The organism is Xanthomonas floridensis (assembly GCF_001642575.1).
GTDB classification, from domain to species: domain Bacteria; phylum Pseudomonadota; class Gammaproteobacteria; order Xanthomonadales; family Xanthomonadaceae; genus Xanthomonas; species Xanthomonas floridensis.
Window position 1 is genome coordinate 167,715 of the sequence record NZ_LXNG01000034.1, and the last position, 94,223, is coordinate 261,937.

A 94,223-nucleotide genomic window follows, 5' to 3' on the forward strand; every position below is an offset into this window, starting at 1 on the left:
CGGCGAGGCATTGACCGGGTTGCGCGAGGCTGGCGCCACGCTGGCGTTGTGCACCAACAAGCCGTCGCGGTTTATCGCGCCGCTGCTGGAGCATCTGGGGATCGCATCGCAGTTCAGCAGCGTGCTCGGAGGCGATTCACTGGCGCAGCGCAAACCCGATCCGTCACCGCTGCTGCAGCTGGCCAGGCAGTTCCAGCGCACACCGCAACAGTGCCTGATGGTCGGCGATTCGGCCACGGATGCGGCTGCCGCACGCGCAGCGGCAATGCCCCTGGCGATGGTGCGCTACGGCTATCTGCGCGGCTTCGATGTGCAGACCGCCGGCGCGGTGGCGGTCATGGATGACATGCGCGAGCTGCTTGCGTTGAAGTAAACCGTGCGAGGGAGTCGGCAGCGGTTGCAGGCGGCCTTCAGCATGGCTTGCAGCACCAGCGCCGCCGTCGGTTTGCCGCGCTGGATGACCATCGCGCGCACGAGAACCGCACCGGCAGACAGCTGGCACGCGCACTGACCTGAAAGCGGTGCACACCGCGTTGCGACAATGCGTGCGCTGCTCCGGTCCCGAGAGAGCCGCACGCGGCTTCGCCGGCGCAGTCATTATATTTGAGAATGAATCGCATCTGTGTAGAATGTGCGGACAGTCCTGACTGCGTCAGCGCCTGGCAAGCGCATCGTGCGCCTGCTGCACGCAGCACTCCCCCACGTATCACCTCAAGCCGTCGCCAGAGGTCCATCTCCTGTCGAGAGGTTTGAGAATGTCCGCATCACGCCGGCCATGGATGTCTGCGCCTGCACGTCGTCCCGTGTTGTCCCACCGTCAGCTGGTGCTGGCCATTGCGGTCGGTTGCAGCAGCTGCGTTTGTAGCGCATCAGCCGAAGACGCCGCGGCCGATCCGCAATCGCTGGACACCGTGCACGTCACCGCCGCGCAGATCGCACGCCAGGCCTTGGGGTCATCGGTGATCACCGCCGAAGACATCGAACGGCGCCCGCCGGTCAACGATCTGTCGCAGCTGCTGCGCACCATGCCGGGCGTCAACCTCACCGGCAACAGTGCCTCTGGTCAATACGGCAATAACCGCCAGATCGATTTGCGCGGCATGGGCCCGGAAAATACCTTGATTCTGGTCGACGGCAAGCCGGTGGGATCGCGCGATGCGGTGCGCATGGGCCGCAGCGGCGAGCGCAATACGCGTGGCGACACCAACTGGGTGCCGGCCGAAGCGGTGGAGCGTATCGAAGTGCTGCGTGGCCCGGCGGCGGCACGTTACGGCTCCGGTGCCTCCGGCGGTGTGGTCAACATCATCACCAAGAAGCCGACCGGCGACCTGACCGGCTCGATGACGGTATTCGGTCTGGTGCCGCAGCACAGTGCCGAAGGCGGTGGCCAGCGTGCCGGGTTCCAGCTCAGCGGGCCGTTGAGCGACACGTTCTCGTTCCGCCTGTATGGAAACCTCAACAAGACCGATCCGGACTCACTGGAGCTCAATCGCCGCTTTGCCAGCAGTGCCGCCGCAGTGCCGCCGGCCGGGCGCGAGGGCGTGCGCAACAAGGACATCAACGGCCTGCTGCGCTGGGATCCCATGGAAGGCCAGGTGATCGAACTCGATGCCGGCTTCAGCCGCCAGGGCAATCTGTACGCCGGTGATCGTGCGGTCAGCGCCGATGGCCTGGCCGGTGCCGATCTGGGCGCACTGTTCGGCAGCGAAACCAACACCATGATCCGCCGCACCGCCTCGCTGACCCATCGCGGCAACTGGGCGCTCGGCAGCTCGCGCCTCACCGCCGCGTATGAAGGCACCGACAATACCCGCCTCGACGAAGGCCTGGCCGGCGGCCCGGAAGGCTCCATTGCCGCCAGCCTGCTCGATTCCACCGCCACGCTCGATAACCTCAACATCGACGGCGAGTTCAACATGCCGTTGCAGGCCTGGGCCGAGCAGGTGCTGACGCTGGGTTTCGAGCGCCGCCAGAGCCGCCTCAGCGATGCGTATTCGATGTCGCAGACGGTGAGCGCCGGCGGCGGCTTTCCTGGTCTTGCCAACGGCACGCGCAGCCCACGCAGCGAGGCCACCCTCAGCGCGGTGTATCTGGAAGACAACATCTACGCCAGCCAGCGGCTGACGCTCACGCCCGGTGTGCGTCTGGATCACCACAGCCAGTTCGGCAACAACCTCAGCCCCAGCCTCAACGTGCAGTACAAACTCGGCGAAGACTGGCTGCTCAAGGGCGGTATCGCGCGCGCCTTCAAGGCGCCCAACCTGTATCAATCCAACGCCAATTACCTGTACTACACGCGCGGCAATGGCTGCCCGGTGCTGTTCCCCAATCTCGGCTCGGGCTGCTATATCCAGGGCAACGACAACCTCGATCGGGAGACCAGCATCAACAAGGAGATCGGTATCGAGTGGGCGCCGCAGAGCGGCCACCATGCGTCGCTGACGTACTTCCACAACGCTTACGACGACAAGATCGTCGCCGGTATGACGCCGGTCGGTATCACCGTCGACCGGCGCGGGCAGGTATTCCAGTGGACCAACGCATCGGAAGCGATCGTGCAGGGCGTGGAAGGCAATCTCACCCTGCCGCTGCTGGGCGAGCAGGGCGGCATGCTGAAGTGGAACACCAACGTCACCTACATGATCGAGAACAAGAACACCGCGACCGATCAGCCGCTGTCGGTGATCCCCGAATACACCGTCAACACCACGCTGGATTGGCAGCCCACCCAGGCGGTGTCGCTGCTGCTCACCGGCACGTTTTATGGCAAGCAGGAATCGGCCACGCAATCGAGCACCAGCGGCGGTGCCATCGCCCCCGACACGCGCGACCCCTACGATCTGTGGGGCGTCAGTGCGCGTTACCGGATCACCCGCAAGGCCAGCGTGGGCGTCGGTGTGGACAATCTGTTCGACACCCGGTTGTTCCGCGAAGGCACCAACAACACCGGCGGTGCGGCAGGTGCGGCGACCTACAACGAGCCGGGCCGCGCCTATTGGGCAAGCCTGAGTTTCGGTTTCTGACAGCGCCGCGGCGCTGCGTGCGAACGTGCGCGCCGCAACAGGAGAGTGCAATGATGCGACAGCAGCGTTGGCGGCTTGCGTGTGCCGGTGTGCTGATGTGGATCGTCGGCGCTATGCCGGCGTTTGCACAGCCGGATCTGAGCCGCACGATCGGCAGCACCGTCGCCGATCGTCCCAGTGCCTCGTATGTGTTCAGTGCGTTGCGCCTGGATTCGGCCGATGGCCAGCGCCACTACCGTGTGCGCATCGCCACCCCCAAAGCTGCACCACCGGCTGCGGGATATCCGGTGGTGTATCTGCTGGATGGCAATGCCGCATTGATGGAGCTGGATGGGCGCCTGCTCGACAGCCTCTCGACTGACGGCGATGCGCCGGTGCTGGTGTTCATCGCCGACGACAGCGCGTTGCGCATCGATGCGGTGGGGCGCAGCCTGGACTACACGCCTGCGCGCTACAGCGACGGGCGGGTGGAAACCGATCCGCTCGACCCGCAGCGCAGAACCGGCGGTGCGGCGGCGTTCGCGCAGCTGATCGCCACAGGCATTCGCCCGCAGGTGGAAGCGCGCGTGGCGGTGGACCGTCAGCGGCAGACGCTGTGGGGCCACTCGTATGGCGGATTGTTCGTGCTGCAGGTGTTGCTGACGCAGCCGCAGCTGTTCCAGCACTACGTCGCGGTCGACCCGTCGCTGTGGTGGGGCGATGGATTTATTGTCCAGCAGGCGCAGCGCCTGGTCGACGACGCAAACGGAGCTTCTGCGAGCACTCGGCCAGACAAGCGTCGTCTGACACTGATGGCGGGCGAGGGCGGCACGCCGGCCAAGGCTACAAAACCGGAGCGTCCCGGGCGGCCACAGGCAGCTCCACATGCGGCACAGAATCTCGTCACGCTGTTGTCGTCGTTACCCGGCCTCACCGCCACGTATCGACCGCTACCGGGCCTCAGCCATGGCCAGACGCTGGGCGCATCGGTTGCGCCGACGTTACGGGACGCAGCGGCGCGTTGATGACGCCAGATCAAGCAAATGATCGAAATACATCGATCTAAAAAGCAACAAGCACCCTACTGCCGGGCGCCGCGCGAGCGCCATGCGCACACGCCTGCGGCAACTCGGCGCAAGTATTCAATCGTCGCGCGTCTGGATCAGGTCCGCAGCGTCATCGTCTGCTTCGCCCATCTCGCCATGCGTATCGTCGTTGTCGGCCCGCGCGTAGTGCACGGTTTCCACCGGCCCGGCGACCGCGCGGCCGCGCACCGGCAATAGCGCACTGGCCGCCTCGTACTCAGCCAGCAAGGCATGCCGCCGCGCTTCCGGCACGTCCTGCCAATGGCAATCGGTCAAGGCGCCTTCCAGCGAATACAGCAGATTGAGGCTGGGCTTGAAACCGGCGCGGCGGACTTTGACGAATGCGCCTACCGCGCCCACCGCCTGCAGATCCTGTTGCGTGCGCAGGCCGACCTGACGCAGCCACGCCGCACTTTTCGGGCCGATATTGCGCAGCCGTTCGGTGGTCACGTCAGCGCGCCGACGAAGACTTGCGCGACGGCTTCCAGGCCGCGCTGATCGTCCGCATCGAAGCGATCCAGCTCCGGACTGTCCAGATCCAGTACGCCGATCAAGGTATCGCCCTTGACCAGCGGGATCACCAGTTCCGAGCGCGACGCCGAATCGCAGGCGATATGCCCGGGAAACGCGTCCACGTCGGCAATGCGCTGGCTTTGCCGGGTGCTGGCGGCCGTACCGCACACGCCCTTGTCCAGCGGAATGCGCACGCAGGCCGGCAAGCCCTGGAAGGGACCAACCACCAGCTCGCGGCCATCGTAGAAATAGAAGCCGGCCCAGTTGAGCGACGGCAGCGAATTGAAGATCAGTGCGGCCAGATTGGCGGCATTGGCGATCCGATCCGGCTCGCCGTGCACCAGGGCCTGGGCCTGGGCGGTGAGCTGGGCATATTGTTCCGGCTTGCTGCCGGTCAGCGAAGAGGTGGCGAACATGGCCGAAGTTTAGCAGCGGCCATCCGCAGCGGCATTGCGACTCAGCCGCGCGTCCGGATCCGCGCGTTATGCTGCGCGCCCTCCCGGCAAACGGCGGCGCGGCCGCAGGATCGAACGCATGCAGCATCCGGCGTTGTATGTCACCGGCACCGACACCGGCATCGGCAAGACCGTGGGCAGTACGGCGTTGCTGCACGCGCTACGCACACGCGGGCATACCGCAGTGGGGATGAAGCCGGTCGCCAGTGGCTGCGAACAGACGCCGGATGGCTGGCGCAATGAAGACGCGCTGGCGCTGCAGGCGGCCAGCGTCCCGCAGCCGGACTACGCCACCCTCAACCCCTACGCCTTGCCCGCACCGCTGGCACCGGAGCTGGCCGCCGCCGATGTCGGCGTCACCCTGTCGCTGGACCCGATCGCCCGCGCCTTCGCGCAATTGCGTCGCCAGGCCGATGTGGTGGTGGTCGAAGGTGTCGGTGGCTGGGCCGCGCCGCTCAGCGCCGATCTGGATCAGGCCGATCTGGTCCGCGCGCTGCAATTGCCGGTGGTGCTGGTGGTCGGCGTGCGGCTGGGCTGCATCAACCACGCGCGCCTGACCGCCGCCGCCATCGCCGCCGACGGACTGGAGTGCATCGGATGGATCGCCAACGAGGTGGACCCGCAGATGGAGCGCGTCGAAGCGAACATCCAGATGCTGCACCAGCGTCTGGGGATGCCGTGCTGGGGGCGGATCCCCTGGCGCCCGGGCGCCGATGCCGCCAGCCAGGCGCAGGAGCTGCGGCTACCGATCTAGCCGCGCCGGCTGCAACCGCGCCAGTGCCGATCGCCGCGCGCAGGCCGCGGCGATCGGCCGCCCGGCAAACGCACAATAAAAAAGCCCGACAGAGGGAGGGATCTGTCGGGCCGGATTGCACGGGGGGAGGGACCCATGCAAAGACGCTGAATTTTGGGGGCCGTTACTTGCGCCGTGTCTTGCCTGTTGCGCCGGCCTGTTCGCTGCCGGTATCGAACTGCTGCTTGGCGAACTGCCCAAGCTCGCTGGACATCTTCAATCCCATCCCGACTACTTCCTGATTGGCCGAAGCCAGGCGTTCCAGGTTGTCGCGGGCCAGTTGCAGGCCCTTGGGCCAAAGCGTCTGGTAGGCACCCAGGTCGCGTGCCTGCGCAAACTCACCGAAGAAGCTGGTGGTTGCGTTGACGTTCTGCTCCAGCGTGTCCAATGCCAACTGGTTGGCACGTGCTGCGGCAGAAGCGAACTGGCCGGTGAAGCTGTTATCGAACTGCGCCGACATTGCGAACCCCTTGGGGAAAGCCGTGACCGTTTGTTGCGTTGCAGCATACGCGGATATTGGTGCGATGCAACACGTTTCCTGAAGTTTTTCCAACCGTCAACAGAATTGTTTTGAATTCAGTAACTTGGCGGTTTTTCTAAAACGACAAAGCCGCCTGGCAGGCGGCTTCGGGTCAAGCAACTGCGCAGGAATCAACCGCGATAACGGCAGCCGGAGGTGCAGGTCTCGTGCACCACGATCTCGCTCAGCTGCGGCAACGCCGGCTTGAGCTGGTTCCAGATCCAGATCGCCAGCCGCTCGCTGGTCGGGTTTTCCAGCCCCTCGATATCGTTGAGGTAGTGATGGTCCAGGCGGTCGTAGATCGGCTGGAAGGCCGCCTTGATATCGCCGAAGTCCATGATCCAGCCAGTCTCGGCGCCCGGTTCGCCGCTGACATGCAGTTCGACCCGGAACGAGTGCCCGTGCAGACGGGCGCATTTGTGGCCAGGCGGCACGTTGGGAAGCCGGTGTGCGGCTTCCAGGGTGAATACCTTGAAGATGTCCATGACGATGATTCGGCAAACAATGGGAAGGAAGGGCGCGTGCCGGCCCGACGCCGGATCACGCAACGGCCTGGGCAGGCCGCGGCGGACAGAACAAGGGCCGCATCGCGGCCCCTGTGGTCAACCGACGCTCACCGCTCAGGCGCCGCGGTTGGCCGGACGGCCGTTGCCGCCCCGCCCGCTATCGCGACGACCGGCGCCTGCACCGGCATTGGCCTGACGCGGCCCGCTGCTACGCTGGCCACCCGGCTTCTTCGGGCCGGCATGCGCATGCGCCTGACGCGGTGCATCGCCATGCGGGCGGCGGGCGTGGCTCTTGCGCGGCGCGCGATCGCCACCCGGCTGCTCGGCACGGCCCGGGGCGCTGTTGCCCCAGCGGATCGGAGTCTGCGGCTCGTAGCCCGGTACGTCGCGGATTTCCACGTCGCGGCCCAGCATGCGCACGATCTGACGCAGCAGCTTGGCTTCGTCCTGCGCCACCAGCGAGATCGCTTCGCCGGTGGAGCCGTTACGGCCGGTGCGGCCGATCCGGTGCACGTAGTCTTCGGCCACCATCGGCAGGTCGTAGTTGATGACCTTGGGCAGCTGGTCGATATCGATGCCGCGCGCGGCGATATCGGTGGCCACCAGCACAGTCACGCGGCCGGCCTTGAAGTCGCTCAGCGCGCGCATGCGCTGGCCCTGGCTCTTGTTGCCGTGGATCGCCGCGGTCTTGATGCCGGACTTCTCCAGGAACAGCGCCAGCTTGTCGCTGCCGTGCTTGGTGCGGGCAAACACCAGGGTCTGCTCGCGGCTGTCCTGCGCCAGCAGGTGCAGCAGCAGGTCGCGCTTGCGCGCGCCATCGACCGGGTGCACGCGGTGGGTGATGCTCTCGGCCACGGTATTGCTCGGGGTGACCTGGATCTGCATCGGGTTGCGCATGAACTCCAGCGCCAGCTGCTTGATGTTCTCTTCAAACGTCGCCGAGAACAGCAGAGTCTGGCGGTTCTGGCGCGGCAGCTTGGTCAGGATGCGCTTGATCGACGGCAAAAAGCCCATGTCGAGCATGCGGTCGGCTTCGTCCAGGATCAGCACTTCGATGCCGGACAGGTCCACGCTGCGGCGCTCGATATGGTCGATCAGGCGGCCCGGGCAGGCGATCAGCAGGTCCACGCCACGACGCAGCGCGTCGAGCTGGTTGCCCATGCCCACGCCGCCGTAGATCACCGCGCTCGGGATGCGCAGGTACTTGCTGTAGCCGCGCAGGCTGTCGTGCACCTGGGTGGCCAGTTCGCGGGTGGGGGTCAGGATCAACGCACGCGGCTTGCGCGGGCCATTGACCGGCTGCGGGCTGGTGCCCAGGTGCTGCAGCAGCGGCAGGCCGAACGCTGCGGTCTTGCCGGTGCCGGTCTGTGCGCCGGCCAGCAGGTCGTGGCCTTCCAGCACCAGCGGAATCGCCTGCTGCTGGATCGGGGTGGGGGTTTCATAGCCCTGCTCGGCCAACGCGCGCAGCAGGAAGGGCGCCAGGCCCAGGGATTCAAAAGACATCAGGAAGCTCCAAGTAAAGCGTCGCCACCAGACCAGGCCTGGAGCGCAAACGCATTGCAGATGCAGAAGGTGAGGCTCGGAGCGTTCCCGTGAACCGCGCTGCGAGATGGTGGATCAACCCAATCAAGACGCGATGGGTTTGTCGGCACCACGAAAGGCGTCGGGTGGGGCGGGCGAGCGGATCGATCGATCCTGGCCTCGCCGGCGGTCCCAAAGGGAAACGGACGGCCGCATGCAGACCCGGCAAGTGTACGCGCGATTGGCGCGCTGCACAAAAGTTCCTGCCGGCGGTTGGGGTGCGGGTCAGTTGTTTCAGGTGTAACGGATGTTGCGGCAGGTCGTACAATCGGCCGATCCGTCACTGCACAGGAAGGTCATGAAGCTAGGTTCCCTGAAGGAAGGCGGCCGCGACGGCAGCCTGATCGTGGTCTCCCGCGACCTGAGCAAGGCCGTACGTGCCACCGGCATTGCGCCTACCCTGCAGCGCGCGCTGGAAGACTGGAGCAATAGCGCGCCGCGCCTGAATGCCCTGGCCGACGCGCTGGAAGACGGCAGCGCCGACGGCGTGTTCGACCTGGACCCGCAGGCGCTGGCCGCGCCGCTGCCGCGCGCTTACGAATTCGTCGATGGCAGCGCTTACCTGCCGCATGTGGAGCGCGTGCGCCGCGCGCGCAACGCCGAGGTGCCGGAAAGCTTCTACACCGACCCGCTGATGTACCAGGCCACCAGCGCCGGGTTCTATGGACCGCGCGATGCCATCAAGGTAATCAGCGAAGACCACGGCATCGACCTGGAGGCCGAGCTGGTGGTCATCACTGACGACGTGCCGATGGGCGCTTCGCCCGAACAGGCGGCTGCACATATCCAGCTGGTCGGCCTGGTCAACGATGTCTCGCTGCGCAACCTGATTCCGGCCGAGCTCGCCAAGGGCTTTGGATTCGTGCAGTCCAAGCCGCGCTCGGCGTTGTCGCCGGTGTTCGTCACCCCCGACGAGCTGGGCGAGGCCTGGCGCGGCAACAAGGTGCATCTGCCGCTGGTGACCCATGTCAACGGCGCCTGGTTCGGTGCGCCTGAAGCCGGCAATGACATGCAGTTCGACTTCGCCCAGCTGGTGGCGCACGCGGCCAAGACCCGGCCGCTATCGGCCGGCACCATCGTGGGCTCGGGCACCATCGCCAACGAGGACACCACGCTGGGCGCGTCATGTTTCGCCGAACAGCGCGTGGTGGAAACCTTGCGCGACGGCTCGCCGAGCACGCCGTTCATGTCCTTCGGCGACGAGGTGCGCATCGAAATGTTCGCCGCCGACGGCAGCAGCATCTTCGGCGCGATCGAACAGCGCGTCGAACGGCAGCCGCTGCCGTGACGCAGGCTGCAGCGGCACTTGGCTGCCACAGCGGCGCCCACCCATGAGTGCGGGGTTGGAGCTGTTTTCGTACTGGCGTTCCAGCGCGGCCTACCGCGTGCGCATCGGGTTGCAGTTGAAGGCGCTGGAGCATGTCATCCATCCAGTGCATCTGGTGCGCGATGGGGGCGAGCAGCACGCGCCGGCCTACGCGCAACTCAATCCGCAGGAACTGGTGCCCACGCTACGCCATGGCAGCGTGGTGATCGCGCAGTCGCTGGCGATTCTGGAGTATCTGGAAGAGGCATTCGCAGACACCGCCGCGCTGCTGCCATCTGCGCCGGCCGACCGCGCCCGCGTGCGCGCGCTGGCGCAACTCATCGCCTGCGATGTGCATCCGCTCAACAACCTGCGTGTCACCCAGCTGCTGGAGCGCGACTTTGCGCTGGACGCCGCGCAACGCCTGCAGTGGACCCGGCACTGGATGCAGCGCGGGTTCGCCGGATTGGAAACGCAGCTGGCGCGCGATACGCACACCGGACGTTTCTGCCATGGCGACGCACCAGGCCTGGCCGATTGCGTGCTGATTCCGCAGCTCTACAACGCGCACCGGTTCGATGTCGATCTGGCGCCATATCCGACCTTGCAGCGCATCGAGCAGGCGTGCCTGGCGTTACCGGCCTTCGACGCGGCGCGCCCGGAGATGCAGGTCGACGCGGTGGCCTGAGGGCAGGCTGTCACAGCCCTCATCCGCCCTTCGGGCACCTTCTCCCGTGGCACGGGAGAAGGGCAGGCGGGCACTCACCCGGTTCGGGTAGTTGGCATCACGCCAGGCAACATCGGAATGTAAGTTTGAGAGCTTCGGCACCGGCATCTGAAAGCACCGTGCGAGCGCCGATCTCTCCCTTCTCCCACAAGCGGAAAGCCGCCGATCTCTCCCTTCTCCAGCAGGCGGAAGGCCGCCGATCTCTCCCTTCTCCAGCAAGCGGAAGGCTGCCGATCTCTCCTTCTCCCGCAAGCGGGAGAAGGTGGCGCGCAGCGCCGGATGAGGGCGCTGGTCGCATCGGCATCGCGAACGGGGGCGCGTCGCAGAGTTCGCCCTGAAAGGGCCAGGATTCAGCAGCCCCCGGCGCCGCAAGATCACCGATCGTCGCCGCCCAGGCCGACTAGATGAACCCGTGGCTGATCTTGGGTGCCGATGCCGCCTCGTAATCGGCATACGGGTCGTGTTCGCCGGACCCGCCTTCGGACAGGCGGAACTTCAGCGCCAGGCCGTCACGCGAATCGGCAGCACGCAGCGCTTCTTCCTGCTCGATCTCGCCAGTCTTGACCATCCGGAACAGGCATTGGTCGAAGGTCTGCATGCCTTCTTCCAGCGACTCTTCCATCGCCGCCTTGACCTCGTGCACCTGGCCGCGGCGCAGCAGGTCGCGAATCATCGGCGTGTTCAGCAGCACTTCGGTCGCCGGCCGGCGGCGCCCATCCACGCCCTTGACCAGGCGCTGCGAGACCACTGCGCGCAGATTCAGCGCCAGGTTCATCAGCACGTTCTTGTGCGCGCTTTCCGGGAAGAAATTGAGGATGCGTTCGATGGTCTGGTCGGCGTTGTTGGAGTGCAACGTCGCCAGGCACAGGTGACCGGTCTCGGCGAAGGCGATCGCCGCCTCCATGGTCTCGGCATCCAGGATCTCGCCGATCAGGATCACGTCCGGCGCTTCGCGCATCGCGTTCTTCAGCGCGCTCTGGAAGGCATGCGTGTCCAGGCCCACCTCGCGCTGGTTCACGATCGACATCTTGTGCTTGTGCAGATATTCGATCGGGTCCTCGATGGTGAGGATGTGCCCGGTGGTGGTGCTGTTGCGGTGGTCGATCATCGAGGCCAGCGAGGTCGACTTGCCGGAGCCGGTCGAACCGACCACCAGCACCAGCCCGCGCGGGGTCATGATGACGTCCTTGAGCACCTGCGGCAGGTTGAGCTCTTCGATGCTCGGGATCCGGCTGCGGATGGCGCGGATCACCATGCCCACCTCGCCACGCTGCTTGAACACGTTCACGCGGAAGCGGCCGGCGTCGGGCAGGGCGATGGCCATGTTGAGCTCGAGCTCGCGCTCGAACTGCGGTACCTGGCCTTCGTCCATCAATGAGTAAGCGATTTTCTTGACCATCCCCGGCGGCAACCCCGTATTGCCGAGCGGGTAGAGCTTGCCTTCGATCTTGATGTACACCGGCGCGCCGGTGGTCAAGAACATGTCCGAGGCATTCTTTTCGGTCATCAGCTTCAGGAAGTAGCCGATATCCATGCGCAATGGTTCCCCAACAAACAGCAGCGTCTCGTTGCAAGTCCGCCGCAGGCTTCCGACAATGGCCGTGCTCGAGACTTCTCGCTACGGCTCCCCTAATGACGGCTAGCTTCGCATACTTGCGGCGATCCCTGTATGGCATCGCCTGTTTCATGGTTCTTTCCTCTCCGGTCGCCGCCCAGGTGGCACCGGAGCTCACCGCCGCCGAACAGGCCGTGCAACGCGCCACCCAGGCCGATGCCGACCAATACGCCCCGGATCTGGTCAACCTGGCCCGCCAGGAGCTGATGCAGGCTCAGCAGGCGCAACTGGACAAGCGCCAGCGCAAGCAGGTGCCGCAACTGGCCCTGCGCGCCGCCGCCGATGCCGATCTGGCCAAGGCGCGCAGCGAAGAAGCGGTGGTCAGCGCCCAGCTGGAGCAACGCCGCAAGGAAGTGGCGCAGCTGCAGACCACCCTCAACACCGGGGAGGGTGCCCGATGAACCTGCGCCCCTTGTTATATCTGGGTGTGTTGGGCCTGGCGACGTTGCCGCCGCTGGCCTTTGCGGCCAAGGACGACCCGCAGGCCGACGCGCTGAACCGGCGCCTGGCCGTGCTGCAGAGCGATCCGCAGACCAACGACCTGGCCCGCTACGAGCGCCTGCAGGCGCAGCAGACCGTGGCCGCGCTGGCCGAGGCCAAGCGCCGCGACCGCGACGAACTGCTGTCCCTGGCCGACCGCCGGGTCGAGATCGCCGAACTCACTGCGCGCACCGCGCTGGCCCGGCGCGAGCTGGACCGGCTGGAAGGCACCCGCAACGACCTGCTGATCGAAGCCAGCCGCCGCGACGCCTCGCGTGCGCGGCAGGAGGCCGAGCGCCTGCGCGTGCAAGCGCAGATCCAGGCCGAGGAGGCCGAGCGCATGCGTCAGGCCGCCGAGCAGGAAACCCTGGCCCGGCAGGATGCCGAGCTGGCCTTGACCAGCGTGGCCGGCAAGCAGACCGCCAAGCTCAACGCCGCCCAGCAGAAAGCCGTGCAGCTGGCGCACGAGGAAGCCGAACTGGTGGCCGGGGCCAAACTGCCGCCCGCCAAGTTCGACACCCGGGGCGAGGTGTTCTCGCTGGGCAGTGGTGCCTTCGGTGGCAAGGCGGCGTTGTCCGGCGATGCTGCCGGGCAGGCCAAGGCGCTGGCCGAGTACCTGAACATCGGCAAGAAGGGCCGGGTCAGCATCGTCGGCTTCGATAGCGATGCGGCCACCGCCAAGAAGCGTGCCGAAGCGCTGCGCGATGCCCTGGTGGCGGGCGGCGTGGCGGCCTCGCGGCTGCAGGTCACCGGCACCAAGGGCGCTGCCAGCAAGACCCGTGCGGCTGAGGTCGTTGTCGCGCCCTGATGGCAAGTGGTTGGAAGTTAAGGCCTTTTAACCCGGGCATGACGCCCGGTTGAACCGCGGTCACTGATTGATGCGGGGAACGCCAAAAGCGGTCGTTTCGGCCTTGAACCCCCTTCGCGACCGGCGTAGGGTCGTACCTCCGGGCAGCAACTCCGCCGCCCGGGAAGTACGGAGGGCCGGGCCAGTGACGCAGAGGCACGCAACGACGCAAACGGGTGGAATGGTTGGTGGTGGTTTCGCCCGGGTGTCGGCCTTTGCAACGCGTTGGTCTTCCATCCCCAAGCAGCGCCCCGTGCCTGTGCTGGCCGGGGCGTTCTTGTTTTAAGTGAAGGAGGTAACGCCATGTTCGAAGGGCAACCGCAGACCGAAATCGACGCATTGATGAAGTCCGATCCCGAGTTCAAGCAGCTCTACCAACGCCACAAGCTATTGAACAAGAAATGCATGGATGCCGAACTCGGGGTGCTCCCGATCGACGACGTGACCTTGGGCCAGATGAAGCGCGAGAAGTTGCAAGCCAAAGAAAAGCTCACCCGGATGTACGACCAGCTGACGCACTGATCCTTCCCCATCGTTAGAACAAGTTCACCGTCGCGGGCGGTGGCGGCCTCCTCGTCGGCTTGCCACCGTCCGCGTCTTTCGTTGTAGCGGCGGCTTCCTGGCGGGCATGCGGCGCCAGTCAGGTCGGTTGAGCACGCTTGTTCATCGGCGCACCCCACCGCTTCACGCCTGAATGAGCATTCCCCGGCCGTTCGTCGGATAATGACCGGTCTAGCCCGCGTGGCGCAGCGACGATATCCCGATGGCGATCCATTCCTCCGTACTCGAACTGATTGGCAACACGCCGATCGTCAAGGCCCAGCGCCTGGACACCGGCGTCTGCGAGCTGTTCCTCAAGCTGGAGGCGAATAATCCTGGCGGGTCGATCAAGGACCGCATCGGCCTGTCGATGATCGAAGCGGCCGAGCAGCGCGGCGACCTGAAGCCCGGCGCCACCCTGGTGGAAGGTACTGCCGGTAATACCGGCCTGGGTCTGGCACTGGTGGCGCAGCAGAAGGGCTACCAGCTGATCCTGGTGGTGCCGGACAAGATGAGCCGCGAGAAGATCTTCAATCTCAAGGCCATGGGCGCCAACGTGGTGTTGACCCGCTCGGATGTGGCCAAGGGCCATCCGGAGTACTACCAGGACCTGGCCGCCAAGATCGCCGCCGAAACCCCGGGTGCCTACTTCATCAACCAGTTCGGCAACCCGGACAACCCGGCCGCGCACGAATTCGGCACCGGCCCGGAAATCCTGGCGCAGATGAACGGCCAGCTGGATGCCATCGTGTTCGGCTGCGGCAGCTCCGGCACCATGACCGGCCTGTCGCGCGCCTTCGCCAGCGCCTCGCCGCACACCGAACTGGTGCTGGCCGACCCGGTCGGCTCGATCCTCACTCAGTACATCGAAGAGGGCACGGTCAGCGAAAAGTCCGGCAGCTGGCTGGTCGAAGGCATCGGAGAGGATTTCCTGCCGGACATCTCCGACTTCACCCGCGTCAAGAAGGCGTATTCGATCAGCGATGCGGAAAGCTTCCACACCGCGCGCGAGTTGCTGGCCAAGGAGGGCATCCTCGGCGGCTCGTCCACCGGTACCCTGCTGGCTGCGGCGCTGAAGTATTGCCGCGAGCAGACCACGCCCAAGCGCGTGCTGGTGTTCGTCTGCGACACCGGCAACAAGTACCTGTCCAAGATGTACAACGACTACTGGATGCTGGACAACGGCTTCCTGGAGCGCCCGCAGCACGGCGACCTGCGCGACCTGATCCTGCGCCCGTACAACAAGCGCGATACCGTGGTGGTGGGCCCGAAGGACCTGCTGACCACCGCCTATCAGCGCATGAAGCTGTATGACGTCTCGCAGCTGCCGGTCATCGATGACGGCGAGCTGGTCGGCATCGTGGACGAGAGCGACGTGTTGCTGCATGTGTATGGCGACGAGGCACGCTTCCGCGACCCGATCTCCACCGCCATGGTCAGCAAGCTCGATCGCCTGGATGTGGCCTCGCCGATCGAAGCGCTGCTGCCGGTGTTCGACCGCGGCCAGGTCGCCATCGTCATGGATGGCAAGCAATTTCTGGGCCTGATCACCCGTATCGACCTGCTGAACTACCTGCGCCGCCGGGTGCAGTGACCCCGTGCAGCCGCGCGTTTCAATGAGACGCGCGGCACGGGCCATTCAGACCCGCTTGTTACAATCGCCCACTTTTTCCGGGAACCTCCATGTCCAACCGCACCACTCATAGCCATGACGGCGAGCGCGCGCTGTCGCTTGCAACGCTGGCGATCCATGGAGGGCAGTCGCCGGATCCCAGCACCGGCGCAGTGATGCCGCCGATCTACGCCACGTCCACGTATGCGCAATCCAGCCCAGGCGAACACCAGGGCTTTGAGTATTCGCGCACGCATAATCCGACGCGGTTCGCCTACGAACGCTGCGTGGCTGCACTGGAAGGCGGCACGCGCGCGTTCGCGTTCGCCTCCGGCATGGCCGCCACCTCCACCGTGATGGAGTTGCTGGATGCCGGCAGCCACGTGGTGGCAATGGACGACCTGTATGGCGGCACCTTCCGCCTGTTCGAGCGCGTGCGTCGCCGCACCGCCGGCCTGGATTTCAGCTTCGTCGACCTGACCGACCCGGCCGCCTTCGAAGCCGCAATTCGTCCAGACACCAAGATGGTCTGGATCGAAACCCCGACCAACCCGATGCTCAAGCTGGTCGACATCGCGGCAATTGCCGCCATCGCCCGCAAGCACGGCCTGCTGATCGTGGTCGACAACACCTTCGCCTCGCCGATGCTGCAACGCCCGCTCGGCCTTGGTGCGGATATCGTCGTGCATTCGGCCACCAAGTACCTCAACGGCCACTCCGACATGGTCGGCGGCATTGCGGTCGTGGGCGATAATGCCGAGCTTGCCGAACAGATGGCGTTCCTGCAGAACTCCATCGGCGGCGTCCAAGGCCCGTTCGACAGCTTTCTGGCGCTGCGCGGCCTGAAGACACTGCCGCTGCGCATGCGCGCCCACTGCGACAACGCCCTGGCGCTGGCGCAGTGGCTGGAAACGCACCCCGCCATCGAGAAGGTGATCTACCCCGGCCTGGCCTCGCACCCGCAACACGCACTGGCCCAGCGGCAGATGTCCGGCTTCGGCGGCATCGTCTCGATCGTGCTCAAGGGCGGGTTTGAGGCAGCCAAGCGTTTCTGTGAAAAGACCGAATTGTTCACCCTGGCCGAATCGCTCGGCGGCGTGGAGAGCCTGGTCAACCATCCCGCCGTCATGACGCATGCCTCGATTCCCGTGGCCCGCCGCGACCAGCTTGGCATCAGCGATGCGCTGGTGCGTTTGAGTGTGGGGGTTGAGGATGTGGGGGATTTGCGGGGGGATTTGGACCGTGCCCTTAACTATTGAGACGACGGCGGTGGATTTGCCGAAGTATTGGGATAGCCAGCCACATGTGTGTCTGGTCGATGACGGTCATGGTTGATAGTCACTCATCTGAAGGACGGTTGCGCAGCTGGATTGCCAAGTGCATGCGCTACGTGCTGCTGCGACCAACCCTTAAGAAGCCGATCATGCAGCTACTGGCGATTGTGCCGGGATTGTCGCTGTCGTTGAAACGATTTGGCGTCCGTGCCGGACTTGCACAATCGATGGGGCCTGGACACTTGACGATACATAGACGCCATCAAGATCTCGTGCGTCAGGGAAAGCTTTCGGTGCGCGAAGCCCAAATCTATCGTGAACTGTCAAAGGCTATGACCAAGAGGCAGGGTTAAAGGTGCGCATTGTCCTTGACTTGCAGGGTGCTCAAACTAGTAGCCGGGATCGTGGAATAGGTCGCTATTCGCTTGCCTTGGCGGAAGCGATGTTGCGTCAGCCGCGCAATCACGAGTTTTGGATTGTCACGAACGCTGATATCGCTCTCCCTGATCTAGGTGATGTAGCAGATTTAGTCCCACCCGAACGGCGGGTTTCTTTTCGAACCGTGCAACCCACACACTGGCAGGATTCGGCGAATGACTGGCGCCGTATGGCTTCTGAGCGTGCGCGCGAAGCGTTCCTGCGCGCCCTCAAACCTGATGTCGTACATGTGTCGAGCTTGATGGAGGGTTCGCAGGATTGCGCTGTTACGTCGATCGGGGTCAGTCCGGAATCCGTGTTTGCTGCAACGACGCTTTATGATCTCATCCCGATGCATCACCCTGAATATCTTGCCGCCGCCTGGGCGAAGCGGTGGTATCAGGATAAATTGGCCTCATTAAAGCGCGCCGACTTGCTGCTAGCAATTTCTGACTATGTTCGATCGGATGCGATGGAGATGCTTTCCATCCCTGCAGAGCGCATTGTCAATATCTCATCGGCTGCTGCAAAAACTTTCAAGCCAATTTTTATTGATCTTGAGATTCGAGAGCGCTTCTCAAGCGACTATGGAATTTCCGGTCCTTACCTGATGTACAGCGGGGCAATGGATGCTCGCAAGAATCTAGAGCGGCTGCTTGTGGCGTATTCGATGCTGTCAGCAGCTTCAATAGCTCGTTGCCAATTGGTCGTCAGTGGGCGGCTGAGTTCATTGGAGCGTGACCGCTTAGGGCTGATTGCGAATCGACTGTGCATTGCACCGGATCGCCTTGTACTGGTGGGACATGTCTCGGATCTAGAACTCGCGCAACTATATAGCGGTGCTGAACTCTTTGTGCTTCCGTCGCTGCACGAGGGATTTGGGCTACCCATTCTCGAGGCAATGGCATGTGGTGCGCCTGTTATTGGTTCAAACCTTACTAGCATTCCTGAGGTGCTTACGCGGCGTGATGCTCTATTTGACCCAGAGGATCCATCCTCGATAGCGGGGGCAATCGAGCGAGTACTCTGTGAGCCTGCCTTGGCACAGGATCTGCGGCAGTACGGATTGCGGAGGTCTCATGAATTTTCATGGGCATCAAGCGCCTCGCGGGCGCTTGATGCTTTTGAGAGCCGCGCTCGGGCGGGGGCGATGATAGGGGGGTGGGCGCCCATGTTGGATGCCCAAGACGCCTCCCGGCGCGTGCTTATCGGTGAGTTGGCGGATATGAATAGCGCGTCATTGGCCGTCACCGACCATGATTTGATGGCTGCTGCTGCCGCAGTGGCGGCAAACGAGGAGGTGATCAGGGATGTCTATCGTCGTCACGAGCCGTTGGCTCTTGCGCCTTCTTGGAGAGTCGAAGGTCCCTTCGATAGCAGCTATAGCTTGGCCCTTGTAAATCGTGAGCTAGCAAAAGCATTGAACGATTTAGGTCTGCCTGTTGCTCTCCACTCTACTGATGGTTTCAAGGAAATTCTCCCTGACCAGCAGTTCATGAACTCGTTTCCCGCACTCGAAAAGCTTCACGCAAAGGCTGCTCGGCTGATGCCCCGTCAGGCTGACATTAGCAGCCGCCTCATCTATCCGCCCCACGTCGCCGACATGGATTCGCGTCTTAACTTTCTACACGCTTATGCCTGGGAGGAATCTGAAATTCCGTCTGCATGGATTGAAGATTTTAATGAGTTCCTTCAAGGTATTAGTGCCCTCTCGTCTCATGTTGGTAAAGTGCTGATCGATAATGGGGTTGGGTTGCCGATTGGGGTATGTGGGGCAGGCGTTGATCACTGGGACAGAGTTCCGGACGATGGCGTATTTCCCATAAATGCACGTAGCTTCCGATTTCTTCATGTTTCATCCTGCTTGCCTCGAAAAGGTGTAGACGTTCTCTTGCAGTCGTATGGGGAGGTCTTTACCGATGCGGATGATGTAACGTTAATTATAAAAACGTTTGCTAATCCTCAGCAAAACGTAAGACATCTTCTTCATAAATTGCAGAAGAGTAACTCGCGCTTCCCTCATGTCATCGTCATTGAAGAGGATGTCGAAAGTGCTCAATTAAAAAGCCTTTATAGGCAGTGCCATGTCATGGTTGCACCAAGTCGCGCAGAGGGGTTTGGATTGCCCTTGGCTGAGGCAATGATGTCGGGACTGGCAGTAATTGCCACCGGCTGGGGAGGGCAATGCGATTTCTGTACTCCAGACACTGCATGGTTAATCGATTATAAATTTGCAAAAGCACAGACCATTTTCGACCTGCCCGATTCCGTATGGGCAGAGCCGTGCCCTGAGCACTTATCTCGGCTTTTAAAAGAGGTCTGGGGCATGCCTGCGGGGGTGCGCGATCTCCGCACCAAGCGTGGCCAGAGTCTGCTCATTGAGCACTTTACATGGTCCGCTGCCGCGCGTCGTTTATTGCATTTCGCCCACGATGTTTCGAGGCTGCCGAAAGATGACTCAACCCTCAGGCTAGCTTGGGTGGGTTCGTTTGACTGCAAGCGAACCGCCTCTATCCCGGTCAGCGAACTCATCCATGGACTGCCACATGACGTGAAGATCTTTTCCGAACTTGATGTCAATAACGTCGAATCAAAGGTGGAGCTTCTTCCATGCTGGCGTGCCCAGTCGGCTGACTTTGCTAACGTTCTCTTAGCTGAAATAGATGTGTTGAATCCAACTTGGGTTGCCATTCATTGCCAAGCAGGATTGATCGCACAAGATCAACTTGAGTTGCTATTGATGCAACTACGAACTCAATACGTGAGCATCGTGTTGATATTGGAGGATGATGAAGACATTGCTCAATGGGCAGAGTCATTGCTGGCTGAGATCCGGCAGTGTGCTCGGGTTCTTGTGTCTGACGTAGATGGTCTCAATGCCCTGCGCAAGCGTGGGGTTGTCGACATATCCGCAATTCTTCCACGTCACTCGTTCGCAGAAGCTCAAGAGCCGGCGAGGACGTCGCCGTCTATTCGCCTCTGGAATATGCTGCAAGCAATTCACGTATCTTCGAAGCTTACTCGCGGCTCTTTCATGCAGCCCCATCTTTCACAGCTAAATAATTTGAATGATTTCGAATCTTTTCAGTCTTTTCCTCCGCAGCCATCGTTTGCTGCGGCCACTTGTAGTGCCGGGGAGGCGTCTCAATGAATGATATGTTGCGAGCCCTTTGGGGCTATAGACATTTTGTATTTTCTTCAATACGGAACGATCTGAAGATAAGATTCGTGCGGAGCAAGCTTGGTGGTTTATGGATGATCATTCACCCATTGCTCCAGGTATTGATCTTCGCCACCATCCTGTCCACAGTGTTGTCGGCGAAGCTGCCTGGCATAGATAATAAATACGCTTACGCGCTTTATCTCATGGCAGGTACGCTGTGTTGGAGTCTGTTCGCTGAGACACTTAGTAGATGCGTCACGCTATTCGTGGATAGCGGCAATCTAATGAAAAAAATGTCGTTCCCCAGAATCTGCTTGCCATTTATCGCGGGCGGAACCATGTTGGTCAATAATATATTGCTGCTTTTTGCTATCTTCTTGGTTTTCGCTGCACTCGGCCATCTTCCTGGTTTCAATGCCCTATGGTTGCCAGTGTTGATGCTAATTACCTTGTCATTTGCGATGTCGATCGGCCTTCTTCTCGGTGTTTTGAATGTGTTTATGCGGGATATTGGGCAGGTGGTGCCTGTGGTGCTGCAGGCCTTGTTCTGGTTGACTCCAATTGTTTATAATATTCGTATACTGCCACAGCATATTCAGGGTATTTTTGCATTAAATCCTCTGTACCCGCTTGTGACCAGCTACCAAAACGTTTTGCTTTACGATAAGCCCCCCATATGGGGGGGGGTGACCTGGCTTTTGGTAATAACGCTGGTGGTTGGTCCACTAGCGCTGCTCTTGTTTCGTCGTGCAAGTTCAGAGATGGTGGACGTGTTATGAACGGTGAGTTGATTCTTTCCGGTGTGGGCAAGGCATATCGCAATTGGGGGAGCGAATGGAAGCGGGTCGCGTCGTGGCTTGGATTTCCTATGCAGCCAATTGAGGAGCACTGGGTATTAAACGATATCAACCTACATGTACGTGCTGGCGAGACAATAGGCCTGATCGGTCAGAATGGTGCGGGCAAGAGTACGTTGCTTAAAATCGTGACAGGCACTGTACGGCCCACGGTCGGTAGCGCAGATCACAAGGGGCGTATTGCTGCGATCCTGGAGCTAGGTATGGGCTTTAATCCTGAATTGACTGGGCGTCAAAATGTCATTCATGCTTCAGGACTGATGGGTTATGAGGTTTCACAAGTGCTCGACGCAATGCCTGATATTGAGGCGTTCGCTGAGATCGGCGAATATTTCGATCAACCAGTACGCACTTATTCCAGTGGGATGCAGATGCGTGTCGCTTTCAGTGTTGCAACGGCATTTAAGCCAGACATACTGATCGTGGATGAGGCGCTATCGGTGGGTGACTCGTATTTTCAACACAAGAGCTTTGACCGTATTCGCACTTTTCGTGAGCAGGGAACCTCCATCCTTTTCGTCTCGCATGGTATGTCTGAGGTCAAGACGCTGTGTGATCGCGTTATCCTTCTTGACGCAGGGCGCGTGCTAAAAGATGGGGCGCCCGATGAAGTCGTTGATTTTTACAACGCGCTCGTAGCAAAAAAAGAAAACGAAACGCTCCATATCGAGCAACACCGGGAAGACGGCGGTTGGTTGCAGACACGTAGCGGAACACGTGAGGTGACGTGCGAGTCGCTTGCATTGTGTGATGCTGACGGTAGTCCGATCCGTGTGGCGAAGGTAGGTCAGAAGGTCAAGCTTAAACTTGTGGCTGGAGTTCATGCCGATGTGGAGCGATTGGTGCTCGGATACATGTTGCGCGATAAATTCGGGCATGTTGTCTGGGGAACTAACACTTGGCATACGCAGCAGGTTGAGCGAGAACTTGCGGCTGGTGATTCCGTTGTTTTTTCGTTGGAATTTACATGCACACTCGGCCCGGGATCCTACTCGGTGTCCCCTGCTTTGGTAAGCGGAGACAATCATCTCGAGAACAACTATGAGTGGATCGATAACTTGCTGGTTTTCGATGTGGTGAATGTCGATCGTGATGTCTTCATCGGTACAAGCTGGCTGGATGCCAGATTCTTCATCGGTCGTGAAGTTGCGCAGGACTCGGGTGGGCGCGGAGGTGTCGCGTGACCGAGGGAATCATTTCGTACGCGCAGAATTTCGAAGATGTGATGTTATGGCGTGCGCTTGGGGGTGTTGCTGCTGGTAACTATGTCGATGTGGGCGCACAAAGTGCTTTCGAAGATTCCGTCAGTCGTGCTTTTCATGAGCACGGCTGGAAAGGAGTTCACGTCGAACCGATGTCGTTCTATGCGGATCAGCTCCGAACCGAGCGTTCTGGCGACGTTGTTCTGCAAGTCATGGTCGGGTCGCATGAGGGGATCGGCGAGTTTTTCGCCATGTCTGGCACGGGGCTGAGCACCTCTCGCGAAGATTTAGCCAAAGACTATCAGCGTGACGGCCATGAAGTCAGGCGAGAGGTTGTTCCCATTGTGACTCTCGATAAAGTTCTTGAGATCGTCGATGGCGAAATCCATTGGTTGAAAATAGATGTCGAGGGAGCCGAAAGGCAGGTACTTGAGGGCTGGCTTGGAAATCGCCGTCCATGGGTACTTGTAATCGAAAGTACCAAGCCGATGAGTCAAGAGCAGAGCCATGACGAATGGGAAGCCTTGGTCACTAGTAAGGGATACCGCTTCGTTTACTTCGATGGATTGAACCGCTTCTATGTCAATAATGCGCATCCCGAGATTGAGGGCGCGTTCCGTATTGGTCCCAACGTATTCGACCGTTTCTGCTTGGCCGGTACCGCAACATCGACTTTCAGTGCGAAGCTGAAGGAGGATGTTGTTCGTGCGCGCCATGAGCTGTGGTTGATCGAATGCGAGAATGCCCGCTTGCACGCTGAGCAGGCCACATCGCGTGACACCATCATTCAGCTTGAGCGTGAGCTTCTCCAGCAGCGTATTGATTCAGGTGAGCGTGAGCGTGCGCTGCTCATCCGTCAAACAGAAGTAATGGCTGGTGCCGATGCACTTCAGGAACGTTTGGAGCGGGAACGTGATGCTGCAGTCGATGATGTGGCGAGACTGTATGCCGACCTCAGGGCTATCCACGCGAGCACCTCCTGGGTCGTAACTGGCCCTATGCGTTCATTGTCGCGTCTGGCACGGTGGACTGTTAAAATGCCAAGGTTAGTCTTGCGCCGACTGGCTGGCAGAGGTAAGACGGATGGCAGGCGTTTTGTACATGGTGTGACGCGGCGCGCGGCCCGTTCGCCGGTAATACGGAGATTGGTGCGGCGTATGCTTGCAGCAAGTCCGCGCCTGGAAACTCGCGTTCGCAGCATCCACAGAGCGTCGATGGGCGCGGATGTGGTGGATTATCGGCAGAGAACCTTCGCTGAAGGCGAGGTCTGCGCAGTGTCACCGAAGTTATCCGCGCCTCTGCCCGATGGCATTTCCGCACATGCGCGCCAGAGCTTGTTGCGTCTGCGTTACGCCGTAACAGGGAGCAAACATTAGTGCGTATCGTTATTGATCTTCAGGGTGCACAGACCGGTAGTCGCTTTCGCGGCATTGGGCGCTATTCGTTGTCTTTGGCGTTGGCGATGGTGCGTAACGCCGGCTCGCACGAGATTCATATAGCTCTTAATGCACGTTTAGGCGACAGTATCGAGCTTATCCGGGCTGCATTTGGGGACTCGCTCCCCTCTGAGCGCTTCCATGTATGGATGCCGCCTTCTGAAGGGATTGCCTCGGATGAGGGGATTGAGGGGCGTGTCCGAGAAGCTTTCTTTGCTTCGCTAAAGCCTGACATCGTGCACGTTTCCAGTTTATTCGAGGGCTGGAGTGATTGTGCAGTCACATGTATCAATTCAGGTGTTCAGCCACTACGGACTGCAGTGACGTTATTTGATCTCATTCCCATGATCTATCAAAAGCGTTACCTTGATAATCCGATAATGGCAAAATGGTATTTTAGAAAAATCGCTCATCTGCGCCGCGCAGATCTCCTGCTAGGTATTTCGGCCTCCGCAGCCCAGGAAGCTATTGATCATCTTGGGTTCGAAAATAATAAGGTAGTCAATATTTCTTCAGCAATTGACGATGATTTTCAATGTCTGCCGGCTGGTTCATGGGATAAGCAGGCGCTGCTTGGGAAGTATTCTATTTTTCGGCCTTATGTAATGTACACGGGCGGAATTGATCATCGAAAGAATGTAGAGGGGCTTATACGCGCTTACGCTCTTCTTCCAAGAGACGTGCGCGCCACGCATCAATTGGCTATCGTCTGTTCGATAACCGATGATGCGCGTGCGATGCTGAAGAGCTTGGCACGTAACTCCGGCCTGCGTGACAACGAGCTTATTCTTACTGGGTTCGTGCCAGACGAAGATCTGGTCAAGCTATACAACGCGGCAAGATTGTTCGTATTTCCATCATGGCATGAGGGCTTTGGTCTACCAGCTCTCGAAGCGATGCAATGTGGGGCGCCAGTCATCGGCGCGTGCACATCGAGTCTGCCCGAAGTGATTGGTCTGGAAGATGCGCTTTTTGACCCGCGCGACGAAAATGCAATCATGGAAAAGATGCATCAGGGTTTGATTGATGAGCCATTTCGGCAACGTCTCCTGGAGCATGCTCCGGGCCAGGCTGCGAAGTTTTCCTGGGATGCAAGTGCAATCCGCGCCATCACCGCAATGGAGGAGGCGTGCACGCGACCGCCTCCGCGCACGCGACCGCGTCTCGCTTATATTTCTCCTCTTCCCCCAGAGCGAAGCGGTATTGCGGACTATAGTGCGGACTTGATTCCTGAGCTCGCAAGACATTACGAAATTGATGTGATCGTGGCGCAGCCGCATGTCGATGACCCGGCTGTCGCTGGCTCGGCTCGCATACGTGATCTCGCCTGGTTCGAACTTCACGGGCCGAGTTATGACCGAGTCGTCTATCAATTCGGTAACTCCGAGTATCACGTCCACATGGTCGAGATGCTTGAGCGTATTCCGGGCGTCGTTGTGCTGCATGACTTCTTTTTGAGCGGAATGTATGCTTATCGCGAGCTCACGCTCGGCATGAAGGGGTCATGGCCTTATGCGTTATATCGATCACACGGTTATGCACCCTTGTCTGCGCTGGCCGCTAGGCAACATGAGTTTGTTTTACTGAATCATCCCTGCAACTTTACGGTTCTAGCCGCGGCACTTGGCCTGATGGTCCATTCGGCTGTGTCTACCCGGATGGCCCGGCAATACTATCCAAATAGTAGCGCGTTGCGTTGGCGAGAAGTACCTCTTCTGCGTGCACCAGCGCAATTTATCTCGCCCCGCGCTGCTGTGCGAGGTGACTTGGATTTGCCGTCGGATGCATTTGTGGTGTGCAGCTTTGGCTTCACCGCGCCAACTAAGCTGAATATCGAGCTGGTAGACGCATGGCTAGCGTCTCCGTTGGCCAACAACGACCGATGTTATCTTGTCTTCGTCGGCGGCGCAGATCCAAATGAATATGGAGCCGAATTGGAGAAGAAGATTCGTTCGAGTTCGGCAGCGGATCGTATCCGGATAACCGGATTCGTCACTCAGAATGATTTCCGCGGCTATCTGCAAGCGGCGGATGTCGCTGTACAGCTTCGTACGATGTCCCGGGGGGAGACTTCGGCAGCCGTTCTGGATGCCCTCAATCATGGGTTGGCTACGATCGTCAATGCCAATGGATCAATGGCCGATCTACCGGATGATGTGGTCATCAAACTGCCCGACGACTTCGACAACGCTGCTTTGCGGGATGCATTGGCGCTTCTCTACCAGGATGAGGCGCTGCGAGCGAAGCTATCCGCTGCCGCCAGAACGTTGATGACTGAGTACCATCAGCCGCGCCGCTGTGCGGATGCTTACGCTCGAACGATTGAGGAGTTTTACTTGCCAGTTCAGGGTTCCCAACGGCAGTTGATGTCGTCTCTTGGGCGCTATATGGCTGATGGCGGCAACGTAATCAACGAAGAGGCTCTGGGTCAGACACTGGCATGGAATTTATCCGCCCCACAACCTGCCAAGCAAGTATTCATTGATGTTGTAGCCCTGGGTGAACGCGGTGCCGAGGTTGATCGGGATGCTCTGCGCGATTGCTTGCTCGCGCCACCAGTGGGCTGGCGCATAGAGCCCGTCATAGCCTCAGGGGAGGGGATGTATAGTTACGCCCGTCAGTTCACTTTGGAGCTGCTTGGCTGCCCGAAGAATATGCTGTGTGATGAGCCGGTTGATGCGCGTGTCGGCGATATTCTTATCTTCGCAGATGGTATGCCATCGTCCGAGTCTGCGAAGCGGCATTTGCTTTGGCAAGGTGTGACTGAGCTCGCTTGGTCGGATTGGTTAGCCGCAGCGGGTGTTCTGAATGAAGCGCCGCACGAGTCGAGTCCATGACCATCGTGTGTCGTAGGCTTGCGGCTGAGTATTTAGATTGTCTAACCCTTATTATTATTGAAGAAGAAGATAGACCATGAAAAAAGCAATTATTACCGGCGTCACTGGGCAGGACGGCGCTTATCTGACAGAACTGCTGCTGGATAAAGGATACAAGGTCTACGGTACCTATCGGCGCACCAGTTCGGTGAATTTCTGGCGTCTTGATGAGGTCGGAGTTACCAGTCATCCCAACCTTGAGCTGGTCGAGTACGACTTGACCGACCTAGGTACTACCATTGCAATGGTGCAGCGGATCCAGCCGGATGAGATCTACAATCTGGCCGCGCAGAGCTTCGTTGGGGTTAGCTTCGAGCAACCTACTACTACTGCGCAGATCACTGGCGTGGGTGCACTGCATCTTCTGGAAGCAATCCGGCTGATCAATCCAAAGATCCGTTTCTACCAGGCATCTACTTCAGAAATGTTTGGTAAGGTGCAAGCTATTCCCCAGATCGAGGAAACTCCCTTCTACCCACGCAGTCCGTACGGCGTGGCTAAGCTTTACGCGCACTGGATTACGGTGAACTACCGCGAAAGTTACAATATCTTCGGGTCCAGCGGCATTCTGTTCAATCACGAGAGCCCGCTGCGGGGACGGGAATTCGTCACGCGCAAGATCACCGATTCTGTAGCCAAGATCAAGCTTGGCCGGCTGGACTGCCTGGAACTGGGTAACCTGGACGCCAAGCGTGATTGGGGATTTGCTAAGGAATACGTGGAAGGTATGTGGCGCATGTTGCAAGCTGACCAGCCGGACACCTTTGTGCTGGCGACCAACCGCACCGAAACCGTTCGCGACTTTGTGCATATGGCCTTCAAGGGTGCCGGGATCGACGTAGAGTTCCGCGGCAAGGATCAAGACGAAACTGCGGTGGACGTTGCCAGCGGAAAGACCGTAATGCGCATCAATCCCAAGTTCCATCGCCCGGCAGAAGTCGATCTGCTGATTGGTAAACCGCTGAAGGCCGAGCGTGTGCTGGGCTGGAAGCCGCAGACCACCTTGGAGCAGTTGTGCCAGATGATGGTCGAAGCCGATCTTAAGAGGAATGAACGTGGTTTCTCCTTCTAAAGTCGTTGGCAAGCGGGTGCTGGTCACGGGAGCGTCCGGATTCACCGGGCGCTACGTTACTAACCAACTGCAAGCCGAAGGCTGGGAGGTAGTGCAACTGTCGCCCACCGGTACGGCCACCTCCAGCTCGGTTAATCTGCTGAATCGAGACGCGCTGCGCGAAGCGCTGCAGTTCCTGCAGCCTCATGCTGTCATTCACTTGGCGGCGATTTCGTTTGTCGCTCATGGAGACGCGGAGGAGATCTACCGAGTGAACATTGTTGGCACCCGCAATCTGCTTGAGGCTCTGGGCGAATTGCCGGTGCCTCCGTTGCATATTTTGTTGGCCAGCAGCGCAAATGTTTACGGTAATGTCGGAGGCGTTCTTGATGAACAAGCTTCGCTATTTCCCCAAAATGATTACGCAATCAGCAAGATGGCGATGGAGTCCATGGCCAAGCTATGGACTGATCGCCTGCCAATCACGATTGTGCGCCCCTTCAACTACACCGGCTTGGGTCAATCCGAGCGGTTTTTGATCCCGAAGATTGTGTCGCATTTTAAACGACGCGCTGAGGTGATCGAACTTGGCAATTTGGATGTTTCGCGGGATTTCTACGATGTCCGCCATGTTGCGCAGTTGTACGGACGTTTATTGACTTTACCGGCAGCTGGGGAGGTGTACAACGTCTGCTCAGGTGTTGAATGGTCGTTGGAACAGGTGATCGATACGCTGCGCGATCTTTCAGGTCATGCCATTGAGGTGCGTATCAACCCAAACTTCGTCCGCGCCAACGAGGTTAAATCACTACGTGGTTCTAACGAGAAACTGAAGTCCGCGCTGAATACATTGCCGGAGTTCGATTTTTCTTCAACCCTAACCTGGATGTACGGGGCAATCCCTTGAGTCAAATTCCCGCCAAGTCTACTGCGATTCATCGCATCAGCGCCGGCCGATCACTCGCGTTTCTTCGCTCACTTCTATTCAGCAACTCTGCGCGAACCTCTCTTGCAGGCGTGCTACTAGCGGTAAACGTGTTTTTGCTTCTCGTATTCCTGTTTTCTTATTACCAAGGCTATTTTCACTCCGACTCGTCTGTGCGTAACCTGCTCGCACAGGAGATGCACGACTCAGGCAGTTTCTTCCCGCCCGACTGGAACTACGTCAATAAAGATCTGATGGTGGTCTTCCCTCACCTCATCGTCTGGGGTCTGCTTTTCTTCTTCGACAATAGTTACACGCTGTTCGCCGTGGCTGGTGTCATCACCGCGCTACTTATCCTCGGCAGCGTTTGGTGGTTCACCAGCCTGCTGGGTGATGTTTCCTGGCAGCGTATTCTGTCGTTGGCAGTGCTGGCAGGCGGTATTTCAATTACGTTCGCCGAAGACATGTTCGGTCAGGCAGCATATGGAGTTCTGCTAGCGCTCACCTGCCTGCTTATGGTGTTGGGCTGGAGGTCAATGACTTCCATGCGAAATCAACGGTTAGTTTGGTGGGTACTGCTGTTTGGCTTGGTGACATTGGTTACATGGAGCAACCCGCAGCGCGCTGCAGCGTCTTATCTTTTGCCACTTTACTGTGGGTTGGCTGCCTATCTGTGGGGAGAGCGATGGAAGGAACGCATGCTGGCCATGAGCCCAGTGCTTGCGATTACTGTTGCGGGCTTCGTTGCCGGCTTTGGGATCAGCCTGTGGTCGCTGGACCATGTGAACAATAATGCCGGTGCAGGCGCTGCACGCTGGCTCGATTTCAATGGTATGGCACGAAATGCTCTGCAGACCCTCCATGGCCTGATGGGTTTGCTGGGTGCCCTTCCGGTGGCCAATGGCGATGTCATTTCCCGTTCGGGCATCTACGCCGCGCTGCGACTGGTTGCTGGACTAGTCGTTCTTATGTTGATCGGACGACGAGTTGTCCTGCTATGCAGTAGCCGGGCTCCGCAGATGCGTTTCGTCGGTGGGGTTGTCGCGGGCCTTGCGCTGTGTTTCGTGTTTCTGCAGATCACAACCACTGTGCCTGACATGGACAATCCGTTGGTTTCTGCGCGCTACCTGACTCCTGCACTGGTGCTCGGTCTGGTGGTGTTGTTCTGCTCGCCACTCAAGCACGCTTCCTGGCTGGAGGCCACGTTGATTATCGGGCTTGGCGTGCTCCTTGCCTCCAACAGTGTGGTGAGCATCAATCCAAATTCGCTGGTCAACCCAGGTTGGAAGAACCCGCAACGCGAAGCAATGATCGATGAACTCAAGACCATGGGACTCCACTATGGCTATGCCAGCTACTGGAATGCAGGAGCGCTTACCGTATTGGGCAGGAATGAAGTCAAGGTACGGCAGATCCTGATTCCCAAAGGCTTGCCACTGCCCATGCGCCACCTTTCTTCGGATAACTGGTATGAGCCAGAAGCATGGGCCGGGGAGACTTTCCTGCTTCTTACTGACGCAGAGGTGGCTGCGGTCGACTGGGGCGCGCTCACCCGCTACGCAGGTCAGCCGGTGCGTGAGGCTAAGGTGCAGGGCATGCGAGTATTCGTGTTCAAGGACAACCTGTCTGCTAATCTGCCAGGCTGGAGCGTTCGCTTACATGGCCCTCATCACATCAGGGCGATGCCTAATGGCATGAAGACTGTGGGTCACTGGCTGGATGCGGAGAGTGCCTTGCAGACTCGCAAGGACGAGTCCGGTTATCTCCAATTTGGACCGTACATGCAGTTGGGACGCGGGCACTACCGCGCTTCATTTGATGTGTCTGGCAAGGCGGAAAGCGCTGCACAAATTGTAGCTACGGTGGATGTCGTAGCTGCGGGGGGCGGGCAGGTTCTGGGCGCATTACCTGTGATGGCCAATGGTCAGAGCGAATACGCAATCGACTTTAGCTTGAAGCAACCGGTGCAGAATCTGGAACTGCGGGTGACTTCCAACGGAGCTGGAGAAGTCATCTACAAGGGTGTCACGCTCTCGCCCATTCCGTAGGTCTCAGCGAGCCAGCCCGCCTTGATTCGGACTAATGTTTACTTGTCAATGAATACAGACGGGCGGCTAGCTGAAGCGGTTTACGCACTGCATTCCATGATGCAGTGCGTATATGGGACATAGATCATGTCGTGTCTGATCCTCATCTGGATGCGGTCGAAGGCTTTCTCGGCCAGTGCACGATAGCCATCTGGTGTACGGATGTTCTGGCCGCGGTCCCGCAGAATCAGATTTCTTGCCATTGAAGATTGTCCTTCGACCAAAGTGCCGTCCATGGTGATCAGCCTCCCACCGGGTTTAAGCTTGCTCCGTGCACCTTCGATCAGCTTGCAAGCAATCCCATCGTCCAGATGGTGAAGAATGCCTACTGCAAGCACGACATCTGCCAGTTTGCTGTCGTCTTCAGGTTGATAGTCTGCAATATCCATACAGTGGAAGGTCGCTCTATGTCCGAACCTACGCTTGGCAGAATCGATGTAGAGGGCAGAGAGGTCGAAGCCGTGGTAGCTGCTGTCTTTAGGTAGGTGCGGTACGATCTCGCCGGTTCCACAGCCAATGTCCAAAATCGTGGATTCAGGTCCGGGGCGAATGTGGTCTCTGATCAGCTGAGTTCTTCCCTTCCGCGCTCCAAGTAAATTCTGCAGGAGGTCATAGGCCCAGGGGGCGGACAGAATTGCATGGAGGCCGGTCGTTTTCTGAGCCATCTTGGATCCTTCAAGAAGGGGGCGGGGCTGGCAGGTACATGCTCGTTCAGTGACGGTATCGATGATCCTGCATAAAACCGAAGCCACGCAAGTGGTAGAAGTATTGATACGCCCAGTGTTCCGTAGACACTCAAGACCCTCGTTGCGCGTAGCGCCGTTCGAGCTCTACAGGCGATAGGTCTCCAGTTGAACCATGACGGCGTTGTGGGTTGTAGAACATGTCGATGTAGTCGAACACCTCGGCGCGTGCGGCGTCCTTGGTCGGGTAGATCCGCCGCCTGATCCGCTCGCGTTTGAGCAGACCGAAGAAGCTCTCCACGGGTGCGTTGTCGTGGCAGTTGCCACGCCGACTAATGCTGCACACCAAGCCGTGGGACGCCAGGAAACTCTGCCAGTCATCGATGGTGTAGACCGACCCTTGGTCCGAGTGAACCAGGCAACCAGCGCTGGGTTTGCGCCGCTGTAATGACCCACTGAAACTCTGCTCAGGTGTTAGTTTTTAGAGGACACATCGGTGAGTGCAGTGATGTACGAAGAACAGATCCAGCGCTGGCCTGCCCGGCGCAAGTCGGCGCTGGTGCTGGAGATCATCCAGGGGAAGACGACGGTGGCTTTGGCCAGCCGGCAATTCGACTTGACGCCCAATGAGATCGAAGGCTGGGTCGAGGAAGGTAAGCGCGGCCTGGAGAACGCGCTGCGGGCCAAGCCCGAAGACGGGCGCGAGCAGTACGCCCGCCAGCTCAAGGAGCTGCAGGACGCCTACGGCGAGGCCATGCTGGAACTGCGTGCCCGAAAAAGCTGGCAGCCCTGCTGGGCAAGAACGAGAGCTGATGGCCTCGATCCAGCAGGGCCTGAAGGAGGACGGGTTCGACGTCTCGATGGTCAAGCTGTGTTGCTGGTTCGGTGTGGCCCGGCGCAGCGTGTACTACACGCCGCGTAAGGCAGTGCCGAAGGTGACGCCGGAGCTGGCCGAACCGATCAAAGCCATGATCGAGGCCGAGCCGTCGTTCTGGTGTCGGACGGTGGCCGGGCTACTGGGGATGAACAAAAACACGGTGCAGCGGATCTTTCAGATCAAGGGCTGGCAGGTGCGCAAGCGGGCCGTGGGCAAGCGACCGCGGATCGAAGTCTTGCCCTCGGTGGCCAGCGCGCCGAATCAACGCTGGGCCACTGACCTGTGCCGGGTCCGGGGCGGCAAGGACGGCTGGCTGAGCCTGGCCCTGATGATCGATTGCCACACCCGGCAATTGCTAGGCTGGCAGCTCTCGCGCACAGGCAGGGCCAGCACCGCCGTGGCGGACTTGCAGCAGGCGCTGATCACCCGCTTCGGCACGCTGAGCAAGGTCAAGGAGCCGTTCCTGTTGCGCTCGAATAATGGCCTGGTCTTCACCAGCGGCGACTACACTCGCCTGGTAGCCGGCTACGGCCTGAAGCAGGAGTTCATCACTCCACACTGTCCGCAGCAGAACGGGATGGTCGGGCGCGTCATCCGAACACTCAAGGAACAGTGCGTCCATCGGCACCGGTTCGAGAGCCTGCCCCCCCACCCTGCGCGTCGTCGGCGACTGGATTGGGTTCTACAACCGGCAGCGACCGCATCAGGCGCTGAAGATGATGATGCCTGACCAAGCCTATGCCGCTACATTAACCACCTGACCTGTGCAGAAACCGATGGGTCACTACAGGAGTGAAACACCTTACACCTGGACCGACATTCATGTTTGCCCTGTCATGTGCTGGGCTGCCGGGTAAGGGCGTTGTTCAGGCCACGGCCACCTGTAGCGCCGCGTCGGCATGCTGCAGGATGGTATCCATGTCGTCTCCAACGCCTACCCATAATGGGAGGCGGACTAGTCGCGCGCTGATGTCGTCGGTGACCGTCATACCCGAACCACGACGGCCGAGCGCTAGACCTGCCGGTGAGGAGTGCAGCGGGATGTAATGGAATACGGTCTGGACGTCGCGCAGCTTCATCTCGGCGATGAATCGGGTGCGCACTTCCAGCGAGGGTAATAGCAAGTAGTACATGTGTGCATTGTGGGTGCAATGCGATGGCACGGTCGGACGTTGGACCAAGCCGCTACGTTCATGCGCTTCGGCCCAGGCGTGGTATCTGTCCCAGATAGATAGACGATGTGCGGTGATCTGCTCGGCCGCATCCATCTGTGCGGATAGAAACGCCGCAGTGATTTCACCGGGAAGGAAGGATGAGCCCACATCAACCCAGGTGTACTTGTCTACCTGGCCACGGAAGAAGCGGCTGCGGTTGGTGCCCTTTTCGCGAATGATCTCGGCGCGTTCGGCATGGGTACGGTCTCGACAAAGCAGCGCACCTCCTTCGCCGGAAATGATGTTCTTGGTTTCGTGGAAGCTTAGGGCGCCCAGTTCGCCAATGGTGCCCAATGAGCGACCCTTGTAGGTTGACATGATAGCTTGTGCGGCGTCTTCCACCACAGCTAAGTTGTGGCGACCCGCGATCTCCATGATCATGTCCATCTCGCACGCCACACCAGCGTAATGGACCACGCAGATTGCCTTGGTCCGGGGCGTGATTGCTGCCTCGATCAATCGCTCGTCGATATTCAGAGTGTCGGCTCGTACATCGACGAACACCGGAATTGCACCACGCAAAGCAAATGCGTTGGCAGTGGAGACGAAGGTGTAAGAGGGCATGATGACTTCGTCGCCCTCTTCGAGATCAAGAAGAAGCGCGGCCATTTCGAGGGCCGAGGTGCAACTGTGTGTCAGTAGTGCACGGCTTGCTCCGGTATTTTGCTCCAGCCAGGCGTGGCAACATTTGGTAAACGGACCATCACCGGAGAGGTGGCCGTTGCTGTGCGCCTGGGCGATCAGCGAGAGCTCGCGACCAGTCATGTAGGGCTTGTTGAACGGAATCATGGACACTCTTTGAGGGAGCTGGAGGTGGGTTGTTACGGGGCTTGCTGTCAGCCGGCAGAGCGGGAAAGGACAATGACGCCCAGCATGATAATCGCGGTGCCAGCTAGCTTGTAAGCATTGAGCTGCTCTCGGAAAAGCCAGGCTGCCATCAAAGAGACCAGTAGGAAATTGACCGCCATGTAGGGATAGGCACGACTCAATGGAAGCTTGCTGATGGCGGCCATCCAACTGATCGATGCGCCAAAGGCAGCGACAAAGGCTGATAGGACCCAGGGCTTCAGCAACAAGGCGGCAATATTCTGTAAGCTGAATGGATGGCTGATTAGGTTGGGATACAGACTGACCTGCCACTTGAGCACCAATTGCCCATATACCGTGAGCATGATGGTCAACGCGACGAAAAGATAAGCCATGGGTCTTTGCTCATGAGGATGCGAACGTACTAAAGGTGGGTGTCAAGCTGGTCAATGCGTGGCGTGACTCCGGCGACGCAGGCTGTACTACTACCACCTGAGAAAAGTTACGACTGGTTGCGCCAGCCCCAAATGAACTCGGTGGCGCTTTCGCCTACGTTGAAGATCAGATCCAACACGCTTACTGCATGTTCAAAATTCTCATTTTGCTGCCTGTATTCCGGGTAGCCCGAGTAGTCCTTGTACTGCAGAGCGACACCGATCGCCTCGAAGGCCGCAGGATCGATGTACGCCCTTGCTGCAGGTCCTGACAAGTAGTGAGTAGCTCCCGATTGACGAACCAGGTCCACCAAGCGCTCAAGCTTGCTGCCACTGAGCAAGAACTCCGTAGAACTGCGGAACTCCACGTTAATACCCAAAATTTCCTGTGCAATCACGCGTGTCAGGTGTTGATTCATTTCGGAAAGTGAAGTCCACTCGCGCCCAAGATAGAGTTCTTCGATCACATGGGCGAACTGCTTGAAGTGCGGAGACTTGGTATAAGCGTGGCGCAACGTCGACCAGTGTTTACGTTGCCACGAGGGGTTGGGTAGCTTTACTTCGTTTATGAGACGCTTGATGTCGCTGCCGGTTGGCACAGTGAGCCACAACGGCATGCCGTTGGCGATGATCCGGTTGCGCGATCGCCAGTCCTGATAGGTGAATTGGACATCGTCGTAGAAAATGAAAGTGTCAACATCATGAATAATGTCGAAATACCCTTTCCACGGAATGTAGCTCGACTGGAGTACGGCGACGCGCTTTGGAGGATTCATTTTATCTGAGGCCTGCTGTTGTGCCGGCTACCTGCTTTTACGAACGACGCTGGCGGCAGGATTGAACTGTCGATAATCACGCTGTTGGCGCCGATGAAACTTGAATCGCCTACCTTAACAAATCCGCAGAGTGTCGCTGCCGGGCTGATAAAGGTGTTGGCGCCGATACGGCAATCGTGGCTAATTGTCGATTCGGGCCACAATACGCAAGCAGACCCAATCTCAGCGAAGGCGTCGACATTGGCGCCGGCCATGATCATCGTGCCGGCACCAACGATCGCAGTTCGATTGACGTGCGCGGCAGGGTGCTGGAGCACAGGAAAGCAAAATCCTGTAGCAGACAGTTGATTGAACAGTGCGTTTCGGCGCTCCAGATGATTGTAGCCGATAGCCATCACTAGGTCGTAATCTGCTGGCTTCAGGCGCTGACCTAGGTCTGCAGTCCTGCCGTGCACATCTTCATCGGTGCTGAAGTCATCAATGAAACCCTTCACTTGGCGACCGGAATCCTCAGCGAGAACCAGCAGGAGACGACCGAATGAAGATGCGCCAATAATCAGCAGGGGCTTCAAGCCCGTGTCTCCCGCTCGACCAAGAACAGAGGCATCGACGCGGTTTTAAAGTTGATGCGGGCGAGGTATTCGCCAAAGATACCTAGAATGAGCAGCTGGAGGCCGCCAAGGAACATCATTCCGGCCATAATCGAAGCATAGCCACTTACCCCTAACGCACCGGTCAGCTTTGCGATCAGGATTGTCATGCCCCAGATTGCACCGCCGACGGATGCCCCCACGCCAAGCCACGTGGCAACACGCAAGGGCAAGTCCGAGAATGTCACGAAGATATTGACCATATGCGCGATCAGTTTGCGCATGTTGTAGCTGCTGGTGCCGTATGTTCTTTCGTCATGCGGCACGATTACTGTTGCGTAATCATGCGTTATCCAGGAAATATAGCCGTCGATGAAAGTAAAGGGTGACCGGAATCGATCCAATTCTGCCGCCACCGACCGGTGAATCACGCGGAACGACGTGTACTCACGATTTAGTGTAGGAATGGCGAATTTGAACAGACTACGGCCTACTTCGGAGGTGAAGTTGCGCCATTTCGCGTGGCTGCGCTGTTCGGTCACACCGTAGACGACCGAATACCCTTCGTCGGCTTTTGTCAGCATTGCCGGCAATGATTCAGGCGGTTGCTCTAGATCTTCATCGATTGTCGCAATCCACTCGCCGCGAGATTTGGAAATACCACATAGCGTGGCAGCATGCTGGCCGAAGTTTCGGCTCAGCCGGATTCCACTGACATGTGGATATGAATCACTCAGGTTCTGTATCACTTCCCAGGAGTTATCCCCACCGCGGTCGTCCACGAAGATGATTTCGTGCCCTCCCTCAATATTGGCCAGCGCTGCATCCAGTCGCTGCTGCAGTGCACCGATTGACTGTGCGCCGCGGTACACAGGCACCACCACGGAAACCCGCGGCGGTGGTGATGTGGCGTCAGAAAGGTTCTGCATTGTTGCACTTGTCTATGATAATGCTTGATTAGCATTATAGAGGCTGGAGACAATACCGGCCAACGACCCGGCACCTTTTTTGAGATGGGGCTGCCGACGGGATCAGCCCAGCGCCGCTTCCAGCTCCGGCAGCAAGGCAAACAAATCCCCCACCAACCCAATATCGGCAATCTCGAAGATCGGCGACTCCGGATCCTTGTTGATCGCCACGATCGTACCGGCGTCCTTGATGCCGGTAAGGTGCTGGATCGCGCCGCTGATGCCGATTGCCACGTAGAGCTCGGGCGCGATGATCTTGCCTGTCTGTCCGACTTGCAGCTCGTTGGGCACGTAGCCAGCATCGACCGCCGCACGCGAGGCGCCAACGGCGGCGCCGAGTTTGTCGGCCAGGCTATAGATGTGCTGGAAGTTCTCTGCCGAGCCGACACCGCGGCCGCCGGAGACCACACGCTTGGCGCTCTGCAGGTCTGGGCGGTCGGAGCTGCCGGCCGCCAGGCCGATGAAGCGGCTATGCGTCGGCAGGGTGGCATCGACCGTAACGGGCTCGACCGCCGCACTGCTGCCCTTGGCCGCTTCCGGCCACGAGGCGCTGCGCACGGTAGCAACCACGATCTGCTCGGCCGGGGCCTTGACGGTGATGATGGCGTTGCCCGCATAGATCGGACGCTTGAAGGTATGCGCGTCCTCGACTGCCATCAGGTCGGAGATCTGGTTGACGCCCAGCAATGCGGCCACGACTGGCATCAGATCCTTGCCGAAGGTGGTGGAGGGGCCGAACACATGGGTATAACCCTGGCCGGCCAGCTGGGCGATCTGCGGCCCCAGCACCTGGGCGATGGCATGTTCGTTGGCGGCGTTGGCCACGGTCAGCACGCGGGCGACGCCGGCTAGCTGTGCGGCCTGCGCTGCAACGGCGGCCGGGTCGGCTGCCAGTACGACCACATCGATGGACTCAGCAGAGATCGCCTGCGCGGCGCTCAGGGTTTTGGCGGTGGCCGCATTGAGCTGGCCGTTGAGATGTTCGGCAACAACGAGAACCTTGGCCATTACAACAACCCCTTCTGCTTGAGTGCGGCCACCAGTTCGGCGGCGTCCTTGACCATGACACCACGGCTGCGCTTGGATGGCGCGGCGTAGTGGGTGGTGGTCAGGCTGTCATGCGCGTCGACGCCCAGGTCGGCAAAGGCCAGCGTTTCCAGCGGCTTGCTCTTGGCCTTCATGATGTCCGGCAGTTTGATGAAGCGTGGCTCGTTCAGGCGCAGATCGGTGGTGATCACTGCCGGCAGGTCCACTTCCAGCGTCTCCAGGCCGGCATCGACCTCGCGCGTGACCGTGGCCTTGCCATCGGCAATGACGAGCTTGCCGGCGAAGGTGGCCTGCGGGCGGCCCCACAAGGTGGCCAGCATCTGGCCGGTCTGGTTGGCGTCATCGTCGATGGCCTGCTTGCCCAGGATGACCAGATCAGGCTGCTCCTTCTCGACCAGTTTCAGCAGCGCGCGCGCGGCGGTCAGCGGCTGGATGGCCGCATCGGTGACCACGTGGATGGCGCGATTGGCACCCATCGCCAGGCCGTTGCGCAGGTGCGCAGCCGCATCGGCCGGCGCGAGCGTGGCGACCACCACCTCGGTGGCGATGCCGGCATCGCGCAGGCGCAATGCCTCTTCCAGGGCGATTTCGTCGAACGGGTTGGGCGAAAGCTTGACGCCCTCGGTGACCACGCCGGAGCCATCCGGCTTGACCTGAATGCGGACGTTGTAGTCCACCACGCGCTTGTAGGCGACGAGGATTTTCATCGTGTACGAGATCCTTCAGCTATTGCGGGAAGGCCCGGCCGCGGCGGCAGGCTCGGGAGTGGGGCCATTCTAACCGGGGAGCATCCACCATGCGATGGCGTATGGATGTTGCGCTGCGGGATTGGGCCCACGAGAGACGACTTCGGCTGGTGTTGCGTGCAACGTATATCCTGTCGGGCTTGGAATTGAGTGCGGCGTACGCGCGATCAGGAGATGGGCAGTGGCAACTTGGTTAGTGACCGGCGGAGCGGGCTTCATTGGCGGCAATTTTGTTTTGGAGGCGGTTGCGCATGGCGTGCGCGTCATCAACCTGGATGCGCTCACTTACGCAGGGAACCTGAAAACCCTGGCGTCGTTGGAGGACAATCCGAACCATGTCTTCGTCCAAGGCGATATCGGCGACGGAGCACTGGTGGCGCGTCTGCTGGCAGAGCACCAGCCTGACGCAGTTCTGAACTTTGCCGCCGAGAGCCACGTGGACCGCTCGATCGATGGCCCAGGTGCGTTCATCCAGACCAATGTCGTCGGCACCCTGGCCCTGCTCGAATCCGTGCGGGATTACTGGAAGGCGTTGCCGCAAGGCTCCAGGGAGGCGTTCCGCTTTCTACACGTATCCACCGACGAGGTATACGGCACCCTGGGAGAAACCGGCAAGTTCACCGAAACGACGCCTTACGCCCCGAATTCACCTTATTCCGCATCCAAGGCCGCATCAGACCATCTGGTGCGCGCGTTTCATCATACCTACGGCCTGCCGGTGCTGACGACCAATTGCTCGAACAACTACGGCCCCTACCACTTCCCTGAGAAGTTGATCCCGTTGGTCATCGCAAAAGCTTTGGCAGGGGAGCCCCTGCCGGTGTACGGGGATGGAAAGCAGGTGCGCGACTGGCTGTTTGTCAGTGACCACTGCGACGCCATTCGTACCGTGCTTGCAAAGGGACGTGTGGGAGAAACCTACAACGTCGGCGGTAATGCCGAACGGCAAAACATCGAAGTGGTCCGTGCGATCTGCGCGCTTCTGGATCAGCAGCGTCCGCGTCCCGATGGTCAACAGCGCGCCAGCCAGATCACCCACGTGACCGACCGTCCGGGTCATGATCGCCGCTATGCCATCGATGCCAGCAAACTCCGCAACGAGCTGGGGTGGCAACCGGCTTACACCTTCGAGCAGGGCATTGCCCTGACCGTGCAGTGGTATCTGGATAACCAGGCCTGGGTGCAAGGGGTATTGGACGGCAGCTATCGGTTGGAGCGAATCGGGGTCGCGGCGTAACGCGGTCATCGTCATAGCCCGCGGACACGGCGGGCGCCAAAGGATATATCCATGACACAACGCAAAGGCATCATTCTGGCTGGCGGATCGGGGACACGCCTGTATCCGATTACCAAAGGCGTCAGCAAGCAGCTGCTGCCAGTCTATGACAAGCCGATGATCTATTACCCGCTTAGCGTGCTGATGCTGGCGGGCATCCGTGAAGTGCTGATCATCAATACGCCGCACGAACAGTCATTGTTTCAGGCGTTGCTCGGCGACGGTGAACAGTGGGGGATGCATATCCGCTACGCAGTGCAGCCCAGTCCTGATGGGCTGGCTCAGGCCTACTTGATCGGGCGCGACTTCATCGATGGCAAGCCCAGCTGCCTGGTGTTGGGAGACAACATCTTCCACGGGCATGGCCTGACGGACACGCTGCGACGTGCCGATGCCCGTCAACAAGGAGCTACCGTATTCGGCTACTGGGTCAATGATCCGGAGCGCTATGGAGTGGCCGAGTTCGATGCTCAGGGCAAGGTGATCGATATCGAGGAAAAGCCCCTGCAGCCACGCTCGAACTATGCGGTCACCGGGCTTTATTTTTATGATGCCAGGGCTTGCGACTACGCTGCGCAGTTGAAGCCTTCCAGCCGGGGAGAACTGGAAATCACCGATCTTAATCGGCGCTATCTGGAAGCAGGAGATCTGCACCTGGAGCCGCTGGGACGTGGGTACGCCTGGCTGGATACGGGAACGCATCAGTCCCTGCACGAGGCATCCAACTTCATCGAGACGATCCAGATGCGGCAAGGGCTGCAGGTGTGTTGCCCGGAAGAGATCGCCTTCGCTAAAGGATGGATCGATGCTTCCCAACTGGAGCAACTGGCCGCCCCCTTGCGCAAGAATGCTTATGGTCAATACCTGCATTCTCTCGCACAACGTGGAGTGGTTCCTTGAAAGTCATCGAGACGTCCTTGCCCGGTTGCTTCGTCATTGAGCCAAGAGTCTTGGGCGACGAGCGGGGTCAATTCTTCGAAGCCTGGAATGCGGAACGCTTCGACCAGCACGGTTTTCCCGCGCGGTTCCTGCAGAGCAATATCTCCACTTCGACCAAGGGCGTGCTGCGCGGCCTGCACTATCAATGGCCGCGTCCACAGGGGAAGCTGGTCAGTGTGCTGGAGGGCGAGGTCTACGATGTGGCGGTGGATATCCGGCGCGGATCACCGTACTTCGGTCAGTGGACTGCCGCTATCCTGAGCGCAGAGAACAATCGGCAGTTCTGGATTCCGGAAGGCTTTGCGCATGGGTTTGCGGTCCTGTCCGAACGTGCGGTCTTCAGTTACCTGTGCACCGATATCTACGTGCATGACGCCGACGCAAGTGTTCGCTGGAACGACGCCACCATCGGCGTCGATTGGCCGATCAGCTCGCCGATCCTGTCTGGCAAGGATCGGGCTGCGCCCCTGCTGGAAGACATCGACGACGCGCGTCTGCCTGTCTATCAACCATGAAGTTATTGGTGATCGGTGCCAACGGACAGGTCGGCACCGAGCTGCTGCGTGCCTTCGCACCGGAAGGTGAGGTGCTGGCAACCACGCGCTCCGGGCAGTTGGCTGACGGGCGTGCCTGCGAGCGGCTCGATCTGGACGTGCCGATGTTGCTCAAACGCACGCTGGACCGCCTGCAGCCCACGATCGTCGTCAACGCAGCCGCTTACACCGCCGTCGATCGTGCCGAGCAGGAGCGCGATGCGGCTTTTCGTGCCAATGCAGAGGCACCCGCTGTCATTGCGCAATGGTGCGCGCGCGCCGGTGTGCCCCTGGTCCATTATTCGACCGACTATGTCTTCGATGGGCAGGGCACGCGCCCCTATCGGCCCGACGACGCCACCGCGCCGCTCGGCGTGTACGGGCAGAGCAAACTGGCCGGCGAACAGGCGGTGCAGGCGGCCGGCGGCCGCCATCTGATCTTCCGCACTGCCTGGGTCTACGCGGCGCATGGACACAATTTCCTGCGCACGATGTTGCGCGTGGGAGCCGAGCACGAGGTGCTGCGCGTGGTCGCCGACCAGATCGGCACGCCGACGCCGGCCGCGTTGATCGCCGACATCACGGCGCACGCGCTACGCCAGCCCGGTGAACCCTCCGGCCTGTGGCATCTGACCGCTGCGGGCCAGACCTCCTGGCACGGTTTCGCCGAAGCCATCTTTGCCCAGGCGCGCGCGCGCAGCCTGCTCACCCGCGTGCCGCACGTGGAAGCGATCAGTACTGCCGACTATCCAACGCCGGCGACGCGGCCTGCCTATTCGCGGCTGGATACCCACAGCCTGCAGGAGACCTTCGGTGTGCACCTGCCCGCCTGGCAGGACGGACTGAGCCGCGAGCTGGACACGCTCGCCCGCGATTGAGCCTCTAAGTGGCGTGATGGGCAGGTATGGCTTCAGCACTGACTCATAGCTTGCGCCTCGCTTCGGCTACCATCTGGGACTGGTTCGCGCCGGGCCGACGAACTGCTTCGTGCAGGTCGCGGCTGGCGCGGATGTGCCGCTGAAGCGGGTGCAACGCGCGATGCACGGTCTGGAAGCGTGCGTGCGTGCGCTGCATCGCATCGGTCGGCACCGTGCAGGTTCTTGCGTGTCCCCCAGCGGGCGCGCCGGCCCAAGGCGGGCGCGGCCGCACCGTCATCACGCCATGGCCTGCGTGCAGTGCGCTGCATCCTCCCCCATCCAAAAAATCGCAAGGAATTCCAATGAAGATCGCTGTCGCGGGTACCGGCTATGTCGGTCTGTCCAATGGCGTGTTGCTCGCCAAGCACCATGAGGTCGTGGCGCTGGACATCGTCGAGGCCAAGGTCAAGCTGATCAACGAAGGCCGCTCGCCGATCGTCGACAAGGAACTCGAGGCCGCGTTGGCCGAGGGTGGTCTGAACTTCAAGGCCACGCTGGACGCCACCGAGGCGTTTGCCGGCGCCGAGTTCGTGATCATCGCCACGCCCACCGACTACGATCCGGACACCAATTACTTCAACACCAGCTCGATCGAGGTGGTGATCGCCAAGGTGCTGGAGATCAATACCCAGGCGACGATGGTGATCAAGTCGACCATCCCGGTCGGCTACGTTGCCAAGCTGCGTGCGCAGTTCGGCACCGACAACATCATCTTCTCGCCCGAATTCCTGCGCGAAGGCCGGGCGCTGTACGACAACCTGTACCCGTCCCGGATCATCGTCGGCGAGCGCTCGGCGCGCGCGGAGACCTTCGCGCGACTGCTGCAGGAGGGTGCGCTCAAGCCCGACGTGCCGGTGTTGTTCACCGAGCCTACCGAGGCCGAGGCGATCAAGCTGTTCGCCAACACCTATCTGGCGATGCGGGTGTCCTACTTCAACGAACTGGACACCTACGCGCTCACCCACGGGCTGGACAGCCGTCAGATCATCGAAGGCATCTGCCTGGATCCGCGCATCGGCAGCCACTACAACAATCCGTCCTTCGGTTACGGCGGTTACTGCCTGCCCAAGGACACCAAGCAGTTACTGGCCAACTACCAAAGCGTTCCGCAGACCATCATCCGGGCAATCGTCGATTCCAACACCACCCGCAAGGACTTCATTGCCGCCGACGTGCTGCGGCGCAATCCCAAGGTGGTTGGGATCTATCGCCTGATCATGAAAGCTGGCTCGGACAACTTCCGTTCGTCCAGCATCCAGGGCGTGATGAAGCGCCTCAAGGCCAAGGGCGTTGACATCATCGTGTACGAACCGACGCTGAGCGAGCCGGAGTTCTTCCGCTCGCGCGTGGTCAACGACCTGGACACCTTCAAGCGCGAGGCCGACGTCATCATCAGCAACCGCATGGCCGATGCGCTGCAGGACGTGCAGGACAAGGTCTACACGCGCGATCTGTTCGGCGACAACTGAGTCCGGCCTGCGTCAGGTTCTGGCGGTTGGCAACGCCACTCGTCCAGGTCTTTCATGAGGTTCACGCGATGCGGCGCTGTGTGTCGCATCGCAGGCGGCTCCGCTTGGCTTTCCGAACGGTATCCGGTTGCGTGCGATGCAGCTGCGTCGCACGCACAGGGGGCGACGCAGCCTGCGACCTTTGATCTGTGCACGCGTAGCGTGTTGCAATCAAAAGTACGTGGCGGATAACGCAAGACGGCGGCCATGGGCCGCCGTCGATCTTGCCATCTACGTTGGGCGCGTGATCAGGCCCGGCCGTAGGTGTCCTCGAAGCGCACGATGTCGTCCTCGCCCAGATAGCTGCCGGACTGCACTTCGATCAGTTCCAGCGGCAGCTTGCCCGGATTGCGCAGGCGGTGGGTCACGCCGAGCGGGATGTAGGTACTCTGGTTCTCGGTCAGCAGCAGCACTTCTTCGCCACGCGTCACTTCGGCAGTGCCACTGACCACGATCCAGTGTTCCGCGCGGTGATGGTGCATCTGCAGGCTCAGCACGGCACCGGGCTTGACGGTGATGCGCTTGACCTGGTGACGCTGACCCATGTCGATCGAGTCGTACGCGCCCCACGGGCGATACACCTTGCGATGCCAGGTGGCCTCGGAGCGACCGTCGGACTTGATCCGGCCAACCACCTCCTTTACCTCCTGGATGCGATCGCGGTGGCCGACCAGCACGGCATCCGGCGTCTCGACCACCACCACGTCTTCCAGGCCGACCATGGCGATCAGGCGCGAGCCGTAGGCATAGGTGTTGCGGCAATCCAGCTGGATCACGTCGCCATGATGCGCGTTACCCTGTGCGTCCTGTTCGGAGACATCCAGCAGCGACGACCACGATCCGACATCGTTCCAGCCGGCATCCAGCGGCACGACGACCGCATCGGCAGTCTTTTCCATCACTGCGTAGTCGATCGAATCCGACGGGCTGGCCGCGAACGCGTCCTTGTCCAGGCGGGTGAAGTCGGCATCGCGCTTGCCGTTCTGCCACGCGGTCTGGCAGGCGTCGGCGATGGCGGGATGGAACTTGCGCAGCTCCTCCAGGTAGCGGGAGGCGCGGAACAGGAACATGCCGCTGTTCCAGTAGTACTCGCCGCTGCTGAGGTAGCCCTGCGCGGTCGCCAGGTCCGGCTTTTCGACAAAGCGTTCAACCGCGCTGACGCCAGCGCCCGCGCCAGCCTTGATGTAGCCATAGCCGGTTTCGGGTGCGGTCGGCTTGATGCCAAAGGTGACCAACTTGCCCTGTGCCGCTGCTTCAGCAGCAACTTTCACTCCAGCCTGGAATGCAGCCTCGTCACCGATCACATGGTCCGAGGGCAGCACCAGCAACAGCGGGTCGGCGCCATCGCGCGTGGCTTCCAGCGCGGCAACCGCAATGGCGGGCGCGGTATTGCGGCCCTTGGGCTCCAGCAGGATGGCAGAGGGCTTGACGCCCAACTGCTGCAGCTGCTCGGCGGCCATGAAGCGATGCTCCTCGTTGGCCACGACGATGGGTGCGTGCCCTGCGACGGGTGCCGCACGCAGCCAGGTGGCCTGCAGCATGCTCTTGTCGCCGACCAGCGGCAGGAACTGCTTGGGGTAGGACTCGCGCGACAGCGGCCACAGGCGCGTGCCGGAGCCGCCGGACAAAATAATCGGAAGGACGTCGCTCATGAGCGGGGGAAACTCCAGTGCGTCAAAGGTGGGGGAGAATGGTAGATCAGTCGCGCAGCAAGTCGGAAATCTCTTGCGTGCGGCTTTCCAGCAATGCGGCATCGCCGCGCGTTTCCACGTTCAGACGCAGCAGCGGCTCGGTGTTGGAGCTGCGCAGGTTTAAACGCCATTGACCGAAATCGGCACTGATGCCGTCGGTGTAGTCCAGCTCCGGCGACAGGTCGGCGTAATGCTCCATCACGCGGGCAACGGAGGCCTTGGCATCGGCCACCTTGAAGTTGATCTCCCCGCTGCAGGGGAACTTCTGCATGCGCGCCTCGACCAGGTCGGCGAGCGAGCGGCCGGACTGCGACACCAGTTCGGCGATCAGCAACCACGGGATCATGCCGGAGTCGGCGTAGGCGAACTCGCGGAAATAGTGGTGCGCGCTCATCTCGCCGCCGTAAACGGCGTTTTCGCTGCGCATTTTTTCCTTGATGAAGGCGTGGCCGCTCTTGCACAGCACCGGAATGCCGCCGGCTTCTTCGACCTGCTCGACCGTGTTCCAGGTCAGGCGCGGGTCGTGCACGACCTTGCCGCCCGGCTGCTTGGCCAGGATCGCCTGCGCCAGCAGGCCGACCAGGTAATAGCCCTCGATGAAGCGGCCGGTGTGGTCGAAGAAGAAGCAGCGATCGAAGTCGCCATCCCAGGCAATGCCGAAATCCGCACCGTGGTCCTTGACCGCCTTGGCGGTGGCATCGCGGTTTTCCGGCAGCAGCGGATTGGGGATGCCGTTGGGGAAATTGCCATCGGGCTCGTGGAACACGCGCACGAACTCGAACGGAAGGTGCGGGGCCAACAGGTCCACGATCAGGCCGGCGCCACCGTTGCCGGCGTTGACCACCAACTTGAGCGGCTTGAGCGTGCTGCGGTCCACATAGCTGAGCAGGTGCTCCAGATACGCGGTCTTGTCGGTACGGCTCTGCTCGCTGGCGGTCGGTTCGCCGGGCGCGGCGGTATCGGACGCGACCGTGTCGCGGATCGCAAACAGGCCGGTGTCCGAACTGATCGGACGCGCCTGCTCGCGCACCAGCTTCATGCCGTTGTAGTCCATGGGGTTATGGCTGGCGGTCACCATCACGCCACCGGCGGCCTTGAGGTGATCGGTCTGGAAATACACCTCTTCGGTGCCGCACAGGCCGATATCGATGACATCCCGGCCGCTGGCACGCAGGCCGGCCGACAGCGCTTCCTGCAACGCCGGGCTCGCCAGGCGCACGTCGTGGCCCAGGACCACAGGCCCCTGATCCAGCTGCGCCGCCAGCGCCACGCCGATACGGCGGGCCAAGTCCTCGTTCAGTTCATCCGGCACACGGCCGCGAATATCGTAGGCCTTGAAGGCGGGTAGCGTCATGGGCAAATCTCTGGTGTGGGGGGACACCCGAGTTTAGCGGGTGCGCCGTGTCTTGGGTGTGGCGGAATTGCGACCGGGGACAGGGAACAGTCAGCGGATAGAATGGCCGCTTCACATCAGCGAGGTGAGGGCGGTGATGCGCGACGATGGACGTGGTGCGGCAGGCGGCAAACGCCATGCCGATGCCAAGGCGGCGCTGGATGGGGTCGTGGCCGATGGCCAGACCCTGGCAGTGGGCGGCTTTGGATTGTGCGGAATTCCCGAGGCGCTGATTGCGGCCGTGCGCGATAGCGGGGTAAGCGGGTTGACGGTGATTTCCAACAATGCCGGCGTGGATGGATTCGGGCTGGGGCAGTTATTGGCCACCCGCCAGATCCGCAAGATGATTTCGTCCTACGTGGGCGAAAACAGGGAGTTCGAGCGCCAATATCTGGCGGGCGAGCTCGAGCTGGAATTCAATCCGCAGGGCACCCTGGCCGAGCGCCTGCGTGCGGGCGGTGCGGGAATTCCCGCGTTCTACACCGCTACCGGCTACGGCACCATCGTGGCCGAGGGCAAGGAAACCCGGCAATTCGACGGCAAGCACTATGTGCTGGAAACGGCGCTGCATGCCGATGTCGCGCTGGTCAAGGCGTGGCGCGCCGATACCGCCGGCAACCTGGTGTTCCGCAAGACCGCACGCAACTTCAACCCGGCCTGCGCGATGGCCGGGCGCATCTGCATTGCCGAGGTCGAGGAGATCGTCGAGCTGGGCGCGATCGATCCGGATCAGGTGCACCTGCCGGGCATCTATGTCGATCGCCTTGTACTCAACGCCGCGCCTGAAAAACGCATCGAACAGCGCACCGTGCGCAAGGGAGACAGCTGATGGCCTGGACCCGCGATCAGATGGCCGCGCGTGCCGCACGCGAGCTTACCGATGGTGCCTACGTCAACCTGGGAATCGGTCTTCCCACGCTGGTGGCCAATCACATTCCCGATGGTGTGGATGTGTGGCTGCAATCGGAAAATGGCCTGCTCGGCATCGGCCCGTTTCCGGCCGAAGACGAGGTGGATGCCGACCTGATCAATGCCGGTAAGCAGACAGTGACCGCGCGCGACGGCGCCAGTTACTTCGGCAGCCATGATTCGTTCGCGATGATCCGGGGCGGCCATATCGACCTGGCGATCCTGGGCGCGATGCAGGTCACCGACCGCGGCGATCTGGCCAACTGGATGGTGCCCGGCAAGATGGTCAAGGGCATGGGCGGCGCGATGGACCTGGTGGCCGGAGTCAAGCGCGTGGTGGTGCTGATGGAGCACGTCGCCAAGGACGGCAGCCACAAGATCCTGCCCGAATGCGACCTGCCGCTGACCGGCGTGGGCGTGGTGGATCGCATCATCACCGATCTTGCGGTGTTCGATGTTACCGCTGACGGCTTGGTGCTGGTAGAGGCTGCGGACGGAGTGGAAATCGACGAATTGCGCAGCAAGACCGGCGTGTCGTTCAAGCGTGCATAAACGATCAGGGGCCTTGCGGCCCCTGATTTTTAGAGGTTTTGGTAGTTCGGACCCGAACCACCTTCCGGCGTGACCCAGGTGATGATCTCGTAGGGGTCCTTGATGTCGCAGGTCTTGCAATGCACGCAGTTGGCGGCATTGATCTGCAGGCGCTTGCCGGAGGGGCTGGCAGTGTCTGGGACCATTTCATACACGTTCGCGGGACAGAAGCGGGTACAGGGGTTGTCGTATTCCTCCACGCAGCGAGTGGCGCAGACGTCGGTGTCCAGCACCTTCAGATGCACCGGTTGGTCCTCGTCATGCTCGGTGGCGGCGAAGTACACCGCCTGCAGGCGGTCGCGCGGGGCCAGTTCGCGGGTGACGTAGTCGCGCTTGGGTTGCTCGTACTCGCCGAGCTTGTGCAGCGCCGACCAGTCCGGTTTGTTCTTCAGCGTCCACGGCGAGGCGCCCTTGAGTGCGGTTTCCCAGGCGGCATTGAGCAGGCCGAACCACAAGCCCTTCTTGAAACCGGGCTTGATGTTGCGCACCTGCTTCAGCTCGGCCATCACGTCGGAGGCGCGCAACTTGGCGTCGAATCCCTGCGGCGCCAGCTGCGAGTGCACCAGGTGTTCGGCGGCCAGCATGCCGCTGCGGATTGCCTGATGGGTGCCCTTGATCTTGGGCACGTTGAGCAGGCCGGCGGTATCGCCGATCAGCAGGGCACCGGGCATGTCCACTTTCGGTAGCGACTGCCAGCCGCCGCTGACCAGTGCGCGTGCGCCGGCAGACAGAATGCTGCCGCTTTCCAGCAGCGGCTTGATCATCGGGTGGTTCTTCCATTGCTGGAAGGCTTCCCATGGCTGATAGCTCGGATCGCTGTAGTCCAGCCCGCTGACATAGCCCAGCGCAATCTGGTTGTTGTCCAGGTGATACACGAAGCTGCCGCCATAGGTGCGGTTGTCGGCCGGCCAGCCGATGGTGTGCACGATCTTGCCGGGCGTGACGCGGCCTTCGGGCACCTGCCACAGCTCCTTGATGCCGATCGAATACCCCTGCGGGTCGCTGTCGGCGGTGAGGTCGAAGCGTTTGAGCAGCCGCTTGGTCAGGTGGCCGCGCGCGCCTTCGGCGAGCACGGTGACCTTGGCGCGGATGTCGATGCCAGCGGTGTAACCGGGCTTGTGCGCGCCGTCCTTGGCCACGCCCATGTCGCCGATGCGCACACCGATCACCTGGCCACTGTCGTCGTGCAGGGTTTCGGCGGCGGCAAAGCCCGGATAGATCTCCACGCCCAGCGCTTCGGCCTGTGGCGCCAGCCAGGCGCACATCGCGCCCAGGCTGACGATGAAATTGCCATGGTTGCGCATGCCCGGCGGCACCACCGGGAACTTGCGCGCGCTGTCCTTGCCGAGGAACCAGAATTCATCGTCGGTGGCGGCCACGCAGATCGGCGGCGGGTTGTTGCGCCAGCCGGGCAGCAGCGCATCCAGTGGGCCAGGCTCGATCACTGCCCCGGACAGGATATGCGCGCCGATGGTGCTGGATTTTTCGATCACGCAGACGCTGATGTTTGGATCGAGCTGCTTGAGCCGGATCGCGAACGACAGCCCGGCCGGACCGGCGCCGACGGTGACGACGTCGTATTCCATGACGTCGCGCTCGACCGTCTCTGACGCTTGCGCGCCGATTCCCGCTTCCGACATTGCTCCGCTCCCGTTGGCTCGATGGCTGGCGCGTATTTTCCGGGATTGCATGTGACGGCGGCAAATCGGCGCGATTCATCCGCTGCCGACGGCGCGGTGCGGGCACGCGTGCTAGCGTCTGGCAGATGAAGATCGAGGTGGCATTGCCGGGGGCGCAGATCCGCTGGCAGCGAGGATGGCTGGACGCGGCGCAGGCCGATACGCTGCTGCAGACCTTGCTGGCGCAGGTGCGGTGGGAAGTGCACCGCATCCGCATGTTCGGGCGGGTGGTGGATTCGCCACGCCTGAGCAGCTGGATCGGCGACCCGGATGCCAGCTACCGCTATTCCGGCACGCAGTTTGCGCCGCAGCCTTGGCTGGATGCATTGCAGCCGGTCCGTGCGCGGCTGCAAGATGAAACCGGATGCCCGTTCAACAGCGTGCTGGTCAACCGCTACCGCAGTGGTGCCGATGCGATGGGGTGGCATAGCGACGACGAGCCGGAGCTGGGGGCGCAGCCGGTGATCGCTTCGGTGAGCCTCGGCGCGACGCGGCGCTTTGCGTTCAAGCATCGCGACGATGCGGCGCTGAAGCAGACGCTGGAATTGGGGCACGGCGATCTGTTGCTGATGGGCGGAGATACCCAGCGCCATTACAAGCACGCCTTGCCGCGCACCGTAAAGCCGGTCGGCGAGCGCATCAATTTGACCTTTCGTCAGATTGCACTGCGCGCGTCCGGGCGATAGGAGCGGCTACCAAAACGTAGCGAGCGCTCGCCTGGCGATGCGCGCAGGTCTTGTGTCTGCCTCATCGTGATGGATGCAGCCAAAAGTGCGGGTCAGATGCTGAGTTGGTCGAGCGCGCGGTGCCCTCACCGCTCGCGGGACACGCCGTGAATCCGTCCATGGAGGCTCGGTGGCGGCATCCAAGCCGCCACACGGTCCCGCAAGCGATGAGGGCACCGCACCAGACAGTTTGTTGGTGGTTTTGGTGAAGAACGAAACTGCCGCGTCGTGCGGTTTGCTGGTTGCTGTGCCGAAACCCTGGGCACCGACCATCGTGACTGGTGCTAGCCCACCCACCGTCGCGGGACCCTTGGCGGCATGGATGCCGCCAGGGAGCTTACATGGACGTACTTGCAGCGTGTCCTGCGAGGGTGGGTGGGCTAGGACCCTGCAGCAAACGCGAAGACCTCGAGCGCGCGGTGCCCTCACCGCTCGCGGGACACGCCGTGAATCCGTCCATGGAGGCTCGGTGGCGGCATCCATGCCGCCACACGGTCCCGCAAGCGGTGAGGACACCGCACCAGACAGTTTGTTGGTGGTTTTGGTGAAGAACAAAATCACCGCATCGCGCGATTCGTGGGTTGCTGGTTGCTGTGCCGAAACCCTTGGCACCGACCATCGGGACTGGTCCTTGCCCGCCCACCGTTACGGGACCCTCGGCGGCATGGATGCCGCCACGGAGCTTGCATGGACGTACTTGCAGCGTGTCCTGCGAGGGTGGGTGGGCTAGGACCCTGCAGCAAACGCGAAGACCTCGAGCGCGCGGTGCCCTCACCGCTCGCGGGACACGCCGTGAATCCGTCCCTGGAGGCTCGGTGGCGGCATCCATGCCGCCACACGGTCCCGCAAGCGGTGAGGACACCGCGCCAGACAGTTTGTTGGTGGTTTTGGTGAAGAACAAAATCACCGCATCGCGCGATTCGTGGGTTGCTGGTTGCTGTGCCGAAACCCTTGGCACCGACCACCGCGACTGGTCCTTGCCCGCCCACCGTTACGGGACCCTTGGCGGCATGGATGCCGCCATGGCGCTTACAAGGACATACTTGCAGCGTGTCCAGCGAGGGTGGCGCGCAACGACCCGGCAGCCAGGTCGCAGATCAGCGACCCTGCAGTAGATCGGCGTGAAATAGTTTCGTTAGACGCTCCAAGTTTGTCGCTTGCGTTTACAACGAACGCGGTAAGTTCTGGCTGTCCTGCTGCCCGGTGATCAGCGTCCAGCCGACCAGTTCGGTGGTGACCTGGGTCAGTGCCTGCTCGAAAGCGACCGCGACGGCGGCGGTATCGGTGCCGCTGGAAGGCCGTGCGACCAGGAAGGTGCGCGAGGCGACCACGCGTTGGTCGGCCGAGTGCAGCAACTTGGCGTTGAGTTCGATCGTGGCCGAGGGGAGCGATTGGCCGGCGTAATCGGACTCGAACCGGCGCACGTCGATGGCCAGTTTGTAATCGGAGCGGATGCCGGTACCGATATGGGCCACCGCGGCGATCTTGCCGGAGTCTTCGAATGCACGCACCACGCTGTCTTCGAGCATGTCGGTGGCCGGCTGCGCCCAGCCTGCGCCGTGGTAGACCTGCAGCTCGCCCGGAGTTGGGCGCACATTGATGCGCGGGCTGTCGATGACGCGTGCGGCGCTGGGTTTGGCCACCACCAGCTGCCAGCTCACCTGCGGCCAGGTGGGATTGGGCGTGACGCGTACGGTGGGGGCGTAGATGGTGGCCGGTTTCTTGTCGCCGCCGGTCAGTACCGAGCAGCCGCCCAGTGCCAGCAACGACACGCACAACAGGGGACGCAACAGGCGCATGGCAGTCATTTCGGTTCGAACTCCTTGGGTGCGTCGCGGCCGAGCAGGTAGCGCGCAGGGTTGTTGTCCAGTTTGTCGCTGACCCGGCGCAGGTCGCGGATCAGGCCGCGCAATTCGGTCAGTGTCGGTCCGAGCTGGCCCAGGCCGTCGTTGGCGAAGCTGTTGATGGCCGCACGGTTCTCGCCAAGGATGTTGTCGGCGTTGCCGGCCGCCGAATCCAGCTTGACCAGGGTGGCATCGAGCTTTTCCAGGATGCCCGGCAGCTGCTGCACCAGGTTCTGGTCCAGCCGCTTGATGGTGCCGTTGGTGGTGGTCAGGGTGGTGTCCAGATTGCGCGCGGCATCGCGCGCGCTGACGATCAGCGCCTGCATGCCTTCGTCGCGGTCGGCGATGCCGCCGCTGATCTTTTCCAGGTTCTGCAGCGTGGCCGAGATGCTGGCCACGTTCTTGTCCGAGAGCATCTCGTCCATGCGCTCGACGATGCGGTTGGCGGTGTCGGTGATGTTCTGCAGCGCCGAGGGCGTGGTCTGGATGATCGGCGCATCGCTCTTGTCGATGGTGGTCAGCGACGGCGCCTCGGGCGTGCCGCCGGAGAGCTGGATGATCGACGGGCCGGTGAGGCTGGTGATGGCCAGCTTGGCGCGGGTATCGCTCTTGATCGGCGTGGTGGAGTTGACCCGCACGTGCGCCACCACCTGGCGCGGGTCGTTCGGCGCCAGGGTCAGCTCGGTGATCGAGCCCACCGCGATGCCGTTGTATTGCACGGGGCTGCCGACCGACAGGCCGGTGACCGCCTCGCGGAACACCACCCGATACTGTTGCCAGGTGCGATCGGACGAATATTTGGCGGCCCACAGACCGAACAGCAGCAAGGCCAGGCCTGCCACGATGGTGAAGGCGCCGATCAGGACGTAATTGGCTTTGGTTTCCATGCTCAGGCGGTCTCGGTGGAGTCGGTCTTGGCCGCGCGCGCGGCGCGGGCACGCGGACCGTGGAAATATTCCTGGATCCAGGGGTGATCGATCTGCTCGACCTCGGCCAGCGGCGCGTTGGCGATCACCTTGCGATCGGCCAGCACCGCGATGCGGTCGCAGATGGCATACAGCGTATCCAGGTCGTGGGTGATCAGGAACACGGTCAGGCCCAGCGCTTGCTGCAGGGTACGGATCAGGCGGTCGAAGGCGGCCGCGCCGATCGGGTCCAGCCCGGCGGTGGGTTCGTCCAGGAACAGCAGCGGCGGGTCCAGCGCCAGCGCCCGCGCCAGGCCGGCGCGCTTGCGCATGCCGCCGGACAATTGCGAGGGCAGCTTGTCCAGCGCATCGGCCGGCAGGCCGGCCAGCTTGATCTTCAGCAGCGCCAGCTCGAAATACCAGCGCTCCGGAAACTCGCCATGGTGTTCCTTCAACGGCACCTGCACGTTTTCGCCAACGGTCATCGACGAAAACAGCGCACCGTCCTGGAAGAGTACGCCGGTGTTGCGGGTGATGTGCTGGCGGTCGGCAAAGCGCCCGGAGCGCGCGTCCGCGCCTAGCACCTGGATACTGCCGGCGTCCGGCTCGCGCAGGCCCAGGATGCTGCGCATCAGCACCGACTTGCCGGTGCCCGAGCCGCCGACCACGCCCAGGATTTCGCCGCGACGCACATCCAGATCGAGCTCTTCGTGCACGGTCTGGCTACCGAAACGGTTGGTGAGCCCGCGCACGGAAATCGCCAGCTGGTCGTCGTCGGCCTCTGGGCCGGGAGTGGGGAGTTGGGATTCGGGATTGGTCACAGCACAGCTCTCCGAACTGTCAGGCTGCCAGCTGCGCTTGTGCCCTGCACGAATCCCAACTCCCGAATGTCGAATCCCGGCTCCATCACCACCCCATCTTCATGAACCACAACGCCGCAATCGCGTCGAGGATGATGACCAAGGAAATCGTCTGCACCACCGAAGAGGTGGTGCGTTCGCCCACCGATTGCGCGGTACCACTGACCTTCAGCCCTTCCAGGCAACCGATCAGGCCGATCACCAGTGCGAACAGTGGCGCCTTGGACAGGCCGACCAGGAAATGCCGCAGCTGGATGGTGTCGTGCATGCGCGCCAGATACATCTGCGGCGGGATATCCAGATCGAACGCGCCCACGGTGACGCCACCGGCCAGGCCGGCGATCATCGCGATGAAGGTCAGCAGCGGCAGGGTGAACAGCAGCGCCAGCAGACGTGGGATCACCAGCAGGTCGATCGGGTCCAGGCCCAGCGTGCGGATGGCATCGACCTCTTCGCGCGATTTCATTGCACCGATCTGCGCGGTGAACGCGCTGGCGGTGCGTCCTGCCAGCACGATGGCGGTCAGCAGCACGGCAAATTCGCGCAGGAAGGCGATCGACACCAGCTCCACCACGTAAATTTCCGCGCCGAAGTCGCGCAGGATGGTCGAGCCCAGGAACGCGATTACCGCGCCCACCAGATACGACAGCAACACCACCAGCGGCACCGCATCCAGGCCCACCTGCTCCATGTGGTGCACGGTGGAGGTGAGGCGGAAGCGGCGCGGCTCGTGGATCAGCCGCATGATCTTGACCAGGTTCTCGCCCAAAAAACTGTTGAGTTCCAGGATGCCCTGGCCGACCCCGTGGGTGGTGCGGCCCAGGCGGTCGAGCGCAGCGACGAAGCCGTAGTCGCGCTTGGGCTTGGGCCGTTCGTCGTTGAGTTCCTCGATGGTGCACACCAGGGCCTGGTGCTCGTCGCGGAAATCGATCGCGTCTTCCTTGAGCCCCATGCGGCCGGCGAAGCGCAGTAGTTGCAGCACGCCGGCCGAATCCAGTTGCCCGATGCCGCGCGCGTCGATGCGGCGCACCCCATCGGGCACGGCCTGCAGCAGTTCTGCCTGGGGCAGGGCGGTTGCCAGCACCCAACTGCCGGTAAGGCGGACCTGGGTCTGATCCTGCGGGTCTTGGTCGATGCGGGGAGGTTGCGGTTTGATCATGAGTGGCCTGTCCGTGGCGCCAGCATACAGGGCCAGCGTGAGCGAAAGATGGGGATGCAGCGGTGGCCGCCCCGCGCGTGATGTCCGGTCGCGCTGCCGGCCCGGGCGCGCTGCGCATACACTGGCGTTCTCGCCCAGGCGCCGCTTCGATCCGACCCGCCACGCATGTCCGCTGCCACCGTCGTCTTACCGTCCGCCAGCGCCACCTACGCCCAGCGCGTCGCCTTCGTATCTGAAATCGCCGGGCGCCTGCATTCCTATGGCACGACGGCGCAGCGGCTGGAGGCAGCGGTGGTGGGGTTGTCGCAGAAGCTGGGCCTGGATTGCGAGCCCTGGTCCAATCCCACCGGCATCATCCTGAGCTTCAGTGATCCGACCAAGGCGATCGGTTCCAGCGACATCACCCGGGTGATCCGCCTGGCGCCGGGCGAGAACGATCTCTACAAGCTCAGCGTGGCCGACTATGTTGCCGACAGCGTCGCCAACGGGCGCATGAGCATTGCGCAGGGGCATACCGCGCTGCGCCGGCTGGACCGCGAAACGGATCGGCGCGGCAAGACCTTGCAGGTGCTGGCGTTCGGGCTGGCCGCCGCCGGCGTGGCCGGGCTGTGGAAGCTGCCGTGGCTGGACATCGCCACCGCCGGCGCCATCGGCATGTCGATCGGCCTGCTCACCCAATACACCGACAAGCGGCCGGCGACCAAGGAAGCCGGCGAAGCCCTGGCCGGGCTGCTGGCCGGGGTGGTGGCCGCGATGGTGGCCTCGCTGATCGGGCCGTTGAACCTCAACACGGTGATCATCGCTTCGCTGGTGGTGTTGCTGCCCGGGATGTCGCTGACCAATGCCTTCAACGAGCTGGCCAGCCAGCACTGGGTCTCCGGCACGGCGCGGCTGGCGGGCGCCGTGACCACGGTGCTCAAGCTCACGGTCGGTGCGGTGATTGCAGTGACCCTGACCCAGTTGATGGGCCTGCATCCGCAGGTGGCCGCCCTGCGCCCGCAGGCCGGCTGGGTGGAATGGGCATCGCTGCTGGTGGCCGCGTATGCATTTGCGGTGTTGTTCAAGGCCAATCGGCGTGATTATTTGTGGATCATGGCCGCGGCGATGTCCGGTTATGTCATTGCGCGTTATGCCGGGCATGCCTGGGGTGGCCCGGCCGGAGTATTTGCCTCGGCCATGGCATTGACCGCCGCCGGAAATCTGTTCGGGCGGGTGGTGCAAAAACCCGGCGCGTTGATTCGGTTGCCGGGCATCATCATGCTGGTTCCCGGCAGCGTCAGCCTGCGGGGGTTTTTGACCCTGGTACAGCAGCAGGATGTCAGTGTCGGGCAAGCCGCGTTGCTGGCGGTCACCAATATCGTCATGGCCTTGATGGCCGGATTGCTATTTGGGAATTTGCTGATTCCGGCCCGCAAGAATTTATGAGCAGGCAGAAATACGCCCAATAAAAACGCCGGCAATGCCGGCGTTTTTATTGGGTTGGATCACGCGGCCTTTGACTTCTTGGCAGCGCGTTTGGTTGCCGTTTTACGCGGCGCGGCCTTCTTGGCCGATGCCTTCTTGGCAGCGCCACCCACCTTGCTGATCAGAAAGTCTTCCACTTTCTTGCCAGCGGCGGTCAATTCGGCCAGCCAGCGCGGCTGCTTGCCACGGCCGGTCCAGGTGTCCTGCGGATTGGCCGGATTGCGATACTTCGGCGCAACCTTGCCCAGCTTGCGGCCGGCGCGCGGACCCGGCTTGCCTGCAGCGGCCGGGCGACCCGGGCCGGCACTGGCGGCGGTACCAAACAATTCTTCGATGGAATAACCCTGGGCTTTCGCCGCGCGGGTCAGTTGCGTGCGAACCTTGGCGATCGGGGCGCGCTTGGCAACCACGGTCTGCTGCTTCTTTGCATTTTTGATCAGGGCGCCCAACTGCTTGGCCGACAGGCCGGTGAGATCGATCGACATCACTACTCCGGAAGATTGAGAGAGAAAGAATGCCGATCCTTGGCAGCGGCGGCCATCATAATGTCAGAAAACCGGTATGACAAATGCGCCGAAATAAATCGGCGCCTTGTGTTCATCCAATTGGAGCGTGATTGCCCGGTTTGATCAGCATCCAAGGCGGGAGAATAATCCGGCCTTATCCAGATTTTCTGCCGATTCGGCGGTGCGGGCGCGATATTCAAAAGTGCCGGCGGCCAATCCACGTTCAGAGACCACCACCCGATGCGGAATGCCCAATAGTTCCATATCGGCAAACATCGCGCCCGGACGTAACCCGCGGTCATCCAATGCCGCATCGATACCAGCTGCAATCAATTCGTCCAGCAAGGCCTGGGCGGCGGCCACCACGCTGGCATCCTGCTTGGGATTGATCACGCAGACCACTACCTGCCACGGCGCCATCGGTGCCGGCCAGAGGATGCCGGCCTGGTCATGGTTCTGTTCGATTGCCGCTGCCACGATGCGCGAAATACCGATGCCGTAGCAGCCCATCTTCATCACCGCGACCTTGCCGCCCTCGTCGATGACGGTGGCCTGCAAGGCCTGTGCGTACTGGCTGCCGAGCTGGAACACGTGGCCTACTTCGATGCCGCGGGCCAGGCGCAGTTCGCCGCCATCGGCGGCGCGCTCGCCTTCGACCACGTTGCGCACGTCGGCCACGGTCTCCGGTTCGGGCAGGTCACGGCCCCAGTTGACGCCGGCCAGGTGGGCGCCGGCCACATTGGCACCGACCACGAAGTCGGCCATGGCCGCGACATCGCGGTCGGCCACCACGCGGATCGGGCGGGCGGTGTTGACCGGGCCCAGGAAGCCCGGCTCGCAACCGAGGTGGTCACGGATCTCGGTTTCATTGGCCAGGCGGTAGTCGGCCAGGCCGGCCACCTTGCCCAGCTTGATCTCGTTGACCGCATGGTCGCCGCGCACCAGCACCAGCACAAAGCCGGCCTGCGTCATCACCGCCACCGACTTGACCGTGCGCTGCAGCGCGATGCCCAGCAGCTGGGCGACGTCTTCGCAGGTCTTCTGGGTGGGCGTGTCGACCTGGCGCAGGGCCTCGGCCGCTTCCGGACGCGGACCCGGGAGGGCGGCGCTGGCGGTTTCCACGTTGGCCGCGTAGTCCGACCCGGTGGAGAACGCCAGCGAATCTTCGCCGGAGTCGGCGATGACATGGAATTCCTGCGAGGCATCGCCGCCGATGGCGCCGGAATCGGCCTGCACCGCGCGGAACTCAAGCCCCAGGCGGGTGAAGATGCGGGTGTAGGCCGCACGCATGTTGTCGTACTCGCGCGCCATGTCGGCATCGGTGAGATGGAAGGAGTAGGCGTCCTTCATCAGGAATTCGCGCGCGCGCATCACCCCGAAGCGCGGGCGGATCTCGTCGCGGAACTTGGTCTGGATCTGGTAGAAGTTCAGCGGCAGCTGCTTGTAGCTGTTGATTTCCTGGCGCGCGAAGTCGGCCGCGGCCTCTTCGGCGGTCGGGCTGTAGCAGAACTCCTGCTCCTTGCGATCCTTGATCTTGAGCAGCTGCCCGCCGAACTTCTCCCAGCGCCCGGTGGCATCCCACAGCTCGCGCGGCTGGATGGTGGGGAACAGCACCTCCACCGCCCCGGCGCGGTTCATTTCCTCGCGCACGATCGCCTCGACCTTGCGCAGCACGCGCAGGCCCAGCGGCGACCAGGTGTACAGCCCGGAGGCCAGCTTGCGGATCATGCCCGCGCGCAGCATCAGACGGTGGCTGACCAGCTCGGCGTCGGCCGGGGTTTCCTTGGTGGTGTGCAGGTGGAACTGGGAAAGACGCATCGGGCTTCGCTTGGGCGGAAAACCCGTAGTTTGCCAGTGTGCGCCCTGCCGGTCATTGTCGGACGCGCCTGGCCCGGTGTCGCTGACTACTGATGGGATGGGCGTGGCGGCCCTGGAAGGGCTGGCCTGCGGTTGCGAACGCGTCGCCGGGGATGCGTCGCACGCTGAGCCGGGTTGCCGGGCCAGCGGATGTCGAGGCGGGCGGCAAACCTGCCTGCCCGGCGGCTGTTCGATTTAAAAGGCCGCGCGCAGGCGCTCAATCCGGTGCTGGACGCGCATCGCTGACTCGCTGGGAGCTTCGGTGCGGTGGGTGCCAGCCGCACGACCGCTGCCACCGCCCTGGCCCGCAGGCAGGCTGAGGGACTGCAGCGGCGATCCTTGACCCGGCTCAGGCAGCCGGAGCGCCGGTGGCGGCCGGCTTGCAATAGGCCTTGGCGGCCGCCTCGGCCAGGTTGCGCTGGGCGGCGCGGGCGTCCGGGTCCAGCGGCGTGCCGGGCTTGCCGTCGCCGGCGCCCATGGTCACCTCGCCCTTGCCGCTGAGCAGCTCCAGGTTGCGGCGTGCGGTGAGGCAGTCGGCCGATTCGGGCGTGGCGGTCTCCGGCGCGGCGATGGCGGCGGTGCCGCTACGCGCATCGATCCGGCGCGCCTCAAAGCGCTGGCCGGTTGGCGGCGGGGTCTCGGTGTAGTGGGTCACGCCCTTGGCGTCCTTCCACTTATAGAGATCGGTGGCGCCGGCGGCGGCGCTGACCAGCATCAACAGGGCGCAAAGCCCGGACGACAGGTGCATGTGGCTTCCCCTGGATGATTCCCGCTGCGATTGCAGCATCCACGGCCCGCGCTGGCAAGTCATCGCGCGTGCAGGGCGCTGAACCAGCAAGCGCGCTACCGCCGGACGGACCTCAGGCCCTACACTTGGCGCATGGATGAAATGAGACCGCCTCCGCGCTCGCGCACGATTTACCTGCTGCCGAACCTGTTCACTACCGCCGGGCTGTTTTCCGGGTTTTACGCCATCATCGCCGCCGCCAATGGGCAGTTCGTCCAGGCCGCCATGGCGGTGTTCGTGGCCGCGGTGATGGACGGGCTGGACGGCCGGGTGGCGCGCCTGACCAATACCAGCAGCGAATTCGGCGTGCAGTACGACTCGCTGGCCGATCTGGTCAGCTTCGGCATGGCCCCGGCGCTGGTGATGTACCACTGGTCGCTGTCGGCGCTGAAATACGACAGCAGCGTGATGGGCCGGGTCGGCTGGTCGGCGGCGTTCCTGTATGCGGCCTGCGCGGCGCTGCGGCTGGCGCGCTTCAATACCCAGGTCGGGGTGGTGGACAAGCGCTGGTTCATCGGTCTGGCCAGCCCCGCAGCGGCCGGGCTGATGATGTCGTTCGTGTGGGCATTCGCCGACGACAGCCTGGGCTTCGATGGCGAACAGCTGCGTTATGTGGCGCTCGCGGTCACCGTGGTGTCGGCGCTGTTGATGGTCAGCCGCATCCGCTTCTGGAGCTTCAAGGGCGGTGCGCGTGGTGCACGGGCCGACCGCGTGCCGTTCCTGGCCCTGGCGATCGCCACGGTGGTGATCGCCTTGCTGGTGATCGACCTGGCGCGGTCGCTGCTGGTGATCGGCGTGCTGTATGCCTTGTCCGGTCCGGTGATGTGGCTGTGGCGACGCTGGCGCCGCACGCCCGAGCTTCCGTGAGCCGACGTCGATGAACGCGTTGGCGAACGAGCCGGTGTGGTCGGATCTGCAGGTGTCGTGCCTGCAGGCGATGGGGCACACCGTGTACCTGGACCGGGCAACGGCGGATGTCCTGCCGGCGCCGGTGGACGTCGCCGACAGTGCGCCGGTGTCGGCCCCGGTGCGCGAGCAGCGCGTCCCGGCCGAGGCGGGGGCTGCACCTGCGCCGCGTCGATCGGCACCCGCTGCGCCGGCCGAGCCGCCACGCGCGCCCAGCACCGCGCCGGCGTCCGCGCCGCAGCGGCGCGGACGCGTCGGGTTGCCGGACCGATTGCAGATGGCCTTGCTGCGTGCCTCCGGCTGCAACCCCGGCGATCCCAGTACCCAGGCCTTGATGGCGTCCTGGCCGCTGGCTGAGTTGCGAGGCAACCCCGCCGCCAAGCGCGCCTTGTGGCCGCAGCTGCGCGCGTTGCGGCGCCGTCGGGATCCGGCGTGAGTGCAATGAATGCGCCGTTGCCTACCTCGCTGCGCGCCATGCGCGAGAGCGATCTGGATGTGGTGATGGAGATCGAGCTGCGCGCCTATCCATTCCCATGGACGCGCAGCATCTTTCGCGATTGCCTGCAGGCCGGGTACCCGGGCTGGGTGATGGAACAAGCCGGGCAGGTGATCGGCTACGGCGTCATCAGCATCGCCGCCGACGAGGCGCATGTGCTCAACGTCTGCATCGCGCCGGAAGCGCAATCGCAAGGGCACGGGCGCGTGCTGTTGCGCGCGCTGATCAAGGGCGCCTGCGATCGTGGTGCGCGGCGCGCGTTCCTGGAAGTGCGCCCGTCCAATCCGTCGGCGATTGCGCTCTACCACTCCGAAGGCTTCAACGAGATCGGCCGCCGCCCGCGCTACTACCCCTCCCACACCGGCCGCGAGGATGCGCTGGTGATGGCGATCGAGCTGTTCTTCGAAGGCTTTTCCTGAGCTGCGCTGCGCCCTGACGGGGCTGGGCGATCGGCTGACGGGTGGATTGCACAATCCGGGGAGCGCATCCGGGTTGATGCACGCTCTTGCGCGCGTGCCTTTCGCAGAAGATCGAGTGCTGCCGATGGCGCGCGTGTCACCGCAGTGGCGGCTGGACGCCAGCGACTTGCGTGTGGCACACGTTGCTCGTCGGTTCCTTGAGCGCACGCGACGAGTGTCAGACGCTTTCGTCGATGCTGCCCTCAGCAGCCGTTGCCGTACCCCGCCTGCACTTGCTCGCGCTATCTGCAGCAAGAGTGCACGTCCATGCGTTCTTGCGTTGACACGTACCGCCAGACGTATTGCAACGCTCTTTCGGCCGATGCGGTGGCTGCGGCGCATGGTTTTTTTTTAGCCAACCACGCTTGTGACGCATGTCCGTCCGCTGCATTGCAGTGAGCCGGGCACTGCAATCCTGCAGGCTGCGAGTGTGCGCATTCGACAGCAAGTCGCAGTACCTGCGCGTCGAAGATCGTTCGCGTGTGATCGCATCAACATCGCATCGCCGATGCATGCCCAACTGCAATGCGACCCGCATCATGCTGCGCTGCAGTGTCCATGGCGCTGTCTCTGCGTGTCTTGGTTGCAGTGTTTTGTCTTCTCGCAACTGTCTCGCAACCGTTTGCGTGACTGTGCGTGCACAACGGCGATCTGCCTAGATACAAGCGATTGCGATGCTCTTAGTATCCCCTCCCGCGGAACTGAACATTACAGAGATGAACAGTACGTTCCGTAGTCGATAGACGAGGGGTGTGCCGCTGCGCGGTGCATCGAACCCATTCGAGGGAGACATCCAGATGAAGCCGAAATTCTCAACGGCGGCCGCCGCGTCGCTGTTTGTCGGGTCGTTGCTGCTTACCGGCGTTGCAAGCGCCGATCCTGCGCTGGAAGTGGCAACCACCGGTTGGGCCACGCAGAACGGTGGCACCAAGGGCGGTTCCAAGGCCGCTGCCGCCAACATCTACACAGTCAAGAACGCCGCCGAGTTGAAGAGCGCGTTGAAGGCCAGCGTGGGCAGCAACGGGCGCATCATCAAGATCAGCGGCATCATCGATGTCAGCGAAGGCAAGCCCTACACCAAGACCTCGGACATGAAGTCGCGTGCGCGCCTGGACATTCCGACCAAGACCACCTTGATCGGCATCACCAGCAACGCCGAGATCCGCGAAGGCTACATGTACGTCAAGGCCAACGACGTCATCATTCGCAACCTCACCATTGAAAATCCGTGGGATCCGGAACCGGTCTGGGATCCGGATGACGGCAGCGCCGGCAACTGGAATGCCGAATACGACGGCCTGACCGTTGAAGGGGCCAGCAACGTGTGGGTGGACCATGTCACCTTCACCGACGGTCGCCGCACCGACGACCAGAACGGCACCGCCAATGGCCGCCCCAAGCAACACCATGACGGCGCGATGGACGTCAAGAAGGGCGCCAACTACGTGACCATCTCGTACTCGGCCTTCAAGTCGCACGAGAAGAACGACCTGATCGGCTCCAGCGACAGCGCGTCCAGCACCGACAGCGGCAAGCTCAAGGTCACCATCCACAACACCTTGTTCGAAAACATCTCTGCGCGTGCGCCACGGGTCCGCTTCGGCCAGGTGCATCTGTACAACAACTATCACGTGGGCAGCACCAGCAACAAGGTGTACCCGTTCTCGCACGCGCATGGCGTGGGCAAGGAGTCGAAGATCTTCTCCGAACGCAATGTGTTCGACATCAGCGGCGTGAGCAGCTGCGACAAGATCGCCGCCGACTACGGCGGCAGCGTGTACCGCGACCAGGGCTCGCTGCTCAATGGCAAGGCCTTGTCGTGCTCCTGGAACAGCAACATCGGCTGGACTCCGCCGTATACCTACAACCTGCTCTCGGCCGACAAGGTCGCTGCTGACGTCAAGGCCAAGGCCGGCGCCGGCAAGTTGTAAGCAGCAGTACGCAACTGAAAGCGTTACCACGCGCAGCGCGCCACACCGTGCGCTGCGCGTGACGCGCAGGCATTCCAAAAACGCAGGTGCAACATGTTGAAAAGGTACTTTTCAACAATGTACAGAAATATTAGGATCGGTCGGGTTCGCTAGGGGACTGGCCTGTTGGCCTGGGCGAACGCACGGGGAGCACGCCGCGCAGCGGCGTATCACGCATCACTCATCACAAGAGAATTCATCGACCATGTCGAAAGCATCGACAGTTGTGGGACGTACCGTTGTGGGCGTTGTATTGGGCGCCGCGTTGTTGTCGAGCACTGCCTACGCAGCCGACCCCGCGCTGGAAGTGGCCACCACCGGCTGGGCCACCCAGAACGGCGGCACCAAGGGCGGTTCCAAGGCAGCAGCGGCAGACATCTACACCGTCAGCACCGCAGCACAGTTGAAGGCTGCACTGAAGGCCAAGGCGGGCAGCAACGGCCGCATCATCAAGATCAAGGGTGTCATCGACATCAGCGAAGGCAAGGCCTACACCAAGACCTCGGACATGAAGTCGCGTGCGCGCCTGGACATTCCGACCAAGACCACCTTGATCGGCATCACCAGCAACGCAGAGATCCGCGAAGGCTACATGTACGTCAAGGCCAACGACGTCATCATTCGCAACCTCACCATCGAAAATCCCTGGGATCCGGAACCGGTCTGGGATGCCGATGACGGCGACAAGGGCAACTGGAATTCCGAGTACGACGGCCTGACCGTGGAAGGGGCCACCAACGTGTGGGTGGACCATGTCACCTTCACCGACGGTCGCCGCACCGACGACCAGAACGGCACCGCCAATGGCCGCCCCAAGCAACACCATGACGGCGCGATGGACGTCAAGAAGGGCGCCAACTACGTGACCATCTCGTATTCGGCCTTCAAGTCGCACGAGAAGAACGACCTGATCGGCTCCAGCGACAGCGCGTCCAGCACCGACAGCGGCAAGCTCAAGGTCACCATCCACAACACCTTGTTCGAAAACATCTCCGCGCGTGCGCCGCGGGTCCGCTTCGGCCAGGTGCATCTGTACAACAACTACCACGTGGGCAGCACCAGCCATAAGGTGTACCCGTTCTCGCATGCGCATGGCGTGGGCAAGGAATCGAAGATCTTTTCCGAGAACAACGCCTTCGACATCAGCGGCGTGAGCAGCTGCGACAAGATCGCCGCCGATTACAAGGGCAGCGTGTACCGCGACCAGGGTTCCTTGCTCAACGGCAAGTCGCTGAGCTGCTCGTGGAACAGCAATATCGGCTGGAAGCCGCCGTACACCTACAACCTGCTGCCGGCCAACAAGGTGGCTGCAGACGTCAAGGCCAAGTCCGGCGCCGGCAAGCTGTAATCACCGCGACATGCAGCGCTGCGCGTAGTTGCAGCGCTGTAGGAGATCACACGACGCCCGCAGCGATGCGGGCGTCGTGCGTTGACGCGGCGCCATCGAAATCTGAGTGTTCCGCTGCAGGATCGCCAGCGATGCCACGACGTCATGGCGCGATACCGTCACGCTTCAACGGTCACCCTCTTGGCTTGTCCCGCAAGCGGTCAAGCCATCGCACTTCGACCAAAGAAAGACACGGTCGAATAACGCGCCGGCCCGGACGCGGCCGCTTTGCCAAGCGGCCATGCGTGTCGGCAAACGCGCGCTCAGTCCTGCGCTGCGTTGCTCGTGCTCTGGCCCGGCGTGCACACCGGCTTTTGACGCTTGTCCACCAGCTTGCCCATCAGTCGGTCGCTCAGCGGCAGCATGTCGCCGTTGAGTCGCCAGTCGTAGATCACACTGAAGGCCAGCACGCGCGCGACGTAGTCGCGGGTCTCCTTGTAGCTGATGGTTTCGATCCAGAAATCCGGCTCGAAATTCGGCCGCTGCGATTGCCAGCGGCCGGTCGGGCCAGGGCCGGCGTTATAGGCGGCGATGGTGAGATAGGGCAGGCCGTAGGTGTTGAGCAGCTGGCGCAGGTACGCGGTGCCGATGGCGATGTTGGTGTCCGGCTCGTACAGGCTGGCGGCACCTGCGTAGCCGGGCAGTGCGATGCCCTTGGCGACCGCCGCGCCGGTGCCTGGCAATACCTGCATCAAGCCCATGGCGTTGGCAGGCGACCGCGCACGCGGATTGAAGATGCTTTCGGCACGGATCTCTGCGGCAACCCAGGCTGGGTCGATGGCGTTCTTGGCGGCTTCGCGGCGAATGCTCTCATCGTGATGCAGCGGGAAGCGCAGTGCATACAGGCGCTGTTCGTCCGGTTGCTTGCCGAGCGCAAACACCGCGCGGTCGAACCAGCCATTGTCGCTAGCAACCTCCACGGCAAGGCGGCGCTGGGTGTCGTCGAAACGACTGGCAGCATCGTTCCATTCGGCCACCGCCCAGCCAGGGCGATCAATCTGGAACAGCGCAATGGCGCGCGCCAATGCCGGATCGCGCGCCACCGCGGCCTTGGCCTGCGGGCTGTCCTTGGGTTCCCATGGACAGATCCGGTACGGCTGCTGCAGACGGTCGGCCGCCAGGAAGCCATGGAAGGTCGGCGATTGCGCAGCAGCGCGATACAACGATTGTGCCGCTGCTGCCGAGCTGGTCTTTTCGGTCAGGCGCGCCTCGAAATACTGCCAGCGCGAATCGGCCCGTTGGCTGGCCGGCATCTTGCGGATCGCCGCCAGTGCTGCCGGCCAATCGCCGCGCGACATCGCCTCGCGTGCGCGCCATTCGTGCAGGCGTTCGTCGTAGGAGGCATCAGGCACTGCATTGAGCCGGCGCGCCGAATCCGGAAGATACGAGGCCACCGTCCACAGCGCGATCTGATACAGCACCTGCCCACGCTGCGCATCGCTGAAGCCCAGTGTGCTGGCCAGCTGCGGCAACTGTTGTTCGGCCGCGTCCGGGTCGCTCTTGGCGAGTTTGGCCAGGCCATCGACAGCAATGCGACGGCTGCGCTCGGTCTTGGGCCAGCCTGGTGCACGCGGGTGGACCTTGTCGAGAAAGGCAGCGTAGTCGGTTGCCAGCGCAAGATCAGTGGCCGGCAAGCCGCGCGCCGCGGTACGCATCACCGCAGTCAGCTGCGCATCGGCGGCGGCTTCCACCCGTTCCCAGCGCAGTGCTGGTGTCAGCTCGCCGCGGGATTCCAGTGTGGCAACCACCGGGTCACAGGCATCGGGGAGTGCCTTGCCGTTGCGCCATAGCGTGAGTGCATCGCGGCTCCACTGCGCATCCAGCTTGCCGATGGCCTGGCGTGCAGTGAGCTGTGCGCAGCGCAGGCCAAGGTTGTCGGTGCTCTTCCAGTTGGCCAGCAAGGTGGTCCAGTCCTGGCGGCGCGCGACTGCCGGCAGCCAGGTACTGCGGAAGCTTTCGGCCACCGGCTGGCCGGCGTAGCGTTGCAGGAAGCCCTGGGCCTGCGCATTGGAGACGTTGTCGATGCTGCGTTTGAGCGTAGCGAATTCCAGCCAGCCGTACAACGGGTGACGGCTCAGGGCGGCCAGTTGCGCGGGGTCGGATTGGCCGCGCTCGGCAGCAGCGATCGCATCGCGCATAACCGTCAACTGCGGGTCGAGGCTTTGTGCGTGCAACGCGGTACTGGCAAGACACAGCAGGCCAGCGACGAGAGGGGCGAAACGGGGGGAAGAAGTCATGGCGCGATGATACCGAAGCAGGCCTGAGCGCCTGAGTGAACATGCGCTGCCCTATGCATTAGCTTGTTCACACCGGTGCGCAACGCGCGTGCGATGGCCAGCCGGTTGGGCGCGCGTCTGCGGCGTTGCCACGCCCGGGTGCGGCACTGCGACGCCCATCGCAGTGCTGCACCGCCGGATTGCGGTGCGTTAAGGTTTCGTTTACAACTCGGGATGGACCGCAGGGCACGGGGGCGTGCGGACACTTTGAAGAATCCTTCTGGAGAGAGAAAGGATGAAGCGTCTGATCCGTCCGTCGCGGTCATGCCTGGCCGCGCAGTTGTCGTTGTGCCTGATTCCTACCCTGGCCTGGGCGCAACAGCCTGACACCGCCCCTGGTACGCGCACGCTCGACAGCGTGCAGGTCACCGGCACCCGCATCAAGACCGCCGAGTTGCAAGGCCAGGTGCCGATCCAGACGCTCAATCGCGCCGACATCGAACGCACCGGCCTGACCTCGATCGGCGAGGTGCTGCAGGAACTCACCGCCTCCGGTTCAGCGCTCAACGCCAAGTTCAATTCCTCCGGCAACTTCGGTTTTCCGCCCGATGGCGGCGGCGTGGGTGCGGGCTCGGCGCAGGTAGATCTGCGTCACCTCGGTTCCAAGCGCGTGCTGGTGCTGGTCGATGGCATCCGCTGGGTCAATGAATCCTCCGCGTCCGGCGTGGGATCGTCGACCGACCTCAACACCATTCCACTGGCCATCGTCGAGCGCATCGAAGTGCTCGAAGACGGCGCCTCATCGTTGTACGGCTCCGACGCGATTGCCGGCGTGGTCAACATCATCACCCGGCGCAGCTTCGATGGCGCGCAGGTCACGCTCAACTATGGCCAGTACGGCAAGGGCGATGGCGCCAACCAGGGCGTGGATCTGGCCTGGGGCACCAGTGGCGAGAATTTCAGCCTGTTTTTAGGCGCCAGCTACGTCAAGCAGGATCCGATCTACGCGCGTGACAGAGCGCAGGCGCGCTTCCCGATTCCCGGCACAGGTCTGACCTTCGGCAGCTCGGCCACGCCGGACGGGCGCTTCCAGTTCGTCGACCCCAATACCGGTGCGCGCCAGAACCTCACGCCCAACGCCGGCGTCGGTACGCCGCAGTACGACGGTAGCGCCGGCTGCACACGCAGCGACGACTACCACTGCTTCGGCACTGCCGACCGCTACAACTTTGCCGAGCAGAACCTGTTGCTGACCCCATCCGAGCGCAAGGGCGTGTTCGCGCAATTCCGCTATTACTTCAACGACGACGTGCAGTGGTACGTCAAGGCATTGGGCAATCGGCGCGAGTCGACCAACCAGGCCGCGCCGGAGCCGATCTTTCTCGGCCCCGATGCCGGCACCGGCAACCCGCTCGCCGACAACATCGTGATTTCCGGCTTGAATCCGTTCAATCCGTTCGGCTTCGATCTGAATTCGGCCACCAACCTGATCCAGATCGGTCGGCGTCCGGTGGAAGGCGGGCCGCGTCGCTACGAACAGCAGGTGGACACGCAGTATTTCGGCACCGGGCTGGTAGGTACTTTCGAGGGCGGCGCACGCACCTGGTACTGGGACGTCAACGGCATGTACAGCAAGAACAAGGCCGAACAGACCAACTACGGCAGCTACAACCTGTTCAACATCAACCTGGCGCTGGGCGACCCGGCCGCCTGTGCGGCGGTGGCCGGCTGTGTGCCGCTGGATATCTTCAGTGGCGCGGGCAGTATCACGCCCGACATGTTGCGCTGGATCCAGCCGGTGGTGCGCGACCGCAGCCAGAACGAATTGAGCCTGTTCACCGCCAATCTCAGCAGCGAGTTGTTCCAGTTGCCCGGCGGCGCGGTGTCGTTCGCCACCGGCTACGAATACCGCAAGTACGAAGGCGCGTACCAGCCCGACCCGCTCACTGTGGCCGGGCGCTACAACGGCGTACCGTCGTTGCCGACCTCCGGCAGCTACGACGTCAACGAGGCCTATCTCGAACTCAATATCCCGATCTTCGCCAACTCGTCGTTGGGCGACAAACTCGATCTGAACATCGCCGGCCGCTATTCGGATTACTCCACCTTCGGCGGCGAGTTCACGCCCAAGTACGGCTTGCGCTGGCAGGTCACCGACGAGCTGGTGCTGCGCACCAGCTACGCCGAAGGCTTTCGCGCGCCGACCATCGGCGAGCTGTTCGGTTCGGCTGCGCGCGCCGACCTGCAATTGTCCGATCCCTGCTCGATCGGCCTGGGCGGTACCGCGCCGCGCGGCAGTGCAGCCAATTGCGCGGCACTGGGCGTGCCGGGTGGTTACCAGCAGGCCAACCAGCAGATCTCGGTCACCACCGGTGGTAACGAACAACTGGACCCGGAACGTTCGCGCAGCTTCAGTGCCGGCTTCGTGTTCAGCCCTGGCTTTGCCAGCAATGCAAGTTGGTCGGACCGGCTCGACATGGAAGTGACCTTCTACCGTCACCATGTGGATGGCGCGATCCAGGCCATCAATGCGCAGACGCAGCTGGATCTGTGCGTGGACACGCTGGATGCGCTGTACTGCGATGGCATCGGGCGCGCGTCCACCGGCGGCATCAATGCGTTCAACAATCGGCTGACCAATCTTGGCTCGATCAAGACCGATGGCTGGGACGTGGACCTGTTCTGGACCTTGCCGGAAAGCGCGTTCGGCAGCTTCAAGCTGTCATGGCAAAACACCTTTGTGGGCCGTTACGAAGCATTGGGCGCGGCCGGGCAGCGCCAGCCGCAGGGGCCGGGCATCGAAGTGGTCGACAGTGCGATTCCCGAGTGGAGCAGCAACGCGGTGCTGGATTGGTCGCTGGGCAACTGGACGGCCTCGTGGACGGCACGCCACATCTCCAAGCTCACCGAGCAGTGCGGCGATGCAGTGGAATTTGCGGTGTGCTCCAACCCCACCGAAGGCACCAATCGGCTGGATGCGATCACCTATCACGATGCACAGGTGGGATACCGCTTCGACTGGCTCAAGGGGTTGCAACTCACCGCCGGCTTGAACAACGTCTTCGACAAGGATCCACCGATCTGCCTGTCGTGCTCACTCAACGGCTATGACGCCTCGACCTACGACATCCCCGGCGGGCGCTTCTGGTATGCGCGGGTGGATTTGAAGTTCTAGGGCGGCCGTGCGCTGCGCGGTTCTTCAGTGAGAGCCATGCAGGCTGATTGGGTGATCGCGGCGATCCAGACAAGTGGTCGTCGCGGTCCACCTGGTCATGGCATGTGACGCGCAGGCGCTGCCTGCCTGCGTGCCGCATCGGCTGGCCGCAGCCCGGGCGCTTCGTCGTGCAGTCGGTGTCGTCTGTCGGCGACAACAGCCGTTTCAGCGCGGCTCCACCGGGCGATAGTCCGGCAAGGCGATGCTGTTGGAATCGCGCGCGAAGCTGTTGTTGATGATGCGTCGGACCAGCGGGGTGCCTGCCAGGCGCATTGCGCCGCGCAGCAGCCTCAGCCCGACAGCGGAGTGCGGCCAGAGCAGGCGCGGGACGATCTTGGGGACGTTCTGCCCCTCTTTGACGAACGGACGCATGATGCGTTCGTAGTGCGTAAACGCCTGCGGCGCTGTGCTGGCCTGGGCGAGTTCACCGGCCAGCACATAGCTGCCGACCATCGCCAGCGTCGTGCCGATGCCCGACAGCGATGTGGGGCACCACGCGGCATCGCCGGTCAATACCACCCGGCCGGCGGACCAGCGCGGCATGCGTACCTGCCGCAGTACTTCGAAGTAGAAATCGTCGACATCCTTCATCACCTCGAGAATGCGCGGAAATTCCCAGCCGTCGTTGGCAAATTGCGCTTGCATGTAGCGCCTTTGCCGTTCCAGGCTCCACGTGTTCTCGCCCTCGGGCCGCTTCTGCAGGCCGAGATAGGCGCCCAGCTTGCCGTCCAGCGCGGGTTTCAACGTCGCGCCGCGTCCGCCCACCGTGTTGTATTGCCGGGCATACGCACTGTCGTGCGGGAGTCGGGGGATACTGAAGTACGCGATGGTCATATCCATCCAGTACGGCACGTTCTCGCCGGGAAACACCAGCTCACGGGTGTGCGCCCCCACGCCTTCGGCGACGATGACAGCGTCGTAGCGTGCGGAGCGGCCACTGTGGAAGGTGATGTCGACGCCGTCCTGGTCCTGGGCAAGGTCGCAGATGCTGTCGTCGAAGCGATAGGGCACGCGCTCGCGGGTGGCGTCGTAGAGGATGCGCGCAAGGTCGCCGCGACGGATTTCCAGGTCGGCGGTGGGTCCGCTGTCGGTGTCGGAGTCGTCTGCCTTGAAGCGCGCAATGACGCGATTGTCTTCGCCCACCCAATCGGTGCCGAGCTCCTGGGTGCTGCGTTCGAATGCACGCGCTTCCAGTCCCATGCGACGCAGCACCTCGCGGGCACTGCCGCGCACGTCGACGTTCTGGCCGCCATCGCGGAAGGCCGGCGCGCGTTCGACGACTTCGACGTCGATTCCATAGGCGTCAAGCCACCATGCTGCAGTGGTCCCAGCGACGCTTGCGCCACTGATGAGAATCCGAGGGGACATGATGCCGCTCCTGCAGTGAATGTATATCACGCATGATACTTAAATATCATGCGTGATGCTATTCGCTTGCGGCGGTTTCCAGATTGGCGATCAGTCGGCCAAGCAGAACGGTCAGCAGCTCGGCTTCCTCGCTGGAAAATCCCGAGACGCCGACGGCATTGAAATGCAGCAGCGCGGTGCGTCCGGTGGCGGCAGCGTCTTTGCCAGCATCGGTCAACCGGACGGTGGCGGCGCGTTTGTCGCTGGACAACGCCTCGCGCGCAATCAGCGCCATCGCTTCGAGCTTGTCCAACAGCGCCACCATCGCAGGTTGCTTCACTGCGGAGTGGCGCACCAGGTCCCGCTGCAGCATCGGGCCTTTCCAGGACAGCAGCAGCAACGGCGCAATCAGCGCAAGCGTCAGTCCGTGTTCGCGCAGGCGCGCGTCGACGCTGCGATTGAAGACGCGCGCGGCATGGTTGGCCAGATAGCCGGGCGCGATGGCGGCTTCCGGGTGGATATCCGAGTTCATGCGCGAAGGATATCCCACGTGTGCGAAGCGATGGCATGCCGCGCCTGGCGGCGCTGTCGCCGGGCGATGCAGGGCCGCCGGCGCGCACTGGCTAGGGGCATCCTTAAGCAGGCAGCGGTGCTTCGCGGCGGATGCGTGCCGCGTCGGTGCGCCGCACGCATCCGCACGGCATCAGCCGAGCGTTACCGACGCACCGGCGCGTCGCCGGCGATGTAGTAATCGGCGGTGCTGCGCGGCAGCGGCGTGCGCCCCCGCATGCGGTCGGCGATCTTCTCGGCGATCATGATGGTGGTGGCATTGAGGTTGCCAGTGATGATGCGCGGCATGATCGAGGCGTCGATGACACGCAGGCCTTCCATGCCGTGCACGCGGCCTTGTCCATCCACCACGGCCATGTCATCGGTACCCATCGCGCACGAGCACGATGGGTGATACGCGGTTTCTGCACGCGAACGCACGAATGCGTCCAGCTCGGCGTCGGTCTTGCAATCGGCACTGGGGCTGATCTCGCGGCCGCGATACGCATCGAGTGCGGGCTGGGCGATGATTTCGCGGGTGATGCGGATCGCGTCGCGGAATTCCTGCCAGTCCTGGTCAGTGGACTGGTAGTTGAACAGGATCGACGGATGCTGGTGCGGGTCGCGCGACTTGGCATGCACGCGGCCGCGGCTGGGCGTGCGCATGGAACCCACGTGCGCCTGGAAGCCATGCTCCTTCACCGCATTGCTGCCGTTGTAATTGATCGCGACGGGGAGGAAGTGGTACTGGATGTTGGGCCAGTCGAACTCGTCGCGCGTGCGGATGAAACCGCCGGCTTCGAACTGGTTGCTGGCACCGGTGCCGGTGCCGGCGAACAGCCACTCGGCACCAATCGCAGGCTGGTTCCACCATTGCAGCGCCGGGTACAACGAGACCGGCTTGGTGCACGCGTACTGGATGTAGACCTCCAGATGATCCTGCAGGTTCTGGCCGACGCCGGGCAGGTCGTGGACCAGTTGGACGTCGAGTGCACGCAGCAGGTCGGGCGCGCCGACACCGGAGCGCTGCAACAGCTGCGGTGAGGCGATGGCGCCCGCACACACCAGCACTTCGCGGCGCGCATGCGCATCGATGCCCTCGCTGCTGTTGCCCACCAGGTAATGCACGCCGATCGCGCGCTTGCCGGCAAACAGGATGCGGTCTGTGGTGGCATGGGTGACGATCTGCAGGCCATCGCGCGGCTTGGCCATGTCCAGATAGCCGCGCGCAGTACTTGCGCGCCGTCCGCGTGGCGTCACGGTGCGATCCATTGGCCCGAAGCCTTCCTGCTGATAGCCGTTGAGATCGTCGGTACGCGGGTAGCCAGCCTGCACGCCGGCATCGACCATGGCATGGAACAGCACGTTGTTGTCATTTTTGGGCGTGGCCACGCTCACCGGGCCTTCGCCGCCGTGATAGTCATTGGCGCCGATGTCGCGCGTCTCGGCCTTGCGGAAGTACGGCAACACATCGCGGTAGCTCCAGTCTTCCAACCCCGGGCGCTTGGCCCAGTGGTCGAAATCGAGCGCGTTGCCGCGGATGTAGCACATGCCGTTGATCAGCGACGAACCGCCCAGGCCCTTGCCGCGCCCGCACTCCATGCGCCGATTGTCCATGTGCGGCTCCGGTTCGGTTTCATAGGCCCAGTTGTAGCGGCGGCCCTGCAACGGGAATGCCAGCGCGGCCGGCATCTGGGTACGGAAGTCCAGCCGGTAGTCCGGCCCGCCCGCTTCCAGCAGCAACACGGTGACGCCCGGATCTTCGGTCAGGCGCGCGGCCAGCACGTTGCCTGCCGAACCGGCGCCGATGATGATGTAGTCGTATTCGCGTTGCATGGTGGTCTCCTGTTGCGGTGCCGGCGTGAAGCGGCTTTCAAAACGATTGCGCAGTGGGCATTGATGCCGGTGCTCGAAGCGGCAGCGCTACCCGCACACTGCAGCGTCTGCACGCCGCCGACATTGCTGGCGACGGTGTGCCAGGTGTTGCCAGTCGCTCAGAACACCGAGGCGTAGCGTTCCAGTTCGATCTGGATCGACTTGGTGCGCGTATACGCCTGCAGGGTGGCCAGGCCGTTTTCGCGACCCACACCGGACTGCTTGTAACCGCCCACCGGCATCGGTGCGGGCGATTCGCCCCAGGTGTTGATCCAGCAGATGCCTGCTTCCAGGCGGTGGATCAGCCGATGCGCACGCGCCAGATCGGGCGTGACCACACCGGCAGCCAATCCGTAGGTGGTGGCATTGGCACGGGTCACCGCTTCGTCTTCGTCGTCGTAGGTGAGCAGGCTCAGCACCGGCCCGAAGATTTCCTCGCGCACGATGGTCATCACGTCGCTGCAATCGCTGAAGATGGTCGGTACCACGTAATAGCCCTGTGCCAGCGCGCCGTCGCGTAGCCGCTCGCCGCCGCAAAGCAGGCGTGCACCTTCGGCCTTGCCCTGGTCGATGTAGTCCAGCACGCGCTGCATATGCGCGGCGCTCACCATCGGGCCGAAGGTGGTGCGCTCATCGAGCGGGTCGCCGATGTGGATGCGCTGCACACGCGCCAGCAGCCGCGCTTCGAAGGCGGTGCGCAGCGCGCGCGGCACGAAGACGCGGGTGCCATTGGTGCAGACCTGCCCGGAGCTGTAGAAGTTGGCCATCATCGCGATGTCGGCGGCCAGATCCAGATCCGCATCGGCGCACACGATTAGCGGCGATTTGCCGCCCAGCTCCATGGTCACATCTTTCAAGGACGAACTCGATGCGCTGGCCATCACCTTGCGTCCGGTGGCGGTGCCCCCGGTGAAACTGATCTTTTCGATCTGCGGATGTTCGGTGAGTGCGGTGCCCACGCTGGCGCCATCGCCCGGCAGCACGTTGAACACGCCATCGGGCAGGCCGGCTTCGGTGAACAGTTCCGCCAGCTTGAGTGCGGTGAGCGGGGTGACTTCGCTGGGCTTGAAGATCATCGCGTTGCCCGCGGCCAGTGCCGGTGCGGCTTTCCATAGCGCGATCTGGATCGGGTAGTTCCACGCGCCGATCGCACCGACCACCCCCAGCGGCTCATGCCGGGTGTAGAAGAAGCTGCCTTCGCGCAGCGGGACCTGCGCACCCTGCAATGCCTGCGCGACGCCGGCGTAGTACTCCAGCACATCGGCACCGGTCACCACGTCCACGCTGCGCGTTTCGCTCAACGGCTTGCCGGTGTTGAGCGTCTCCAGCTCGGCCAGCGCGTCGTTGCGCTCGCGCAGCAACGCGACCGCACGTAGCAGGATGCGCGAGCGCTCCACCGTCGTCAGCGCGGCCCATACGCGTTGGCCGGCCTTGGCGCTGTCGACCGCAGCGTCCAGGTCGTCGGCGCCCGCGTTGTGCACGTTGGCCAGCACCTCGCCGGTGGCGGGGTTGGTGACTTCGAATGTGTGGCCGCCGCGGGCGGGAACATAACGGCCGCCGATGTACAGCAGCTGGTCGGGAAAACGTGGCATGACTAACCTCCTTGGGACGGTCGCCGCAGCGAGGCAGCTCAGCGCGTGAGGTGCAAGAACTGCAGGTGACGCTCGTATTGATCGATGATGTCGTTGATGATTTGTTCGCGGCTGTAGCCAACCAGGTCGTAGTCCTGGCTGCCTTCGTAGAGATAGACTTCGGCGCGGTAGTAGCGCTGGTTGCGGAAGCGCTGCGCGGCGAAGGACGGTGTGAGATAGCCGCGCATCACCACCTGGTAACGGAAGCCTTGTTGTTCGCCGTGATCGACGCTGATCTCCATGTCGCCGTCGTCGATCCGGCTGCTGACGTTCCAGCCCTCTTCCTGCAATTGCGTGGTCACCGCCCCGATCGCCGGGCGTACCTGGTCGTGCATGAAGCGGTAGACCTCATCGCGTGCCGGGAAGTGCATCGCCTGGCCCAGGCGCTGACGCCAGCCACCGTGATGACGCGATTGCCCGATGAGCGGACTGGGGCTGTAAAGCTGAGCGCGTTTGCGCTGCGATTCCTCGCTCAATGCGCGTGACAGGCCCCATGCCATCAGCAGCAGCACCGCGGAGAATGGCAGCGAGGCCAGCACTACCGCCGATTTCAGCGCATCCATGCTGCCGGCCAGCAGTAAACCTGCAGTGACCACGGCAGTGAGCACGCCCCAGAACACACGTAGCCAGCGTGGGCCGTCGTCGTGCGGCTCGCCGCCGTGCGAGGACAGCGTGGACAGCACCACGGTGCCGGAGTCGGCCGACGTGACAAAGAACACGAAGCTGATCACTACCGTCACCGTGATCACCGTGCGGCTCCACGGGTAGCTTTGCAGTAGCGAGTACAGCACCGTCTGCGGCGCATCGATGGCCTGTTGCGCCCATGCGCCCTGGCCATGATGCAGCAACTGATCCAGCGCGCTGTTGCCGAAGATCGATAGCCACGCCAGGGTGAATCCCAGCGGGATCAACAACACGCCCAGCACGAATTCGCGAATGGTGCGGCCGCGCGAGATGCGCGCAATGAACAGGCCGACGAACGGTGCCCAGCCGATCCACCACGCCCAGTAGAACACCGTCCAGTTGCCCAGCCAGTCGGCACGGCCGCCATAGGCATAGACGTCGAAACTCTTGCCGACCACGCTGCCCAGGTAGTCGCCCAGGTTCTGCATCAAGGCATTGAGCAGGTATTGCGTGGGGCCGGCAAACAGCATGAACAGCAGTAGCGCGATCGCCAGCAGCATGTTGATGTCCGACATCCAGCGCACGCCTTTTTCAACGCCGGACACCGCTACAACAATCGCCGCGCCCATCATCGCCACGATCAACGCGACCTGTACCCAGTGCGTATGCGGCACATCGAACAAGGTGCTCAGCCCGGCGTTGAGATGCAGCACGCCAAAGCCCATGTCCGCACCGATGCCGAACACCGTTGCCACGATGCCCAGCGCATCCACGGTGTAACCGATCGGTCCGTTGATGCGTTTGCCGATCAGTGGATACAGCGCCGAGCGCAGGGCCAGCGGCAGGTTATGCCGGAAGGCGAAATACGCCAGCGCCATCGCCGCCAGCGCAAACACCCCCCAGCCATGCAAGCCCCAATGCAGGAACAGCAACTGCATCGCCTGCCGTGCGGACGCTTCGCCACTGCCGGTGCCGCCTTGTGGCGGTTGTAGATAGTGGGTCAGCGGTTCGGAGACGCAGAAGAAGAACAGCGTGATGCTGATGCCGGCGGCAAACAGCATGCCGGCCCACGAGAGATAGCTGAATTCCGGCTCGTCGTGATCGGCGCCGAGCTTGATGTTGCCGTAGCTGGACAAAGCGGTGCCGAGCACGAAGACCAGATACAGCGTCATCGCCAGCAGGTAGTACCAGCCGACATTGCGCGAGGCCCAGGTCTGCGCATCCAGCAACACGCGGCCAGCGTCCAGCGGAAACAGCGCAACCAGCAAGGCGAATGTGCACACCACCGTCGCCGCCAGCAAAAACACCGGCCGCAAGGTGCGCACCGGCGACGGCTGCGGTTCGACTGCACTCATACCGACGCACTCATACGCTGCGTATCACGTGACGTGCTCCCAACGAAAAACCGCCTGCGTTATCGCACAGGCGGTGTCTAGGGGGTGTCGTCGGTCGAGTTCGCCAGTGCGAACCCGTCGGCACTTTGCGTGCGCTAGCGCAGTAACTGCAGCGGAACGCGGATATCCATACCGACTGCCAGGTGATCGGAGAACGCGGCAGGAATGGCCTCGGTGTGTTCGATCACCAGGCTGTCGCTGACCAGGATATGGTCGATGGCACGATCCGGCCGCCAGCTGGGAAAGGTGTGCACCACGCAGCCCGGAGGCTGTAATCGGGTATGGCGGTACAGGGCCTGCATTTCCGGGCGGTCGGCCACGCAGTTGAAATCGCCCATCAACATCACATTGGGATGCTCGGACAACAGTTCGGCAATGAAGGCCAGCTGCGCCATGCGCGAGTTGGCGCCCAGCGACAGATGCGCCACTGCCACGGCAAGGCCATCGCGGCCCTGCCCGAACTTGGCCAGCAGGATGCCGCGCCCGCCGATGCGGCCGGGCAGGGCATGGTCCTGCACTTCCAGCGGTTCCAGCTTGCTCAGCAGGCCGTTGGCGCTGGAGGCCACCCCGCCCATGCGGCGGTTGGGTTGATGGCTCCAGTAGTGGAAACCGGCACGTTCGGCCAGATAGTGGGTCTGGTTGGTGAAGCCCGAGCGCAGGCTGCCGGGGTCGGCCTCCTGCAGGCCGACGATGTCGCGGTCGCCGGCCAGCTTGGCGATGCTGTCCAGGCTGGTGCGCTTTGCGCCTAGCGGCAACGCATGCGACCAGCTGCGGGTCACGTAATCGCTGTAACGGCGGGTGCTGGAGCCGGCCTGGATATTGGCGGTCAGCACCCGCAGGGTGCGCGAGTCCGAAGCGTTCACGATGCTGCGGTCACCCGGCTCACTTGGCCAGCGTGGCGCGTTCGCGCGCGATCAGGTGATCGGCGATGCGCAGCATGTCCGGGAAGCTCTGGCCCTTGACCAGGTACTTGCCGTTGACGATCAGCGACGGCGTGCCGGTGATCTTGCTGCGGGTGGCGAACTGCTTGGCGCGGTTGGTCTTGGCCGAGACGCCGAAGCTGCTCATGGTGTCGATGAAGGTCTTCTGGTCCACGCCGTACTTGGCATAGAACGCGGCGATGTCCTGCACCGAATCCTTGCCGCGCTCGCCCTTCAGGGTCTGGTCGACGTGGATGGCCTTGTACAGCGCTTCGTGGGTCTTTTCCTGCACGCCCAGGGTCTCGGCGGCGTAGAAGGCGCGGCCGTAGTCATCCCAATAGTTGCCAAACATCGCCGGCACGTAGACGAAATGCACGTCCGAGGGCAGGCCGGCCTTCCACGGGCCGATCAGCGGCTGGAACGCGTTGCAGGCCGGGCAGACATAGCCGAACACCTCGGCCACTTCGATCTTGCCGGCGGCCTGCTGGTACGGCTGACCACCTTCGATATCCACATAGTCGGTGCCGGCGACCGGCTCCGGGCCGTTGGGCGCGCGCGGGGCGGCGCTGGGCGCGGCAGGTGGCGGGGTAGTGGCGCTTTCGCCAGCAGCAGGTGGAGCCGCCGGATCGGCAGCCGGCGTCGCGGCGGCCGGAGCGGGCGCTGTTTCGGCAGCGGGCGTGGTGGCGGCGGGCGCGGTGTCGGACGAGCCGTCCTGGGCCTTGCAGGCGACCAGGATCGGGAGCAGCGCCATCAGCGTCAGGGCGAAGCGGGTCTTCATCGGATGGAATCTCCAGCGTGGGCGAGGAAAGGGCCGGGCGGCCGCGGGGCGCATGATGCCACGCGCGGCCGTCGCTGGCGGTTATGCGGTTCAGCGCTTGGCCGGCCCGGCGTGCTCGCGGGCGATGAGGTAGTCGGCAATCTTCAACATGTCCGGGTAATTTCGCGCGCCGATCAGGTAGCGCCCGTTGACGATGATGGCCGGGGTGCCGGGCAGCTTGCTGCGCTGTGCGAACTCGCGCGCCGCCTTGAGCCTGGCGTCCACCGCCTCGCTCTTGAACGTGTCCACGAAGCGCTGCTGCGGTACGCCGTAGTCGGCATAGAACGCAGCCAGTTCTTCCGGGGAGACGTTCTGGGTCGGCACGCTCTGCTTTTCGTGGATGGCATCGAACATGGCGCGGTGACTACGCTTGGCCACGCCGAGGATGTCTGCGGCGAAGTAAGCACGCGCAAACGCATCCCAGAAGCCGCCGAACGCCGCCGGCACCGGGGTGAAGCGCACGTAGGACGGTTGCTTGGCGACCCAGGCCTCCAGCACCGGCTCGAAATGCGCGCAGTGCGGGCAGGTGTAGCCGAACACTTCCACCACTTCGACCTTGCCGGCCAGCGGCGCGTACGGCTGGCCGCCGTCGATCAGGGTGTAGTCCTCGCCTTCGACCGGCGCGGCCTTCTTGTCGGCGGCACAGGCCGCCAGCGGCACCAGGATCAACAACAGCAGGGACAAACGGGAAAACAGGTTCATGCAGGCTCCGTGGGGGATGAGAGAGGGGGCGGGAAACGACGACGCCGGTCGCGGGACCGGCGTCGTGACACGGTGGGGCAGGTGGGCGCCTCAGCTCATGAGCGCGCCGGTGTCCCGGCAGGCGTCTGTGCAGCGGCGGCATCGTCGGCGCGGTCGTGCAGACCTTGCAGATAGCTGGACAGCGCCTGGATCTCCTGCTCGGTCAGCGGGCGTGCCACCTGCGCCATGATATTGAACAGCGCCGGATTGCGCTCCTGGGTGGTGCCGGCCTGGTATTCCTTCAGGCGCCGCGCCACGTACTCGGCGTGCTGGCCGCCCAGGCGCGGATAGGCCGGGCCCGGGTTGCCGCCACCAGACGGGCCATGGCAGGCCATGCATGCCGGGACCCCACGCGCCACGTCGCCGCCGCGGTAAAGCTTTTCGCCAACTTCGTAGAACTTCATCCCCTGGTACGGACCCTCGGCGATCACCGCATCGTCGGCCACGCCGGCGGCGGACTTCTGGGTGGCGAAATAGGCGCCCAGGTCGCGCATGTCCTGCGCGGTGAGGTCCTTGACGAAGGGCACCATCACCGCCGACATCCCGGTATTGCGCTCGCCGCTGGCGATCAAGGCCACCTGATGCGCAACGTAGCGCTCGGTTTGCCCGGCGATGCGCGGATACATCGCCACCGCCGGATTGCCGTCCGGGCCGTGGCAGGCCGCGCAGGCGGCCGCCTTGGCCTGGCCGGCCTTGGCATCGCCCCAGGTGGTCTTGGCCAGATCCACCTCCAGCGGCGCAACCCGCACGGGCGGTGGATCGGGGATCGGCGTGACCGCCGATTGCGCAAACGCCACGGCCGCAACGACCGGCACGGCGAGGGCGGCGAGGACTAGCACACGAGCATGGCGCATCAGCTAAAGCTCCGTATGGACCCGGCCCGCGCGCGTTGGGTACTGGCTGTGGCAGGCGTACTTCGATTATCGACACGCCTTTGCGCCAGGGTCAACGAACAGTGCAGCAAAACCGGCAGCGCCCGAACGTGCGATCCTAGGGGGATGTCGCTCCTTATCGAACAAGCCCGCTACCACCTGTCCGCCCACAACGCCCGGCAATTGCCCGACGATGGCGGCTACGAGGTCGCCTTCGCCGGCCGCTCCAACGCCGGAAAATCCAGCGCGCTCAACGCGCTGACCCGCCAGAACGCACTGGCCCGGGTGTCAAAGACCCCCGGCCGCACCCAGCAGTTGGTGTTCTTCCAGATCCAGCCCGAGCGCTATCTGGTGGATCTGCCCGGTTACGGCTACGCCAAGGTGCCGCAGGACCTGCAGGCGCACTGGCAGGCGTTCATCGACCGCTATTTCCGCACCCGCGAGGCGCTGCGCGGCCTGGTGGTGGTGATGGACATCCGCCATCCGCTCAAGGATTACGACCTGCAGATGCTCGGCTATGCGGCCGAGCGCGGCCTGCCCGCGCACGGTTTGCTGACCAAGGCCGACAAGCTCGGCCGTGGCCAGCAGATGCAGACCCTGCAGAAGGTCAAGAAGGAAGTGACCTCGCGCTTTGGCGACAGCGTGACCGTGCAGACCTACTCGGGCGAATCGCGCCAGGGCGTGGACGAACTGCGCGGCATCGTCGGCGGTTGGCTGGGCCTGGACGTGGAAACCACCACGCCGCAATGATGCCGTGCAACACGATTGTCAGGCCTGGGCCGATGCCCAGGGTGTCATAGCGGCGGCGGACTTCGGTCCGCCGTTTGCGTTTCAAGCCGCATGCCGGGCGGGATGGATGGACACGAGCACGGGTGCGCGCGCTGCAGCCTGCAGGGATCGGCAGGTCGCATGCGGTCGTGGGCGTCCTGCCCAGCATGGCGGGCGAGAAGGGCTGCCGCGCTGTGATGTCGGGTCTTGCCGGAGGGCGCTGCTTGCCCGGGCCGTGCAGCCTGGCAGGTTGACGTGGATCACGCCGCCGCTGCCGGCGATGGCGGGCGCGCATCGATGGAAATGTCATGCCCTGCCGGTGTCGCCAATCCTTTCGCGCCGGGCGGTTATAGTGCGGGCCTTGCGGTGGCTGGGGAGGATCCCCACATCGTCCCACCCCTTTCGTTTGCGAGCCTGCCCTTGTCGAGTCCCAGCCACGTTGCCGAAACGCCGATCACCGAACGCGCGGAACTGGTGCAGGTCCTCGCCTCCGGCGAGAAGCCCAGCGCTGACTGGCGGATCGGCACCGAGCACGAGAAGTTCGGCTTCCAGCTCGACGACCTGCGCGCGCCCACCTTCGACGGCGCACGCGGCATCGAGGCGTTGCTGATCGGGCTGACCCGTTTCGGCTGGGAGCCGGTGCAGGAAAACGGCCATACCATCGCGCTGCTGCGCGACGGCGCATCGGTGACGCTGGAGCCGGCTGGCCAGCTGGAACTGTCAGGTGCGGCAGTGGAAACCCTGCACCACACCTGCGTGGAAACCGGCACCCATCTGGACGAAGTGGCGCAGGTGGCGGGCGAGTTGCAGCTCGGGTTCCTGGGCATGGGCTTCCAGCCCAAGTGGCGCCGCGACCAGATGCCATGGATGCCCAAAGGCCGCTACCAGATCATGAAGAACTACATGCCCAAGGTCGGTTCGCTCGGCCTGGACATGATGACGCGCACCTGCACGGTGCAGGTCAACCTGGATTACGCCACCGAAGCGGACATGGTGAAGAAGTTCCGCGTCTCGCTGGCGCTGCAGCCGATCGCCACTGCCTTGTTCGCCGATTCGCCGTTCACCGAGGGCAAGCCCAACGGCTACCTGAGCTACCGCTCGCATATCTGGACCGACACCGACGCCGACCGCACCGGCATGCTGGATTTCGTGTTCGAGGACGGCTTCAGCTACGAGCGTTACGTCGATTACCTGCTCGATGTGCCGATGTATTTCTCGTACCGCAACGGCGTCTATGTCGATGCCAGCGGGCAGAGCTTCCGCGATTTCATGCAAGGCAAGCTGCCGGCATTGCCGGGCGCATTGCCGACGCTGCGCGACTGGTCCGATCACATGACCACCGCATTCCCGGAAGTGCGTTTGAAGAAGTATCTGGAAATGCGCGGCGCCGATGCCGGTCCGTGGAATCGCCTGTGCGCACTGTCGGCGTTCTGGGTGGGTCTGCTGTACGACGACACCGCTCTGGATGCGGCCTGGGACCTGGTCAAGGATTTCAGCCCCACCGAGCGCCACGCCTTGCGTGATGGCGTGCCCAGGCATGCATTGGGCCTGCCGTTCCGCAATGGCACCGTGCGCGACCTGGCGGTGGAGGCGGTCAACATCGCCCGCGAGGGACTGCGCCGGCGTGCGCGCCTGAATCGCGACGGCCAGGACGAAACCGGGTTTCTGGATGTGATTGCCGAGATCGCCGAGAGCGGGATCACCGCCGCCGAGCGCAAGCTGGCGCTGTATCACGGCGCGTGGAAGGGCGATGTCGATCACGTGTTCCGCGAGTTCGCCTACTGAATCGAGACCGGCAGTGACGGACGCGCTGGCATTGCCGCGCGTCTGGCCGGGTCTTGATGTGGAATGCGCTGGGGGCGAGGTGGAGTGCTTGCGCTGTTTCCACCAAAAGCAGCGAACACAACGACTGCGCTGCCGCCAGGCGGGCGCGGGCGTTGTCCGGAGTCGGCGGCGGGCTACGCGTCCGCTCAGGTTTCGGATGCCCTGTCCACACGCACCTGACGACTGCTCGCCACGCGTTGTCAGCTTTCTGAGCCGTCTTCGCAAGGGCTGCCGACTTGCGGGCAGTGCTGAAGCCGGATACTGATCGCCACGTGTCCACGCCCACATGATCGATCTAAGCCCCAGTGACCGACCGGCGTGCTCGAGGTCAGCGCCGCTCCGGCATGCACGGCAGGCGCACGGTCACGCGCAGCCCGCCCTGGGCGCGATTGTCCAGGCGCAGGTCGCCGCCATGGGCCAGCACGATGCTGTGCGCCACCGACAGGCCCAGGCCGATGCCGCCGGTGCCGCGGTTGCGCGAGGACTCGCCGCGCACGAACGGCAGCAGCAATTGTTCGCGCTGCGACGGATCGATGCCCGGGCCGTCATCGTCGATCCAGAGCACCCCGTCTTCGCCGTCGCGCTGGAGTTGCAGGCGTGCGCATTTGCCGTATTTCAGCGCATTTTCGAGCAGATTCATCACCGCGCGGCGCAATGCCAATGGGTCGCCATCCAGGGTGATCGCCGGGCCGGGCAGTAGCACCGCGTCGGCGCCGATGTCGGTGGCATTGTCGACCACGCTCTCCACCAGCAGGCGCAGATCCAGCGGCGCGCGTTCGCCGCGATGACGATCGTTCTGGATGAAATCCAGTGCTGCGGAAATCATCGCCTTCATCTCGTCGATATCGGCCAGGGCCTTGTCGCGCAGTGGCGGTTGCAGGTCGTCCAGGCGAAACGACAACCGTGCCAGCGGCGTGCGCAGGTCGTGCGCGATGGCAGCGACCATGTGGGTGCGCTCGTTGATCAGGCGGTTCAGGCGGCCCTGCATGGCATTGAACGAATCGGCCGCACGCACGATCTCCGGCGGGCCGCTGCGCTGCAGGGCGGCGGCGTGGGGATTGCGGCCCAGTCGGTCGGCAGCTTCGGCAAAGCGCTTGATCGGCGCCGACAATGCGCGTGAGAACCACCAGGCCAGCGGCACATTGGCCAGCAGGCCGGCCAGAAACAGCAGCACGATATGGGTCTTGAACTCGGCCGACAGCCGCCGGCGCGGTGATTCCACCGTGCGCCAGCGGCCATCGGGCTGCTGCAGTGCGGCGGTGAAGCCGTCCAGCAGCGGCACGCCGGGCGTCAGCCGTTCGCTTTCCCAATCCTCCGGCGACTGGGCCGGGCGCAGCCCGTTGCCGAAAGGGGCCGCATCGGCCGCCCGGTTTGGGTGCCAGCGGGGTGCCATCGGCGGCGAGCTGCCGCGGCCTTCGGCTTCGCTGTTGGGTTGCAGATCGGGCGCACGCTGCGCCTGGTCGCTGTCCGGGAACGGGTCGTTGCGGCCCTCTGCACTGCGGTAGAACCGCACGTGGCGCTTGTCCACATCCAGCCAATGGGCCAGCAGCATTTCCGCGAACGGGTCGCGGACCTGGTCTGCCGGGGGTGTCGGCGCCTGCGCACCATCGTGCACCTTCAGGGTCTGGGTGCCGGCCGGCATGCGCGTGGACAGCAGTGCCACCACTTCCGGCGGATGCACCGGCGGCTCGTAGACCGGGGTCCGCATCACCAGCAGGGCAATACCGATGATCTGGGCGGTGAGCAGGGCCACCGCCAGCAACACGAAAGTACGGGCAAAGATCGACAGCCCGCGCCGTGCCGGTTTGCTCACAGGCGCGAGACGCTCGGCAGCAGCATGTAGCCTTCGTTACGTACGGTGCGAATCAACTCGGTATGGACGCGCTCATTGATCTTGCGGCGCAGGCGGCTGATCTGGCTGTCGATGGCGCGGTCGTAGACATCGGTGTCGCGGCCACGGGCATAGTCCAGCAGCTGATCGCGGCTGAGCACGCGCTGCGGGTGCTCGACGAAGGTGCGCAGCAGGGCGAATTCGCCGTCGGACAGATTGATGAAGATGCCGGTGGGGTCGCGCAGGTCGCGCCGCACCACGTCCAGCCGCCAGCCGGCGAATTCGTAGACGTTGCCGCGCTGGTCGGCCTGCTCGCTGCTGGCCTGGCTGCGGCGCAGCAGTGCACGCACGCGGGCCAGCAACTCCCGCGGATTGCAGGGTTTGGCGAGGTAGTCGTCGGCACCCACTTCCAGGCCGATGATGCGGTCGGTATCGTTGCCCAACGCGCTGAGCATGATGACCGCCGGTGAACCGCGCTCGCTGGCCAGGGCGCGGGCTGCGCTCAGCCCATCTTCTCCAGGCATCATCACGTCGAGTACGATGAGATCCGGACGCTGCCGTGCCATGCTGGTGCGCATGTCCGCCACGTTCTCGGCCACGTCCACCTGGTAGCCATGGGCGCTCAGGAACTCGCCGATCAGCTTGCGCAGGTCGGGGTCGTCGTCGACCACAAGAACACGGGGTTGCTGCAGGTCCATGGAAGTCGTCATCGGTGGCACGGACGCTGGCCCGCGCAGGGTGGAGGCTGAGGCTGCCGGATACATGGTGCTCGCAGGTACATGGCTGGAACAGCCATCATAATGATCGAATTTGTCAACCATTGGCACACGTGCAAAGCGACATGACGGGACGAGACATTACACAGGACATCATCGCTTCGACACTGTGCCACCCCGGTGGCGAGCGTGCGCATGGCAAGGCATTTCCGATGATGCGGGTGATCAGCCGCGACAATGGCGTGGGCCTGACCCGTGACATGGTACTGATGGCGCAGACCCTGCGTGCCGGCGGCGTGCCGGTGCAAGAGCTGGGTTTCACCAGTCAGCGGCTGCAGGATACCGGGCGCGAAATCCGGCTGTGGGCCAGTCGCGCACTGTTTGGCCGGGTGCCGTTGCAGATCTTTTCCGAACGCGTCTACGCGCGCTGCCTGCCGTTGGGGCAGAGGAATCTGCTGGTGCCCAACCCGGAGTGGCTGTTGCCCAAATGGTTGCCGTTGCTGCCGAAGTTCGATGCGGTGTTGTGCAAGACCCACCACGCCGAGCGCATCTTCCAGAACCTGGGCTGCACCACACGCTACATCGGCTTCACCAGCCCAGACCGCTTCGATGCGCAGGTGCCGCGCCAGCGCGCATTCTTCCATCTTGCCGGGCGCAGTACCGCCAAGGGCACGCGGGTATTGCTGGAGACCTGGAAGCAGCACCCGGAATGGCCGTTGCTGACGGTGGTGCAGAACCCGCGCACCGCCGGCAAGCCGGTGGTTGCGCCCAATATCGATCACCGGGTCCGCTATCTGGACGACGCCGAACTGCGCCGGTTGCAGAACGCGCACCTGTTCCACATCTGCCCTTCCGAGGCCGAAGGCTTCGGGCATTACCTGATGGAGGCGCTCAGCGTGGGAGCGGTGACCCTGGCCACCGATGGCGAACCCATGAACGAGCTGGTCAGCCCGGAGCATGGCGTGCTGATCCCGGTGGCCGAGGTGCGTCAGCGGCGCCTGGCGTCGTATTACTACGTTGATGGGCCAGGCATTGCGCATGCGGTGGAGGCTGCACTGGCGCTGTCGCAGACAGCGCTCGATCACCTGTCGGCCAATGCCCGTGCGTTCTACCAGGCCAATGACAGCGCATTTCCGGCGCGCTTCCGCGCTGCGGTGCTGGCCTCGCTACCCGAGCACGCCGCCGAGGCGGCGATCGGTGCGGCACCCGTAGTCGTCGAGCGCTGATCTGGCGCTGCGGCCGGTTGCAACACCGCCTGCCGCCGCTGCACGCGGTGCGCCAGCGCATTGGCTGCTGCTGTCCACCACACGCGTCACTGCGCGGCGGCATCCCGCTGCGCATCGGAAAGGCATGGCGACACGAACAGGTCGCCGCGATACGCGCCCAGCGCAGTCCTGCTTGCCGTGACCGCCCAGAACGCCGCCAGTGCCAACACCAGCACCGTGCCGGTGACATCGAAGAACGCCAGGTGCAGCGCGGTACCGAGTTTCAGGCTGGCCAGCGCGTACACGCCCAGCGGAAAGGTGAAGCCCCACCAGCCGAGGTTGAATGGCACTTCGGCACGGAAGTAACCGGCCGTGATCAACCCCGCCAGCAGCAGCCACCACGCCCCCGCGCCCCAGAACAGCACCGCACCCATCACGCCCAGACCACCGGCGATGCGTCCGATCTCGGCCAGGCCATGCGCGGCGAAAATGGCGGGAGCGTGCTGGCCGATCGACAGCATGCCCAGTGCAGCGGTGCCGAGCGGGCCGAGTGACAGCCAGATCGAGGCCGCCATGCTGGCCGGCGGCAGCGGACGCAACGCCATACGCAGCAGCAGGATCACCAGCATGCTCATCGCCACCGGTACCGAGTACGCCCATAGCGCGTAGCTGGCGATGGTCACAACGAATTGCGTCTGCGGATCTGCCAGCTGCGCTGCCAACAGGCCGCCGCTGGCAGCGGCCACCTCGGCGGCGACCACCGGCAGCAGCCACAGCGCAGTCATGTCCTGGAGGCGATGCTGATGGCGGGTGAACATCAGATACGGCACGCCCACCCCGCATGCCAGTGCAAGTGCCACATCCATCCACCACAGCGCCTCGGCCAGTGGGACAACGGCACTGCCCCAGCGAGGCACGCCGTACAGCAGCAGGCCGTTGATCACGGTCGCCAGCCCCATCGGAATGGTGCCCAGGAACAGCGCCGCAGAGGCATGCCCGACGATCCGCCGGGCTTCATCAAAAAAGAGCACCCAGCGTGCCGCATACAGCAGGCTGAACAACAGGAACAGGGCGCCGTTGCACAGCCACAAGAGTTCGCCCACGGCGGCCAGGGCCGGGCTATGCCGGGGCAGTTGCCCGAGCGCCAGCGCGAAGACGCCGGTGCCCATGGTGGCGGCAAACCAGTTCGGGGCGAACTGACGGACGAGCTCGCGTTGGCCGGACAACGCAGTCAAGGGACGAAGTCGCCGGGTGCCCGGCAGTGCGTTGGGAGTGCGCATGATCAGAGGCGATGCGATGGTGATGGCCGTAGTGTCGAACCGATGGGTATAGCTGTAAAACGGGTAATATCGATAGCGATTACCCGGAAAGCAGGTAGGTCGTGCGTCTGACGCTGCGCCAGCTCCAGATCTTCTGCGCCATCGCCCAGCATGGCAGCACCACCGGTGCCGGGCTGGCCGTGGCGTTGTCGCAGTCGGCCACCAGTGCGGCGCTCAACGACCTGGAGCATGCGCTGGACACGCAGCTGTTCGATCGGGTGGGCAAGCGGCTGGTGCTCAACGATGTCGGTGCCGCACTGCTGCCGCAGGCACGCAAGCTGCTCGATGGCGCCCACGCGATCGAGGCCGGAGTCACGCCGGGCGCTGCCGCGTTGGCAGGTCGCCTGAAGATTGGCTGCAGTACGACCATCGGCAACTACGTGTTGCCGCTGGTGCTGCGGGCGCTGCACACGCAGGCACCCGGGTTGCGCATGGACATGGACAGCGCCAACAGCAGCAGTATTGCCGGCAAGGTGGCGAACTTCGAGCTCGATATGGGCCTGATCGAAGGGCCGTGTCATCTGCCGGAACTGCACGCCGAACCCTGGTTGCTGGATGAGCTGGTGGTGGTGGTCGGCAGCCGGCATGCGTTGGCCAAGCGGTCCAGGGTCACGCCGGCCCAGCTGCGCGATGCCGACTGGCTGCTGCGCGAGCCAGGCTCGGGCACGCGCGAAGAAGTAGAACAGGCGCTGCTGCGGCATCTGCATACGCTCTCCGATACCCGCCAGATCGGCAGCTCCGAGGCGATCAAGAACATGCTGGTGCAAGGGGTGGGCGTGAGCTGTCTGTCGCGGTGGGTGGTGGACGGGCTGATCGCATCGAAGAAGCTGCAGCCACTCAGCAGCGGGCTGCCGCGGTTGACCCGGCGGTTCTTCCTGATTTGGCATCGCGACAAGTTCTTTTCGCCGAACCTGCAGCGCTTCCGCGATGCCTGCAGGCAGTTCAAGCAGACCCGTGAGGCGTCCGCGGGGCGCTAGACCTCTTCGCGCGCTGCGCACGCGGGTGCGGCAATGCAGCAGGTGCTGCCTTCCGGCCTGATCAAAAGGCGCCGAAGCGCAGCTTGGCGCTGGTGTGAGCGCCACCACTGTTCATGGCAAGTTCTCTGCGGGATGCAGCATTGCCTGCATCGGCATCGCTTTTTTTCCGGATTTCCCTATACTGCCCCCCAGTATCCTGGGTCGAGGGCCGGCATGCCGCATTCACCGCTGGAAAAGAAACGCGCACTGGCGCGGGTACGGCGCTTGCGCGGGCAGTGCGACGCGCTTGAGCGCGCGCTGCAGTCGGGCGCAGACTGCGCCCCGGTGCTACAGCAGATCGCCGCGATCCGGGGGGCCGTCAATGGGCTGATGTCGCAGGTACTTGAAGCGCATATCCGTGAAGATTTCGGGCATGCCGCCGCGTCCGATGCGCAACGTGCCGAACGCGTGCAGGACCTGCTCGGTCTGGTCCGGTCCTACCTCAAATGAACTCCCACCGGGCCGGCATCGCCGCGCCCGTCCCCGAACATCCCTGTCAGGAGCGTTATTCCATGAAATCCCGTGCAGCAGTTGCATTCGGACCCGGCAAGCCGCTGGAAATCGTCGAGATCGACGTCGCACCGCCGAAGGCTGGCGAAGTGCTGGTCCGCATCACCCATACCGGCGTGTGCCACACCGATGCCTTCACGCTGTCCGGTGACGACCCGGAAGGCATCTTCCCGTCGGTGCTCGGCCACGAAGGCGGCGGCATTGTCGAGCAGGTGGGCGAAGGCGTCACCAGCGTCAAGGTCGGTGACCACGTCATCCCGCTGTACACCGCCGAATGCCGCAAGTGCAAGTTCTGCCTGTCCGGCAAGACCAACCTGTGCCAGGCGGTGCGCGCCACCCAGGGCAAGGGCCTGATGCCGGACGGCACCACGCGCTTTTCCTATAACGGCGAGCCGATTTACCACTACATGGGCTGCAGCACCTTCAGCGAATACACCGTGGTGCCGGAGATCTCGCTGGCGGTGGTCAATCCGGAGGCGCCGCTGGAAAAGGTCTGCCTGCTCGGTTGCGGCGTCACGACCGGCATCGGTGCGGTGCACAACACCGCCAAGGTCAAGCCGGGCGAAAGCGTGGCGGTGTTCGGTCTGGGCGGCATCGGGCTGGCGGTGATCCAGGGCGCGGTGCAGGCCAAGGCCGGGCGCATCCTGGCCATCGACACCAACCCTGGCAAGTTCGAGCTTGCGCGCAGCATGGGCGCCACCGACTGCATCAATCCGAAGGATTACGACAAGCCGATCCAGGACGTCATCGTCGAGCTGACCGACGGCGGGGTGGATTTCAGCTTCGAGTGCATCGGCAACGTCAACGTGATGCGTTCGGCACTGGAGTGTTGCCACAAGGGGTGGGGCGAGAGCGTCATCATCGGTGTGGCCGGCGCAGGCCAGGAAATCAGCACCCGTCCATTCCAGCTGGTGACCGGCCGCGTGTGGCGCGGCTCGGCATTCGGTGGGGTCAAGGGCCGCACGCAATTGCCGGGCATGGTGGAGCAGTCGATGAAGGGCGAGATCGATCTGGATCCGTTCATCACCCACACCATGCCGCTGGACGAGATCAACCACGCCTTCGACCTGATGCATGAAGGCAAGTCGATCCGCACCGTGATTCATTTCTGACCAGACGGCCAGGAGCGGCGCGCGGCCGCTTCCGCGCACGTGGGACCCGAGACTCCGGGAGGGGCGTAATGACTAATGTGTCGATTCATCCTTCGGTAGATGGTGGTGTTGCGCGAGGCGGTGCAGAGAACTTTCAGGGGGGAACCCTGGAGTGCCACTGCGCCACCGACAAGGTCACGGTAGAAGTGGCTGCGCAGACCGCGCACAACCACGCATGCGGCTGCAGTAAATGCTGGAAACCCGAGGGCGCGACCTTTTCGGTGATCGCGGTGGCGCCGCGGGACAAGGTCAAGGTGACCGCGCACGAAGAAAAGCTGAAGATCGTCGATGAAAGCGCGGCGATCCAGCGCCATGCCTGCACCGGCTGCGGTGTGCACCTGTTCGGCCGCATCGAGAACAAGGAGCATGCGTTCTACGGACTGGATTTCGTGCACACCGAGTTGTCCAGGCAGCAGGGCTGGTCGGCGCCGGGATTTGCCGCTTTTGTCTCGTCCATCATCGAAACCGGCACGCCGCCGGAGCAGATGGATGGCGTGCGTGCGCGCCTGACCGAGCTGGGCTTGCCGCCCTACGACTGCCTGTCGCCGGCGTTGATGGATGCGTTGTCGACGCAGGTGGCACGCAAGAAGGGTTTGCTGCATTGATGGTCCAACCCTGCGGCCGGCGATCCGGCCGCAGGGTTTTCTCTTCGTAAGGAATCTTCATGGAACGTATCGAACACCGCGCCTGTTTCGGCGGCTGGCAGGATGTGTATCGGCATCAGTCGCAGAGCCTGGCGTGCAGCATGCAGGTTGGTGTCTATCTTCCACCGCAGGCGGCCGATGGCCCATTGCCGGTGCTGTACTGGCTTAGCGGTCTGACCTGTACCGAGCAGAATTTCATCAGCAAGGCCGGCGCGCAGCGCTATGCCGCCGAGCACGGCGTGATCCTGGTGGCGCCGGATACCAGCCCGCGCGGCGACGATGTGGCCGATGCGGAAGGCTACGACATCGGTAAAGGCGCCGGCTTCTACGTCGATGCCACGCAGCAGCCGTGGGCGGCGCACTACCGTATGTACGACTACGTGGTGAATGAATTGCCGGCGCTGATCGAGGCGCATTTCGCCACCACCGGTGCGCGTGCCATCAGCGGCCATTCGATGGGCGGGCATGGCGCCTTGACCATCGCATTGAAGAACCCGGGCCGCTATCGCAGCGTGTCGGCGTTCTCGCCGATCGTGGCACCCAGTCAGGTGCCGTGGGGCGAAAAAGCGTTTGGGCAGTATCTGGGCGAGGATCGCGCTGCCTGGAAGGCCTACGATGCCACTGCGCTCATTGCGCAGGCGCAGGAGCGGCTGCCGTTGCTGATCGATCAGGGAGATGCTGACGAATTTCTGGAAAATCAGCTGAAAACCGTCCTGTTCGAACAGGCGGCCAAGGCCGCGGCGTATCCGGTGAGCGTGCGCATGCAGCCCGGATACGACCATAGTTATTACTTCATCGCCAGTTTCATTGGCGAGCACATCGCACAGCATGCTGCGGCGTTGCGCGGGTGATGGGGTGCGGTTGAGGGTGTGATTGGGCGGGACGGGATGGCACGGGATGGCACGGGCAAAGTGGCAGGCCTTTCGCAGTCCCGGGTCGCACCGGGTGGTGGCAACGCAGACGACCGCAGACCGCAAGTGGTCCCCTTCTCCCTCGGGGAGCAGGGGACCCGAAGGGGTGGACGAGGGGAAGGGCGAGGCCGCATGCGGTTAAACGTAGCGAGCGCTTTGCCACCTACCCTCACCCCAATCCCTCTGCCGGCGGGAGAGCAACTGTCTTGATCAACTGGTGGCGGCAGCCGCCAGTTGATCCCGCATCTTGGCGTTGAGGATGACCAGCAACTTGCGCATGGCCGCCACCAGAGCCACCTTGCCAGCCTTGCCCTTGGCACGTAGGCGTTGATAAAACTCGCGCAGCGACGGGTTGA

General features: G+C 62.8%; 81 protein-coding genes, 1 other RNA gene and 4 pseudogenes (1 of these 86 only partly in view). 46 read left to right on the forward strand and 40 right to left on the reverse strand.

Annotated features, from left to right (window positions below):
• The 3 genes from gph to A7D17_RS17460 form a co-directional block, all read left to right on the forward strand.
• Positions 1-373: the 3' portion of a phosphoglycolate phosphatase gene (gph, locus tag A7D17_RS17450; RefSeq protein WP_064510248.1), read on the forward strand. It extends 278 nt beyond the left edge of the window; only the last 373 of its 651 coding nucleotides appear in the window; its start codon lies off the left edge, out of view; the stop codon is at positions 371-373.
• 433 nt (positions 374-806) lie between these two features.
• Positions 807-3,023 (forward strand): TonB-dependent siderophore receptor, encoded by a 2,217-nt coding sequence (locus tag A7D17_RS17455; RefSeq protein WP_484606954.1) that lies wholly within the window; start codon positions 807-809, stop codon positions 3,021-3,023.
• A 95-nt stretch (positions 3,024-3,118) separates the two neighbouring features.
• Positions 3,119-4,027 carry an alpha/beta hydrolase gene (locus A7D17_RS17460; RefSeq protein WP_425479641.1) on the forward strand — a complete coding sequence of 303 codons (909 nt, stop codon included), beginning with the start codon at positions 3,119-3,121 and terminating at the stop codon, positions 4,025-4,027.
• Positions 4,028-4,144: 117 nt separating this feature from the next.
• On the opposite strand, the gene A7D17_RS17465 is transcribed toward A7D17_RS17460, so the two are convergent.
• Both A7D17_RS17465 and A7D17_RS17470 read right to left on the reverse strand, forming a co-directional pair.
• Positions 4,145-4,537, reverse strand: coding sequence for a TfoX/Sxy family protein (locus A7D17_RS17465; protein ID WP_064510250.1), 393 nt, complete (start codon positions 4,535-4,537; stop codon positions 4,145-4,147).
• Positions 4,534-5,016 carry a GAF domain-containing protein gene (locus tag A7D17_RS17470; protein ID WP_064510251.1) on the reverse strand — a complete coding sequence of 161 codons (483 nt, stop codon included), beginning with the start codon at positions 5,014-5,016 and terminating at the stop codon, positions 4,534-4,536. The genes A7D17_RS17465 and A7D17_RS17470 overlap by 4 nt, the downstream gene beginning before the upstream one ends.
• A gap of 118 nt (positions 5,017-5,134) precedes the next feature.
• On the opposite strand from A7D17_RS17470, the gene bioD reads away from it, so the two are divergent.
• A complete protein-coding gene (gene bioD / locus A7D17_RS17475) occupies positions 5,135-5,809 on the forward strand; it encodes a dethiobiotin synthase (RefSeq protein ID WP_064510252.1) in 675 nt (224 codons plus the stop codon).
• A gap of 163 nt (positions 5,810-5,972) precedes the next feature.
• Here the strand turns inward: bioD and A7D17_RS17480 are convergent, their stop codons facing one another.
• The 3 genes from A7D17_RS17480 to A7D17_RS17490 all read right to left on the reverse strand — a co-directional run bounded on the left by A7D17_RS17480 (position 5,973) and on the right by A7D17_RS17490 (position 8,377).
• Positions 5,973-6,308 (reverse strand): phasin family protein, encoded by a 336-nt coding sequence (locus A7D17_RS17480; protein ID WP_064510253.1) that lies wholly within the window; start codon positions 6,306-6,308, stop codon positions 5,973-5,975.
• A 191-nt stretch (positions 6,309-6,499) separates the two neighbouring features.
• Positions 6,500-6,853 (reverse strand): 6-carboxytetrahydropterin synthase QueD, encoded by a 354-nt coding sequence (gene queD / locus A7D17_RS17485; RefSeq protein WP_039529685.1) that lies wholly within the window; start codon positions 6,851-6,853, stop codon positions 6,500-6,502.
• 135 nt (positions 6,854-6,988) lie between these two features.
• Positions 6,989-8,377, reverse strand: a complete 1,389-nt coding sequence (locus A7D17_RS17490) for a DEAD/DEAH box helicase (protein ID WP_064510254.1) — start codon at positions 8,375-8,377, stop codon at positions 6,989-6,991.
• Positions 8,378-8,753: 376 nt separating this feature from the next.
• Here A7D17_RS17490 and A7D17_RS17495 point away from each other — a divergent pair, with 376 nt between their 5' ends.
• Both A7D17_RS17495 and maiA read left to right on the forward strand, forming a co-directional pair.
• The gene (locus A7D17_RS17495; protein ID WP_064510335.1) at positions 8,754-9,743 is read left to right on the forward strand and encodes a fumarylacetoacetate hydrolase family protein; all 990 of its coding nucleotides are present in this window, start codon (positions 8,754-8,756) and stop codon (positions 9,741-9,743) included.
• A 43-nt stretch (positions 9,744-9,786) separates the two neighbouring features.
• Complete coding sequence (gene maiA, locus A7D17_RS17500; RefSeq protein WP_064510255.1) at positions 9,787-10,449, forward strand: maleylacetoacetate isomerase; 663 nt, start codon at positions 9,787-9,789, stop codon at positions 10,447-10,449.
• Positions 10,450-10,888: 439 nt separating this feature from the next.
• On the opposite strand, the gene A7D17_RS17505 is transcribed toward maiA, so the two are convergent.
• Positions 10,889-12,022: a PilT/PilU family type 4a pilus ATPase gene (locus A7D17_RS17505; protein ID WP_029221250.1), complete on the reverse strand. Its 1,134-nt coding sequence runs from the start codon at positions 12,020-12,022 to the stop codon at positions 10,889-10,891.
• A gap of 98 nt (positions 12,023-12,120) precedes the next feature.
• Here A7D17_RS17505 and A7D17_RS17510 point away from each other — a divergent pair, with 98 nt between their 5' ends.
• The 14 genes from A7D17_RS17510 to A7D17_RS17575 all read left to right on the forward strand — a co-directional run bounded on the left by A7D17_RS17510 (position 12,121) and on the right by A7D17_RS17575 (position 30,831).
• Complete coding sequence (locus tag A7D17_RS17510; RefSeq protein WP_064510256.1) at positions 12,121-12,504, forward strand: DUF4398 domain-containing protein; 384 nt, start codon at positions 12,121-12,123, stop codon at positions 12,502-12,504.
• On the forward strand, positions 12,501-13,391 hold the full coding sequence (locus tag A7D17_RS17515; protein WP_064510257.1) for a coiled-coil domain-containing protein: 891 nt from the start codon (positions 12,501-12,503) through the stop codon (positions 13,389-13,391). Before A7D17_RS17510 ends, A7D17_RS17515 begins: the two co-directional genes overlap by 4 nt.
• Positions 13,392-13,733: 342 nt before the next feature.
• Entirely contained in the window at positions 13,734-13,952 is a 219-nt protein-coding gene (locus tag A7D17_RS17520) for an HP1242/YdcH family protein (protein WP_019237985.1), read from the forward strand.
• 241 nt (positions 13,953-14,193) lie between these two features.
• Entirely contained in the window at positions 14,194-15,564 is a 1,371-nt protein-coding gene (locus A7D17_RS17525; protein WP_064510258.1) for a pyridoxal-phosphate dependent enzyme, read from the forward strand.
• A gap of 89 nt (positions 15,565-15,653) precedes the next feature.
• Entirely contained in the window at positions 15,654-16,841 is a 1,188-nt protein-coding gene (locus tag A7D17_RS17530) for a cystathionine gamma-synthase (RefSeq protein WP_064510259.1), read from the forward strand.
• Positions 16,842-16,900: 59 nt separating this feature from the next.
• Positions 16,901-17,209 (forward strand): hypothetical protein, encoded by a 309-nt coding sequence (locus A7D17_RS23225; protein WP_082862125.1) that lies wholly within the window; start codon positions 16,901-16,903, stop codon positions 17,207-17,209.
• A 2-nt stretch (positions 17,210-17,211) separates the two neighbouring features.
• Entirely contained in the window at positions 17,212-20,424 is a 3,213-nt protein-coding gene (locus tag A7D17_RS23230) for a glycosyltransferase (protein WP_153041986.1), read from the forward strand.
• Positions 20,421-21,215: an ABC transporter permease gene (locus A7D17_RS17535; protein WP_082862111.1), complete on the forward strand. Its 795-nt coding sequence runs from the start codon at positions 20,421-20,423 to the stop codon at positions 21,213-21,215. The genes A7D17_RS23230 and A7D17_RS17535 overlap by 4 nt, the downstream gene beginning before the upstream one ends.
• On the forward strand, positions 21,212-22,477 hold the full coding sequence (locus tag A7D17_RS17540) for an ABC transporter ATP-binding protein (protein ID WP_064510260.1): 1,266 nt from the start codon (positions 21,212-21,214) through the stop codon (positions 22,475-22,477). Before A7D17_RS17535 ends, A7D17_RS17540 begins: the two co-directional genes overlap by 4 nt.
• On the forward strand, positions 22,474-23,871 hold the full coding sequence (locus A7D17_RS23235) for an FkbM family methyltransferase (protein ID WP_082862112.1): 1,398 nt from the start codon (positions 22,474-22,476) through the stop codon (positions 23,869-23,871). The genes A7D17_RS17540 and A7D17_RS23235 overlap by 4 nt, the downstream gene beginning before the upstream one ends.
• Positions 23,871-26,768: a glycosyltransferase gene (locus tag A7D17_RS23240; RefSeq protein ID WP_153041987.1), complete on the forward strand. Its 2,898-nt coding sequence runs from the start codon at positions 23,871-23,873 to the stop codon at positions 26,766-26,768. Before A7D17_RS23235 ends, A7D17_RS23240 begins: the two co-directional genes overlap by 1 nt.
• Positions 26,769-26,844: 76 nt before the next feature.
• Positions 26,845-27,879 carry a GDP-mannose 4,6-dehydratase gene (gene gmd / locus A7D17_RS17565; RefSeq protein WP_064510265.1) on the forward strand — a complete coding sequence of 345 codons (1,035 nt, stop codon included), beginning with the start codon at positions 26,845-26,847 and terminating at the stop codon, positions 27,877-27,879.
• Complete coding sequence (locus tag A7D17_RS17570; RefSeq protein ID WP_064510266.1) at positions 27,857-28,765, forward strand: NAD-dependent epimerase/dehydratase family protein; 909 nt, start codon at positions 27,857-27,859, stop codon at positions 28,763-28,765. The genes gmd and A7D17_RS17570 overlap by 23 nt, the downstream gene beginning before the upstream one ends.
• On the forward strand, positions 28,762-30,831 hold the full coding sequence (locus A7D17_RS17575; RefSeq protein ID WP_153041988.1) for a DUF2339 domain-containing protein: 2,070 nt from the start codon (positions 28,762-28,764) through the stop codon (positions 30,829-30,831). Before A7D17_RS17570 ends, A7D17_RS17575 begins: the two co-directional genes overlap by 4 nt.
• Positions 30,832-30,911: 80 nt before the next feature.
• Here A7D17_RS17575 and A7D17_RS17580 read toward each other — a convergent pair whose 3' ends face one another.
• Both A7D17_RS17580 and A7D17_RS23245 read right to left on the reverse strand, forming a co-directional pair.
• Entirely contained in the window at positions 30,912-31,535 is a 624-nt protein-coding gene (locus A7D17_RS17580; RefSeq protein WP_064510268.1) for a class I SAM-dependent methyltransferase, read from the reverse strand.
• 130 nt (positions 31,536-31,665) lie between these two features.
• Positions 31,666-31,998: pseudogene (locus A7D17_RS23245) on the reverse strand (IS3 family transposase); the annotation flags it as partial.
• A 51-nt stretch (positions 31,999-32,049) separates the two neighbouring features.
• Between A7D17_RS23245 and A7D17_RS17585 the strand changes: the two are divergent.
• Together A7D17_RS17585 and A7D17_RS17590 are read left to right on the forward strand one after the other, a co-directional pair.
• Positions 32,050-32,475, forward strand: a complete 426-nt coding sequence (locus tag A7D17_RS17585; RefSeq protein WP_239692240.1) for a DUF1153 domain-containing protein — start codon at positions 32,050-32,052, stop codon at positions 32,473-32,475.
• Positions 32,366-33,160: a DDE-type integrase/transposase/recombinase gene (locus A7D17_RS17590; protein WP_239692241.1), complete on the forward strand. Its 795-nt coding sequence runs from the start codon at positions 32,366-32,368 to the stop codon at positions 33,158-33,160. Before A7D17_RS17585 ends, A7D17_RS17590 begins: the two co-directional genes overlap by 110 nt.
• Before the next feature lie 136 nt (positions 33,161-33,296).
• Here A7D17_RS17590 and rffA read toward each other — a convergent pair whose 3' ends face one another.
• The 7 genes from rffA to A7D17_RS17625 all read right to left on the reverse strand — a co-directional run bounded on the left by rffA (position 33,297) and on the right by A7D17_RS17625 (position 38,973).
• A complete protein-coding gene (gene rffA / locus A7D17_RS17595; protein WP_064510337.1) occupies positions 33,297-34,433 on the reverse strand; it encodes a dTDP-4-amino-4,6-dideoxygalactose transaminase in 1,137 nt (378 codons plus the stop codon).
• Positions 34,434-34,480: 47 nt separating this feature from the next.
• Entirely contained in the window at positions 34,481-34,846 is a 366-nt protein-coding gene (locus tag A7D17_RS17600; protein WP_064510269.1) for an EamA family transporter, read from the reverse strand.
• Between the two features lie 107 nt (positions 34,847-34,953).
• Positions 34,954-35,661 carry a WbqC family protein gene (locus tag A7D17_RS17605; RefSeq protein ID WP_064510270.1) on the reverse strand — a complete coding sequence of 236 codons (708 nt, stop codon included), beginning with the start codon at positions 35,659-35,661 and terminating at the stop codon, positions 34,954-34,956.
• Positions 35,658-36,233: a PglD-related sugar-binding protein gene (locus tag A7D17_RS17610; RefSeq protein ID WP_064510271.1), complete on the reverse strand. Its 576-nt coding sequence runs from the start codon at positions 36,231-36,233 to the stop codon at positions 35,658-35,660. Before A7D17_RS17610 ends, A7D17_RS17605 begins: the two co-directional genes overlap by 4 nt.
• Positions 36,230-37,180: a glycosyltransferase family 2 protein gene (locus A7D17_RS17615; protein WP_064510272.1), complete on the reverse strand. Its 951-nt coding sequence runs from the start codon at positions 37,178-37,180 to the stop codon at positions 36,230-36,232. The genes A7D17_RS17610 and A7D17_RS17615 overlap by 4 nt, the downstream gene beginning before the upstream one ends.
• A 102-nt stretch (positions 37,181-37,282) precedes the next feature.
• A complete protein-coding gene (locus tag A7D17_RS17620) occupies positions 37,283-38,227 on the reverse strand; it encodes an electron transfer flavoprotein subunit alpha/FixB family protein (protein ID WP_064510273.1) in 945 nt (314 codons plus the stop codon).
• Entirely contained in the window at positions 38,227-38,973 is a 747-nt protein-coding gene (locus tag A7D17_RS17625) for an electron transfer flavoprotein subunit beta/FixA family protein (RefSeq protein ID WP_064510274.1), read from the reverse strand. The genes A7D17_RS17620 and A7D17_RS17625 overlap by 1 nt, the downstream gene beginning before the upstream one ends.
• 220 nt (positions 38,974-39,193) lie before the next feature.
• On the opposite strand from A7D17_RS17625, the gene rfbB reads away from it, so the two are divergent.
• From rfbB to A7D17_RS17650, 5 genes are all read left to right on the forward strand, one after another.
• Positions 39,194-40,249, forward strand: a complete 1,056-nt coding sequence (rfbB, locus tag A7D17_RS17630; RefSeq protein WP_064510275.1) for a dTDP-glucose 4,6-dehydratase — start codon at positions 39,194-39,196, stop codon at positions 40,247-40,249.
• A gap of 51 nt (positions 40,250-40,300) precedes the next feature.
• A complete protein-coding gene (gene rfbA / locus A7D17_RS17635) occupies positions 40,301-41,188 on the forward strand; it encodes a glucose-1-phosphate thymidylyltransferase RfbA (protein ID WP_064510276.1) in 888 nt (295 codons plus the stop codon).
• The gene (rfbC, locus tag A7D17_RS17640) at positions 41,185-41,742 is read left to right on the forward strand and encodes a dTDP-4-dehydrorhamnose 3,5-epimerase (RefSeq protein WP_064510277.1); all 558 of its coding nucleotides are present in this window, start codon (positions 41,185-41,187) and stop codon (positions 41,740-41,742) included. The genes rfbA and rfbC overlap by 4 nt, the downstream gene beginning before the upstream one ends.
• Positions 41,739-42,638 (forward strand): dTDP-4-dehydrorhamnose reductase, encoded by a 900-nt coding sequence (rfbD, locus tag A7D17_RS17645; RefSeq protein ID WP_064510278.1) that lies wholly within the window; start codon positions 41,739-41,741, stop codon positions 42,636-42,638. The genes rfbC and rfbD overlap by 4 nt, the downstream gene beginning before the upstream one ends.
• A 341-nt stretch (positions 42,639-42,979) precedes the next feature.
• On the forward strand, positions 42,980-44,146 hold the full coding sequence (locus A7D17_RS17650) for a nucleotide sugar dehydrogenase (RefSeq protein WP_064510279.1): 1,167 nt from the start codon (positions 42,980-42,982) through the stop codon (positions 44,144-44,146).
• Between the two features lie 287 nt (positions 44,147-44,433).
• Here A7D17_RS17650 and A7D17_RS17655 read toward each other — a convergent pair whose 3' ends face one another.
• Together A7D17_RS17655 and A7D17_RS17660 are read right to left on the reverse strand one after the other, a co-directional pair.
• Positions 44,434-45,837, reverse strand: coding sequence for a mannose-1-phosphate guanylyltransferase/mannose-6-phosphate isomerase (locus A7D17_RS17655; protein WP_064510280.1), 1,404 nt, complete (start codon positions 45,835-45,837; stop codon positions 44,434-44,436).
• A 46-nt stretch (positions 45,838-45,883) separates the two neighbouring features.
• Complete coding sequence (locus A7D17_RS17660; protein ID WP_064510281.1) at positions 45,884-47,230, reverse strand: phosphohexomutase domain-containing protein; 1,347 nt, start codon at positions 47,228-47,230, stop codon at positions 45,884-45,886.
• Positions 47,231-47,366: 136 nt separating this feature from the next.
• Between A7D17_RS17660 and A7D17_RS17665 the strand changes: the two genes are divergently transcribed.
• Complete coding sequence (locus A7D17_RS17665; RefSeq protein WP_064510282.1) at positions 47,367-48,098, forward strand: CoA transferase subunit A; 732 nt, start codon at positions 47,367-47,369, stop codon at positions 48,096-48,098.
• Complete coding sequence (locus tag A7D17_RS17670) at positions 48,098-48,730, forward strand: CoA transferase subunit B (protein WP_064510283.1); 633 nt, start codon at positions 48,098-48,100, stop codon at positions 48,728-48,730. Before A7D17_RS17665 ends, A7D17_RS17670 begins: the two co-directional genes overlap by 1 nt.
• 29 nt (positions 48,731-48,759) lie before the next feature.
• Here A7D17_RS17670 and A7D17_RS17675 read toward each other — a convergent pair whose 3' ends face one another.
• Complete coding sequence (locus tag A7D17_RS17675; RefSeq protein ID WP_064510284.1) at positions 48,760-50,409, reverse strand: electron transfer flavoprotein-ubiquinone oxidoreductase; 1,650 nt, start codon at positions 50,407-50,409, stop codon at positions 48,760-48,762.
• A 125-nt stretch (positions 50,410-50,534) separates the two neighbouring features.
• On the opposite strand from A7D17_RS17675, the gene A7D17_RS17680 reads away from it, so the two are divergent.
• The gene (locus A7D17_RS17680; RefSeq protein ID WP_064510285.1) at positions 50,535-51,134 is read left to right on the forward strand and encodes an alpha-ketoglutarate-dependent dioxygenase AlkB family protein; all 600 of its coding nucleotides are present in this window, start codon (positions 50,535-50,537) and stop codon (positions 51,132-51,134) included.
• Positions 51,135-52,336: 1,202 nt separating this feature from the next.
• Here A7D17_RS17680 and A7D17_RS17685 read toward each other — a convergent pair.
• The 4 genes from A7D17_RS17685 to A7D17_RS17700 form a co-directional block, all read right to left on the reverse strand.
• Entirely contained in the window at positions 52,337-52,981 is a 645-nt protein-coding gene (locus A7D17_RS17685) for an ABC-type transport auxiliary lipoprotein family protein (protein ID WP_064510286.1), read from the reverse strand.
• Entirely contained in the window at positions 52,978-53,904 is a 927-nt protein-coding gene (locus tag A7D17_RS17690) for an MlaD family protein (RefSeq protein ID WP_064510287.1), read from the reverse strand. The genes A7D17_RS17685 and A7D17_RS17690 overlap by 4 nt, the downstream gene beginning before the upstream one ends.
• A gap of 2 nt (positions 53,905-53,906) precedes the next feature.
• The gene (locus A7D17_RS17695; protein ID WP_064510288.1) at positions 53,907-54,743 is read right to left on the reverse strand and encodes an ABC transporter ATP-binding protein; all 837 of its coding nucleotides are present in this window, start codon (positions 54,741-54,743) and stop codon (positions 53,907-53,909) included.
• Positions 54,744-54,828: 85 nt separating this feature from the next.
• Positions 54,829-55,941 (reverse strand): MlaE family ABC transporter permease, encoded by a 1,113-nt coding sequence (locus A7D17_RS17700; protein ID WP_064510289.1) that lies wholly within the window; start codon positions 55,939-55,941, stop codon positions 54,829-54,831.
• Between the two features lie 165 nt (positions 55,942-56,106).
• Between A7D17_RS17700 and A7D17_RS17705 the strand changes: the two genes are divergently transcribed.
• Positions 56,107-57,366, forward strand: coding sequence for a threonine/serine exporter family protein (locus tag A7D17_RS17705; protein ID WP_064510290.1), 1,260 nt, complete (start codon positions 56,107-56,109; stop codon positions 57,364-57,366).
• 59 nt (positions 57,367-57,425) lie between these two features.
• On the opposite strand, the gene A7D17_RS17710 is transcribed toward A7D17_RS17705, so the two are convergent.
• The 3 genes from A7D17_RS17710 to A7D17_RS17720 form a co-directional block, all read right to left on the reverse strand.
• Entirely contained in the window at positions 57,426-57,890 is a 465-nt protein-coding gene (locus A7D17_RS17710; RefSeq protein ID WP_064510291.1) for an H-NS histone family protein, read from the reverse strand.
• A gap of 144 nt (positions 57,891-58,034) precedes the next feature.
• Positions 58,035-59,729 (reverse strand): proline--tRNA ligase, encoded by a 1,695-nt coding sequence (locus A7D17_RS17715; protein WP_064510292.1) that lies wholly within the window; start codon positions 59,727-59,729, stop codon positions 58,035-58,037.
• Between the two features lie 388 nt (positions 59,730-60,117).
• Entirely contained in the window at positions 60,118-60,516 is a 399-nt protein-coding gene (locus tag A7D17_RS17720) for a DUF4124 domain-containing protein (protein ID WP_064510293.1), read from the reverse strand.
• A gap of 132 nt (positions 60,517-60,648) precedes the next feature.
• Between A7D17_RS17720 and pssA the strand changes: the two genes are divergently transcribed.
• From pssA to A7D17_RS17745, 5 genes are all read left to right on the forward strand, one after another.
• Complete coding sequence (pssA, locus tag A7D17_RS17725; protein ID WP_064510294.1) at positions 60,649-61,422, forward strand: CDP-diacylglycerol--serine O-phosphatidyltransferase; 774 nt, start codon at positions 60,649-60,651, stop codon at positions 61,420-61,422.
• Positions 61,423-61,432: 10 nt separating this feature from the next.
• Positions 61,433-61,897, forward strand: a complete 465-nt coding sequence (locus A7D17_RS17730; protein WP_064510295.1) for a hypothetical protein — start codon at positions 61,433-61,435, stop codon at positions 61,895-61,897.
• Positions 61,894-62,376 carry a ribosomal protein S18-alanine N-acetyltransferase gene (rimI, locus tag A7D17_RS17735; RefSeq protein WP_193395359.1) on the forward strand — a complete coding sequence of 161 codons (483 nt, stop codon included), beginning with the start codon at positions 61,894-61,896 and terminating at the stop codon, positions 62,374-62,376. Before A7D17_RS17730 ends, rimI begins: the two co-directional genes overlap by 4 nt.
• An 836-nt stretch (positions 62,377-63,212) precedes the next feature.
• A complete protein-coding gene (locus A7D17_RS17740; protein WP_064510296.1) occupies positions 63,213-64,346 on the forward strand; it encodes a pectate lyase family protein in 1,134 nt (377 codons plus the stop codon).
• Positions 64,347-64,590: 244 nt separating this feature from the next.
• Complete coding sequence (locus A7D17_RS17745) at positions 64,591-65,733, forward strand: pectate lyase family protein (protein WP_064510297.1); 1,143 nt, start codon at positions 64,591-64,593, stop codon at positions 65,731-65,733.
• A gap of 302 nt (positions 65,734-66,035) precedes the next feature.
• Here A7D17_RS17745 and A7D17_RS17750 read toward each other — a convergent pair whose 3' ends face one another.
• Entirely contained in the window at positions 66,036-68,009 is a 1,974-nt protein-coding gene (locus tag A7D17_RS17750) for a transglycosylase SLT domain-containing protein (RefSeq protein WP_064510298.1), read from the reverse strand.
• Between the two features lie 274 nt (positions 68,010-68,283).
• Here A7D17_RS17750 and A7D17_RS17755 point away from each other — a divergent pair, with 274 nt between their 5' ends.
• Positions 68,284-71,163, forward strand: a complete 2,880-nt coding sequence (locus tag A7D17_RS17755; protein ID WP_064510299.1) for a TonB-dependent receptor — start codon at positions 68,284-68,286, stop codon at positions 71,161-71,163.
• 204 nt (positions 71,164-71,367) lie between these two features.
• Here A7D17_RS17755 and A7D17_RS17760 read toward each other — a convergent pair whose 3' ends face one another.
• From A7D17_RS17760 to A7D17_RS17800, 9 genes are all read right to left on the reverse strand, one after another.
• A complete protein-coding gene (locus tag A7D17_RS17760; protein ID WP_064510300.1) occupies positions 71,368-72,570 on the reverse strand; it encodes an FAD-dependent monooxygenase in 1,203 nt (400 codons plus the stop codon).
• Positions 72,571-72,628: 58 nt separating this feature from the next.
• The gene (locus tag A7D17_RS17765; RefSeq protein ID WP_064510301.1) at positions 72,629-73,081 is read right to left on the reverse strand and encodes a MarR family winged helix-turn-helix transcriptional regulator; all 453 of its coding nucleotides are present in this window, start codon (positions 73,079-73,081) and stop codon (positions 72,629-72,631) included.
• A 182-nt stretch (positions 73,082-73,263) separates the two neighbouring features.
• Positions 73,264-74,934, reverse strand: a complete 1,671-nt coding sequence (gene betA / locus A7D17_RS17770; protein ID WP_064510302.1) for a choline dehydrogenase — start codon at positions 74,932-74,934, stop codon at positions 73,264-73,266.
• Positions 74,935-75,092: 158 nt separating this feature from the next.
• Positions 75,093-76,565, reverse strand: coding sequence for a betaine-aldehyde dehydrogenase (gene betB / locus A7D17_RS17775; protein ID WP_064510303.1), 1,473 nt, complete (start codon positions 76,563-76,565; stop codon positions 75,093-75,095).
• Between the two features lie 38 nt (positions 76,566-76,603).
• On the reverse strand, positions 76,604-78,583 hold the full coding sequence (gene betT, locus A7D17_RS17780) for a choline BCCT transporter BetT (protein WP_064510304.1): 1,980 nt from the start codon (positions 78,581-78,583) through the stop codon (positions 76,604-76,606).
• A gap of 134 nt (positions 78,584-78,717) precedes the next feature.
• Complete coding sequence (locus A7D17_RS17785; protein WP_082862128.1) at positions 78,718-79,455, reverse strand: endonuclease/exonuclease/phosphatase family protein; 738 nt, start codon at positions 79,453-79,455, stop codon at positions 78,718-78,720.
• Positions 79,456-79,504: 49 nt separating this feature from the next.
• Positions 79,505-80,320, reverse strand: coding sequence for a thiol:disulfide interchange protein DsbA/DsbL (locus A7D17_RS17790; RefSeq protein ID WP_064510306.1), 816 nt, complete (start codon positions 80,318-80,320; stop codon positions 79,505-79,507).
• Between the two features lie 90 nt (positions 80,321-80,410).
• The gene (locus A7D17_RS17795) at positions 80,411-81,061 is read right to left on the reverse strand and encodes a thiol:disulfide interchange protein DsbA/DsbL (protein ID WP_064510307.1); all 651 of its coding nucleotides are present in this window, start codon (positions 81,059-81,061) and stop codon (positions 80,411-80,413) included.
• A 95-nt stretch (positions 81,062-81,156) separates the two neighbouring features.
• Positions 81,157-81,954 (reverse strand): c-type cytochrome, encoded by a 798-nt coding sequence (locus A7D17_RS17800; RefSeq protein ID WP_064510308.1) that lies wholly within the window; start codon positions 81,952-81,954, stop codon positions 81,157-81,159.
• A gap of 144 nt (positions 81,955-82,098) precedes the next feature.
• On the opposite strand from A7D17_RS17800, the gene yihA reads away from it, so the two are divergent.
• The 3 genes from yihA (at position 82,099) to A7D17_RS17815 (ending at position 84,770) form a co-directional block, all read left to right on the forward strand.
• On the forward strand, positions 82,099-82,722 hold the full coding sequence (yihA, locus tag A7D17_RS17805; protein ID WP_064510309.1) for a ribosome biogenesis GTP-binding protein YihA/YsxC: 624 nt from the start codon (positions 82,099-82,101) through the stop codon (positions 82,720-82,722).
• Positions 82,723-83,160: 438 nt separating this feature from the next.
• Positions 83,161-84,525 carry a glutamate--cysteine ligase gene (locus A7D17_RS17810; protein ID WP_064510310.1) on the forward strand — a complete coding sequence of 455 codons (1,365 nt, stop codon included), beginning with the start codon at positions 83,161-83,163 and terminating at the stop codon, positions 84,523-84,525.
• A 168-nt stretch (positions 84,526-84,693) separates the two neighbouring features.
• Positions 84,694-84,770, forward strand: a non-coding RNA gene (locus A7D17_RS17815) — sX9 sRNA.
• A gap of 122 nt (positions 84,771-84,892) precedes the next feature.
• Here the strand turns inward: A7D17_RS17815 and A7D17_RS17820 are convergent.
• The 3 genes and pseudogenes from A7D17_RS17820 to A7D17_RS17825 all read right to left on the reverse strand — a co-directional run.
• Positions 84,893-85,921: pseudogene (locus A7D17_RS17820) on the reverse strand (ATP-binding protein); the annotation flags it as partial.
• 131 nt (positions 85,922-86,052) lie between these two features.
• Positions 86,053-86,377: pseudogene (locus A7D17_RS25275) on the reverse strand (two-component sensor histidine kinase); the annotation flags it as partial.
• Entirely contained in the window at positions 86,374-87,093 is a 720-nt protein-coding gene (locus tag A7D17_RS17825; protein ID WP_082862115.1) for a response regulator, read from the reverse strand. The pseudogene A7D17_RS25275 and the gene A7D17_RS17825, both read right to left, overlap by 4 nt.
• A 143-nt stretch (positions 87,094-87,236) precedes the next feature.
• Between A7D17_RS17825 and A7D17_RS17830 the strand changes: the two genes are divergently transcribed.
• A complete protein-coding gene (locus tag A7D17_RS17830; protein ID WP_064510339.1) occupies positions 87,237-88,337 on the forward strand; it encodes a glycosyltransferase in 1,101 nt (366 codons plus the stop codon).
• Between the two features lie 86 nt (positions 88,338-88,423).
• On the opposite strand, the gene A7D17_RS17835 is transcribed toward A7D17_RS17830, so the two are convergent.
• Entirely contained in the window at positions 88,424-89,596 is a 1,173-nt protein-coding gene (locus A7D17_RS17835; protein ID WP_064510312.1) for a TDT family transporter, read from the reverse strand.
• A 101-nt stretch (positions 89,597-89,697) separates the two neighbouring features.
• Here A7D17_RS17835 and A7D17_RS17840 point away from each other — a divergent pair, with 101 nt between their 5' ends.
• The 5 genes from A7D17_RS17840 (at position 89,698) to fghA (ending at position 93,807) form a co-directional block, all read left to right on the forward strand.
• Entirely contained in the window at positions 89,698-90,612 is a 915-nt protein-coding gene (locus A7D17_RS17840) for a LysR family transcriptional regulator (protein WP_064510313.1), read from the forward strand.
• 213 nt (positions 90,613-90,825) lie between these two features.
• Entirely contained in the window at positions 90,826-91,101 is a 276-nt protein-coding gene (locus tag A7D17_RS17845; RefSeq protein WP_046963271.1) for a metal/formaldehyde-sensitive transcriptional repressor, read from the forward strand.
• 62 nt (positions 91,102-91,163) lie between these two features.
• Positions 91,164-92,273: an S-(hydroxymethyl)glutathione dehydrogenase/class III alcohol dehydrogenase gene (locus A7D17_RS17850; protein WP_064510314.1), complete on the forward strand. Its 1,110-nt coding sequence runs from the start codon at positions 91,164-91,166 to the stop codon at positions 92,271-92,273.
• Positions 92,274-92,341: 68 nt separating this feature from the next.
• Positions 92,342-92,917 carry an S-(hydroxymethyl)glutathione synthase gene (gene gfa, locus A7D17_RS17855; RefSeq protein WP_064510315.1) on the forward strand — a complete coding sequence of 192 codons (576 nt, stop codon included), beginning with the start codon at positions 92,342-92,344 and terminating at the stop codon, positions 92,915-92,917.
• Positions 92,918-92,976: 59 nt separating this feature from the next.
• Positions 92,977-93,807 carry an S-formylglutathione hydrolase gene (gene fghA / locus A7D17_RS17860; protein ID WP_064510316.1) on the forward strand — a complete coding sequence of 277 codons (831 nt, stop codon included), beginning with the start codon at positions 92,977-92,979 and terminating at the stop codon, positions 93,805-93,807.
• A gap of 270 nt (positions 93,808-94,077) precedes the next feature.
• Here the strand turns inward: fghA and A7D17_RS23730 are convergent.
• Positions 94,078-94,223: pseudogene (locus A7D17_RS23730) on the reverse strand (IS110 family transposase); the annotation flags it as partial.

Excerpts from the sequence above, each read along its gene's own strand:
- A7D17_RS17460 (WP_425479641.1), top strand. The coding sequence starts at position 3,119 with ATGTGGATCGTCGGCGCTATGCCGGCGTTTGCACAGCCGGATCTGAGC.
- A7D17_RS17470 (WP_064510251.1), bottom strand. The coding sequence starts at position 5,016 with ATGTTCGCCACCTCTTCGCTGACCGGCAGCAAGCCGGAACAATATGCC.
- bioD (WP_064510252.1), top strand. The coding sequence starts at position 5,135 with ATGCAGCATCCGGCGTTGTATGTCACCGGCACCGACACCGGCATCGGC.
- A7D17_RS17480 (WP_064510253.1), bottom strand. The coding sequence starts at position 6,308 with ATGTCGGCGCAGTTCGATAACAGCTTCACCGGCCAGTTCGCTTCTGCC.
- queD (WP_039529685.1), bottom strand. The coding sequence starts at position 6,853 with ATGGACATCTTCAAGGTATTCACCCTGGAAGCCGCACACCGGCTTCCC.
- A7D17_RS17490 (WP_064510254.1), bottom strand. The coding sequence starts at position 8,377 with ATGTCTTTTGAATCCCTGGGCCTGGCGCCCTTCCTGCTGCGCGCGTTG.
- A7D17_RS17495 (WP_064510335.1), top strand. The coding sequence starts at position 8,754 with ATGAAGCTAGGTTCCCTGAAGGAAGGCGGCCGCGACGGCAGCCTGATC.
- maiA (WP_064510255.1), top strand. The coding sequence starts at position 9,787 with ATGAGTGCGGGGTTGGAGCTGTTTTCGTACTGGCGTTCCAGCGCGGCC.
- A7D17_RS17505 (WP_029221250.1), bottom strand. The coding sequence starts at position 12,022 with ATGGATATCGGCTACTTCCTGAAGCTGATGACCGAAAAGAATGCCTCG.
- A7D17_RS17510 (WP_064510256.1), top strand. The coding sequence starts at position 12,121 with ATGACGGCTAGCTTCGCATACTTGCGGCGATCCCTGTATGGCATCGCC.
- A7D17_RS17515 (WP_064510257.1), top strand. The coding sequence starts at position 12,501 with ATGAACCTGCGCCCCTTGTTATATCTGGGTGTGTTGGGCCTGGCGACG.
- A7D17_RS17520 (WP_019237985.1), top strand. The coding sequence starts at position 13,734 with ATGTTCGAAGGGCAACCGCAGACCGAAATCGACGCATTGATGAAGTCC.
- A7D17_RS17525 (WP_064510258.1), top strand. The coding sequence starts at position 14,194 with ATGGCGATCCATTCCTCCGTACTCGAACTGATTGGCAACACGCCGATC.
- A7D17_RS17530 (WP_064510259.1), top strand. The coding sequence starts at position 15,654 with ATGTCCAACCGCACCACTCATAGCCATGACGGCGAGCGCGCGCTGTCG.
- A7D17_RS23225 (WP_082862125.1), top strand. The coding sequence starts at position 16,901 with ATGACGGTCATGGTTGATAGTCACTCATCTGAAGGACGGTTGCGCAGC.
- A7D17_RS17535 (WP_082862111.1), top strand. The coding sequence starts at position 20,421 with ATGAATGATATGTTGCGAGCCCTTTGGGGCTATAGACATTTTGTATTT.
- A7D17_RS17540 (WP_064510260.1), top strand. The coding sequence starts at position 21,212 with ATGAACGGTGAGTTGATTCTTTCCGGTGTGGGCAAGGCATATCGCAAT.
- gmd (WP_064510265.1), top strand. The coding sequence starts at position 26,845 with ATGAAAAAAGCAATTATTACCGGCGTCACTGGGCAGGACGGCGCTTAT.
- A7D17_RS17570 (WP_064510266.1), top strand. The coding sequence starts at position 27,857 with ATGAACGTGGTTTCTCCTTCTAAAGTCGTTGGCAAGCGGGTGCTGGTC.
- A7D17_RS17580 (WP_064510268.1), bottom strand. The coding sequence starts at position 31,535 with ATGGCTCAGAAAACGACCGGCCTCCATGCAATTCTGTCCGCCCCCTGG.
- A7D17_RS17590 (WP_239692241.1), top strand. The coding sequence starts at position 32,366 with ATGGCCTCGATCCAGCAGGGCCTGAAGGAGGACGGGTTCGACGTCTCG.
- rffA (WP_064510337.1), bottom strand. The coding sequence starts at position 34,433 with ATGATTCCGTTCAACAAGCCCTACATGACTGGTCGCGAGCTCTCGCTG.
- A7D17_RS17600 (WP_064510269.1), bottom strand. The coding sequence starts at position 34,846 with ATGGCTTATCTTTTCGTCGCGTTGACCATCATGCTCACGGTATATGGG.
- A7D17_RS17605 (WP_064510270.1), bottom strand. The coding sequence starts at position 35,661 with ATGAATCCTCCAAAGCGCGTCGCCGTACTCCAGTCGAGCTACATTCCG.
- A7D17_RS17615 (WP_064510272.1), bottom strand. The coding sequence starts at position 37,180 with ATGCAGAACCTTTCTGACGCCACATCACCACCGCCGCGGGTTTCCGTG.
- A7D17_RS17620 (WP_064510273.1), bottom strand. The coding sequence starts at position 38,227 with ATGGCCAAGGTTCTCGTTGTTGCCGAACATCTCAACGGCCAGCTCAAT.
- A7D17_RS17625 (WP_064510274.1), bottom strand. The coding sequence starts at position 38,973 with ATGAAAATCCTCGTCGCCTACAAGCGCGTGGTGGACTACAACGTCCGC.
- rfbA (WP_064510276.1), top strand. The coding sequence starts at position 40,301 with ATGACACAACGCAAAGGCATCATTCTGGCTGGCGGATCGGGGACACGC.
- rfbD (WP_064510278.1), top strand. The coding sequence starts at position 41,739 with ATGAAGTTATTGGTGATCGGTGCCAACGGACAGGTCGGCACCGAGCTG.
- A7D17_RS17650 (WP_064510279.1), top strand. The coding sequence starts at position 42,980 with ATGAAGATCGCTGTCGCGGGTACCGGCTATGTCGGTCTGTCCAATGGC.
- A7D17_RS17655 (WP_064510280.1), bottom strand. The coding sequence starts at position 45,837 with ATGAGCGACGTCCTTCCGATTATTTTGTCCGGCGGCTCCGGCACGCGC.
- A7D17_RS17660 (WP_064510281.1), bottom strand. The coding sequence starts at position 47,230 with ATGACGCTACCCGCCTTCAAGGCCTACGATATTCGCGGCCGTGTGCCG.
- A7D17_RS17665 (WP_064510282.1), top strand. The coding sequence starts at position 47,367 with ATGCGCGACGATGGACGTGGTGCGGCAGGCGGCAAACGCCATGCCGAT.
- A7D17_RS17670 (WP_064510283.1), top strand. The coding sequence starts at position 48,098 with ATGGCCTGGACCCGCGATCAGATGGCCGCGCGTGCCGCACGCGAGCTT.
- A7D17_RS17675 (WP_064510284.1), bottom strand. The coding sequence starts at position 50,409 with ATGTCGGAAGCGGGAATCGGCGCGCAAGCGTCAGAGACGGTCGAGCGC.
- A7D17_RS17680 (WP_064510285.1), top strand. The coding sequence starts at position 50,535 with ATGAAGATCGAGGTGGCATTGCCGGGGGCGCAGATCCGCTGGCAGCGA.
- A7D17_RS17685 (WP_064510286.1), bottom strand. The coding sequence starts at position 52,981 with ATGACTGCCATGCGCCTGTTGCGTCCCCTGTTGTGCGTGTCGTTGCTG.
- A7D17_RS17690 (WP_064510287.1), bottom strand. The coding sequence starts at position 53,904 with ATGGAAACCAAAGCCAATTACGTCCTGATCGGCGCCTTCACCATCGTG.
- A7D17_RS17700 (WP_064510289.1), bottom strand. The coding sequence starts at position 55,941 with ATGATCAAACCGCAACCTCCCCGCATCGACCAAGACCCGCAGGATCAG.
- A7D17_RS17705 (WP_064510290.1), top strand. The coding sequence starts at position 56,107 with ATGTCCGCTGCCACCGTCGTCTTACCGTCCGCCAGCGCCACCTACGCC.
- A7D17_RS17710 (WP_064510291.1), bottom strand. The coding sequence starts at position 57,890 with ATGTCGATCGATCTCACCGGCCTGTCGGCCAAGCAGTTGGGCGCCCTG.
- A7D17_RS17715 (WP_064510292.1), bottom strand. The coding sequence starts at position 59,729 with ATGCGTCTTTCCCAGTTCCACCTGCACACCACCAAGGAAACCCCGGCC.
- A7D17_RS17720 (WP_064510293.1), bottom strand. The coding sequence starts at position 60,516 with ATGCACCTGTCGTCCGGGCTTTGCGCCCTGTTGATGCTGGTCAGCGCC.
- pssA (WP_064510294.1), top strand. The coding sequence starts at position 60,649 with ATGGATGAAATGAGACCGCCTCCGCGCTCGCGCACGATTTACCTGCTG.
- A7D17_RS17730 (WP_064510295.1), top strand. The coding sequence starts at position 61,433 with ATGAACGCGTTGGCGAACGAGCCGGTGTGGTCGGATCTGCAGGTGTCG.
- A7D17_RS17740 (WP_064510296.1), top strand. The coding sequence starts at position 63,213 with ATGAAGCCGAAATTCTCAACGGCGGCCGCCGCGTCGCTGTTTGTCGGG.
- A7D17_RS17745 (WP_064510297.1), top strand. The coding sequence starts at position 64,591 with ATGTCGAAAGCATCGACAGTTGTGGGACGTACCGTTGTGGGCGTTGTA.
- A7D17_RS17750 (WP_064510298.1), bottom strand. The coding sequence starts at position 68,009 with ATGACTTCTTCCCCCCGTTTCGCCCCTCTCGTCGCTGGCCTGCTGTGT.
- A7D17_RS17755 (WP_064510299.1), top strand. The coding sequence starts at position 68,284 with ATGAAGCGTCTGATCCGTCCGTCGCGGTCATGCCTGGCCGCGCAGTTG.
- A7D17_RS17760 (WP_064510300.1), bottom strand. The coding sequence starts at position 72,570 with ATGTCCCCTCGGATTCTCATCAGTGGCGCAAGCGTCGCTGGGACCACT.
- A7D17_RS17765 (WP_064510301.1), bottom strand. The coding sequence starts at position 73,081 with ATGAACTCGGATATCCACCCGGAAGCCGCCATCGCGCCCGGCTATCTG.
- betA (WP_064510302.1), bottom strand. The coding sequence starts at position 74,934 with ATGCAACGCGAATACGACTACATCATCATCGGCGCCGGTTCGGCAGGC.
- betB (WP_064510303.1), bottom strand. The coding sequence starts at position 76,565 with ATGCCACGTTTTCCCGACCAGCTGCTGTACATCGGCGGCCGTTATGTT.
- betT (WP_064510304.1), bottom strand. The coding sequence starts at position 78,583 with ATGAGTGCAGTCGAACCGCAGCCGTCGCCGGTGCGCACCTTGCGGCCG.
- A7D17_RS17790 (WP_064510306.1), bottom strand. The coding sequence starts at position 80,320 with ATGAAGACCCGCTTCGCCCTGACGCTGATGGCGCTGCTCCCGATCCTG.
- A7D17_RS17795 (WP_064510307.1), bottom strand. The coding sequence starts at position 81,061 with ATGAACCTGTTTTCCCGTTTGTCCCTGCTGTTGTTGATCCTGGTGCCG.
- A7D17_RS17800 (WP_064510308.1), bottom strand. The coding sequence starts at position 81,954 with ATGCGCCATGCTCGTGTGCTAGTCCTCGCCGCCCTCGCCGTGCCGGTC.
- yihA (WP_064510309.1), top strand. The coding sequence starts at position 82,099 with ATGTCGCTCCTTATCGAACAAGCCCGCTACCACCTGTCCGCCCACAAC.
- A7D17_RS17825 (WP_082862115.1), bottom strand. The coding sequence starts at position 87,093 with ATGGACCTGCAGCAACCCCGTGTTCTTGTGGTCGACGACGACCCCGAC.
- A7D17_RS17830 (WP_064510339.1), top strand. The coding sequence starts at position 87,237 with ATGACGGGACGAGACATTACACAGGACATCATCGCTTCGACACTGTGC.
- A7D17_RS17835 (WP_064510312.1), bottom strand. The coding sequence starts at position 89,596 with ATGCGCACTCCCAACGCACTGCCGGGCACCCGGCGACTTCGTCCCTTG.
- A7D17_RS17845 (WP_046963271.1), top strand. The coding sequence starts at position 90,826 with ATGCCGCATTCACCGCTGGAAAAGAAACGCGCACTGGCGCGGGTACGG.
- A7D17_RS17850 (WP_064510314.1), top strand. The coding sequence starts at position 91,164 with ATGAAATCCCGTGCAGCAGTTGCATTCGGACCCGGCAAGCCGCTGGAA.
- gfa (WP_064510315.1), top strand. The coding sequence starts at position 92,342 with ATGACTAATGTGTCGATTCATCCTTCGGTAGATGGTGGTGTTGCGCGA.
- fghA (WP_064510316.1), top strand. The coding sequence starts at position 92,977 with ATGGAACGTATCGAACACCGCGCCTGTTTCGGCGGCTGGCAGGATGTG.